At 64.8% G+C, this 98168-nt stretch carries 99 protein-coding genes, 1 tRNA gene and 2 pseudogenes; 57 read left to right on the forward strand and 45 right to left on the reverse strand.

The window, feature by feature from the left end; genetic code table 11:
• Positions 1 to 211: 211 nt before the first annotated feature.
• The 6 genes from FJ956_RS20495 to FJ956_RS30575 all read right to left on the reverse strand — a co-directional run bounded on the left by FJ956_RS20495 (position 212) and on the right by FJ956_RS30575 (position 3743).
• Entirely contained in the window at positions 212 to 586 is a 375-nt protein-coding gene (locus FJ956_RS20495) for an endonuclease domain-containing protein (protein WP_140681136.1), read from the reverse strand.
• 100 nt (positions 587 to 686) lie between these two features.
• Entirely contained in the window at positions 687 to 1313 is a 627-nt protein-coding gene (locus tag FJ956_RS20500) for a CDGSH iron-sulfur domain-containing protein (protein WP_140681134.1), read from the reverse strand.
• A gap of 117 nt (positions 1314 to 1430) precedes the next feature.
• Positions 1431 to 1802: a hypothetical protein gene (locus FJ956_RS20505; RefSeq protein WP_140681132.1), complete on the reverse strand. Its 372-nt coding sequence runs from the start codon at positions 1800 to 1802 to the stop codon at positions 1431 to 1433.
• 154 nt (positions 1803 to 1956) lie between these two features.
• Positions 1957 to 2304: a hypothetical protein gene (locus tag FJ956_RS20510; protein WP_140681130.1), complete on the reverse strand. Its 348-nt coding sequence runs from the start codon at positions 2302 to 2304 to the stop codon at positions 1957 to 1959.
• A 405-nt stretch (positions 2305 to 2709) separates the two neighbouring features.
• On the reverse strand, positions 2710 to 3234 hold the full coding sequence (locus tag FJ956_RS20515) for a hypothetical protein (RefSeq protein ID WP_140681128.1): 525 nt from the start codon (positions 3232 to 3234) through the stop codon (positions 2710 to 2712).
• Positions 3231 to 3743: a hypothetical protein gene (locus FJ956_RS30575; protein ID WP_181170302.1), complete on the reverse strand. Its 513-nt coding sequence runs from the start codon at positions 3741 to 3743 to the stop codon at positions 3231 to 3233. Before FJ956_RS30575 ends, FJ956_RS20515 begins: the two co-directional genes overlap by 4 nt.
• Positions 3744 to 4018: 275 nt before the next feature.
• Here FJ956_RS30575 and FJ956_RS20525 point away from each other — a divergent pair, with 275 nt between their 5' ends.
• Both FJ956_RS20525 and FJ956_RS20530 read left to right on the forward strand, forming a co-directional pair.
• Positions 4019 to 4789 carry a hypothetical protein gene (locus FJ956_RS20525; RefSeq protein ID WP_140781981.1) on the forward strand — a complete coding sequence of 257 codons (771 nt, stop codon included), beginning with the start codon at positions 4019 to 4021 and terminating at the stop codon, positions 4787 to 4789.
• Positions 4773 to 5564 carry a hypothetical protein gene (locus FJ956_RS20530; protein ID WP_140681124.1) on the forward strand — a complete coding sequence of 264 codons (792 nt, stop codon included), beginning with the start codon at positions 4773 to 4775 and terminating at the stop codon, positions 5562 to 5564. Before FJ956_RS20525 ends, FJ956_RS20530 begins: the two co-directional genes overlap by 17 nt.
• 132 nt (positions 5565 to 5696) lie before the next feature.
• On the opposite strand, the gene lepA is transcribed toward FJ956_RS20530, so the two are convergent.
• On the reverse strand, positions 5697 to 7502 hold the full coding sequence (gene lepA / locus FJ956_RS20535) for a translation elongation factor 4 (RefSeq protein WP_140681122.1): 1806 nt from the start codon (positions 7500 to 7502) through the stop codon (positions 5697 to 5699).
• Between the two features lie 457 nt (positions 7503 to 7959).
• Between lepA and FJ956_RS20545 the strand changes: the two genes are divergently transcribed.
• The 6 genes from FJ956_RS20545 to FJ956_RS20570 all read left to right on the forward strand — a co-directional run bounded on the left by FJ956_RS20545 (position 7960) and on the right by FJ956_RS20570 (position 14502).
• Positions 7960 to 8652, forward strand: coding sequence for a DUF1223 domain-containing protein (locus FJ956_RS20545; RefSeq protein ID WP_140681118.1), 693 nt, complete (start codon positions 7960 to 7962; stop codon positions 8650 to 8652).
• An 86-nt stretch (positions 8653 to 8738) separates the two neighbouring features.
• Positions 8739 to 9005, forward strand: a complete 267-nt coding sequence (locus FJ956_RS20550) for a hypothetical protein (RefSeq protein WP_140681116.1) — start codon at positions 8739 to 8741, stop codon at positions 9003 to 9005.
• A 253-nt stretch (positions 9006 to 9258) separates the two neighbouring features.
• Complete coding sequence (msrA, locus tag FJ956_RS20555) at positions 9259 to 9993, forward strand: peptide-methionine (S)-S-oxide reductase MsrA (protein ID WP_140681114.1); 735 nt, start codon at positions 9259 to 9261, stop codon at positions 9991 to 9993.
• A gap of 672 nt (positions 9994 to 10665) precedes the next feature.
• The gene (locus FJ956_RS20560; RefSeq protein WP_140681112.1) at positions 10666 to 12369 is read left to right on the forward strand and encodes a phospholipase D-like domain-containing protein; all 1704 of its coding nucleotides are present in this window, start codon (positions 10666 to 10668) and stop codon (positions 12367 to 12369) included.
• A 430-nt stretch (positions 12370 to 12799) separates the two neighbouring features.
• Positions 12800 to 13726 carry an ABC transporter ATP-binding protein gene (locus FJ956_RS20565; RefSeq protein WP_140681110.1) on the forward strand — a complete coding sequence of 309 codons (927 nt, stop codon included), beginning with the start codon at positions 12800 to 12802 and terminating at the stop codon, positions 13724 to 13726.
• Positions 13723 to 14502, forward strand: a complete 780-nt coding sequence (locus FJ956_RS20570; protein ID WP_140681108.1) for an ABC transporter permease — start codon at positions 13723 to 13725, stop codon at positions 14500 to 14502. The genes FJ956_RS20565 and FJ956_RS20570 overlap by 4 nt, the downstream gene beginning before the upstream one ends.
• A gap of 257 nt (positions 14503 to 14759) precedes the next feature.
• Here the strand turns inward: FJ956_RS20570 and FJ956_RS20580 are convergent, their stop codons facing one another.
• Positions 14760 to 15797: a phosphatidylglycerol lysyltransferase domain-containing protein gene (locus tag FJ956_RS20580; RefSeq protein WP_140681104.1), complete on the reverse strand. Its 1038-nt coding sequence runs from the start codon at positions 15795 to 15797 to the stop codon at positions 14760 to 14762.
• A 227-nt stretch (positions 15798 to 16024) separates the two neighbouring features.
• On the opposite strand from FJ956_RS20580, the gene FJ956_RS20585 reads away from it, so the two are divergent.
• Entirely contained in the window at positions 16025 to 16510 is a 486-nt protein-coding gene (locus tag FJ956_RS20585) for a MarR family transcriptional regulator (protein WP_140681102.1), read from the forward strand.
• Positions 16507 to 17187 carry a GNAT family N-acetyltransferase gene (locus FJ956_RS20590; RefSeq protein WP_140681100.1) on the forward strand — a complete coding sequence of 227 codons (681 nt, stop codon included), beginning with the start codon at positions 16507 to 16509 and terminating at the stop codon, positions 17185 to 17187. The genes FJ956_RS20585 and FJ956_RS20590 overlap by 4 nt, the downstream gene beginning before the upstream one ends.
• 232 nt (positions 17188 to 17419) lie before the next feature.
• Here FJ956_RS20590 and FJ956_RS20595 read toward each other — a convergent pair whose 3' ends face one another.
• Positions 17420 to 19417 (reverse strand): PhoX family phosphatase, encoded by a 1998-nt coding sequence (locus tag FJ956_RS20595; protein ID WP_140681098.1) that lies wholly within the window; start codon positions 19415 to 19417, stop codon positions 17420 to 17422.
• Between the two features lie 216 nt (positions 19418 to 19633).
• Here FJ956_RS20595 and FJ956_RS20600 point away from each other — a divergent pair, with 216 nt between their 5' ends.
• Positions 19634 to 19972 (forward strand): hypothetical protein, encoded by a 339-nt coding sequence (locus FJ956_RS20600; RefSeq protein ID WP_140681096.1) that lies wholly within the window; start codon positions 19634 to 19636, stop codon positions 19970 to 19972.
• Between the two features lie 122 nt (positions 19973 to 20094).
• Positions 20095 to 20796 (forward strand): phosphatase PAP2 family protein, encoded by a 702-nt coding sequence (locus FJ956_RS20605; protein ID WP_140681094.1) that lies wholly within the window; start codon positions 20095 to 20097, stop codon positions 20794 to 20796.
• A 130-nt stretch (positions 20797 to 20926) separates the two neighbouring features.
• Here FJ956_RS20605 and FJ956_RS20610 read toward each other — a convergent pair whose 3' ends face one another.
• Positions 20927 to 21778, reverse strand: a complete 852-nt coding sequence (locus FJ956_RS20610) for an ATP/GTP-binding protein (protein WP_140681092.1) — start codon at positions 21776 to 21778, stop codon at positions 20927 to 20929.
• Positions 21779 to 21891: 113 nt separating this feature from the next.
• On the opposite strand from FJ956_RS20610, the gene FJ956_RS20615 reads away from it, so the two are divergent.
• Entirely contained in the window at positions 21892 to 22677 is a 786-nt protein-coding gene (locus FJ956_RS20615; protein ID WP_140681090.1) for a helix-turn-helix transcriptional regulator, read from the forward strand.
• Between the two features lie 184 nt (positions 22678 to 22861).
• Here FJ956_RS20615 and FJ956_RS20620 read toward each other — a convergent pair whose 3' ends face one another.
• Both FJ956_RS20620 and FJ956_RS20625 read right to left on the reverse strand, forming a co-directional pair.
• Entirely contained in the window at positions 22862 to 23794 is a 933-nt protein-coding gene (locus FJ956_RS20620; protein ID WP_140681088.1) for a CHAD domain-containing protein, read from the reverse strand.
• Positions 23791 to 24264: a CYTH domain-containing protein gene (locus tag FJ956_RS20625; protein WP_140681086.1), complete on the reverse strand. Its 474-nt coding sequence runs from the start codon at positions 24262 to 24264 to the stop codon at positions 23791 to 23793. Before FJ956_RS20625 ends, FJ956_RS20620 begins: the two co-directional genes overlap by 4 nt.
• 90 nt (positions 24265 to 24354) lie before the next feature.
• On the opposite strand from FJ956_RS20625, the gene FJ956_RS20630 reads away from it, so the two are divergent.
• The 4 genes from FJ956_RS20630 to FJ956_RS20645 are packed head-to-tail and all read left to right on the forward strand — an operon-like array spanning position 24355 to position 28059.
• Positions 24355 to 25059: a CerR family C-terminal domain-containing protein gene (locus FJ956_RS20630; protein ID WP_140681084.1), complete on the forward strand. Its 705-nt coding sequence runs from the start codon at positions 24355 to 24357 to the stop codon at positions 25057 to 25059.
• The gene (locus FJ956_RS20635) at positions 25056 to 26009 is read left to right on the forward strand and encodes an HlyD family efflux transporter periplasmic adaptor subunit (RefSeq protein ID WP_140681082.1); all 954 of its coding nucleotides are present in this window, start codon (positions 25056 to 25058) and stop codon (positions 26007 to 26009) included. Before FJ956_RS20630 ends, FJ956_RS20635 begins: the two co-directional genes overlap by 4 nt.
• Entirely contained in the window at positions 26006 to 26926 is a 921-nt protein-coding gene (locus FJ956_RS20640; protein ID WP_140681080.1) for an ABC transporter ATP-binding protein, read from the forward strand. The genes FJ956_RS20635 and FJ956_RS20640 overlap by 4 nt, the downstream gene beginning before the upstream one ends.
• Positions 26923 to 28059: an ABC transporter permease gene (locus FJ956_RS20645; RefSeq protein ID WP_140681078.1), complete on the forward strand. Its 1137-nt coding sequence runs from the start codon at positions 26923 to 26925 to the stop codon at positions 28057 to 28059. Before FJ956_RS20640 ends, FJ956_RS20645 begins: the two co-directional genes overlap by 4 nt.
• 235 nt (positions 28060 to 28294) lie before the next feature.
• On the opposite strand, the gene FJ956_RS20655 is transcribed toward FJ956_RS20645, so the two are convergent.
• Positions 28295 to 29269: a threonine/serine dehydratase gene (locus tag FJ956_RS20655; protein WP_140681076.1), complete on the reverse strand. Its 975-nt coding sequence runs from the start codon at positions 29267 to 29269 to the stop codon at positions 28295 to 28297.
• 314 nt (positions 29270 to 29583) lie between these two features.
• Complete coding sequence (locus tag FJ956_RS20660) at positions 29584 to 29907, reverse strand: hypothetical protein (protein ID WP_140681074.1); 324 nt, start codon at positions 29905 to 29907, stop codon at positions 29584 to 29586.
• A 178-nt stretch (positions 29908 to 30085) separates the two neighbouring features.
• Here FJ956_RS20660 and mbfA point away from each other — a divergent pair, with 178 nt between their 5' ends.
• Positions 30086 to 31069 carry an iron exporter MbfA gene (mbfA, locus tag FJ956_RS20665; protein ID WP_140681072.1) on the forward strand — a complete coding sequence of 328 codons (984 nt, stop codon included), beginning with the start codon at positions 30086 to 30088 and terminating at the stop codon, positions 31067 to 31069.
• Between the two features lie 182 nt (positions 31070 to 31251).
• Here mbfA and FJ956_RS20675 read toward each other — a convergent pair whose 3' ends face one another.
• Together FJ956_RS20675 and FJ956_RS20680 are read right to left on the reverse strand one after the other, a co-directional pair.
• Positions 31252 to 31596 (reverse strand): antibiotic biosynthesis monooxygenase, encoded by a 345-nt coding sequence (locus tag FJ956_RS20675; RefSeq protein ID WP_140681068.1) that lies wholly within the window; start codon positions 31594 to 31596, stop codon positions 31252 to 31254.
• Positions 31593 to 31961: an NIPSNAP family protein gene (locus tag FJ956_RS20680; RefSeq protein ID WP_140681066.1), complete on the reverse strand. Its 369-nt coding sequence runs from the start codon at positions 31959 to 31961 to the stop codon at positions 31593 to 31595. The genes FJ956_RS20675 and FJ956_RS20680 overlap by 4 nt, the downstream gene beginning before the upstream one ends.
• A 170-nt stretch (positions 31962 to 32131) precedes the next feature.
• Here FJ956_RS20680 and FJ956_RS20685 point away from each other — a divergent pair, with 170 nt between their 5' ends.
• Positions 32132 to 32806, forward strand: a complete 675-nt coding sequence (locus FJ956_RS20685) for a winged helix-turn-helix domain-containing protein (RefSeq protein WP_140681064.1) — start codon at positions 32132 to 32134, stop codon at positions 32804 to 32806.
• A 207-nt stretch (positions 32807 to 33013) separates the two neighbouring features.
• Here the strand turns inward: FJ956_RS20685 and ligD are convergent, their stop codons facing one another.
• The 3 genes from ligD to FJ956_RS20705 form a co-directional block, all read right to left on the reverse strand.
• Positions 33014 to 35515: a DNA ligase D gene (ligD, locus tag FJ956_RS20695; RefSeq protein ID WP_140681060.1), complete on the reverse strand. Its 2502-nt coding sequence runs from the start codon at positions 35513 to 35515 to the stop codon at positions 33014 to 33016.
• Positions 35516 to 35527: 12 nt separating this feature from the next.
• Positions 35528 to 36391 carry a Ku protein gene (locus tag FJ956_RS20700; protein WP_140681058.1) on the reverse strand — a complete coding sequence of 288 codons (864 nt, stop codon included), beginning with the start codon at positions 36389 to 36391 and terminating at the stop codon, positions 35528 to 35530.
• An 81-nt stretch (positions 36392 to 36472) separates the two neighbouring features.
• Positions 36473 to 36979, reverse strand: a complete 507-nt coding sequence (locus FJ956_RS20705; RefSeq protein WP_140681056.1) for a ferritin-like domain-containing protein — start codon at positions 36977 to 36979, stop codon at positions 36473 to 36475.
• Positions 36980 to 37377: 398 nt separating this feature from the next.
• Between FJ956_RS20705 and FJ956_RS20710 the strand changes: the two genes are divergently transcribed.
• The 4 genes and pseudogenes from FJ956_RS20710 to FJ956_RS20720 all read left to right on the forward strand — a co-directional run.
• The gene (locus FJ956_RS20710) at positions 37378 to 37524 is read left to right on the forward strand and encodes a hypothetical protein (RefSeq protein ID WP_140545780.1); all 147 of its coding nucleotides are present in this window, start codon (positions 37378 to 37380) and stop codon (positions 37522 to 37524) included.
• 2 nt (positions 37525 to 37526) lie between these two features.
• Positions 37527 to 37652: a hypothetical protein gene (locus tag FJ956_RS31045; RefSeq protein ID WP_281405626.1), complete on the forward strand. Its 126-nt coding sequence runs from the start codon at positions 37527 to 37529 to the stop codon at positions 37650 to 37652.
• 51 nt (positions 37653 to 37703) lie between these two features.
• The gene (locus FJ956_RS20715; RefSeq protein ID WP_140681054.1) at positions 37704 to 38150 is read left to right on the forward strand and encodes a thiol-disulfide oxidoreductase DCC family protein; all 447 of its coding nucleotides are present in this window, start codon (positions 37704 to 37706) and stop codon (positions 38148 to 38150) included.
• Between the two features lie 119 nt (positions 38151 to 38269).
• A pseudogene (locus FJ956_RS20720) lies at positions 38270 to 39862 on the forward strand (DUF4166 domain-containing protein); the annotation flags it as partial.
• 44 nt (positions 39863 to 39906) lie between these two features.
• On the opposite strand, the gene FJ956_RS20725 reads toward FJ956_RS20720, so the two are convergent.
• From FJ956_RS20725 to FJ956_RS20740, 3 genes are all read right to left on the reverse strand, one after another.
• Positions 39907 to 40284, reverse strand: coding sequence for a DUF1850 domain-containing protein (locus tag FJ956_RS20725; RefSeq protein ID WP_140681052.1), 378 nt, complete (start codon positions 40282 to 40284; stop codon positions 39907 to 39909).
• A complete protein-coding gene (locus FJ956_RS20730) occupies positions 40281 to 42407 on the reverse strand; it encodes a TRAP transporter permease (protein WP_140681050.1) in 2127 nt (708 codons plus the stop codon). Before FJ956_RS20730 ends, FJ956_RS20725 begins: the two co-directional genes overlap by 4 nt.
• Before the next feature lie 231 nt (positions 42408 to 42638).
• On the reverse strand, positions 42639 to 43598 hold the full coding sequence (locus FJ956_RS20740; protein WP_140681046.1) for a TAXI family TRAP transporter solute-binding subunit: 960 nt from the start codon (positions 43596 to 43598) through the stop codon (positions 42639 to 42641).
• Positions 43599 to 43857: 259 nt separating this feature from the next.
• Here FJ956_RS20740 and FJ956_RS20745 point away from each other — a divergent pair, with 259 nt between their 5' ends.
• Together FJ956_RS20745 and FJ956_RS20750 are read left to right on the forward strand one after the other, a co-directional pair.
• A complete protein-coding gene (locus tag FJ956_RS20745; RefSeq protein WP_140681044.1) occupies positions 43858 to 44226 on the forward strand; it encodes a YciI family protein in 369 nt (122 codons plus the stop codon).
• An 11-nt stretch (positions 44227 to 44237) separates the two neighbouring features.
• Positions 44238 to 45485, forward strand: a complete 1248-nt coding sequence (locus FJ956_RS20750) for an RNA polymerase sigma factor (protein WP_140681042.1) — start codon at positions 44238 to 44240, stop codon at positions 45483 to 45485.
• A gap of 81 nt (positions 45486 to 45566) precedes the next feature.
• Here FJ956_RS20750 and cysK read toward each other — a convergent pair whose 3' ends face one another.
• The 5 genes from cysK to hrcA all read right to left on the reverse strand — a co-directional run bounded on the left by cysK (position 45567) and on the right by hrcA (position 51334).
• The gene (gene cysK, locus FJ956_RS20755; protein WP_140681040.1) at positions 45567 to 46547 is read right to left on the reverse strand and encodes a cysteine synthase A; all 981 of its coding nucleotides are present in this window, start codon (positions 46545 to 46547) and stop codon (positions 45567 to 45569) included.
• A gap of 326 nt (positions 46548 to 46873) precedes the next feature.
• Positions 46874 to 47491, reverse strand: coding sequence for a LysE family translocator (locus tag FJ956_RS20760; RefSeq protein WP_140681038.1), 618 nt, complete (start codon positions 47489 to 47491; stop codon positions 46874 to 46876).
• Positions 47492 to 47930: 439 nt separating this feature from the next.
• Entirely contained in the window at positions 47931 to 49268 is a 1338-nt protein-coding gene (locus tag FJ956_RS20765) for a sorbosone dehydrogenase family protein (protein WP_140681036.1), read from the reverse strand.
• Positions 49269 to 49854: 586 nt separating this feature from the next.
• Positions 49855 to 50070 carry a hypothetical protein gene (locus FJ956_RS20770; protein WP_140681034.1) on the reverse strand — a complete coding sequence of 72 codons (216 nt, stop codon included), beginning with the start codon at positions 50068 to 50070 and terminating at the stop codon, positions 49855 to 49857.
• 166 nt (positions 50071 to 50236) lie between these two features.
• Positions 50237 to 51334, reverse strand: coding sequence for a heat-inducible transcriptional repressor HrcA (hrcA, locus tag FJ956_RS20775; protein ID WP_140681032.1), 1098 nt, complete (start codon positions 51332 to 51334; stop codon positions 50237 to 50239).
• Positions 51335 to 51530: 196 nt separating this feature from the next.
• Between hrcA and rph the strand changes: the two genes are divergently transcribed.
• From rph to hemW, 4 genes are all read left to right on the forward strand, one after another.
• Positions 51531 to 52247 (forward strand): ribonuclease PH, encoded by a 717-nt coding sequence (gene rph / locus FJ956_RS20780; RefSeq protein WP_112098165.1) that lies wholly within the window; start codon positions 51531 to 51533, stop codon positions 52245 to 52247.
• A gap of 196 nt (positions 52248 to 52443) precedes the next feature.
• Entirely contained in the window at positions 52444 to 52854 is a 411-nt protein-coding gene (locus FJ956_RS20790) for a VOC family protein (protein ID WP_140681028.1), read from the forward strand.
• On the forward strand, positions 52854 to 53531 hold the full coding sequence (gene rdgB / locus FJ956_RS20795) for an RdgB/HAM1 family non-canonical purine NTP pyrophosphatase (protein WP_140681026.1): 678 nt from the start codon (positions 52854 to 52856) through the stop codon (positions 53529 to 53531). Before FJ956_RS20790 ends, rdgB begins: the two co-directional genes overlap by 1 nt.
• Positions 53528 to 54700 (forward strand): radical SAM family heme chaperone HemW, encoded by a 1173-nt coding sequence (gene hemW / locus FJ956_RS20800; RefSeq protein WP_181170301.1) that lies wholly within the window; start codon positions 53528 to 53530, stop codon positions 54698 to 54700. The genes rdgB and hemW overlap by 4 nt, the downstream gene beginning before the upstream one ends.
• 188 nt (positions 54701 to 54888) lie before the next feature.
• Here hemW and FJ956_RS20805 read toward each other — a convergent pair whose 3' ends face one another.
• Positions 54889 to 55077 carry a hypothetical protein gene (locus FJ956_RS20805; protein ID WP_140681024.1) on the reverse strand — a complete coding sequence of 63 codons (189 nt, stop codon included), beginning with the start codon at positions 55075 to 55077 and terminating at the stop codon, positions 54889 to 54891.
• Positions 55078 to 55291: 214 nt separating this feature from the next.
• On the opposite strand from FJ956_RS20805, the gene rsmI reads away from it, so the two are divergent.
• Together rsmI and FJ956_RS20815 are read left to right on the forward strand one after the other, a co-directional pair.
• Positions 55292 to 56188 (forward strand): 16S rRNA (cytidine(1402)-2'-O)-methyltransferase, encoded by an 897-nt coding sequence (gene rsmI, locus FJ956_RS20810; RefSeq protein WP_181170300.1) that lies wholly within the window; start codon positions 55292 to 55294, stop codon positions 56186 to 56188.
• The gene (locus tag FJ956_RS20815; protein WP_140681022.1) at positions 56181 to 56558 is read left to right on the forward strand and encodes a YraN family protein; all 378 of its coding nucleotides are present in this window, start codon (positions 56181 to 56183) and stop codon (positions 56556 to 56558) included. The genes rsmI and FJ956_RS20815 overlap by 8 nt, the downstream gene beginning before the upstream one ends.
• 56 nt (positions 56559 to 56614) lie before the next feature.
• Here FJ956_RS20815 and FJ956_RS20820 read toward each other — a convergent pair whose 3' ends face one another.
• A complete protein-coding gene (locus tag FJ956_RS20820; RefSeq protein WP_140681020.1) occupies positions 56615 to 57421 on the reverse strand; it encodes an undecaprenyl-diphosphate phosphatase in 807 nt (268 codons plus the stop codon).
• Positions 57422 to 57634: 213 nt separating this feature from the next.
• Between FJ956_RS20820 and FJ956_RS20825 the strand changes: the two genes are divergently transcribed.
• The 11 genes from FJ956_RS20825 to FJ956_RS20875 all read left to right on the forward strand — a co-directional run bounded on the left by FJ956_RS20825 (position 57635) and on the right by FJ956_RS20875 (position 69170).
• The gene (locus tag FJ956_RS20825; RefSeq protein WP_140645947.1) at positions 57635 to 58327 is read left to right on the forward strand and encodes a glutathione S-transferase family protein; all 693 of its coding nucleotides are present in this window, start codon (positions 57635 to 57637) and stop codon (positions 58325 to 58327) included.
• Complete coding sequence (gene queG / locus FJ956_RS20830; RefSeq protein WP_140681018.1) at positions 58308 to 59453, forward strand: tRNA epoxyqueuosine(34) reductase QueG; 1146 nt, start codon at positions 58308 to 58310, stop codon at positions 59451 to 59453. Before FJ956_RS20825 ends, queG begins: the two co-directional genes overlap by 20 nt.
• A 13-nt stretch (positions 59454 to 59466) precedes the next feature.
• Positions 59467 to 60369, forward strand: a complete 903-nt coding sequence (locus tag FJ956_RS20835) for an SDR family oxidoreductase (RefSeq protein ID WP_140681016.1) — start codon at positions 59467 to 59469, stop codon at positions 60367 to 60369.
• A gap of 95 nt (positions 60370 to 60464) precedes the next feature.
• Positions 60465 to 61547: a penicillin-insensitive murein endopeptidase gene (gene mepA / locus FJ956_RS20840; protein WP_140681014.1), complete on the forward strand. Its 1083-nt coding sequence runs from the start codon at positions 60465 to 60467 to the stop codon at positions 61545 to 61547.
• Positions 61548 to 62144: 597 nt separating this feature from the next.
• Positions 62145 to 63164 carry a glucokinase gene (locus FJ956_RS20845; RefSeq protein ID WP_140681012.1) on the forward strand — a complete coding sequence of 340 codons (1020 nt, stop codon included), beginning with the start codon at positions 62145 to 62147 and terminating at the stop codon, positions 63162 to 63164.
• An 80-nt stretch (positions 63165 to 63244) separates the two neighbouring features.
• Positions 63245 to 65167, forward strand: a complete 1923-nt coding sequence (locus tag FJ956_RS20850; protein ID WP_246672160.1) for an ABC transporter ATP-binding protein — start codon at positions 63245 to 63247, stop codon at positions 65165 to 65167.
• Positions 65164 to 65985, forward strand: a complete 822-nt coding sequence (gene dapB / locus FJ956_RS20855) for a 4-hydroxy-tetrahydrodipicolinate reductase (RefSeq protein ID WP_140681008.1) — start codon at positions 65164 to 65166, stop codon at positions 65983 to 65985. The genes FJ956_RS20850 and dapB overlap by 4 nt, the downstream gene beginning before the upstream one ends.
• A 45-nt stretch (positions 65986 to 66030) precedes the next feature.
• On the forward strand, positions 66031 to 66651 hold the full coding sequence (locus tag FJ956_RS20860) for a 2,3-bisphosphoglycerate-dependent phosphoglycerate mutase (protein WP_140681006.1): 621 nt from the start codon (positions 66031 to 66033) through the stop codon (positions 66649 to 66651).
• Positions 66652 to 66731: 80 nt separating this feature from the next.
• A tRNA-Leu gene (locus tag FJ956_RS20865) sits at positions 66732 to 66816 on the forward strand.
• Positions 66817 to 67191: 375 nt separating this feature from the next.
• Complete coding sequence (locus tag FJ956_RS20870; protein ID WP_140681004.1) at positions 67192 to 68865, forward strand: cyclic nucleotide-binding domain-containing thioredoxin-disulfide reductase; 1674 nt, start codon at positions 67192 to 67194, stop codon at positions 68863 to 68865.
• Positions 68865 to 69170 (forward strand): UBP-type zinc finger domain-containing protein, encoded by a 306-nt coding sequence (locus FJ956_RS20875; protein WP_140681002.1) that lies wholly within the window; start codon positions 68865 to 68867, stop codon positions 69168 to 69170. The genes FJ956_RS20870 and FJ956_RS20875 overlap by 1 nt, the downstream gene beginning before the upstream one ends.
• A gap of 10 nt (positions 69171 to 69180) precedes the next feature.
• Here the strand turns inward: FJ956_RS20875 and FJ956_RS20880 are convergent, their stop codons facing one another.
• Positions 69181 to 69357, reverse strand: a complete 177-nt coding sequence (locus tag FJ956_RS20880; RefSeq protein WP_140681000.1) for a hypothetical protein — start codon at positions 69355 to 69357, stop codon at positions 69181 to 69183.
• Positions 69358 to 69491: 134 nt separating this feature from the next.
• Between FJ956_RS20880 and FJ956_RS20885 the strand changes: the two genes are divergently transcribed.
• Both FJ956_RS20885 and FJ956_RS20890 read left to right on the forward strand, forming a co-directional pair.
• Positions 69492 to 69785: a DUF1778 domain-containing protein gene (locus tag FJ956_RS20885; RefSeq protein WP_140681137.1), complete on the forward strand. Its 294-nt coding sequence runs from the start codon at positions 69492 to 69494 to the stop codon at positions 69783 to 69785.
• Positions 69782 to 70288: a GNAT family N-acetyltransferase gene (locus FJ956_RS20890; RefSeq protein ID WP_140680998.1), complete on the forward strand. Its 507-nt coding sequence runs from the start codon at positions 69782 to 69784 to the stop codon at positions 70286 to 70288. Before FJ956_RS20885 ends, FJ956_RS20890 begins: the two co-directional genes overlap by 4 nt.
• A gap of 400 nt (positions 70289 to 70688) precedes the next feature.
• Here FJ956_RS20890 and FJ956_RS20895 read toward each other — a convergent pair whose 3' ends face one another.
• From FJ956_RS20895 to FJ956_RS20920, 5 genes are all read right to left on the reverse strand, one after another.
• On the reverse strand, positions 70689 to 71495 hold the full coding sequence (locus FJ956_RS20895; RefSeq protein ID WP_140680996.1) for an aspartate/glutamate racemase family protein: 807 nt from the start codon (positions 71493 to 71495) through the stop codon (positions 70689 to 70691).
• Between the two features lie 39 nt (positions 71496 to 71534).
• Positions 71535 to 72776, reverse strand: coding sequence for a D-amino acid dehydrogenase (locus FJ956_RS20900; protein WP_140680994.1), 1242 nt, complete (start codon positions 72774 to 72776; stop codon positions 71535 to 71537).
• Positions 72777 to 72933: 157 nt separating this feature from the next.
• Positions 72934 to 74100: a cystathionine gamma-synthase gene (locus FJ956_RS20905; protein WP_140680992.1), complete on the reverse strand. Its 1167-nt coding sequence runs from the start codon at positions 74098 to 74100 to the stop codon at positions 72934 to 72936.
• The gene (locus FJ956_RS20910) at positions 74097 to 75533 is read right to left on the reverse strand and encodes a pyridoxal-phosphate dependent enzyme (protein WP_140680990.1); all 1437 of its coding nucleotides are present in this window, start codon (positions 75531 to 75533) and stop codon (positions 74097 to 74099) included. Before FJ956_RS20910 ends, FJ956_RS20905 begins: the two co-directional genes overlap by 4 nt.
• A 468-nt stretch (positions 75534 to 76001) precedes the next feature.
• Entirely contained in the window at positions 76002 to 77342 is a 1341-nt protein-coding gene (locus FJ956_RS20920) for an FAD/NAD(P)-binding protein (RefSeq protein ID WP_140684659.1), read from the reverse strand.
• A 644-nt stretch (positions 77343 to 77986) separates the two neighbouring features.
• Between FJ956_RS20920 and FJ956_RS20925 the strand changes: the two are divergent.
• The 5 genes and pseudogenes from FJ956_RS20925 to FJ956_RS20945 form a co-directional block, all read left to right on the forward strand.
• Positions 77987 to 78472: pseudogene (locus tag FJ956_RS20925) on the forward strand (ABC transporter substrate-binding protein); the annotation flags it as partial.
• Positions 78473 to 78998: 526 nt separating this feature from the next.
• Positions 78999 to 79970, forward strand: a complete 972-nt coding sequence (locus tag FJ956_RS20930; RefSeq protein WP_140684660.1) for a sulfonate ABC transporter substrate-binding protein — start codon at positions 78999 to 79001, stop codon at positions 79968 to 79970.
• Between the two features lie 75 nt (positions 79971 to 80045).
• The gene (ssuD, locus tag FJ956_RS20935) at positions 80046 to 81203 is read left to right on the forward strand and encodes an FMNH2-dependent alkanesulfonate monooxygenase (protein WP_140684661.1); all 1158 of its coding nucleotides are present in this window, start codon (positions 80046 to 80048) and stop codon (positions 81201 to 81203) included.
• On the forward strand, positions 81200 to 81979 hold the full coding sequence (locus FJ956_RS20940; RefSeq protein WP_140684662.1) for an ABC transporter permease subunit: 780 nt from the start codon (positions 81200 to 81202) through the stop codon (positions 81977 to 81979). Before ssuD ends, FJ956_RS20940 begins: the two co-directional genes overlap by 4 nt.
• Before the next feature lie 7 nt (positions 81980 to 81986).
• Positions 81987 to 82784 carry an ATP-binding cassette domain-containing protein gene (locus tag FJ956_RS20945; RefSeq protein WP_140684663.1) on the forward strand — a complete coding sequence of 266 codons (798 nt, stop codon included), beginning with the start codon at positions 81987 to 81989 and terminating at the stop codon, positions 82782 to 82784.
• A 46-nt stretch (positions 82785 to 82830) separates the two neighbouring features.
• Here FJ956_RS20945 and FJ956_RS20950 read toward each other — a convergent pair whose 3' ends face one another.
• Complete coding sequence (locus FJ956_RS20950; protein ID WP_140684664.1) at positions 82831 to 83016, reverse strand: hypothetical protein; 186 nt, start codon at positions 83014 to 83016, stop codon at positions 82831 to 82833.
• Between the two features lie 310 nt (positions 83017 to 83326).
• Between FJ956_RS20950 and FJ956_RS20955 the strand changes: the two genes are divergently transcribed.
• The 3 genes from FJ956_RS20955 to FJ956_RS20965 all read left to right on the forward strand — a co-directional run bounded on the left by FJ956_RS20955 (position 83327) and on the right by FJ956_RS20965 (position 86084).
• A complete protein-coding gene (locus FJ956_RS20955) occupies positions 83327 to 83689 on the forward strand; it encodes a septal ring lytic transglycosylase RlpA family protein (RefSeq protein WP_095767965.1) in 363 nt (120 codons plus the stop codon).
• Between the two features lie 306 nt (positions 83690 to 83995).
• The gene (locus FJ956_RS20960; RefSeq protein WP_140684665.1) at positions 83996 to 85273 is read left to right on the forward strand and encodes a polyhydroxyalkanoate depolymerase; all 1278 of its coding nucleotides are present in this window, start codon (positions 83996 to 83998) and stop codon (positions 85271 to 85273) included.
• Between the two features lie 193 nt (positions 85274 to 85466).
• Positions 85467 to 86084 carry a transglutaminase-like cysteine peptidase gene (locus FJ956_RS20965; protein WP_140684666.1) on the forward strand — a complete coding sequence of 206 codons (618 nt, stop codon included), beginning with the start codon at positions 85467 to 85469 and terminating at the stop codon, positions 86082 to 86084.
• A gap of 255 nt (positions 86085 to 86339) precedes the next feature.
• Here FJ956_RS20965 and FJ956_RS20970 read toward each other — a convergent pair whose 3' ends face one another.
• The 4 genes from FJ956_RS20970 to FJ956_RS20985 are packed head-to-tail and all read right to left on the reverse strand — an operon-like array spanning position 86340 to position 89071.
• A complete protein-coding gene (locus FJ956_RS20970; protein WP_140684667.1) occupies positions 86340 to 86702 on the reverse strand; it encodes a helix-turn-helix transcriptional regulator in 363 nt (120 codons plus the stop codon).
• Positions 86703 to 86712: 10 nt separating this feature from the next.
• Positions 86713 to 87237, reverse strand: a complete 525-nt coding sequence (locus tag FJ956_RS20975; RefSeq protein WP_140684668.1) for a Smr/MutS family protein — start codon at positions 87235 to 87237, stop codon at positions 86713 to 86715.
• A complete protein-coding gene (locus FJ956_RS20980; protein WP_140684669.1) occupies positions 87234 to 88340 on the reverse strand; it encodes a murein transglycosylase A in 1107 nt (368 codons plus the stop codon). Before FJ956_RS20980 ends, FJ956_RS20975 begins: the two co-directional genes overlap by 4 nt.
• Before the next feature lie 23 nt (positions 88341 to 88363).
• Positions 88364 to 89071 (reverse strand): Tim44/TimA family putative adaptor protein, encoded by a 708-nt coding sequence (locus tag FJ956_RS20985; protein WP_140684670.1) that lies wholly within the window; start codon positions 89069 to 89071, stop codon positions 88364 to 88366.
• Positions 89072 to 89272: 201 nt separating this feature from the next.
• Between FJ956_RS20985 and FJ956_RS20990 the strand changes: the two genes are divergently transcribed.
• Together FJ956_RS20990 and secB are read left to right on the forward strand one after the other, a co-directional pair.
• The gene (locus tag FJ956_RS20990; protein ID WP_140684671.1) at positions 89273 to 89767 is read left to right on the forward strand and encodes an FxsA family protein; all 495 of its coding nucleotides are present in this window, start codon (positions 89273 to 89275) and stop codon (positions 89765 to 89767) included.
• A 176-nt stretch (positions 89768 to 89943) separates the two neighbouring features.
• Positions 89944 to 90453, forward strand: a complete 510-nt coding sequence (gene secB, locus FJ956_RS20995; RefSeq protein WP_140684672.1) for a protein-export chaperone SecB — start codon at positions 89944 to 89946, stop codon at positions 90451 to 90453.
• A gap of 318 nt (positions 90454 to 90771) precedes the next feature.
• Here the strand turns inward: secB and dnaQ are convergent, their stop codons facing one another.
• The 5 genes from dnaQ to FJ956_RS21020 all read right to left on the reverse strand — a co-directional run bounded on the left by dnaQ (position 90772) and on the right by FJ956_RS21020 (position 94603).
• Positions 90772 to 91476, reverse strand: a complete 705-nt coding sequence (dnaQ, locus tag FJ956_RS21000) for a DNA polymerase III subunit epsilon (protein WP_140684673.1) — start codon at positions 91474 to 91476, stop codon at positions 90772 to 90774.
• Positions 91477 to 91571: 95 nt separating this feature from the next.
• Positions 91572 to 92177, reverse strand: a complete 606-nt coding sequence (gene coaE, locus FJ956_RS21005; RefSeq protein ID WP_140684674.1) for a dephospho-CoA kinase — start codon at positions 92175 to 92177, stop codon at positions 91572 to 91574.
• Positions 92174 to 93010 (reverse strand): shikimate dehydrogenase, encoded by an 837-nt coding sequence (locus FJ956_RS21010; RefSeq protein ID WP_140684675.1) that lies wholly within the window; start codon positions 93008 to 93010, stop codon positions 92174 to 92176. The genes coaE and FJ956_RS21010 overlap by 4 nt, the downstream gene beginning before the upstream one ends.
• Positions 93003 to 93602 (reverse strand): Maf-like protein, encoded by a 600-nt coding sequence (locus tag FJ956_RS21015; RefSeq protein ID WP_140684676.1) that lies wholly within the window; start codon positions 93600 to 93602, stop codon positions 93003 to 93005. Before FJ956_RS21015 ends, FJ956_RS21010 begins: the two co-directional genes overlap by 8 nt.
• A gap of 179 nt (positions 93603 to 93781) precedes the next feature.
• Positions 93782 to 94603 carry a pyruvate, water dikinase regulatory protein gene (locus FJ956_RS21020; protein WP_140684677.1) on the reverse strand — a complete coding sequence of 274 codons (822 nt, stop codon included), beginning with the start codon at positions 94601 to 94603 and terminating at the stop codon, positions 93782 to 93784.
• 403 nt (positions 94604 to 95006) lie between these two features.
• Here FJ956_RS21020 and hemE point away from each other — a divergent pair, with 403 nt between their 5' ends.
• From hemE to rho, 3 genes are all read left to right on the forward strand, one after another.
• Positions 95007 to 96035, forward strand: a complete 1029-nt coding sequence (hemE, locus tag FJ956_RS21025) for a uroporphyrinogen decarboxylase (RefSeq protein ID WP_140684678.1) — start codon at positions 95007 to 95009, stop codon at positions 96033 to 96035.
• Positions 96032 to 96595 (forward strand): protoporphyrinogen oxidase HemJ, encoded by a 564-nt coding sequence (gene hemJ, locus FJ956_RS21030; RefSeq protein WP_140684679.1) that lies wholly within the window; start codon positions 96032 to 96034, stop codon positions 96593 to 96595. Before hemE ends, hemJ begins: the two co-directional genes overlap by 4 nt.
• A gap of 178 nt (positions 96596 to 96773) precedes the next feature.
• Positions 96774 to 98039, forward strand: a complete 1266-nt coding sequence (gene rho, locus FJ956_RS21035) for a transcription termination factor Rho (protein ID WP_140684680.1) — start codon at positions 96774 to 96776, stop codon at positions 98037 to 98039.
• Positions 98040 to 98168 lie beyond the last annotated feature (129 nt).

The following is a 98168-nucleotide window of genomic DNA, read 5'->3' on the forward strand; positions in this document are numbered from 1 at the left end:
AGCGCTAGCATGGGAAACTGTTCGCGATGTCTTCGCACACCTGTTCGCGATGTCCCCAGTCCATACAGGGGGGAGATCAGATGTCGCCGGCGTTTTCGCCAATCGCCAACGTCGCAAAGGGGGCGCCGGCGTCCAAGCTGCTAATCTCCCCCCTTGAGGGGGAGATGCCCGGCAGGCCAGAGGGGGGCGCTGTCCCGCTGACCTGACCGCGCTATTCGGATGGACTTCCAAACCCGGTCACGATCACGATATGCTGGCAAACATTATCGATGTCGCGAATGACATCTTCGTTCCAGAACCGCAGAACGGTCCAGCCATCTTTCTCCAACCTCGCAGTCCGTGCCTCATCGCCTGCGATGGCATCGGCTTCTCCGTGCTGAGACCCGTCGACCTCGACGACGAGCTTCTTCTGCGGGCAAGCGAAGTCTACGATATATCCGGCGATCGGGAACTGGCGCCGGAAGCCTAGGCCCATCAACCGATGGGCGCGAAGCTCGTTCCAAAGCTTCAATTCGGCTCCTGTCATCACCTTGCGCATTGATCTGGCGTTGGCGCGGTGTTTTGGTGACAGCGGCGTATGGGGCATTTGCATCGCTCGGTGATTGTTAAGGTTCGCGCTCTACGGCGCCCCCCTCTGTCCTGCCGGACATCTCCCCCACGAGGGGGGAGATTGGCAGCTTCGACGCCTACCCCACAAACCCCACCCTTTTATGGCTCCCGTCGCAAAACGGCTTGTTCGCCGAATGCCCGCAACGGCAGAGAAACACCTTGGTCGTGCGGGCAATCGTATGTCCTGTCCCGGTGACGATCTCGGCATTGCCTTCGACCTTCAGCGGGCCGTTGACCGTGGGCGTCACGGTCAGCGGGCCATTCCTCGCGTCCAGCACCTGCGCTTCCTTCAGCGGCGGCTCGCCGGTGGCGGAAAAACCGGCCTTGATGTGGCTGTTGTCGCAGAACGGCTTGTTCTGCGACAGGCCGCAGCGGCAGAGCGTGGCGCGGAACAAGGTGTCCTCGCCGAGCACGATCTCGGCATGCACCGCCAACGGGCCGTTTTCCCGCAGCCGCACGGTGTTGACCACCGGCGGCTTCTCCTGCGGTCCGCCATCCTTGCGGGTGTAGGTGATGGCGCCCGACGGGCAGTTCTGGGCCAGCGCCACGACCTGCTCGACGCTGGCCGCTTCCGGATGGATCCATTCGCCCGGCGCGTTGGGCACGAAGACATGCGGGTTGCCGAGCACGCAATTGCGCGAATGGATGCAGCGCCTGCCGCTGAAAGAAACGTCGATCTTCTCGCCTTCGACCGTGCCTGCCATGGTGCTCTCTCCTGGTGGGTTGAGGCAAGGCTAGGGCGTGGGCGAGACGGGCGTCAAGCTGGCCGGATGCGCAGCCTTCCCCTTCTCCCCTTGTGGGATGAGAAGGAGAGGGCGCCCCTACTCCTCCAGATCGATCTCCTCGGTCTGGCCGCCGCTGCAGGTGTAGCAGCAGTCCTCGCAGGTCTCCTTGTTGTTGGGGCCGACGCCCCAATAGGTCTGCTCGTCGCCGTCGACCCAGGCGCCGTAGCAGATCTTCTCGCCCTCATTGCACGAGATCGGCAATTGCTTGGTCTCGCCGTCGTCGAGATAGAAATCCTTGCCGTCGCCCGGCCAGACATAGTCGCGGTCCTGGCTGTAGAGCTCGACGCGCATGGCGTTGGGATGATTGTTCTTGATCTGGAAGGTGACGTCGCCGGCGTGCGCGGCGGGCGCGATGAGGACGGCAAGCGAAAGCGCGGCGGCCACGCGGCGCGCAAAGATGGAAGACATGAGAACCCCCGAGGTAGAATCGACCCCCACGGCCGATGGTTGGATGATGCCATGGCGGGCGCGTATGCCAAGGGGTGGCGGCGAAAATGGCGGACGGAATTTGGGGGAATGGTTGGCGCGGCCTGCCTTCTCCCCTTGTGGGTGAAGCGCCCCGCTACTCCGCCAGATCCACCGTCTCGGTGGAATGCTCGGTGCAGATGAAGCAGCAGGTTTCGCAGGGCTGGTCGTTGTCGGGGCCGACGCCGGCGGTGACGGAATCGTCGCCGTTCACCCAGGCGCCCCAGCAGATGTGCTCGCCGGGCTCGCAGGAGATCGGCACGGATTTCCGCGCCTTCGGCCGGATGAGGAAAACCTTGTCGTCGCCCGGCCAGACTTTTTGGCTGTCGCGGCTGAACAGCTCGACCGCGACGCCGTCCGAACGCTGGTTGCGCACGAAGACGGACATGTCGGCGGCCAAGGCCGGCGAGGTGAGGAGAAGGAAGGCGAGCAGAGCGCGAATCATGGCGAGGTCCCCCAAGGGAGTAGAGCACGGGTGGAGTGCGTAATCTCCCCCCTTGTGGGGGAGATGGCCGGCAGGCCAGAGGGGGGCGCTGTCCCGCCGACGTACCCGGCTTGGTAGGATGGGCCGAACCCGGCACTTCGTCATCCTCGGGCTTGACCCGAGGATCCATGCCGTGACTTCTGCCGGAGAGTGCAACGGTGCAGAATTCTGAAACCGCCGCAACGCCTTAACGTCACGGCATGGATTCTAGGGTCTGCGCGCGTCGCTCCGCTCCTTGCTCCGCCCTAGAATGACGACCGCAAAGTAGCGTTCCTTCGCGCCCCCCTCTGTCCTGCCGGACATCTCCCCCACAAGGGGGGAGATGAGCAGCTTCGGCGCCTCCGCTTCATCTCAAGGGGAGGCGCCCTACCTCCCCACCACCACATGCGGTGCGAATGTCTTCACCGCGTCCACCATCTCCTCGCCGCGCACGTCGAGCGAGGAGATTTCCATATGCACGATGTTCCGGCCGAAGGGCAGCAGGCCGAAGGCGTTGGCGGAGGAATAGCGAATTGCGTCGGGCGGCTCCTCGGTGAGCTCGAAATTGAGCATCGCCGCGCCCTTGCCGCCGGCGGCGAGCCGCACGCTCCGCACCTTGTTCCACGGCACCAGCACGTCGCCGGCGCGGGCATCGCGGAAACCTTGGCTGTCCAGCACCACCTTGACCGAACTGTCGAAGGCGCCGCGAGCGATGAAGGCGCCGAGCCCCAGGCAGGCGGCGCCGAGCAGCGCGATCCACAGCACATGCCCGCTGTTCGCCCCCGAGGCCACGCCCTGCAGCGCGCCGAAACCGAAAATGCCGCCAAGCAGGAACGGGCCGACGGCGGGCAAGATCTTTCCCGATGGGCTGTTGCGGATTTCGAGCGGCGCGGCCATCGCCTTCGCGCTCAATGCTCCGGCTTCAGCAAAATCCAGATCCAGCCGATGAAGGTCAGCACCAGGAACGGATAGCCGAGCGCCGGCAGCGGCGTGGATGTGGGCAGCAGCGGCGCGCCCCACAGGATCATGAGGACCGAGACGGAAAACAGCACAGCGGCGACGGACGCCGTGAGCCGTATCCACAGCGCGAATGTGGCTTGCGCGCTGACCATGACCAAGCCCGCCGCCCACAGCGCAATGCCGCCGGCATAGGAAGGCACGCTCGCCTGCAGGCCCGCCGCATTGCCGGCCAGAAGCAGGCTTTCGCCGGCGAGGAAAGTCAGGAAGCCGGCCGCGACGAGGTCATTGCCGAGCCGCTGGTATTTCATCGTCAGTAGCGCTGTGGCGACGACGATGCCGACGCCGTCGATGGTCCAGACCGTCTCGCGCAGCGCGTCGCTCGCAACGAAAGTGCCCGCCAAGCCAAAAGCGCCGCCGATGGCGAGGCCGATCGCGGCGACGATGTCGAGAGTGGAGCGCATGTGATGTGTCCCCAAGCTGGGAGAGGATACGCCGATGTGGGGCGATGGTGAAGTGCAACACCGCTTCGGTGTTGAGATCAGAGACAGATAACCACGCCCTAGGACTAAGTTTCATAGCAGACATTGCCACAGGCACTGCAAGTGGTAACGTGCCCTCAGAAAGTCCGATGGTCTCCCTAAGGAGATCAGCCGGGCTCAAGGGGGGCAACGCGCGGGCCGAGTCTTTTATTGCCTGGGTGCGGCCGAAAAATTGCGAAACAGGCGGCGTCCACTCGATGGCGAAAAACCCGGCGGTAATCGTTTATCCTCAAGCGGTGCCAGTCAAAGCGATGGCCTGTGGTATAGCAGACCTTAAAAGCCAAGACGCCAATGAAATTTGCTTTTGTGGAGATGACGGTGGATTCGTCATCAAAAAGAACGACAAATACCCGAGCTTACCCCACATCGAATGGTTTTGCTCGTCACTGGCACGGTCGGTAGGAGTTCCACAGCTTGACTTCAGTGTTGTTGAGCATACGGACGGCAATTTTTGGTTTGGATCTAGCTGGAAAACCGGCCAGGTCAAGGATTGGTGGACCCTTGCAGCAAATGGATCCCTAGATTTTGGGCATTTGTCGGATGATATATCGCGCGTCTACGCACTCGACCTCTTCATCAATAACGACGACCGACATCTGAATAATTATTTCGTTGTGAATGATGCCGGTCGCTTTAGATTATATTCTTTTGACTACTCGCGCTCGTGGCTAAACAAGCCGTTTCCTCTGGTCGGGTTGATAACCGATCCAGCTACAAACACGGTGAGGGTAAAGGAATATCTCAAGGTGAATTTCGGAAACTACTTTAATGTAGCCGCTATGACCGACATATTAGATAACATTACGGCAGTACAACCGCAGCGAGTCTCGGATATTATATCCGCTCACCCAAATAATTGGTTGACGCAAGCGGAGAGAGATGCTATACTAAATTGGTGGAATTCGGGCGCAGTTCTGACTCGCGTAAACGAAATAAAGGCCGGTATTCAGAATGGCTCACTCTTATAAATTTTCCCTTATTCGTGCTTGTCCGAGCAGTGTGCGCGGTGAGCAGGTGAATGTTGGGATAGTGATTGCCGGGCCGAACGGTTTGGACGTGCGCCTGCCGGAGATGCGCAAGCTGCAACATCTTACTGGCCACAAGTGGGACGACGTTGCGAGCGCCTATGCGAACGTGCTGACCAAACAAGACAGCCGAGGCGTGCCGTTGGAAACAGTATTGGGGTCGCTAACATCTTATAGCGAGGTATTTCAGCTTGGTCGCCCGGGAGAACTGGTTGCCAATACGAATGACGAGTACGAGACAGCTATAAAGAAGCTTCTGACTTTCTTCGTGGACAAACCGACGCTTTCTCGTCGAGAAAAACAGCAAAAGATAAATTCTGAAATATCGATAATGCTAAAGAGGGGTGGTTTACTAGGAGATAAGAATAGTCGGATTGAAGATGGTAAAGTTATCCCGAAGTTCGTAATTTCGGAAGAAAAAGAGATAGTTGCTGACTTCGCGTACAAACCGAACGGCCTGAAGGTTGTGTCCACTTTGGACCTCCGGGGGCTTAAAAATGCTGCCCATGGAAAGGCATGCGAAAAGGGCGCAACCTTGTATTTTGCGAGAGAGCAGTTCGGAAAAAATGTGAAGGCCTTGGGAGTCTACGCGGCCGGCCCTGCGGAAATGGAAATGCACAGCAGCGAAATCGAGATATTGAGCAGCTTCGCGGAAGGGAACGCTTATAACTGGCTGGTGCCGAAAGACCGCCAGAAGTTTCAGCACGATCTATATTGAAATTATATTCAATCGAAGCAAGGAAAGGCGGGAAGCCAGCTGTCGCCCACACGTGGGATTGAGTGCCAATCGGGGCGACCTCGCTGAACAACTTAGATGCGCTAACTGAGTGCTCCGCGCGCCAACCAGCCCTCAATCCCCCATCTTCAGCGCCTGGATAAACGCCTCCTGGGGAATATCGACCTTCCCAAACTGGCGCATCCGCTTCTTGCCCTCTTTCTGCTTGTCGAGCAGCTTGCGCTTGCGGGTCACGTCGCCGCCGTAGCATTTGGCGGTGACGTCCTTTCGCAGCGCCGAGATGGTCTCGCGGGCGATGACCTTGCCGCCGATCGCGGCCTGGATCGGGATCTTGAACAGGTGGTGCGGGATCAGCTCCTTCAGCTTCTCGCACATGGCGCGGCCGCGCTTTTCGGCCGCCGTGCGGTGCACCAGCATGGACAGCGCGTCGACCGGCTCCTCATTGACCAGGATCGACATCTTGACCAGGTCGCCCTCGCGATAGTCGGTCAGGTGATAGTCGAAGGAGGCGTAGCCCTTGGAGATCGACTTCAGCCGGTCGTAGAAATCGAAGACCACCTCGTTGAGCGGCAGGCCGTAGGTGAGCATGGCGCGCTTGCCCACATAGGAGAGATCGGCCTGGATGCCGCGCCTGTCCTGGCAGAGCTTCAGGATGCCGCCGAGATAATCGTCGGGGGTCAGGATGGTGGCGCGGATCCACGGCTCCTCGATCGAGGCGATCTTGACCACGTCGGGCATGTCGGCCGGGTTGTGCAGTTCCTTGACCGAGCCGTCATTGAGGTTCAGGCGGTAGACGACGCTCGGCGCCGTGGCGATGAGGTCGAGGTTGAACTCGCGCTCCAGCCGCTCCTGGATGATCTCAAGATGCAGCAGGCCGAGGAAGCCGCAGCGATAGCCGAAGCCGAGCGCGGCGCTGGTTTCCATCTCATAGGAGAAGCTCGCGTCGTTGAGGCGCAATTTGCCGACGGCGGCGCGCAGGTCCTCGAAATCGGCGGCGTCGACCGGGAACAGGCCGCAGAACACCACCGGCTGCGCCGGCTTGAAGCCGGGCAGCGCATGCGCGGTCTGGCGCTTGTCCTCGGTGATGGTATCGCCGACGCGGGTGTCGGCCACTTCCTTGATCGAACCGGTGAAGAAGCCGAACTCGCCGGGACCGAGCTCATCGACATTGATACGGGCCGGCGTGAAGACGCCGGTGCGCTCGACGAGATATTTCGCGCCGGTGCCCATCATGCGGATGGTCTGACCCTTCTTGAGCACGCCGTCGATGATGCGCACCAGAACGATGACGCCGAGATAGGCGTCGTACCAGCTGTCAACCAGCATGGCCTTGAGCGGTGCTGCGATGTCGCCCTCGCGCGGCGGCGGCAGCTGGTGGACGATCGCCTCCAGCACCTCGGGAACGCCAAGCCCGGTCTTGGCCGAGATCAGCACGGCGTTGGAAGCGTCGATGCCGATCACCTCCTCGACCTGCTCGCGGATGCGCTCGGGCTCGGCCGCCGGGAGGTCGACCTTGTTCAGCACCACGACGATCTCGTGGTTGTTGTCGATGGCCTGGTAGACATTGGCCAGCGTCTGCGCCTCGACGCCCTGGCTTGCGTCCACGACCAGCAGCGAGCCCTCGCAGGCGGCGAGCGAGCGCGACACTTCATAGGCGAAGTCGACATGGCCGGGCGTGTCGATGAGGTTGAGGATATAGTCCTCGCCATTGTTGGCGCGGTATTTCAGCCTCACCGTCTGCGCCTTGATGGTGATGCCGCGCTCGCGCTCGATATCCATCGAGTCCAGCACCTGCTCCTTCATGTCGCGCGCCTCCAGCCCGCCGGTGAGCTGGATCAGCCGGTCGGCAAGCGTGGATTTGCCATGGTCGATATGGGCGACGATGGAGAAATTGCGGATGTGGTCGAGCGGGGTGGTCATGCGGCGCGCTTTAGCAGGGGCCGGGTTGAGGGGCAAGCGGCGGGGGTTAGCTGATCTCCCCCCTTGTGGGGGAGATGCCCGGCAGGGCAGAGGGGGGTGTGACGGATCGCGGCGTTGATTTCATGGTTTTCGAGCTGTTCAGCCCCAGCGAACGTTCGGGCGTGGGTGCTCGTGTCGGCTGAAATGTCGGCGGGACAGCACCCCTCTCTGGCCTGCCGGCCATCTCCCCCGCAAGGGGGGAGATCAGATGTCGCGAACGCTTTCGCCAATTTGCCGACGTTGCAGGAAGAACGCCGACGACGAAGCAGCCAATCTTCCCCTTGCGGCAGGACAGAGGGGGTGCTGTCCCTCCAACGTTGCGCACTGAAGCCCCCAATCACAAACCGGTGAAGCTGTAACGAACCTCTCCACCCCGACGAAATGGGAGCATGACCAGCCGCAACGGAGACTGCTTCCCATGACCGGAACGACAACAAGGATCGTCCTGCTTGCCGGCGCGATGCTCGCGGCCACGCTCGGCGCAGCTTCTGCGCAGCCGCTCACCGTGGTCGAGCTGTTCACCAGCCAGGGCTGCTCGTCCTGTCCGCCGGCCAACGCCAACCTGATCAAGGTCAAGGACCAGCCGGGCGTGCTGGCGCTGTCGTTCAACGTCACCTACTGGGACTATCTCGGCTGGAAGGACACGTTCGGCCGCAAGGAATTCACTGAACGCCAGGTGACCTACGAGCCGTCGCTCGGCCGTGACGGACCGTTCACGCCGCAAGTGGTGGTGAACGGCAGAAGCGACGGGGTGGGCGCGGCGCCGGGCGAGATCCAGAGCCTGATCGCCAAAGGTGGCCGCACGCAGGGGCCGGAGCTTTCGCTTGGGCAGGGCAAGGTCAGCATCGGCGCCGGCAAGGCGCCGGGCGGCGGCGCCGACATCTGGCTGGTGCGCTACACGAGAGGCGTCGTCGAGGTGCCGGTGGCGCGTGGCGAGAACACCGGACGCACCCTGCCGCACGCCAATGTCGTGCATGCGCTGACGAAGCTCGGCAGCTGGAACGGCGAGGCCACCACGCTGCCGCTGCCGGCGGCCACCGGCGGCCTGAACACCGCGGTGCTGGTGCAGGCACCAGGCGGCGGACCGATCCTGGCCGCCGCCGCCAACTGATCCTTTTTCCCTACGCGCGAGGCCGCATGACAGCGGCAACGCATAACCCGGCCCGCTTCCGCGCGCCAAAACCCAAGGAGACTATCATGACCAAGTTCCTCACGCTGCCGGCGCTCGCCTTCGCGCTTTCCGCGTCCGTCTTTGTCGCCGGCGCCCGCGCCGACGACACGACCAATGCGATGAAGCCGGCCGATGCGATGGCGACCGACGCCATGAAGCCGGCGACGGACGCGATGAAGCCCGCCGATGCCATGAAGCCCGACGCGATGAGCACCGAGGCGATGAAGCCGGCGACCGACGCCATGAAGCCGGCCACGGATGCGATGAAGCCGGCGGATGGCACCGCGCAGTGAGATGAGCTTGGCACGCCCCCTCACCCGGATTGCCGACCGAATTGCGAAGAGCAATTCGGGGCAATCCGACCTCTCCCCACCGGGGAGAGGAGGCGGTCGGCGCCGGCGCTCTCTTCTCCCCCTCGGGGAGAAGGTGGCCCGAAGGGCCGGATGAGGGGGAGCGCCGCCGCTCACAAGAACAGCCGCACGGCAAAGTGAGAACCCCGTGGCGGCTTCGTTCGTATATAGTGAAACGACAACAAGGAGACCCAACATGACCGGCATTGAAAAGAAAGCCGCGCGGCCGTTCCTTGCCAAGGGCGCGCTGGTAGCGCTGGCGCTCAGCGCGGCGGCGGCCGTCTTCTGGCAGAGCCCTGCCCGCTCGGCCGAGGACGCGGTGGTGATCCCGCCGCCGGCGATGGATGAAAAGGCGGCGAGCGGCACCGAGAAGGCGATCTTCGCCGGCGGCTGCTTCTGGGGCGTGCAGGGCGTGTTCCAGCACGTCAAGGGCGTCAGCAAGGCCGTGTCCGGCTATACCGGCGGCAGCGCCGAAAACGCCGTCTATGAGGTGGTCGGCAGCGGCCGCACGGGGCACGCCGAATCCGTCGAGATCACCTACGACCCGTCGAAGGTGACCTATGGCCAGCTGCTGCAGGTGTATTTCTCGGTCGCGCACAATCCGACGCAGTTGAACTACCAGGGTCCGGATTCAGGCACGCAATACCGCTCGACGATCTTCGCCGAGAATGACGAGCAGAAGAAGGTCGCCGAGAGCTATATCGCCCAGCTCGACAAGGCCAAGGTGTTCGGCAAGCCGATCGTCACCACGCTCGAGACCGGCAAGACCTTCTACCCGGCCGAGGATTACCATCAGGATTTCCTGACGCTGAACCCGACCTATCCGTATATCGTCTACAACGACCTGCCCAAGATCGAGAATTTGAAGGCGCTGTTCCCCAAGCTTTACAGCGAGAAGCCGGCGCTCGTGATGGCCTCCAGCAAGAGCTGAAAGACAGGGATTCCGATCATCGGGTATGTGTCTACTTGGGCGGGTGGCATGCCTTGTAGATCGGCCGAAACGCCCATCGCGATCGTCATCCACGGGCGGAGCAAGGAGCGAAGCGACGCAGCGCAGACCCGAGGATCCATTCCGTGACGTCCGAGCGTTGCGGCGGTGCAGAATTCTGCTCCGCCGCATTCCATGGCTCAGGTCACGGAATGGATTCCAGGGTCTGCGCGACGCCGCTTCGCGGCTGCTCCGCCCTGGAATGACGAGGTTGGTATCTTTCGATCGTCGGGTATGAGTCCGCGTGGGGCAGGCGGCATGCCTTGGCGATTGGCCGAAACGCCAGCCAGTCGTCATCCACGGGCGAAGCAAGGAGCGAAGCGACGCGCAGACCCTGGAATGACGAGGTTGGGGCGGATGGTACGCGAAACCATCCGCCCTTTGTTTTGCTGGCAAACGGAACACAATGTGAAGCAGTTCATAGAATTATACTTGACGCTGCAAAACATTGACATCCGATCTTCTGCCGCCACATAATCATCGCCGTCACCTTTCGAACATTCTGTTTCAGCTGATCCGGGCCGTGCTTCCCGGGCGGATTCTTGTTGGCTGCATTGATGGGCCGGACATGCCGGCCGCGCTTTGGGAACAACGACGGATGGGGAGGAACGACAGATGGCCATCGATATAAAAATCTCCGTCTACACCAATGGCGACGACGCCTTCGTCGCCTGGGCGCCCAGCGACTTCATCGCCGGATGCCGGGGTTTTTTGCTCGAACGCGGCCGCAAGGCCGGCGCGAGCGAGAGGATCGAGCCGGTGGAGAACCGCGTCGGCTTCCCCAAGGACAAGCCGAAATCGGGCGACCACCGGCCGTCGGATGTGTGGCCGTTCCAGCGCTTCAACTGGACCGACCACGCGGCCGATGTCGGCAATGTCGTGCGTTACCGGGTGACCGCGATGATGAGCGCCGGCCCCGGCAAGCCGCTGACCAAGGGCGTGTCGAGCGACTGGACGGATTGGGCGACACTCGCCACCAACGCCGGCGGCGGCTTTTCCTGCTACTTCAACCGCGGCCTGGTGCTGTCGCAATTCGTCGCCCGCTACATGGCCAAGAACAAGCTGTCGCCCGCGGCCTTCAAGAAGAGCCTGCAGACCAATGGCGACGCAAAATTCCGCGCTTTCCTGGAAGGCGATCTCGGGCTGCGCATGGTCGGGCTGACGCAAGGCGCCGGCGACGAATTGCATGCCGCGCTCTACGAGCTCGGCGACGCGACGCTGGAGACGGCGCTGATCGGGCTCGGGCCGCGGCTCCATCTCATCCTCGCCAACGGCTCCGACAAAAGCGGCGACGGCAACAAGGACGCGCGCAAGAACCTCAACGACCATGGCATTCCGACCATCGACCGGATGCTGAAATCGAAAGGCCTCGGCCACAACAAATTCGTCGTGGTGTCGCAAGACGGCGAGCCGAAGATGGCGTGGACCGGAAGCACCAACTGGAGCACGACCGGCCTGTGCACGCAGGTCAACAACGGCCTTCTGATCGAGGACGCGGCGGTGGCGGAGCATTTCCGCAAGCATTGGGACCTGCTCAAGGACGCCTCGCCGCCGAAGACCGACCCGGCCAATTTCACGCCGGCGCTGATGGCGGACAACGACGCGCCGAAAACCTTCACGGTCGGGACCGCCAAGGCGACGGTGTGGTTCACCCGCACCTCGGATGGCGCCGACATGGCGGCGCTGCGCGACGTCATCGCCTCCGCCAAACAGGCGGTGCTGTTTTTGATGTTCACGCCGGGCAAGCAGGGACTGCACACGCTGGCCGGGCAGCGCGCCAGGGAAAAGGGCATGTATGTGCGCGGCGTGGTCTCGACGCTGGGCACGGACGAGGGCGGCACCGAACAGAACTTCCTCGACATCGACCTGGTGAGCAGCGACCGGAAATTCACGCCCGACCGCTACGCGGTCGCGCAGCCGCAGGGCCTCGACACGCCGCTCGGACCGTGGATCGCCGAGGTCAACCGGCGCACCTTCCTGTCGCAGATCGGCCACGCCATCGTGCATTCGAAGATCCTGGTGACCGACCCGCATTCAAACGACTGCGTGGTGGTGACCGGCAGCCACAATTTCTCGGCGCCGGCGAGCCAGAAGAACGACGAGAACCTGGTGATCGTGCGCGGCCACAGGAAGCTCGCCGCCGCCTATGCCACCTATGCGATGTCGGTCTACAGCCACTACCGCTACCGTTCCTATATCCGCGAGATGCGGGCGCAGGGCAGAACGCCGTGGAGCTACCTCGACGACGACGACCAGTGGCTGAAGACGGAGCTCAGGACCAAGGCGCAGGAGATCGCGTTTTGGACCGGGCAGGGTTAGTTGTTCGACGTTCGACGCAGGGATTTTGAAAGGTTGCAGCCGGCAAGACTTTGGCCGTCATTTCCGTGAAATAAATCAGCGCAAACGCTCGCGATTTGCTGAAGCCCCCCAACTTCGTCATTCCAGGGCGGAGCAGCCGCGAAGCGGCGTCGCGCAGACCCTGGAATCCATTCCGTGACTTTGATCGAAGGATGCAGCGGAGCAGAATTCTGCACCGCTGCGAAGGCTCGGAAGTCGCGGAATGGATCCTCGGGTCTGCGCTGCGTCGCTTCGCTCCTTGCTCCGCCCGTGGATGACGACGAGTGGGCGTTTTGGCCAATCTCCACGGCACTCCCTGTCCAGAACTGTCAGCAACAGCGTCGATTCACAGTTGCACCGGGCGACATCCGACCTATATGAGAACACCTTTTCCAGCCGGCCGTATTTCAGCATGTCATCCATCATCTCGATCTCCGGTGTCACGAAAACCTATGCCACCGGCTTCAAGGCGCTGAAGGAAATCAATCTCGACATCGAGCGCGGCGAGATCTTCGCGCTGCTCGGGCCGAACGGCGCCGGCAAGACCACGCTGATCTCGATCGTCTGCGGCATCGTCAACCGCTCGTCGGGCACGGTCACGGTGGATGGCCACGACATAGGCCGGGACTATCGCGCCGCGCGCAGCCTGATCGGGCTGGTGCCGCAGGAGCTCACCATCGACGCCTTCGAGACGGTCTGGGCGACGGTGAACTACAGCCGCGGCCTGTTCGGTAAGGCGTCCAACGCGGCCTTCGTCGAAAAGGTGCTGCGCGACCTCTCGCTGTGGGACAAGAAGGATTCCAAAGCGATCACGCTGTCCGGCGGCATGAAGCGCCGGCTGATGATCGCCAAGGCGCTGTCGCACGAGCCGCGTGTGCTGTTCCTCGACGAGCCGACGGCCGGCGTCGACGTCGAATTGCGCCAGGACATGTGGGCGATGGTGCGGCGCCTGCGCGAGGACGGCGTCACCATCATCCTCACCACGCATTACATCGAAGAGGCCGAGGCGATGGCCGACCGCGTCGGCGTCATCAACAAGGGCGAGATCATCCTGGTCGAAGGCAAGGCCGAGCTGATGCGCAAGCTTGGCCGCAAGCAGATGAAGCTGGAGCTGCGCGCGCCGCTTGCCGCCGTTCCGGACGGGCTTTCCCACTATTCGTTGGAGCTGTCGGACGACGGCAGCCAGCTCACCTACACCTATGACAACCAGAGCGACCGTCCGGGCGTCGCCTCGCTGATCCGCGACCTCGAGGCGGCCGGCATCCAGTTCCGCGACCTCGACACCAAGAACAGCTCGCTCGAAGAGATCTTCGTCAGTCTTCTGAGGCAAGAGCCATGACCCTGCGCGCTGCCCCTAATTTTCGTGCGGTATGGGCGATCTACCGGATGGAGATGGCGCGCGCCTTCCGAACGGTGCTGCAAAGCATCATCTCGCCGGTCATCTCGACATCGCTCTATTTCGTCGTCTTCGGCTCGGCCATCGGCTCGCGCATCACCGAGATCGACGGCATCGCCTACGGCGCCTTCATCGTGCCGGGCCTGATGATGCTGTCGCTTCTGACGCAATCGATCTCCAACGCCTCCTTCGCGATCTATTTCCCGAAATTCGTCGGCTCGATCTACGAACTCCTGTCGGCGCCGGTCTCCTATCTGGAGATCATCATCGCCTATGTCGGGGGCGCCGCGACCAAGTCGATCATGCTCGGCCTGATCATCCTGGCCACCGCGGCGCTGTTCGTGCCGCTCAGGATCGAGCACCCATTCTGGATGATCGCCTTCCTGGTGCTGACGGCGGTAACCTTCAGCCTGTTCGGCTTCATCATCGGCATCTGGGCAAAGACCTTCGAGCAGCTGCAGCTGGTGCCGCTCTTGATCGTCACGCCGCTCACCTTCCTCGGCGGCAGCTTCTATTCGATCCATATGCTGCCGGGCATCTGGAAGACGATCACCCTGTTCAATCCGGTCGTCTACCTGATCAGCGGGTTCCGCTGGAGTTTTTACGGCAAGGCCGACGTCTCGGTCGGCGTCAGCCTCGGCATGACGCTGCTGTTCCTGGCCATCTGCATCGCGATCGTGGCGTGGATTTTCAGGACCGGGTATCGGTTGAGGAACTGACGGAGCGACGTTCGTCGTCGCTGTGGTTCTCAGGAAAATCCGAAATGCCGGCGGGACAGCACCCCCCTCTGCCCTGCCGGGCATCTCCCCCGCAAGGGGGGAGATCGGATGTTGCCCCGCTTTCGCCAATCGCCAGCGTTGCAGGAAGAGCGCGACCACCGAAGCTGCCAATCTCCCCCCTTGCGGGGGAGATGTCCGGCAGGACAGAGGGGGTGTGAAGGATCGCGGCGCCTAGTGATCTTCTCTTGATAGCTCCGCTAAATCGCTTTCAGCAGACGCAGCAGCCCCAGCATTTCCACGAAAGTCCCTTTGCGGAACGCGATATAGGTCGGCTCCTCGACGCCGTGGAAACGGCGTTTGAACGCGGCCTGGCCCTGCAGGTTGAAGCGCGAGCGGTTGACCCAGGGCGAGTCGTAGGCGCGCTGGAAGGCCCCGCGCCAGAAGCTCGATTCGGCGAAACCGCTCGGCTCGATGTCGAGCAGCGGCGAGAGGCCGAGCGTCACCTCAGAGACGCCTTCCTCGCGAAAACGGTCGACGGCGAATTTGGTCAAGCCGATTTCGGCATGCGGCGTCGCGTCGACCTGCTTGCGCTTGAAGGAGGTGGTGTAGCCGATCACCTTGCCGTCGCGAAACAGCGGGTCGAAATCGAGAATGGCGAGAAGCCGGCCTTCGGGGCTGTGCAGGAGGAAGCGGCGCATGTCGGCGCCGAGCTCTTCGGAAAAGCGGCGGTTGAGGAACCCCATCTCCCAGCGCTTGATGATGCGCTCCCTGCGCCAGTCGGCGGAAAGCTGCTTGATCTCGTCCTGCAGCCTGTCGCCCTTGTCCTCGGCGAGGGTAAAACCCCTCTTCGTCAGCCAGCGCTCGGAATAGCGCACGGTCTCGTTGCGCTTGCCGGAAAAATCATGCGCCGGCAAAAGCAGCCTGGTGTCGATGCCGAGGCGATTGACCTGGTAGCCGAGGCCGGAGAGCACCTTGGCCGTGTCGGCGCCGACCTGGACGAACCAGGGGCTGCCGGCGGCCTCGACGAAGCGCTTGATATAAGCCGGACGGTCGGCCGGATCTGCCACCGGATCGCCAAGCGCGAAATGACGGCTCATCTTGGTGCCGAAGGCTATGTAGCCGTCGCCATCGCTGAAATAGGACAGTTTCTGCTGCACGGCCGTGGAATAGGCGAGCGAGAAATCGCCGTGGCGGCGCACCAGCGCCAGGCGCTCGGCATCCGTCAACTCGCGCCGCGGAACCTTGGGCGCCACGGCGTCGAGAAGCCTGTCGAAATAGATACGCAGGGGCGCCATGAGCTCCGCGTGCCAAGAATGGATGACCTGCCGCCCTCAGGTCGCGAATCGCTGGCGACCGCTGCCGGCCACCTCGCGCCAGCGCGATATAGGATGCAATTGACGGCGAATGAAGGGCAAACGTCCGAAGGCGTCCATATCGTCCATCGGAAACGCGCCATGCGCGTCGGCTTGATATTTCCATGTGATGTTATATATCAAGTTATCAATATGAGGCGGATGGTGCTATGGAAGACGTCCTTCGATCCCTCGGCTTTCTCTGCCTCGGCAGCCGGATGAAGCGCATCGGCGAGCAGTTGCAGGCCGATACGCAGCGCGTGCTCGACCGCCTGGACGTGCGCATCCAGTCGAGCCAGTACCCGCTGCTCGCCGCGCTCGACAGGCTGGGTCCGCTGCCGGTCGGTGAGCTGGCGCAATCCCTCGGTGTCGCGCAACCGGGCGTGACGCGCAGCGTGGCGCTGCTTGCCGAACTGGGCCTGGTCGAGGTCAACCCTTCGGAAGACGACCAGCGGCGCAGGATCGTTTCGCTGAGCCGCAACGGCAGGCGGCTGGTCGAGCAGGCGAAGCGGGAGATCTGGCCGAGCATCGAAAATGCCGTGGCGGATCTGTGCGCCGATCTTTCCGGACCGCTGCTTAGCCAGCTTGCCGCCATCGAGGATCGTCTGGCCGCGACGCCGCTCGATCGCCGCGCCGAAAGGATCACCACGCCATGAAGCATATCCTCGACCGCCCCGTTTGGAGCGCGCTCGAAACGCGGCAAAGGACTTTCGCTGAGGGTGATGATCTCGCGCGCCGGTACCGGCCATCGATCATTCCGTTCGCCGCCACGGCAACGGACGATCCGGAAAGCCTGCACGCGCTCGGAAGGCTCGTTCCCGCCGGCGAGACCGTCATCCTGGCCCAGGCCGACAGCATTGTCCTGCCGGACACGCTTGTCGCGACGATGACCGCCGATGCCGTGCAGATGATTGCCGAGCAAGCTTTGCAAACGGTCGCCGATGATCGGATCGAGCAACTGATGCGGCAAGACGCGGCCGAGATGCTTGCGCTCGCCTCGCTGACGAAGCCTGGCCCGTTCACGCTGGAAGCCTTGAGCCTTGGCGAATTCTGGGGCGTGAAGATCGACGGCAGACTGGCCGCGATGGCCGGCGAGCGGATGAAGCAGCCCCGCCATTCGGAACTCAGCGGCGTGTGCTCGCATCCGGATTTTCGCGGCGGCGGTCTCGCTAGGCTGTTATCGCTGTTCGTGGCCAACCGCATCACGGCGCGCGGCGAGGTGCCATATCTGCACGCCTTTGCCAACAATGCCGCGGCGATCAGGCTCTACGAGTCGATCGGCTTCCGCTTGCGCAGTGCGATGAACATCGCGGTGGTTCAGCGGGCGGGGTGAGACGCCGGCTTCGTCATCCACGGGCGGAGCAAGGAGCGCAGCGACGCAGCGCAGACCCGAGGATCCATTCCGTGACTTCGACGCGCCGCTATGATGCAGAATTCTACGCCGCTGCGCCCGACGCCCGAGGTAACGGAATGGATTCCAGGGTCTCCGCGACGGAGCTTCGCCCTGGAATGACGACGTTGGAGAGGCTTCCGCCAGTCCCCAGCGTCTGCGCTACCTTAGCGCATCACACCGCTATCTTGCCGCCGCCCTGCTTCGTGATCGCAACGACCGACGGCCGTACCGGCATGTCCGGCTTGAAGTCCGGCCAGCGGGTCGACGGGTCTTCGTAATAGGACGGACGGCCGAAGCCTTCCCAGTCCTCGCCGCCATCGCCCGGATGCTGGACGGCGACGAAAGCGGTCTGGTCGTCCGGCGAAAACAGCGGGCCGCACATCTCGGCGCCGATCGGCACGCGGAAGAACAGTTTCGATGTCGCCCGCGCGGCACCCTCGGTGTCGACCGCCCACAGGCCATCGGTGCGGCCGGTGGCCTTCGGGCCCTGGCCGTCGGTGGCGACCCACAGGCGTCCGGCGGAATCGACGGCGCAATTGTCCGGCATGCCGAACCAGCCATGGGCAGTGGTGGCGGTGGAGAAGGTGGCGCCGACATCGGCCACGGAAGGATCGCCGCATTTCAACAGCACTTCCCATTTGCCCTTGGTCGCCGCGAAGTCACCACCCTCCTCGACGATCTCGATGATGTGGCCGAAGGCGTTGCCGGCGCGCGGATTGGCGGCGTCGACCTGCTCGGCCTTGCGCTTGGAATTGTTGGTCAGCATGACATAGACCTTGCCGTTGCCGGCATTGGGCTGGATGTCCTCCGGCCGGTCCATCTTGGTGGCGCCGAGCAGGTCGGCGGCGCGCCGCGTCTCGATGAGAACGTCGGCTTGGGACGCAAAACCGTTCTCGGCCGTCAGCGGGCCCTGCCCGAACACGATCGGCATCCATTCGACCGAGCCGTCCTCGGCGAATTTGGCCACGTGCAGCGTGCCGTCGTCGAGCAGGTTCATGTTGGCCGCGCGGTCATCGGGATTGAACTTACCGGCAGTGACGAATTTGTAGACATAGTCGAAGCGTTCGTCGTCGCCGAGATAGAAGACGACGCGGCCATCCCTGGCGACGATCGATTCGGCGCCCTCATGCTTGAAGCGGCCCATGGCGGTGCGCTTCCGCGGCACCGAGGCCGGATCGTTGACGTCGACCTCGACGATCCAGCCGAACCGGTTCGGCTCGTTCGGCTCCTTGGCGAGGTCGAAGCGGTCGTAATGCGCGCCCCACTCATAGGCGCCTTCCGGAATGCCGAGCCGCTTGTAGTTGGCGGCCTCCCCGTGGCCTTCCGGCAATTCGCCCGAGAAATAGCCATGGATGTTCTCCTCGGCCATCACATAGGTGCCCCAGGGCGTGACGCCGCCGGCGCAGTTGTTGACGGTGCCGATGACCTTGGCGCCGGACGGATCGGCATTGGTCTTGACGCGATCATGGCCGGCGACCGGGCCGGACAGCGCCATCTCGGTGTTGGAGGTGATGCGCCGGTTGAGCTTGCCGCCGCGCACCACCTGCCACTTGCCGCCCTGCTTGCGGATCTCGACGATGGTGCCGCCATGCGCCGCCATCTCGACATCGACCTGCTCCTTCGAGAGCGGCGCCACCTCGGCGGCCTTCTTGCCGTCCTTCTCGACGATCGAGACGATGCCGGGGAACATCAGATGCGGGTTGGTGTATTCGTGATTGACCACCAGCAAGCCGTGCTCGGCCGAGCCGTCGATCGGGATATAGCCGACATAGTCGTTGTTGTAGCCGAACTGCCTGGCCTGGGCTTCGGCCGACTGTTTTGCCGGATCGAACACCGGCGAGTCGGCGAACAGCGGATCGCCCCAGCGCAACAGCACGTCGGCGTCATAGCCCGGCGCGACATGGTGCTTGTCGTCGATGCCGGTCTCGAGCTCGTCGAACTTGAAAGCCGAAGCCTCTGCGGCGCGCGCCTCGTCGGCGGCGATCAGGGCCAGCGGGCTGACGGTGGCGGCAATGGCCGAGACGGCCAGCGAGCCCATGAGAAAGCCGCGGCGCGAGAAACGCGCGGAGATGATCTCGCCCATGGTGCGGTTGTCGGTCGGGTTGACGGGCGGGCCGTCATTTTCCTCGAGCTGGCTGGTGCGGAAGCGGGTCTCAGGGGTGACGGTCATGGGATTCCTCTGGCTTCTGAGGTGGCTGAGATTTTGACCTTCCGACCCCTAAAGCGCGCCGATCACATTTTCGTGACATGGCTTCGGTGATTTGGCGAAGCTGTCGATGACGGCCCCCTTGCCCTATCCTCCACCGCCGGCTTGACGGTTTCGCCCGCTTCGGAAACAAGGGCTGCGGCCGGCGTGGCGACGGCGCTTCAAGAAGGGGACGGCAGGGTGGGCTTCTGGGGACTGGCGCAGCTCGGCATTTCGACGGTGATGTTCCTGCTGGCGGCGATGGCGGCCAAGCATTGGGGGATGGCGCCGAGCCTGGCCAAGCTCCTTTTGACGCTGGCGCTCTACACGGCCGGCAATCTGATCATGCTGCGGCTGGTGCGCGAGTTCGGCATGTCGGTGTCGTTCAGCCTGTCGGCGGTGATCCAGCTCGTCTCGGTCAATGCCGTGGCGCTCGCCTTCTTCGGCGAGCGGCTAAATGCTTTGCAAACGACAGGCGTGGTGCTGGCGATCGCCGCCGTCGCGCTGATCACGCTCGGGCCCTATATGCAACGACTCTAAAGCGCGTCGCGATCCTTCAGATTCGCTCCATGCGCTTTAGGTTCTTGATCTTACGCATGTCTTTGTCCCGAAACCGGTTCCCACTTTCGGGAGACATGCATTAGCTGGACCCAGGGGCCCGAATGAAATCGACCGCCAACGCGCTCTTCAACAAAATGGAATTCCCAGTGCTGCTAGCCGGGCTGGCGATCGCCGGCGGTCTATGGGGCCTGGTGGAGCTCATTGAGGTGGCGCGCGCCACGACGCCACATGCCTTCGATACGGAAATCCTGCTTGCCTTCCGCCATGCCGGGCAGCCGGACAGTCCGATCGGTCCACCCTGGCTCGAAGGCGCGGTGCGCGACGTCACCGCGCTGGGCAGCACCGCCGTGCTGGTGCTGATCACGACGGCGACGATCGTCTATCTGCTCTTGATCCGCAGACCCCTGACAGCTCTGTTCATGTTCGCGGCCGTGGCGGGCGGGCAAGTGCTTTCCAGCCTGCTCAAATTCGAGGTCGACCGGCCGCGCCCCGATCTCGTCTCGCATCTTGTCACCGAGACTTCGCTCTCGTTCCCCAGCGGCCACGCGATGCTGTCGGCGGTGACCTATCTGACACTTGGTTCCTTGGCGGCCCGATTCCTGCCGGACCGGACGACCAAGGTCTTCGTGCTCGGCCTTGCCGTGCTCACCACCGTGCTGGTCGGCGCCAGCCGCGTCTATCTCGGCGTGCACTGGCCGTCCGACGTGCTTGCCGGCTGGTGCGCGGGCTTCGCATGGGCCATGCTGTGCTGGCTTGCGGCGCGCCTGCTGCAGCGACGCAAGGTGGTAGCCGACAGCGACTGATCGAGGCGACGTCGGCGATTGGCGAAAGCCGCGCAACATCCGATCTCCCCCCTTGAAGGGGAGATGGCCGGCAGGCCAGAGGGGGGCGCTGCCCCGCCGGCATTTCAAGGCTTCTCCACAGCCGCGTGGCTCAATCCAGCGACAGCGCTACGACCTCGCCTTCGCCCATCAGCGGCACGAAGATCTTCTCACCGTCGGTGCCGATGTCGGCGCTGCCGGGCTTGAAGTGCGCCACCGCTTCCGGCGCGCCGCCGGGCTTGTAGCTGTAAAGCGTGCCGGTCATGTAGGCGGTGGCGTAGATGGTGTCGCCAATGGCGATGACGCCGTCGAGGTCGGCGAATTCTTGAGCGCCCGGCAGGGGCGTGACCTTCTTCGTGGCGAGGTCGACCGACAGCAAGCCGCCCGGCTCGGCGGTGCTGAAGTCGGTCTTGTTGATGCCCTTGCCCCAGGACGCGACGATCAGCCTGCCGCCATCGGCGAACACACCATTGGGCGAGGCAAGCAGCGCATCCTTGACGAACAATTCCGGCCTGTCGCCGTCGATGCGGTAGATCGTGTCGGCCAGCATGTCGCTGACATAGACCTTGCCGGCGCTGTCCTGGGTCATGTCGTTGAGGAACACGGCGCCGGGCACGTCGATTGTCTCGACCAGTCTGCCGCTGGCGAGATCGACGATGCGCACCTTGGTGATGTCGGCGGCGTAGAGCCTGCCACCGGCGATCGCCATGCCCTTGGGCGCGTCCATGCCGTCCACCCAGTGGCGGGCGATGACCTTGCCGTCCATCGACAGGAGCGACAGGTAGCCATTGCCGTCCGCCTCGCCGGGATTGCCGGCGATGTTGGAGACGACGATGCGGTCGTGGGCGGCATCGACAAGCGCGGATTCCGGCTGCTCGAAGCCGGTGGCGCGCCAGAGCTCGCCGGCCTGCGCGACAGATGCGGCGATCGTTGCGACGACGGTTGAGGCGATGAGACGTTTCATGGGTACTCTCCTGTAATGACGGCGGAGAGCTAGTATTTTCGATACTTTCCCGGAAGCCGGAACAAGACTAGTATCGTTCTTCGATACCAAAACGGATGAATGAGGCGCATTCCATGAACGGCCCGATCTTCGAGGCGCTGAAACGGACGCTGAAGGCCAAGGGCCTGACCTACCGGACGCTGGCCGAGCGCATGGGCATTTCCGAGCCGACGGTGAAGCGCATCTTCCATGAGCGGAACTGCAAGCTCGACCGGCTGATGGAGATCTGCGCCGCAGCCGATGTCGAGCTGGAGAACGTGCTCGGCGCGATGAACCGGGGACCGGGACCGGCCAACCGCGTCGGGCCGGAGATCGAGCGCCGCCTGGCGGCGCGGCCGGCGCTGCTCTTCGTCTTCATCATGCTGTCGGAGAAATTCACGGCCGAAGGCATCATGCGCTCGCAGGGCCTGAGCGAGGCTTCGATGTTCCTCTATCTGCGCGATCTCGAGGAGCTCGGGCTGGTGGCGCTGGGGCGCGGCCTCTCGGCAAGGCTGCTCGTCGACACGCCGATCCAGTGGGATTTCGAGGGACCGCTGAAGCGGCATTTCGAGATGACCAACAAGAATTTTGTCGGCTGGGCGATCGGCCATATGGAGCAGGGCGCGACCTTCATCAGCTTTTCCAGGCGCATGCGGCCGCAAACGGCGGAGATGCTGCGGCGAGAGGCCGAGGAGCTCGCCGAGCGCGCCAGGCTGCTTGCCCATCACGACCAGCACACCACGCCGGAGGACCAGCTCACCGGCTACAAATGGACCTTTGCTTTCGGCGCGACGCCGTTTCCGGCGATCATGCCGATCGGTCCGCATCCGAGGGATGCGGGCGCTCGAGCGGCGAAGGAGAAACGGGCGCTGCCGGCGTAGCTCTGTCCCTTCTCCCCTTGTGGAAGAAGGTGTCGCCGAAGGCGACGGATGAGGGGTGTTCCAGGGAATGAAACGTTGGCGATTGCGGCTTTAGACGAGCGCGTTGGCCAAGCTGGAGCACCCCTCATCCGTCTCGGCGCTGCGCGCCGATCCACCTTCTCCCACAAGGGGAGAAGGGAAGACCTTAAGCCGCTTTCGCTTCTTCCTGCGGTCCGGCGAGATCGTCGCGCGCCTTGCGGGCGAGCTTTTTGGCCGAGCGTTTCGGACTGTCGCCGAACAGCTCGGCGGCATCGGCGAGGCAGGCCTTGGTCAGGCTCTTTTCGGAGCGCTTCAGCAGCTTGCGCAGCAGCTTCGTGTCCTCGGCGGAGCCGAGCGGCTCGCCTTCGGCGGCGAGCAGGGCGCGCATGACGAAGACGTCGTGCAATTCGCCGAGCTGCTCGCCGAGCCTGTCGACCGCCTTGCGGCGCCCCTTGATCGGCGTCGGCCACAGGCGGCCGAGCAGCGACAGATGCATGGAATGCGTCTTGGCCGCCTTGCGCAGGTCGTGAAAATCCTCGTCCTCGCCGCGCGACTCCGCCTTGTCGAGCGCCTTCTTCGCCCGCCGCAAGATGGCGCGGGCGCCGTCGGCGAGGATGTCGGCGGCCTGTTCCGGCTGGTCGGGCAGCGCCAGCCTGTCGATGCGCTCCAGGCCTTCCCGGCAAGCGGCGGTCGCCGCATTGATGGCGGCGTCGAGGCCGGGACCGGCATGGAGCTCATGCTGGCGCAGCACCAGCCGCTCGCGCACGGGATCGAGACCGCCGCCGGCGGATTGTTCCGGAAAGGCATCGGCCAGGCGATCGACGGTTTCGATCAAGGCGGTTGCCTCGCGTGGCCCGGCCAGCAGCGCCGATACCTGCTTATAGCATTCGTTCTCGGTCTGGCAGAACGGTTCGTCCCCGGAACGAACCAGGCGCAGCAAGGCGCGCACGCTCTTCAGCCGCTTGCGGCATTTGTGCAGCCCCTGCTCCGGCTTCTCGCGTGCCATCTCGAGATGGGCGATTGCCTTGCCAATCTCGTCGGCCAATATGCGCCTGACCTCGCCGGTCAGCGGCAAGCGCGGATCGATGCGGAAGCTCATGCGGCGATCTCCGGAATCCCCCCGAGGGCCAGCGACGCGTTGTAGAATCTCGACTCGCCGGTGACCTCGCGACCGAGCCAGTCGGGCAGCATTTCGTCAGATACGTCCTCCGGCGTCTCCAGCTCCGCGATCACCAACCCCGCGAGCTTTCCGCCGAAAACATCGACTTCATAGAGATAGCCGCGGTGTCTAACATGGTGGCGTGTCTTCTCGATGACACGTCCGATGGCAAACCCCATCAATTCCTCGGCCTCGGCAAGCGGGATCGAATATTCGAACTCGTCGCGCTCGCGCGCCCTGTCGCCGAACTTCAGCGTCAGCCTGGCTGAGCGCCCGTCGCTGATGCGTACGCGCACCGTGCGGCCGGGCTGGGCGGCGACATAGAACTGGCGAATGCGGATTTCCGCCTCGACCCTGTCGCGCCAGGCCGGACCGGAGACCAGGAACTTACGCTCGACTTCCTTGCCCATGGCCGGGCACTAAAGCCTGTGAGGGTCGAGAAGGCAAGCCGAGCCGAGGTCAAATTTGACTTTAATCAATCGATTGATTAAAGTTGACCCATGAACAAGCACTCAGGCCTGAAAAGGCAGCCGCGCGAGGCCACCACTGCGGAGCAGACGCGAACGGCGCTTGTGCACGCCGCGCTCAAGCTGTTCGGGCGGCAAGGTTTCGACGGCACCTCGACGCGCGAGATCGCGGCCGAGGCCAAAGCCAATATCGGCTCCATCGCCTATCATTTCGGCGGCAAGGAAGGCCTGCGCGCCGCCGCCGCCGATTTTATCGTCGACACCATCCAGGGGATCGCCGGCCAGGCGCTGGGCGGCGTGCAAGCAGCGGCGCCCCTGGACCCGGAAGCAGCCCGGGCCCAGCTTTTCATAGCGCTCGAGCGGATGGCGGGCTTCGTCGTGGCCAGTCCGCAAGCGGGCGAGATCGTACAATTCGTACTTCGCGAGCTCTCGCACCCGACCGCCGCGCTCGACCGCATCTATGCCGGCGTGTTCGAGCCGGCGCACCGGCGGCTGTGCCATATCTGGGAACAGGCGACCGGCGAACCGGCCGAGAGCGAAGCGACCAAGCTCACCGTCTTCACCATGATCGGCCAGGTCATTTATTTCCGCATCGGCCGCGAGGCGGTGATGCGCCGGATGGGCTGGCGCGAGATCGGCAATGAAGAGGCCGCCAAGGTGGTGGCGGTCACGACCGGCAATTTCAGGGCAATGCTGGCGGCGCGCGATGCGCGCGCCGGCAAGAAGGGCAAATCATGAGCTTTCTCTGTTCGCTGCCGCTCGCGGCCCAATTGTTCGGCGCCTGCGCGCCGGCGGCGCCCTTGGCCGTCGGCTATGTCGAAGGCGAATATGTGCTGATGGCGCCGATCGAAGTGGCCCAGGTGGCGACGGTGACGGTCCGGCGCGGCGATCGCGTCGAGAACGGCACGGCGGTGGCGACGCTCGAGGACGCCGACGCCAAGATCGAGGTGGCGCAGGCTAAAGCCGCGCTTGCGCAGGCACAGGCGCAGCTTGCCGACCTGCAGGTCGGCAAGCGCCCCGAGGAAATCGCGGTGCTCAAGGCCGAGGTCGACATGGCCAAAGCCCAGGCCGCCGACGCCAAGCGCAAATACGACCGGGCGAGCGACCTCTACAAGCGGGGCACCGGCACCCAGGCCGACTACGACACCGCTTCGGCTTCGCTGGAGACGGCCAATGCCCAGGTCGGCCAGGCGGAAGCCAATCTCGCCGTCGGCAACCTGCCGGCGCGGGTCGAGACCATCAAGGCCGCCGACAACCAGGTCAAGCAGGCGCGGTCGACCCTGGAGCAGGCCGAGTGGCGGCTGTCGAAGCGGGTGCTGACGGCGCCCTCGCCCGGCCGCGTCAACGACGTCATCCGCAATCCCGGCGACACAGCCGGGCCGACCGCGCCGGTGATCTCGGTGCTGCCGGACGGCGCCGTGAAGCTCAGCGTCTATGTGCCGGAAAGCGCTTTTTCGTCTGTCAAGGTCGGCACCGAACTCAACGTCCATTGCGACGGCTGCGGGACGGGGCTCAAAGCACGCGTCAGCTATGTCTCGCCCGATCCGGAATTCACGCCGCCGGTGATCTACTCGCTGGAGAACCGGCAGAAGCTGGTCTATCTGGTCGAAGCGCGGCCTGACGGCAATGCCGGGCCCTTGCAGCCCGGCCAGATCGTCGATGTCGATCTCGCGGATCTCGGGCAATGAACGCCATCGACGTCCGCGGTCTGGTCAAGCGCTTCGGCGACAAGACCGTCGTCGACCATGTGACGATGACGGTGGCCGAAGGCGAGATCGTCGGCTTCCTCGGGCCGAACGGCTCGGGCAAGACGACGACCATCCGCATCATGTGCGGGCTGCTTACGCCGGACGAGGGCGACGGCACGGTGCTTGGCTTCGACATCCGCAGCGACGCGCTCAAGATCAAGCGCGAAGTCGGCTACATGACGCAGAAATTCTCGTTCTACGAGGACCTGACGATCGGCGAGAACCTCGAATTCGTGGCGCGGCTCTACCGGTTGAGGCCGGTCGAGCAATATGTGGCAAGGACGCTGGAAGACCTGGGCCTGGCGAGCCGCCGCAACCAGCTGGCCGGCACGCTTTCCGGCGGCTGGAAGCAGCGGCTGGCCTTGGCCGCCTGCATCATGCACGAGCCGAAGCTGCTGCTGCTCGACGAGCCGACGGCCGGCGTCGACCCGAAGGCGCGGCGCGAGTTCTGGGACGAGATCCATCGCCTCGCCGCCGGCGGGCTGACCGTGCTCGTCTCCACCCACTACATGGACGAGGCCGAGCGCTGCCACCGCATCAGCTACATCTCCTACGGCAAGATGCTCGCCACCGGCACCGTGGACGAGGTGGTGAAGAATGCCGGGCTGACCACTTTCGTCTTGCAGGGGCCGCGGCTCGACCAGGTGGCCGAGGCACTGGAGGGCCGGCCCGGCGTCGACCAGGTGGCGCCGTTCGGCGCGACGCTGCATGTCGTCGGCTCCGACAAGGCGGCGCTGGAAAAGGCGCTCGCCGATGTCGAGAAGGAGCACAAGGGCGTCACGGTGAAGCCCGGCGAGACCAGCCTCGAGGATGTGTTCATCCAGTTCATGTCCGGCTCGAAGGACAACATGGCATGAACGCGGTGTTCTCCTTCGCCAGGCTCGGCGCGCTGCTGATCAAGGAATTCATCCAGATGCGGCGCGACCGCATCACCTTCGCCATGATGCTGGGCGTGCCGCTGATCCAGCTGGTGCTGTTCGGCTATGCGATCAACAACGACCCGAAGAGCCTGCCGGCAGCGCTTGTGGCGACCAGCAGCGACCCCTACACGCGGGCCATGGTCTCGGCGCTGCAGACGACGGGCTACTACCGCTTCGACCGTGTCGCGCAAAGTGCCGAGGAAGCCGAGTTCCTGATGGCGCGCGGCGACGTCTCCTTCGTCGTCACAATCCCCGCCGATTTCGGCCGACGGGTGGAGCGCGGCGACAACCCGCAGATCCTGATCGAGGCCGATGCCACCGACCCGGCGGTGGCCAGCGGCGCCATCTCGACCCTCGGCACCATAGCCAGCCAGGCGCTGCTCAGGGCGCAGGGCACGCAGGAAGCGGCCAAGGAGGCAGCGCGCGGCCAGCTCGATGTCGTCGTGCACCGGCGCTACAATCCCGAAGGCATCTCGCAGTACAACATCGTGCCCGGCCTGCTCGGCGTCATCCTGCAGATGACGATGGTGATGATGACCTCGATCGCGCTGACGCGCGAGACCGAGCGCGGCACGATGGAAAACCTGCTGGCCATGCCGTCGAGCCCGCTCGAGATCATGATGGGCAAGGTGCTGCCCTACTTGGTGGTAGGGGCGGTGCAGGTGGTGGTGGTGCTGGCGGCGGCGAAGCTCCTGTTTGCCATTCCCTTCATGGGGTCGCTGTCGCTGCTGCTGTCGTCCGTGCTGGTGTTCGTGCTGTCGCTGGTGCTGCTCGGCTACACGATCTCGACGATCGCGCGCACGCAGATGCAGGCGCTGCAGCTCACCTTCTTCTTCTTCCTGCCCTCGATCATGCTGTCGGGCTTCATGTTCCCGTATCGCGGCATGCCGGGCTGGGCGCAGACTTTCGGCGAGATCTTCCCGCTGACGCATTTTTTGCGCATCACCCGCGCGGTCATGCTGAAGGGCGCCGCGCTGCCGGCGGTGGCGACGGAGATCGGCTGGCTGGTGGTGTTCGTGGCGCTGTTTGCCGGCGTGGCGCTGGTGCGCTTCAGGCGAACGCTGGACTGATAGGCACGGAAGACCTTGCGCACAAGAGCCTAAAGCTGGCGGGACAGCGCCCCCCTCTGGCCTGCCGGCCATCTCCCCACAAGAGGGGAGATCGGATGTCGCGCCGGGTTTCGCCAATCTCAAACGTTGCAGGAAAGGCGCCGGCGACAGAGCTGCCAATCTCCCCCCTTGTGGGGGAGATGTCCGGCAGGACAGAGGGGGGCGCGAAGGAACGCGGCGCCTCCCGTGTGTACTCTTACGCCGCCATGATTTCCGCATAGGTGCCGAAATCGACATTGCCGCCGGACAGCACCACGGCAACGCATTTGCCGGCGAGGTCGATCTCGCCGGAGGAGAGCGCGGCAAACGCGACGCAACCGCCGGGCTCGACCACAAGCTTGAGATGGGCCATGGCGTCGCGCATCGCCTGGGCGGCGGCCTTGTCGGAGACGGCGATGGCGCCGGCGAGATTCCGGCGATTAATCTCGAAGGTGATGGCGCCGGGTTCGGCGGTGAGCAGCGCATCGCAGATCGAAACGTGTCCGGGTTCGTTCGAAACCCGCTCGCCTTTGGCCAGCGAGCGGCGCGTGTCGTCGAAATGCTCCGGCTCGACCGCCCAGACTTGCGTGTGCGGCGAAGCGTCCTTGACGGCGACGGAGATGCCGCTCGACAGGCCGCCGCCGCCGCAAGGCACGACGACGGCATCGAGCGCCGCGCCGAGGGCTTTCGCCTGCTTCATCAGCTCCAGGCCGATCGTGCCCTGGCCGGCGATGATGGCCGGATCGTCGAAGGGCGGCACCAGCACCATGCCCTTCTCGATATAGGGGCGAACGACCGTCATGCGGTCGTCCTTGAAGCGGTCGAACGGCACCACCTCCGCGCCCATCTTGCGGACATTGCCGACTTTCAGCGCCGGCGCGTCGGCCGGCATGGCGATCACCGCCTTGACGCCGAACATGGCGGCGGAGGCCGCCACCCCTTGCGCGTGGTTGCCGGAGGAGAAGGCAACGACGCCGCGGCCGCGCTCCTCCTCGCTCAGGCTCGACAGCTTGTTGTAGGCGCCGCGGATCTTGAACGAGCCGGTGCGCTGCAGCGTCTCGGGCTTGAACAGGATGCGGCCGCCATAGCGCCTGTTGAGCTCGGGCGATTCAATCAGCGGCGTTTCGACGATCAGGCCGGAAAGCCGCTCGGCGGCGGCGCGGATGTCGGAGATGCCGGGGAGGGTGGTCATGGGGGGCCTCGTGATCTGAGTGCATTCCATGGTGCACGCAAACCGAGGCGGCGCGCCAACGAAAAAATGTGACGGAGACAAGGTTGGCGGTGGTGCGCCGGCTATCACCTTCGTCATTCCAGGGCGTAGCAAGGAGCAGAGCGACGCGCGCAGACCCTGGAATCCATGCCGTAACGTCTGTGACATGCAAAAGCAGGTCAGAACTGGGCAGCGTTCACATCGGATCGAGACGCTTGTTCTGAGCCGCCGCATCCTTCGGTCGAGGTCACGGCATGGATCCTCGGGTCAAGCCCGAGGATGACGAAAGCGCAGGCTCACCCCAGCAGCGTCTTTGTCCTTTTGCTGCCGCCCAGCTTGCGCCAGGAGTTGAAGCGGTGGGTGGCGGCGGCGAAGGATATCTTCATCTGCTGGGAAACCGTGTAGCGCGACTTGCCTTCGTCGAACATGCGGTAGCAGCACTCGGCGCCCTCCTCGGTCAGCTTGCCGTCCGGCGTCTTGTTGTGCGGGTTGGCCGGGTCGAATTTTTCGAGCTGTTCCTCGACGAGCGCCTTCAGGCGCTGCAGGTCGGCCTCGATGGTGGCGATGAGATCCAGAACGGGCTTCGCATCGAATGTGTGCGGCGGCTTCTTGTCCGTCATGCCGGGCTTCCTTCAATTTCGGTTGTTGACCGTTATATAGGCTAACATTCGGTAATAATGAAGAGCTCGTCGAGTTCCGCTGGATCACTCTTTCGCGCGTGCGGCCTTGCCGTTCGCAATTGACGTCCGGCGGCCAAGATCCTAGTTTAGAATAATTCTAAACTAGAGTGATCCCATCATGCTTTCCCGTGTTTTCGGCTTCGGCCGCCGTTCGTTCGATTCGCTGTCGGAGCAGGAGATCCTGGCGCTGGCGATCTCTTCCGAGGAGGATGACGGACGCATCTACCGTGCTTATGCCGATGGCCTGGCGCAGGACTTTCCGCAATCGGCAAAAGTCTTCGAGGCGATGGCCGAGGAAGAGGACGGCCATCGCGATTCGCTCATCGAGCTTTACCGCAAGCGCTTCGGCGAGCGCATCCCGCTGATCCGGCGCGAGCATGTGAAAGGCTATTTCGAGCGCAAGCCCGACTGGCTGGTTAAGCCGCTCGGCATCGAGCATGTGCGGCGCCAGGCGGAGGCGATGGAACAACAGGCCTATCGCTTCTATGTCGAGGCGGCCAAGCGCACCACCGACGCCTCGACGCGAAAGCTGCTCGACGACCTCGCCGTGGCCGAGCAGGGCCATGAGAGCTCAGCGCATGAACTGGAGCAGCAGCATGTGCCGGGAACCGTCAAGGTGGAGGAGGCGACGGCAGAACAGCGCCAGTTCATCCTCACCTATGTGCAGCCCGGGCTGGCCGGGCTGATGGACGGCTCGGTGTCGACGCTGGCGCCGATCTTCGCCGCGGCGTTCGCCACGCACGACACCTGGCAGACGCTGCTGGTCGGCCTCGCCGCCTCGATCGGCGCCGGCATCTCGATGGGTTTCACCGAGGTCGCCTCCGACGACGGCAAGCTGTCGGGGCGCGGCTCGCCGATCAAGCGCGGGCTGACGGTCGGCCTGATGACTTCGCTGGGCGGCCTCGGCCACGCGCTGCCCTATCTCATCCCGCACTTCTGGACGGCCACCGCCGTGGCGGCGGTGGTGGTGTTCTTCGAGCTCTGGGCGATCGCTTTCGTCCAGAACCGCTACATGCAGACCCCCTTCTGGCGCGCCGCCTTCCAGGTGGTGCTGGGCGGCGCGCTGGTGTTCGGGGCGGGCGTGCTGATCGGGAATGCGTAGCCTTCTCCTTCTCCCCTTGTGGGAGAAGGTGGATCGGCGCGTAGCGCCGAGACGGATGAGGGGTGCTCCAGCGGAGTGAGACGCCGGCAAACGTGCCGTCTCCTCCGGCATCGCCAAGCTGGAACACCCCTCATCCGTCGCCTTCGGCGACACCTTCTCCCACAAGGGGAGAAGGTGTAGCTTCAACCATTCACCGCGCGGCTATCCGCCGGTGCCTCGGCCCTTTCCTCCATCCCGTAGTCGCGCACGACATGGGCGATGCGCAGACGGTAGCCGGCAAAGATGCCGCCGCGCCCGGCCTTTTGCGCCTGGCGGTGCTCCTCGGTGTTGCGCCAGGCTTTCACCGCTTCCTCGTCGCGCCAGAAGGACAGCGACAGCACCCGCCTGGGATCGACGAGGCTCTGGAAGCGTTCGACCGAGATGAAGCCGTCGATGCCGTCGAGCAACGGCCGAAGCTCGGCGGCGATGCCGAGATAGGCATCGCGCTTTCCCTCCGCCGGCTCCACTTCGAAGATAACAGCGATCATGCCTCTATCCCTTCCTTGACAACCACGTCGGTGCGAAAGACCTGCCGCGGACCATGGGGGCCGGACACCAGCTTCAGGAAGACGCGGTCCTCCTTGAGGATGAATTTCTCGCGCCTGGCGAATTCGTAGTTTGCCTTGGCCGTGGGGTCGGCGGCAAGCCGCGCGCGATAGGCTTCATAGGCCGCGAGGCTCTCGATGTTGTAGGCGGCATAGGCCGTGGTGGCCGAGCCTTCGTGCGGGGCGTAGTAGCCGATCAGCTCGGCGCCGCAACGCGGAATGGCCTGGCCCCAGGCGCGCGCATATTGCTCGAACGCCGCCTTGCCGAACGGATCGATCTCGTAGCGGATGAAGCAGGTGATGGCCATGTCGGTCTCCTCGTATGGTAGGTTTTTCGACGACGACGGTTCGGTCCCGGTCGAAACATCGCTTGCGTCATTGTGCTAGGCATCTTCCTGTCAGGAGAGTTTGCCGCGCTGCTTGAGATGACCCGACAATAGTGCTTCCCTGACGGGAATGCTTCGATAAGGATCGAACCATGCGTGAAGGACCGGACATCGCCCGCATCGCCAGCCTGGTCGGCGACCCGGCTCGCGCCAATATGCTGAACGCGTTGATGGGCGGCACGGCGCTGACCGCGTCGGAACTGGCGCTGGAAGCCGGCGTATCGCTGCCCACCGCTTCCTCGCATCTGTCGAAGCTGATGGATGGCGGTCTGCTGACCTTGGCCAGCCAGGGCCGGCACCGCTATTACGGTCTCGCCGGCGCGCAGGTGGCCGGCATGATCGAGGCGATCATCGGCGTCGCCGAAGCGGTCGGCCCGAAGCGCGTGCGGCCGGGACCCCGCGACGCGGCCATGCGCGTGGCGCGGGTCTGCTACGATCATCTGGCCGGCGAACAGGCGGTGGCGATGCTCGACCGGCTCTTCGACAGGAAGCTGCTGCTGCGCGACGACAACCAGATCAGGCTCTCGCCATCCGGCGTCTCGCATTTTTCCGCGCTCGGCATCGAGACCCATGCCAAGGCACGGCGGCCGGTGTGCCGCGCCTGCCTCGACTGGAGCGTGCGGCGGTCGCACCTCGCCGGCACGCTGGGCGCCGCCATCCTCGACAAGATCATCGCCGAGAAATGGGCCCGGCGCGAGAAGGACAGCCGCGCCGTGGTGTTCTCGCCGACGGGCAGGCAGGCGTTCGAGAGGGTGTTTCTCTCCTAGGCGGACAATCTCACAATGCTGGCGGGACAGCACCCCCCTCTGCCCTGCCGGGCATCTCCCCCGCAAGGGGGGAGATCAGCAGCTTTGCCGACGGCACTCTCCTTCCAACGTTGGAGATTGGCGAAAGCCGGCGTGACACCCAATCTCCCCCCTTGCGGGGGAGATGTCCGGTAGGACAGAGGGGGGTGCTGTCCCTCGGCGCTGAAATCACCCCCGCTTCAGCGGCTTCCCCAGCTTGAAGAACTCCTTCCACGGATCGGCCTTCTTCAGCTGTGCCAGCGTCGTCTCATCGCCAAGCGGGAAAGCGTTCGGCGCCAAGCCCTTCTCGATCTCGGGCCAGGTCGCCGGCATCGACACGGTCGCGCCCTTCTTGGCGCGCGAGGAATAGGGCGCGACCGTGGTCGAGCCCCTGCCGTTGCGCAGATAGTCGACGAAGATCTTGCCGGTGCGCGCCTTCTTCGACAGCGTCGCCGTATAGCGGTCGGGCGCGGCCTGCTCGAGCGCGCGGGCGAAGTCATGGGCAAAGTCCTTGACCTCGTCCCAGTCGGCCGACGGCTTCAGCGGCACTAGCACGTGATAGCCCTTGCCGCCTGAGGTCTTGACCAGGTTCGGCAGCGACAGCTCGTCGAGCTGCTTGTGGATGTCGAGCGCCGCCTCGCGCACGCGGCTGACATCGACGCCTTCGTCCGGATCGAGGTCGAAGATGATCTGGTCCGGCTTTTCCAGCTGATCGATCGTCGAGCCCCAGATATGGACCTCGACCACGCCATACTGGACAAGCGCGGCCAGCCCATCGAAATCCTTGATGAACAGGATTTCCTCGCCGTCGGTCGGATCCTTCATCCTGGCGATCTTGTCGCTCATGCCGGGCGAGGCGTGTTTCTGGAAGAAGCGCTGGCCGTGGATGCCGTCCGGCGCGCGCACGAGGCTCAGCGGCCGGTTGACGACGAATTCTGCCATGCGCGGCCAGACCAGCGCGTAGTGATCGAGCAGGTCCTGCTTGGAGACCTTTTCGTCGGGCCATAGCAGCTTGTCGGGATGCGAGAGCTTTATCGAGGTCTTCGCCGTTCCGGCCGGGGGCTTCGGCGCCGTCTTTGCGTTCGGTTTTGCTTCGCTTTCGGCCTTGGCCTTCTTCGGCTGTTCCTGCACGACTTCCTCCGCCGGCTTGTCCTCGCGCAACCCCTGGAACGAGGCGTGGCGGATTATACGGTCGGAAGTCCAGCTGCGGAACTCCACTTCGCCGACAAGTTCCGGTTTGACGAAGGTGAGGCCCTTGCCCTTGGGCACGGCGCCCGAGAACGGTGAGTCCTTCGCCTTGAGGCCGTCGAGCTTCGTCTTCAAATCGGTCATCACCTTGCCGGAAAAGCCGGTGCCGACACGGCCGGCATAGTGCAGCTTGCCGCCTTCGTTGAACCCGACCAGCAGCGAGCGCAGGCCGCGCCCGGTCTTGTCCGAAGGCAGATAGCCGCCGATGACGAATTCCTGCCTGAGCGTGCATTTCGACTTGATCCAGGAGAGCCCGCGCCCGCTGCGGTAGGGCGCGTCTGCGCGTTTCGACACCACGCCTTCCAGGCCCATGCGGCAGACATGCTGCAGCATGACCTTGCCCGGCTCGTGGAAATGGTCGCTGAAGCGCAGCCCCGAATGGTCGGGCTCCTCGCCGAGCAGCTCGGCCAGCGCCTGCTTGCGTTCGACCAAGGGTTCGCGGCGCAGATCCTTGCCGTCGAGCCGCAGCAGGTCGAAGACATAGTAGACGAAGCGGTCGGCGCGTCGGGCCGACAGATCCGCCTGCAGCAAGGGGAAGGACGACACGCCGCTGTCGGCCAAGACCACGATCTCGCCGTCGATGATGGCGTCGCGGCATTTCAGCCTGGCAAGCGCGGCGGTGACAGGACCATCGAATTTGTCCGTCCAGTCGAGACCGGCGCGGGTGAGCAGCTTCACATCGCTGCCGGCGATCTGCGCCTGCATGCGGTAGCCGTCGAATTTCACTTCGTGCAGCCAATCCTCGCCGGCGGGCGCATCCTTCTCCAGCGTCGCCAGCTGCGGCTCGATGAATTCGAGACGCTTGCCATGTCCGGCCTTGGCGGCAGCCGGCCTGTTGGATTGCCAGACTTTCGGCTTCTCGCCCCTGGCGGCCTTGCCTTCGCCCACCTCCTCGATGGTCAGGCCCGACTTCACCGATTTCGGTTCCTCCTCGAGAACATCCTCGCCGGGCCGGGCGGCGGCATCGTCGGATTTGATCAGCAGCCAATTGTCGCGCTTCTCGCCCGGGCGGGGCCTCAGCCTGACCAGATGCCAGCGGCCATTGAGCTTGTGGCCCTCGAGCTCGAAGTCGATATGGCCCTTCTTCATGCCCTTGGCCGGATCGCCATCCGGCATCCACTTGCCTTCGTCCCAGACGATGACCGAGCCGCCGCCATATTGGCCCTTCGGAATGGTGCCTTCGAAGGAGGCGTAGTCGATCGGGTGATCCTCGACATGCACGGCCAGCCGCTTCTCATGCGGATCGAGGCTCGGGCCGCGCGTCACCGCCCAACTCCACAGCACGCCGTCATGCTCCAGACGGAAATCATAGTGGAGCCGCGTCGCGGCATGCTTCTGGACGACGAAGATGCCGCCGCCTTGCTTTTGCCTGCCGACCTTGCCGGCCGGCTCGGCGGTCTTCTTGAAGTCGCGCTTGGCGTGATATTGCTCGAGGCCGGCCATGCCGCCATTCTCCTATGCGGATTTGCGTTTTGGCGCGGACGCTTTGGCTTTCGGCCGCCGCGCCGAAGGCTTTGAAGACTTGCCCGCTTTGCCGCGGCCTTCCGCATTGAGGCTCTTCTTCAGCGCATCGAACAGGTTGACCACATTGGACGGCTTGGGCGGCGCCTTGGCCTTGGGCGCCTTCTTGCCCGCCTTCTTGGCGCGGATCAGCTCAAGCAGCGCGTCCTCGTAGCGGTCGTCGAATTTCGAGGGGTCGAACTTCGTCTTCTTGCCGTCGATGATGTGCTGGGCGAGGTCGATCATGTCCTTGTCGGTCTTGGCCGCCGCGATGTCCTCGAACACCGTCGCCGGTCGGCGCACGGTGTCGTCATAGCGCAACGTGGTCAGCACCATGCCCTTGCCGAGCGGCTCGATCACCACCGGGCGTTCGCGCTGATAAAGCACGATGCGCGCGAGGCCGGCCATCTTCCTGGCCGCCATGGCGTCGCGTATGACGGCGAAGGCCTCCTCCGAGACCTTGTCGGCCGGCGAGACATAATAGGGCGTGTCGAGGTAGATCTGCTCGATCGAGGATTTCTCGACGAAGCCGTCGAGGCTCATCGTGTGCGAGGATTCGATCTGCACCGCCTCGATCTCGTCCTCCTCGATATGGACGAAATCGCCATCGCTCACCTCATAGCCCTTGATCTCGTCGCCCTCTTCGAGCGGCTTGCCGGTCCCGGCGTCGACATAGATGCGTTTGACGGTGTTGCCGGTCTTGCGGTTGAGGATACGGAACGAGACTTTCTCGGCATGGGTCACGACGTTGGTGAGCTCGATGGCGCAGGTGACCAGCGACAGTTTGAGATAGCCCTTCCAGGCCGGACGTGGTGCCATTGCGAACTCCTGCGCGATGCGGTTTCAATCGCAACGGACAGGGGTTCGCTTGGGTTCCGGGAGGGCTGGCCACGCAGCCTGCTATTCGGCGGCCAGCATGTTGACCTTGCTTTCCGCGATCTCGGTGAGCTTGCGGTCCGTCGCCTCTTCTTCCTTGAGGTTCTTGGCCAGCACGTTGGCGCAGTCGCTGCGGCCGAGCTGCCTGGCCCAGGCGATCAGCGTGCCATAGCGCGTTATCTCATAATGCTCGACGGCCTGGGCGGAAGCGATCAGCGCGGCGTCCAGAACCTCCTTGTCGTCGACATCGCCGCTGACTTCGTCGGCCTCCGCAAGGATGCCGTCGATGGCCGGGCAGTTGACGGTCTTGGCCTTGACGCCGTGCAGCTCGAACACCTGCTCGACCCGCTCGATGTGGCCCTTGGTTTGCGCGAGATGCTTCTCGAAGCCGGCCTTCAATTGCGGATCGGTCGCCTTGTCGATCATCTTCGGCAGCGATTTCTCGATCTGCTTCTCCGCATAATAGATGTCGCGCAGCGTGTGGATGAAGAGGTCGTCCAGCGTCTTGATGTCTTTCGAAAAGAAGCCCATGGCGGTTGCCTTTCCATGTTTCGCATTGTCGGGAAGTTGCGCGGCGGGACAGCCGCCAACACGGCCGGGCTCGCCCCGGCCTTGCGGGGTCAACGTTGTCTTCCGTGACAGGTTCCTGCCCGCCCAGGCGCGCGAAAGGAAATTCCTTGTCGCTGGCCGAACGTGAAACAGATGCGCGCGCAAGCGACATCGGAACGAAACATATGTGATGCAAAAGTCACACGGAGCGGAATCGCGACAAAAGGCGCCGAAAGACCCCGAATCAGCCGCAATCCCGCCACGAAGCAACGTGTTTCGGACCAGAAATTAACATCACGTTCACCGACTATTCACGCCTCGACGCTATGCTCTCGAACAATTCGGACAGACATCCGAAAGCGGGACAGGGACCAGGTAAAATGAACTTCTGGAATCACATCGCCGGCTACGCCGCCGCCATTCGCGAATTCGTCGCGCCGACCTATCGGCCGGAGCGCTACTACATGCGCGGTCCGGGCCCGGCCTGCGCGCGTCGCGGCAACTCGCTGGGCGTCGGCGCGAACTGATCATGATCCGCGAACGAGCCCACCATGGCCGCATCTGCCGGCCGGCCGCCGACCAGCGCGCCACCACCTATCGCGGCGAACGCCTTGCGCTCGCCGCCACATGGCGTGCGACAACGCCGCGACTTTGACGCCGCCGCCGGCTGGCTTAGTGTCTGAAGGCACAAGCAGCCGGGGCCGCCATGACCGACCTGCCCGAACGTCCCACCTTGCCGCGCCAGGCCTATGACGCCAGCCAGCCGCTGATCGTCTTCGACGGCGTCTGCGTGTTCTGCTCGGGCTTCGTCCGGCTCATCCTCAAGCTCGACCGGAAAAAACGCTTCCGCTTCGCCACGGCGCAATCGCCACTCGGCGAGGCGCTGTTTCGTGAGCACGGCCTGCCGACCGACGATTACGACAGCAACCTCGCCATCATCGACGGCGCGGCCTTCACGAAGCTCGACAGCTTCGTCGCCGTCATGGCCGCGCTCGGCTGGCCATGGCGCGCCGCGAAGGCGCTGCTCATCCTGCCGCGGCCGCTGCGCGACTGGCTCTACGACCGCGTCGCCAAGAACCGCTACGCGCTGTTCGGCCGGAAGGACAGTTGCGACATTCCTTCGGCCGAGTTGCGGGAGCGGTTGATCGGCTAGAGCAATTCCAGGAAAAGTGTGAGCGGTTTTCCGTCCGGAATTGCGTAAAAACAAAGAGATAGGGCGTTTCACCGTTTCCGTGAAACGCCCTGTCGGCAGGATTGGCTTGGGGGCATGGCATGAAGCTTCTCATCGTCGGCGGCTACGGCACCTTCGGCGGACGCATTGTCCAATTGCTGGAGAACGAACCGCGCCTCGCGCTCATCGTCGCCGGCCGGTCGCTTGCCAAGGCCGAGGCTTACTGCAAAGAGCGCGGCACGACCAAGGCCAGGCTCGTGCCGGCGACGTTCGACCGCGACGGCGACCTTGGCGCACAACTCGCCGGCATGTTGCCCGACATCGTCGTCGACGCCAGCGGTCCGTTCCAGGCATATGGCGAGGGGCGCTACCGGCTGGTCGAAGCCTGTATCGGTGCGCGCATCCATTATCTCGACCTTGCCGACGGTTCGGACTTCGTCGCCGGGGTATCCGCGTTCGATGCGTCAGCCAGGGCGGCCGGCGTCGTCGTGCTGTCCGGCGTGTCGAGCTTTCCGGTGCTGACGGCCGCCGTGGTGCGGCATCTTTCGGCCGACATGGCGCGCGTCGACACTATACGCGGCGGCATCGCGCCGTCGCCTTTCGCCGGCGTCGGCGAGAACGTCATCCGCGCCATCGCGAGCTATGCCGGCCGGCCGGTGCGGCTGCAGCGCGGCGGCAGGCCTGCCGAGGTTTACCCGCTCACCGAGCAGATGCGCTACACGATCGCGCCGCCCGGGCGCGTGCCGGTGAGGAACACGCTGTTCTCGCTGGTCGACGTGCCGGACCTGCGCGCGCTGCAGGCGCTGTGGCCGGAAGCGAGCACGATCTGGATGGGCGCCGGGCCGGTGCCCGAGGTGCTGCACCGCGCGCTGATCGGCCTGGCCTGGCTGGTCCGCGCCGGCCTGGTGCGATCGCTGTCGCCGCTGGCGCCGCTGATGCACTGGGCGACCAACCGGCTGTCATGGGGCGAGCATCGCGGCGGCATGTTCGTCGAGGTCGACGGCGTGGATACAGAGGGCAGACCAAACAAACGATCGTGGCACCTGTTGGCCGAGGGCGATGACGGGCCGCTGATTCCGTCCATGGCGGTCGAGGCGATCGTCCGCAAGGCGCTCGACGGCCGTATGCCCGCGCCTGGCGCCCGGGCGGCGGTGCGCGACGTCGAGCTCGCGGACTATGAAGCGCTGTTTGCCGGCAAGACGATTTATACCGGCTTCAGAGACGACTCCGGCAAAGGGAAGGCGCTCTATCCCGATCTGCTCGGCGATGCGTGGAAAAGCCTTCCGACTGAAATCCGCGCCATGCATGACGGAGCGGCGATGGCGGATGGGCGCGCCAGCGTCGAACGCGGCGGCGGCATTCTTAGCCGGCTTGCCGCTCGCATGGCCGGCTTCCCGCCTGGCGCGGCCGATGTCCCCATCAAGGTGCGTTTCGCTGCCGACGGGCAAGGCGAAACCTGGACGCGGACTTTCGGAACGCACGGTTTTTCGAGCCGGCAATTTGCCGGACGTGGCCGCTCGGAGCGGCTGCTTTGCGAGCGCTTCGGCCCCCTCACCTTCGCCATGGCGCTGGTGGCGGGCGAGGACCGCCTGTCGCTCGTGCTGCGGCGCTGGAGCTTTCTCGGCCTGCCATTGCCGATGTGGCTTTGCCCGCGCTCGAACGCATATGAAACCGTCGAGGACGGCCGCTTCCGCTTCCATGTCGAGATATCGCACCCGGTCGCCGGGCTGATCGTGCGCTACCGTGGCTGGCTCGAGCCGTCGCACGGTTCGAGCACGGTGGGTTCGCCGGCCGTCTCGCCCAGTTCCTGGCAGCCGGCGGCCGTGCACAGCGTCCAGCCTTCCCTGGTGGCGCCGGACGCCGCGAGCACCAGGCGCGGCTGAGGTCCGATCCGTGGCGCATAGACCCACCAGCCGCTCCGCAGCACCGAGCCCTCCGGCGGCTCCATGCCGGCGCCGGAGCCCTTGACCCGCGCCTCAACGACCCGCAGCCCGGCGGGCGTCACCGTCCAATTCTCCTGCCAGCGCGTCCGTTCCACCGAATGCGTCCAGGACAGCGTGAAGGCGGCGACGGCGAGCGTCACCGTCTTGCCAGCGGCGAGGACGCACAGGCTCATGCGGTGCCGGCCGTGGACAGCCGGCGGGCGCGCCAGCAGTGCCAGCCGATCCAGGCCAGCGCCAGCACCCAGCCGGCCTCGTCGGTGAACGGCAATGCGGCCACCAGGAGCAGGCCGGCGCAGAACGCGACGAGACGCTCCCACCAAGCCATGCGGCGGGCGAGGAAGCCGACGGCGGCGGCGCCCCAGAGCACGATGCCCATGCAGGCCTTGACGACGATGTAGGCGACCTCGACGGGATAGCCGAACGAAGCCGCGATCGGGCCCGCGTCCTGCAGCATCAGCGCCGGCGTGTAGACGGCCATGAACGGCACGACGAAGCCGGCGATGGCGAGCTTGGTCGCCTGGATGCCGATCTTGAGGCCGCTTTCCTTCGCCATGGGTGCGGCGGCAAAGGCGGCGAGCGCCACCGGCGGAGTGAGATCCGCCATGATGCCGAAATAGAAGACGAACATGTGGCTGACCACCAGCGGCACGCCGAGCGACAGCAGCGCCGGGCCGGCGAGCGAGGAGGTGATGATGTAGTTGGGAATGGTCGGAATGCCCATGCCGAGAACCAGGCAAGTGAGCATGGTCAACACCAGCGACAGGAACAGATTGTTCTCGCCGATGGAGATGATCCAGCCGATGAAGGTCGAAGCGATGCCGGTGAGCGTCAGCGTGCCGATGACGATGCCGACGATGGCGCAGGCGATGCCGACGGGCAGGGCGTTCTTCGCTCCTTCGGCAAGCGAGTCGACGCAAATGCGCAGCGTCTCGCGCCCGCCCTTGAAGGCGAAGCAGGCGATGACGAGCGCCGCGATGACGAGGCTCAGCACATTGACGCCGAAGCGCATGAACGACGCCGCGGCAAGCCCGAGCGCCAGCCAGAAGACGAAGCGGAAAGCGAGCGGCCCGATCAAGGCTGCCAGCGGCGTGCCGAGGATGAGCACGATGGTCAGCGCAAGCCCCATCGTGCCGGCGTAGACCGGCGTGTAGCCGGCAAAAAGCAGATAGACCAGCACGGCGAGCGGCAGCACCAGCGGCCAGTGCTTCCTGACCGCTTCCCACGGATTGGGCAAGTCCGCCTTGGCCATGCCGTGCAGGCCGGCCTTGCCGGCCTCCAGATGCACCTGCCAGAAGCAGGCGCCGAAATAGAGCAGCGCCGGGATGATCGCCGCCTTGACCACCTCGGCGTAAGGGATGTTCAGCGTCTCGGCCATGATGAAGGCGACGGCTCCCATCACCGGCGGCATGATCTGGCCGCCCATCGAGGAGGTCGCCTCGACCGCGCCGGCGAAGGCGGAGCGGAAACCGAAGCGCTTCATCAGCGGGATGGTGAACTGGCCGCTGGCGACGACATTGGCGACGCCCGAACCGGAGATGGTGCCCATCAGCGCCGAGGACAGCACGCAGACCTGGGCCGGGCCGCCGCGCCACGAACCGACGAGGCCGAGCGCGAAATCGTTGAATAGGGCGATCATGCCTGCACGTTCGAGGAAGGCGGCAAAGACGACGAAGATGAAGATATAGGCAGCCGAGACATAGACCGGCGTGCCGTATATGCCTTCGGTGCCATAGGCGAAGGTGTCGATAAGCTGCGCGAAATCATAGCCGCGGTGGATGAAGGGCGGCGGCAGGTGATTGCCGACGAAGCAGTAGGCGAGAAAGATGAAAGCGATGACCGCCAGCGGCAGCCCCATCAGCCGCCGGGCGGCTTCGAAGACCAGCACCACCAGCAGCGTGCCGACGATCAGGTCCGGCGTGGTGAGGAAGCCGGAGCGGCGGATGAGGTCGGCATAGAAGACCCAGTTGTAGAGGCCGGTGCCGAAGCCGAGCAGGCCGAGCACCCAGAAGCCCGCCTTCGCCGCGGCGCTCTTGGCGCGCAGGTTGGCGATGAGGCCGAAACCGAGCAGCAACAGGAAGCCGACATGCATGGCCCGCACCACCTGGCTGGGCAGGCTGCCATAGGCGGCGATGTAGATCTGGAAGACGGAAAAGGCGACGGCGATGAGGAAGGCCGCCTTGCCGGCGAGGCCTTCGCCGAAGCCGGGCGGCAGGCCTTCGACTTGTTCCTCGGCGACGGGGAGGTGGAAAGTGGGCGGGATGCCGTCGCTTGTTGTTGCGGGCTTGGCTTCGCTCATCCGACGCACTCCAGGATGAACGAATGGCAGTGTGAGGCACCCCCCTCTGCCCTGCCGGGCATCTCCCCCGCAAGGGGGGAGATTGGCAGCTTCGGCGCCAGCGCTCCACCTGCTACGTTGGCGATTGGCGAAAGCCGCGATGACAGCCAATCTCCCCCCTTGCGGGGGAGATGGCCAGCAGGCCAGAGGGGGGTGCCTGGCGAAGGCATCTCAGCTAGTCGCGCCACTCTTTTACTTCAGCAGCCCTTTTTCCCTGTAATATTTCTCCGCGCCGGGATGCAGCGCCACAGGCATGCCGTCCAGCGCCTTGGCCGGATCGATCGCCTTGGCGGCGGCATGCGCGGCGGCCAGCTGGTCGAGATGCTCGAACAGCAGCTTGGTCATCTGGTAGGCGGTCTCGTCGGAGACGTCGGCGCGGGTGATGAGGAAATTGCCGACCGCGGCGGTCGCGACGTCTTCCGTCTGGCCCTCATAAGTGCCTTTCGGGATAACCACGGAAAGATAGGGGGCGCCGATCTTGGCGACGTCCTCGGCCGGCACGGCGACGACGTTGATGGGAAGCGAGGTCGCGAGATCGCGGATGGAGGCGACGCCGAGGCCGGCCGACTGCAAGGTGGCGTCGAGCTGGCGGTTCTTGATCAGCTCGACCGACTCGGCGAAGGGCAGATATTCGACCCGTCCGAGATCCTCGTATTTGAGACCGGCGGCGGCGAAGATGGCGCGCGCGTTGAGCTCGGTGCCGGAGGCAGGCGCGCCGACCGACAGGCTCTTGCCCTTGAGGTCGGCGAGCGTCTTGATGCCGGATTCCTGGCTGGCGACGATCTGGATGTAATTGGGATAGATCGCGGCGATGCCGCGCAGCTTGTCGAGCTTGCCCGGGAAGCCGGCCTCCGTGTTGCCTTCGGCAGCCATCTTGACGGAATCGCCGAGCGCAAAGGCGATCTCGCCCTTGCCCTGCTGCAGCAGGTTAAGGTTCTCGACCGAAGCTTTGGTCGACTGAACCTGGGTGCGCGAGCCCTCTATGCCCTTGCCGTAAATCTCCGACAGCGCGACCCCGAGCGGATAGTAGACGCCCGACGTGCCGCCGGTGAGCACATTGATGAATTCCTGCGCCCCGGCCGACACGGCACCAAGGCCGAGCGACAAAGCCAGCGCGCCGGCGGCAATAGACTTGGTCCTGAAATTGAACATCGCGATTTCCTCCCTGAAAAAATGTCGGCCCGCAACCCGCCCCTCCCGGCGAGCCGCGACGAGTTTAGACGGCGGAAGGCAAATGCCAACCCGCAATTGCATGCGTTAGACCAATGGTCGAGTGGCGACGAAAAGCGCCGGCTTGCGCTCGCTTGCTTTGGGGACGAAAGATTTTCGAGGCGCCTGTCGAAATCGGCTGCGGCCGCACGACATAGGTCGGCACGCGACGATGCGGCCTTCAACAAAACGGGAGAAGACCATGCGATACATGCTTTTGATCTACAATGACGAAGCCGCGATGGCGAACGCTCCGAAGGAGCAGACCCAGCAGGTGCTCGCGGCCTATGGCGCCTATACCGAGGCGCTGAAGACATCCGGCGCTTATATCGCCGGCGAGCGGCTGCGCCCGACCCAGGCGGCCACCGCGGTGCGGATGGCGAACGGCAAGACCAATGTGCTCGACGGCCCCTATGCCGACACCAAGGAGCAATTGGCGGGTTTCTACATGATCGAGGCGGCCGACATCGACACGGCCATCGAATGGGGCGCGCGTTGCCCGGCGTCCAGCACCGGCACGGTCGAGGTGCGGCCGATCTGGGAAATGGCCGAGTACATAGAAGCCGCATAGCGAACCCTGTGATGGATGATCGCTCGGAGATCGCGCGGGCGGCGGCCGAGGCGGCCGCCCGGCGCAGCTACGGCAAGCTGGTGGCCTGGCTGGCGGCCCGCACGCGCGACGTCGCCGGTGCCGAGGACGCGCTGGCCGACGCCTTCGCGGCCGCGCTCGAACGCTGGCCGCGAACCGGCGTCCCGGCCCAGCCGGAAGCCTGGCTGCTCGCGGTGGCGCGTCGGCGCGACGTGGACGCGGTGCGGCGGAGGCTGACCGGCGAGGCCGCCCGCGATCATCTGCAGCTGATGGCTGAGGAAATGGAGGCGCGCATGCACGGCGAGGAGCTGCCCGACGACCGGCTGCGGCTGATGTTTGCCTGCGCCCATCCGGCGATCGAATCGAGTGTGCGCGCGCCGCTGATCCTGCAGACGATCCTCGGTTTCGACGCCGCGACGATCGCCTCGGCCTTCCTGGTTTCGCCGGCGACGATGGGACAGCGGCTGGTGCGGGCCAAGGCGCGCATCCGCGAAACCGGGATTCCGTTTCGCGTGCCGGAGCAGGCGGAGCTCGGCGAGCGGCTGGGCGCCGTGCTGGAGGCGATCTACGCCACCTTCGCCGAAGGCTGGTCCGATCCGACCGGCACCGACAGCCGGCGGCGCAACCTCGCCACCGAAGGCATCTGGCTTGGACGACTGGTCGCCTCGCTGATGCCGGACGAGCCGGAGGCGCTCGGGCTTCTGGCGCTGATGCTGTTCGCCGAGGCGCGCCGCTCGGCGAGGCGCGGCGCGGACGGCGATTTCGTGCCTTTGGCCGAGCAGGATATCGCGCTCTGGGACGACGGCCTGATCGACGAGGCGGAAGCCTTGCTGGTGCACGCCGCGCAAAGGAGCATCATCGGTCGCTATCAGCTCGAGGCCGCCGTGCAGTCCGCCCATACGGCGCGCCGGCGCGGCGGCGGCACGGACTGGACGGCGATCCGCCAGCTCTATGACGCGCTGCAGGCCGTGGCCGGCTCGCCGGTGGTGGCGATCAACCGCGCGGTGGCGATCGCCGAAACCGACGGTGCAACGGCTGGATTGGCTGCGCTTTACGTGCTGGGCGAGGACAAGCGGCTGCAGGACTACCAGCCCTATTGGGCCGCTCGCGCCGGGCTGTTGGCCAGGCTAGGCAACACGAAGCAGGCGGCCCAGTCCTACGACCGGGCGATCGGCCTCGAGCGCGACCCGGCGCTGCGGCGTTTCCTGCAGGGCGAGAAGGCGAAGCTTGTTGGGAGTTAGGGTCTGCGCGCGTCGCTTCGCTCCTTGCTCCGCCCGTGGATGACGACCGTGAGGGCGGCTGAAGCCAACCTCCGAGCGCGCCTAAGCGCCCAGCCCATCGAACAGGATGGTCGAGAGATAGCGCTCGGCGAAGGAGGGGATGACGACGACGAGGTTCTTGCCCTTGTTCTCCGGCCGCGAGCCGACGACGATGGCCGCCTGGAGCGCTGCGCCCGACGAGATGCCGACCGGCACGCCCTCGAGGCGGGCGACGAGGCGGGCATTGGCGACCGAATCCTCGTTCGAGACCCTGACGACCTCGTCATAGATCGAGGTGTCGAGGATTTTAGGGGCGAAGCCGGCGCCGATGCCCTGGATCTTGTGCGGGCCGGGCTGGCCGCCCGACAGCACCGGCGAGGCCTCCGGCTCGACCGCCACGACCTGCAGCGAAGGCTTGCGCTTCTTCAGCACCTGGCCGACGCCGGTGATGGTGCCGCCGGTGCCGATGGCGGAAACGAAGATGTCGACCTCGCCATTGGTGTCGTTCCAGATTTCCTCGGCCGTGGTGCGGCGGTGGATTTCGGGATTGGCCGGATTCTCGAATTGCTGCGGGATGATGGCATTGGGCAGCGTGGCGGCGAGCTCGTCGGCCTTGGCGATGGCGCCCTTCATGCCTTTCGGGCCTTCGGTCAGCACCAGCTCCGCGCCGAGCAGCGCCAGCATCTTGCGGCGCTCGACCGACATGGTCTCCGGCATGGTGAGGATCAGCTTGTAGCCCTTGGCGGCGGCGGCGAAGGCGAGCGCGATGCCTGTGTTGCCGGAGGTCGGCTCGATCAGCGTGGTCTTGCCGGGCGCGATCTTGCCGGCCTCCTCCAGCGCCTCGATCATGGCGACGCCGATGCGGTCCTTGACCGAAGCGATCGGGTTGAAGAATTCGAGCTTGGCCATGAGATTGGCGACGATGCCCTTCTCCTTGGCGAACTTGTCCAGCCTGACCAGCGGCGTGTCGCCAATCGTCTCCGTGATCGAATTGAAGACGCGGCCGCGGCCGGGCACGCGCGCGGAGGTGACGGGCTTGTTCATTGGTTCGCTCCCAAGGCAATGGCACAGGCAAAAACAGAATAGGGCTTTCAGCCGCGCAAGATAGGCCGGCGACCGAAAATATCCGAGTGGGGCGGTTGCTCAAAAGCGCCCGCGACCGGAAAAGCATTTTCCGCCGCGGCGGGTTTCAGGAATGGTTTGGCTGAAATCGAAACGATCACGCACCAGGGTGTGTTGAGATTCAGGTCAGGCCGAGCCGAGAAGGGTGGATTCCGAGAACCGGAGCGGAGCGTACTAGAAGTACGTGAGCACCGGAAGCGCAGGAAGCCGTCCTTCGCAGGCCGGCCTCACCTGAATATCAATACACCTTATTGACGCGCCGCGATCGCGGCGGCCGCCCCCATCATGAAGCCGGCGGCGGTGCGGTTCAGGACCTTCAGCGCGCGCGGCGATTTCAGGAACCAGCGCGCCTTGGCGGCCAAAGCCAGATAAGGCACCAGCACCACGAACAGCACCGCCACGGTGAGCATCGCGAGGATGGCGTAGTCGGCGAGCGTGATCGTCTTCAGGTCGACGATGGTCGGCGTTATGGCGAGATAGAAGATCATCGTCTTCGGATTGCCGAGCGTCACGGTCAGCCCGGCGACGAAGCTCGACACCAGGCCGCCCTTGGCCTTCCTCGCCTCGATGGTCTCGGGCGTGATGCCGCTGGTCCAGAAGCGCCAGGCAAGGAAGGCGAGATAAGCGACGCCGGCCCATTTGATGGCGAGGAAGACCATGCCGAAGGTCTGCGCGACGAAGGCGAGCCCGAGCACCACGGCGGTGAGATAGGTGAGGTCGCCGAGCATCAGGCCGAACGACATGGCGAGCGAGGAACGGAAGCCGGAGCCGAGCGCGCGGGCGACAAGCGCCGTCACGCCGGGGCCGGGAATGGCGGCGGCGACGCCGAGGGCGGCGCTGTAAGCGAGGAATCCGGTGAGTGTCATGGTTCTGGCCTGGCGTATAGTCCTGCGGGGACCGCTGTCGAGAGCCGGGCTTTTATCATGATGCCAGTTCGACGGTAATTCCCCTCGCGGCGGGATTTGTTGCGCCAGCTCGACCGGGAAGTGTTCCCGGCACGGGCATTTGGCCGGTCGCGCCGGCGCGCGCGCCTTGGAGATTGGTCGAAACGGCCCAGCCTCGTCATCCACGGGCGGAGCAAGGAGCGAAGCGACGCGCGCAGACCCGAGGATCCATTCCGTGACCCTGATCAAAGAGCGCAGCGGAGCAGAATTCTGCACCGCAGCAGCGCTCATGCGTCACGGAATGGATTCCAGGGTCTCCGCGACGCCGCTTCGCGGCTGCTCCGCCCTGGAATGACGAGGTTGAGAGGTATCCGCCAATTCCCAGCGTTTGCGCTGTCCCTTATGACCCACTGTCGAACAGCTACCCACCATAAGTAATGCGCCAGATCGTGCCGTTGCCGTCCTCGGTCAGGATCAGCGCGCCGTCCCGGGCCACGGCGACGCCGACCGGCCGGCCCCAGACCGCGTCGTCGGAAATGACGAAGCCGGTGGCGAAGTCCTCGTATTCGCCGGTCGGCTTGCCGTCCTTGAATCTGAGCCGCACCACCTTGTAGCCGGTGCGGACATTGCGGTTCCACGAGCCGTGCAGCGTGACGAAGGCGTCGCCCTTATAGTCAGCCGGAAAACTCCCGCCATCATAGAAGGCGATGTTGAGCGGCGCCGAATGCGCCTGCATCAGCACATCCGGAACCGTGACCTTGCCGGCGAGATCGGGGCGCGCGCCCTTGTGGCGCGGATCCTCGTTGTCGCCGATATAATACCAGGGCCAGCCATAGAAGGCGCCTTCCTTCACGGCGGTCGCGTATTCGAAGGGGGTGTTATCGCCAAGCTCGTCGCGCTCGTTGACGACGCACCAGAGCGCGCCCGTCGCCGGCTGCACGGTCATGCCGGAGCAGTTGCGCAGGCCGGTGGCGACGGTCCTGCGGTTGTTGCCGTTGGGATCGAAAGCCAGCACGTCGGCGCGACCCTGTTCCGGACCCCAGGCCTCGCCCAGCGGCTGCGATTTCGTCCACGCCTCGACACCGCCCTTCGGCTTTGCGCCCATGTCCTCGGCAACGTTGGAGCCCGAGCCGACCGACAGATAGAGCGTCTTGCCGTCGGGCGAGAAGGCGATGTCGCGCGTCCAGTGATGGCTGGCGGGAACCTTTGCGACGATGGTTTCCGGCTTGCCGGACGCTTCGAGGTCGCCGTCGCGATAGGCAAAGCGCACGACGCTGTTGCTGTTGGCGACATAGACCCATTGCGGCTTGTCGCCCGGCGGATAGAAGGCGATGCCGTAGGGCCGGGTCAGGCCCTTGGCGAAGACCGATGTCTGCGCGGGCTTGGCGCTGCCTTCCGCCAGGCGATAGACGCGAACCTGGTTCGCCCGGCTGTCGGCGATGAAGAGATCGCCATTCGGCGCCACGCGCACGACACGCGGACTGTCGATACCGGAAGCGACCAGCGCGGCGGAGAAGCCGGGCGGAAGCTTCGGCTTCGCATCCTCGGGGCGATCGGTGACACCGCCGCCATTGGAGGCGGACTCCGTCACATCGGGTTTCGACAAATCCTGCGGTTTCAGCAGCCGGCGCACGCCCGGGCGGTCGGCCTTCCAATCGCCGAAGGCTTTTTCGCCGCTGAGCAAGGGTTGATCGGCCTGCGCAAGGGCGCCGGTGGCAAAGACCAGCGCGAGGCCCGCAAGGCCGGCGATCCGCATCATGGCTGTCCTCCGTCGTCTGCGCCTGGCCGACGTCGTCATCCCCGGGCGAAGCAGGAGCGAAGCTCCGTCGCGGAGACCCTGGGATGACTAAAAGCGCCCCCGCCGATCTACAAGGCATGCGCCGCAACACCATCCGATCCGTCAATTTCCGGGTTAGGAACTAGTTCCCCGACACACGGATTTTTGAAAGGTTGCCGTTTGTCTTGGTGCAAGATTTTCCATTCATGTCCGTGAAATCAGCGCAAACGCCGGGGATTGGTCGAGAGCCGCCCAACCTCGTCATTCTATGGCGAAGCAAGGAGCGAAGCGACGCGGCGCAGACCATAGAATCCATTCCGTGACTTGGAAGCGTTGCGACGGTGCAGAATTTGCTCCGTTGCACGCCTTGGCGAAGGTAACGGCATGGATTCCAGGGTCTTCGCGACGGAGCTTCGCTCCTGCTCCGCCCTGGAATGACGATCGCGATTGCGCGTTTCGGCCAATCTCCGAAGCAGGCGATCTGCCAGGGCAACACCGCCCGATCCGTCAATTTCCGTGTTAGGAAACTAGGATCGGCGGGTGTTCTGAAAAGAGCGGTGAGCGGATTTCATGGCGCCTGCCGATCAGTCGCCTCCTCGGCATCCAGGTCGTCGTCGAGGCGCTTTTCCAGCTCGACGAGGTCCGCCGGCAAGGGCAGGCCCATGGCGCGCATTTCCCGCAATTTCTCGCGCAGCTGCTCCTGGATTTCGTGCTCGTCCTTGGGCTGGTTCACCATCTCCTCGAGCAGCAGGCTGATCTGGGCTTTCAACGATTCAAGCGCCATGTTTTTCTCCTCTGCGGCGGACCTTAGGTGTGTCGAGGTTCAGGTCAGGCCGAGTCGAGAACGGTGGATTCCGAGAACCGGAGCGGAGCGTACGTTCAAGTACGTGAGCACCGGAAGCGCAGGAAGCCGCCGTTCGCAGGCCGGCATCATCTGCATATCGATACACCTAACGAAGCATGCGGGAAATCAGTTGTGCGGTGTAGTCGACCATCGGCACGATGCGAGCGTAATTCAGCCGGGTCGGGCCGATGACGCCAAGCGCGCCGACGACGCGGGCGTCCTTGTCGCGATAGGGGGCGACGACCAGCGACGAGCCGGACAGCGAAAACAGCTTGTTCTCCGAGCCGATGAAAATGCGCACGCCCGGCCCTTCTTCGGCGAGGTCGAGCAGCTGCAGCAGTCCGTCCTGGGTTTCCAGGTCCTCGAACAGATGGCGAAGCAATTCGATATCCGCCTGGGCGGTGACGTTTTCCAGGAGGTTGGCGCGGCCGCGCACGATAAGGCGCGCCGGCAGGCCGCTTTCGGCGCCGGCCCAGACCGCCAGCCCCTTCTCGACCAGATCCTGCGACAGCGTGTCGAGCGCCGCCGTGGTCTCGTCCTTGATGCGGGCGATTTCCGCCCGCGCCTCGGCCAGTGTTCGGCCACGGATATGGGCGTTGAGGAAATTCGAGGCCTCGTGCAACTGCGACACGGTGGTGCCGGCCGGCAGGTCGACGACGCGGTTCTCGACATCGCCGTTCTGCGACACCAGCACGGCGAGCGCCTTGGTGGGCTCGAGCTGGATGAATTCGATGTGCTTCAGCGCCACCTCGTTCTTGGAGGCGAGCACGAGGCCGGCGCCGCGCGACATGCCGGACAGCATCTGGCTAGCCTCGGTCAGCATATGCTCCAGCGTCGCGCCGGAGCCGGAGGCGCGCACCTGCGCCTCGATGGTGCGGCGCTCGTCGTCGGAAAGGTCGCCAAGCTCCATGAACGCGTCGACGAAAAAGCGCAAGCCGGTCTGGGTCGGTAGCCGCCCGGCGGAAATATGCGGCGCGTAGATCAGCCCCAGATGCTCGAGGTCGCTCATCACGTTGCGGATGGTGGCCGGCGACAGCGAGGAGGGCAGGATGCGCGACAGGCTGCGCGAGCCGACCGGCTCGCCGTCGCGCAAGTAGGAATCGACAATCCGCCGGAAGATATCGCGCGAGCGCATGTCGAGTGATTGAAGTACCGGCGACTGAAGCCCGGGACTCTGGGACGTCGGATCGACTGGTTTGTTCATCCCGGCGAGAAACCTCCTTCCGAAAGATATAGACTTAAGCCACACCGGCGCAACCCGTGCCGCGTTTGCGGTCACGGTGCCGCGTTTGCGGTCACCCGGCCCGTTTTCCTGCGCGGCGTCCTTTTCCTTTGCGACTTGCCCCGCATGCGTCTACAAGCCGGCCACGATTCCGGAAAACGACAAGAAAGAAGGCCGAATGCGCCCCTCCAAACGCCAAGCCGACGAAATGCGCGCCATCTCCTTCGAGCGCGGCGTCTCCAAGCATGCCGAAGGCTCGTGCCTGGTGAAGTTCGGCGACACGCATGTGCTGTGCACGGCGAGCCTGGAGGAAAAAGTGCCGGCATGGATGCGCAATTCCGGCAAGGGCTGGGTGACGGCCGAATACGGCATGCTGCCGCGCTCGACCGGCGAGCGCATGCGGCGCGAGGCCTCGGCCGGCAAGCAGGGCGGCCGCACGCTTGAGATCCAGCGGCTGATCGGCCGTTCGCTGCGCGCCGTGGTCGACCTGCAGGCGCTGGGCGAGCAGCAGATCACCGTCGACTGCGACGTCATCCAGGCCGATGGCGGCACGCGCACCGCCTCGATCACCGGCGGCTGGGTGGCGCTCTATGATTGCCTGCGCTGGATGGAAGCGCGCCAGATGGTGAGCGTTTCCAAGGTGCTGAAGGACCATGTCGCGGCGATTTCCTGCGGCATCCATGACGGCCAGCCGGTCATCGATCTCGATTACCTCGAGGATTCCTCGGCCGGCACCGACGCCAATTTCGTCATGACGGGCAAGGGCGGCATCGTCGAGATCCAGGGCACGGCCGAGGGCGAGCCCTTCTCAGAGGAGCAGTTCGCGGCGCTGATGGGGCTGGCGAAGAAGGGTATCTCGCGGCTGGTGAGCTTGCAGCAGATGGCGGTGGCGTAGGGCGTCGCAGAGAAGAACGAATGAGGTTGGCGATCCTTCACACCCCCCTCTGGCCTGCCGGCCATCTCCCCCGCAAGGGGGGAGATCGGATGTCACCTTGGGTTTCGCCAACCATCAACGTTGAGATGCCGCCGGCGGAGCTGCCAATCTCCCCCCTTGCGGGGGAGATGGCCGGCAGGCCAGAGGGGGGTGCCTCGTGACTCCCTCAGCAATTTTGGAATCAGCGCTATATGTGAATGATCTCAAGGCAGCCGAAGCCTTCTACCGCGACGTCATCGGCCTCGAGGCGCTGGGCAAGGTCGAAGGGCGCCACGTCTTCTTCCGCTGCGGCGACGGCGTATTGCTCCTCTTCAACGCCGAGGCGACCAAGATCCCGCCGGCGCCCGACGCCAGGCTGAAGGTGCCGCCGCACGGCACGGCCGGCGAGGGCCACCTCTGCTTCGCCGCGACCGCCGATGAGATCGCCGCATGGCGCAGGCATCTCGCGGCCAGGAACATCGCCATCGAAAGCGATTTCGAGTGGCCGCAGGGCGGGCATTCGATCTATATCCGCGATCCGTCGGGCAATTCGATCGAGTTCGCCGAGCCAAGGATCTGGGGTTTTTGATGCATTCTTTGAACGGCCAGAAAATCGTCGTCGCCAGCCACAATGAAGGCAAGCTGCGCGAATTCGCCGACCTGATGGCGCCGTTCGGCTTCGAGGCGAAATCGGCCAAGGACTACGGCCTGCCCGAACCCGACGAGACCGGCACCACCTTCGAGGAGAACGCCTATATCAAGGCGTATGCGGCCGCCAAGGCGACCGGCCTGCCGGCGCTGTCGGACGATTCAGGCCTCTGCGTCGACGCGCTCGACGGCGCGCCGGGGGTCTACACCGCCAACTGGGCCGAGAAGCCCGATGGCAGCAGGGATTTCGGCATGGCCATGCAACGCACCGAAGTGGCGCTGCAGGAAGTCGGTGCGACCGACCCTTCGCAGCGCACCGGCCGCTTCGTCGCCGTCATATGCCTGGCATTTCCGGACGGCGAGGCCGAGTATTACCGGGGCGAAGCGGAAGGCAGGCTGGTGTGGCCGCCGCGCGGCGCGCTCGGCTTCGGCTACGATCCGGTGTTCCTGCCCAACGGTTTCGACAAGACCTTTGGCGAGATGAGCGCGGAAGAAAAGCATGGCTGGAAGCCCGGCCAGGCGACGGCGCTGTCGCACCGCGCCCGCGCCTTCCAGAAATTCGCGCAAGCCCGCCTGGATTTGGCGCGCCTGGATCTGGCGCGACCAGGATCGTCATGAGCGCCGTGACCCTACCGCTCGACCGCAGCCCTGGCTTCGGCGTCTACATCCACTGGCCGTTCTGCGCGGCCAAGTGCCCTTATTGCGACTTCAACAGCCATGTCCGCCACCAGCCGGTCGACCAGGAGCGTTTTGCGCGCGCCTTCGAGACCGAGCTTGCGACCATGCGCGACCGCACCGGCCCGCGCGAGGTGACCAGCATCTTTCTCGGCGGCGGCACGCCGTCGCTGATGAAGCCGGAAACCGTCGCGGCGGTGCTGGAGGCGGTGGCGAGGAACTGGACGGTGCCGGCCGGCATCGAGGTGACGCTGGAAGCCAACCCGTCCTCGGTCGAGGCCGAGCGTTTCCGCGGCTATCGCGCCGCCGGCGTCAACCGCGTCTCGCTCGGCGTGCAGGCGCTGAACGACAAGGATTTGCGCTTCCTCGGCCGGCTGCACAATGTCGAGGAGGCGCTGCTGGCAATCGGCCTCGCACGCGAGATCTTTCCCCGCCTCTCCTTCGACCTGATCTATGCGCGGCCCGGCCAGACGCCGGAGGCGTGGCGGGCGGAGCTGGAGCAGGCGATCGGCTATGCCGTCGACCATCTTTCGCTCTATCAGCTCACCATCGAGGAGGGCACGCCCTTCCACGCGCTCTACGCGGCGCGGAAATTCACGCTGCCCGACAACGACCACGCCGCCGACCTCTACGCGCTGACGCAGGAGGCGACAGCGGCGCATGGCCTGCCGGCCTACGAGATTTCCAACCATGCCCAACCCGGCGCGGAAAGCCGGCATAATCTGACCTATTGGCGCTACGGCGAATATGTCGGCGTCGGCCCCGGCGCGCATGGCCGCTTCGTCGAGAATGGCCGCCGCACGGTGACGATTGCGGAAAGAATGCCGGAGACCTGGGCCAATCTGGTCGAGGCCAAAGGGCACGGCGTCACCGGCGGCGAAGTGCTGACCCGCGCGGAAGAGGCCGACGAGTTCCTGCTGATGGGACTGCGACTGGCCGAAGGCATCGACCTTGAGCGCTACGAGGCGCTCGCTGGGCGCGGCCTGTCGAGTTCGCGGCTTTCGGTGCTGCAGGAGGAAGGGCTGGTGGCGCCGGTCGGCAATGCCCGGCTGCGTGCGACATCCGCCGGCATGATCGTGCTGGACGCGGTGGTGGCGGATCTGGCGAGGTAACTCGCGCGTTCGTCATTCTCGGGCTTGACCCGAGAATCCATTCCGTGACCAACCCGAAGGACGCTGCGGAACAGAATTCTGCACCGCTGGCGGAACGTCGAAGTAACGGCATGGATTCCAGGGTCTGCGCGCGTCGCTCCGCTCCTTGCTCCGCCCTGGAATGACGAGGCGCGAGGTCGCGAACTGCTTTAAGCGTCGTGCTTCTGGCGGCGCTTGCCGCGGTGCTTCTCGCCATGCGCCTCGTCGTGGCGGACAGGCTTCTGGTCGGCCTTGTCGCGGCGGGCGCCGGACTGGGCGGCGATCGGATGTGGAGGGATGCCCTCGCGGGCGGTTTTGCTTTCAAGTCGGCTGATGAAGATGTCGAAGCGATTGGGCATCGTTCGGTCCTGCCTCCTCCCGGGGAATCCGGGGTTAAATTCGCCGTTGCCGGTTTCGTTCCGCACTGTGGCAAAGGCATGGCGATTTCCTTACGTCGACCTCACGTTTTGCAACGAGGCGCCAGCCATGCGAAACAGATTTGGTTCTTTCGCAATTCCGGACGGAAAACCGCGACACACTTTTCCTGGAATTGCTCGGAATGAGGGGCATTCGGTGACCGGCGACAAACGCAGCTATCTGATCGGGCAGAGCGAGATCGCGGCGCGGCCGCTTCAGCCGGCGCTCTATCTGGTGGCGACGCCGATCGGCAATCTGGCCGACATCACGCTGCGCGCGCTGGAGACTCTTGCCGCCGCCGACACCGTCGCCTGCGAGGACACGCGCGTCTCGCGCGTGCTGCTCGAACGCTACGGCATCCGCCGCCGCACCACCGCCTATCACGAGCACAATGCCGGCGAGGCCGGACCGAAGCTGATCGCTGCGCTCGAAGCCGGGCAGAGCGTGGCGCTGATCTCGGATGCCGGCACGCCGCTCATTTCCGATCCGGGCTACCGGCTGGTCGGCGAAGCGCTGGACCATGGCATCCGCGTCGTGCCGATCCCCGGCCCGTCGGCGGCGCTCGCCGCGCTGACCGCGTCGGGCCTGCCATCCGACGCCTTCCTGTTCGCCGGGTTCCTGCCGGTGAAGACCGGGCAGCGGCTGACCAAGCTCGAAACGTTCAAGCAGGTGCCGGCGACGCTGATCTTCTTCGAATCGCCCAGACGGCTGGCGGAGACGCTTGGCGCCATGGTCGAGGCGCTCGGCGGCGAACGCAAAGCCGCGATCGGCCGCGAGCTGACCAAGACGTTCGAGGAGATGCGCATCGGCACGCTTGCCGAGCTGGCCGGCCATTATGCCGCGGCCGACACGCCGAAGGGCGAGATCGTCATCTGCGTCGGCCCGCCGGAAGCGGCGGAAGAGGCGCCCGCCGACATCGACCGGCTGCTTCTGTCGCTCGCGGCCGAAATGCCGGCGTCGAAGGCTGCGGCTGAAGCCGCAAAGATGACCGGCGGGCAGAAGCAGGCGCTCTACCGGCGACTGCTGGAGTTGAGGGAAGGCAGCGGTGGCTGAACGCACGGCGGGCCATCGTCGAAAAGCCTATCGACGCGGCCATCGCGGCGAATGGTTGGCGGCGCTGGCGCTGATGCTGAAAGGCTATCGCATCCTTGCCCGCCGCCACCGCACCAGGCTTGGCGAGATCGACCTCATCGCCCGGCGCGGCGACCTCGTCCTGTTCGTCGAGGTCAAGGCGCGGCGCACGCTGATCGAGGCGATGGAAGCGATCGGTCGTGAATCGGAGCGCCGCATCGAGGGCGCCGCGGATTTGTGGCTGTCGCGCCAGCCGGATTATGGCAGGCTTTCGATGCGTTTCGACATGGTGGCGGTGCTGCCCTGGCGCTGGCCGGTGCATGTCGAGAACGCGTTTTATGGACGGAATTGAGGGTCTGCCCAACGGCGATAGGCTGGCGGGACAGCGGCGTTAAGCGGCCCAGCCGCTCACCCCCAAACCATCACCGCCACCAGCCCGACGACACCCACCACAAGCCGCCACCAGCCGAACAGTGAATAGCCGTTGCGCGAGACGTAATCGAGCAGGAAGCGCACGACGATGAGCGCGGTGACGAAGGCGGCGATGAAACCGACGGTGATGATCGGCAGGTCGGCCGAGGTCAGCACGTTGCGGTTCTTGAAAAGGTCGAAGGCGAAGGCGCCGACCATGGTGGGCATGGCCAGGAAGAAGGAGAATTCGGCCGCCGCGCGCTTGTCGACGCCCATCAGCAGCGCGCCGACGATCGTCGAGCCGGAGCGCGAAGTGCCGGGGATCAGCGACAGGCACTGGAACAGGCCGATCTTGAGGTAAACGTTCAGCGGGAAGCGCTCGACATCGTGATGCACCGGCTTGAAGTTGATGCGGTCGACGACGAGCAGCACCACGCCGCCGATGATCAGCATGATGCAGATCAGCCGAGGCGATTCGAACAGGATGGTCTTGATGAAATCATGCGCCAGCGCGCCAATGACGGCGGCAGGCAGGAAGGCGATGAGGATGCCGATAACGAAATGCCGGGTCTGCGGATCGCTGGGCAGCTTGATCAGCATCTGCCAGAGCTTGCTGAAATAGACGCTGAGGATCGCCAGGATCGCGCCGAGCTGGATCAGGATCTCGAAGGCCTTGCCGGTGGAATGGAAGCCGAGGAAATGGCCGGCCAGCAGGATGTGGCCGGTCGAGGACACCGGAATGAACTCGGTCAGGCCCTCCAAAAGCCCGAGCAGCAGCGCTTCGACGATGGTCTGGCTTTCCATGGCAACCTCTGATCTCGGATGACGGCTGGAGCACGATGCCGAAAAGTGTGAAGCGGTTTTCGGACGACATCATGCTCCAGGGGAAGGGCTTGCTTGTCATGGGGCGGAAGTGTCCCTATAGGTCGCAACACCCATGACAGCCCCAGGAATCGGGCGGCCAAGACTTACCGGCGCTGCCGGCCAATTGCCAGTGCGCCTTTTCATCGCGGAACCATGCTGACGCTTTTCCATCATCCCATGTTCGCCACCTGCCGCTTCGCGCGCCTCGCCTTCGGCGAGTATGGCGAGGAACTGGCGCTGATCGAGGAAAAGCCGTGGACGCGGCGCAAGGAGTTTTTGGCGCTGAACCCGGCCGGCACGCTGCCGATCCTGCTTGCCGAAGGCGACGTGCCGATCGTCGGCGCCATGGTGATCGCCGAATATCTCGACGAGACGCGCGGCGTCTTGAAGCGCGACAAGCGGCTGTTCGCCGAGGACCCGATGCAGCGCGCCGAGATCCGCCGGCTGACCGACTGGTATCTGAGCAAGGCCGAAAGCGAAGTGACGCGGCATCTGGTGCGCGAGCGCGTGCTGAAGCCGGTCATGCCGGAGACCGCCGGCGGCGGCTCGCCGGACTCGGCGGCGATCCGCGCCGCGCGCGCCAACATCCGCCAGCACATGAAATACACCAACTGGCTGGCCGGCACGCGCCATTGGCTGGCCGGCAACAAGGTGACCTATGCCGACCTCGCGGCGGCGGCGACGCTTTCGGTGCTCGATTATCTCGGCGAGATCGACTGGCGCGAGCATGCCGCCGCGCGCGAATGGTACACGCGGGTGAAATCGCGGCCGTCGTTCCGGCCACTGCTTTCCGACCGGGTGCGCGGCCTGTCGCCGGTGTCGCATTATGCGGACCTCGATTTCTGAGAGCCTGCGCGCGCTGATCGACGCCGAGGCGCGCCGCGCCGGCTTCGAGGCAGTCGCCGTGACCCGGCCGGACGCGATCCCGCTGGCGCCGGCGAGACTCGCCGAATTCGTATCCGACGGTTTCCACGGCTCGATGGAGTGGATCGCCGAGACGGTTCAGCGGCGGGCCGAGCCCTCGACGCTGTGGCCGGAGGTCTGCTCGATCATCGTGCTGGCGATGAATTACGGCCCAGACCGCGATCCGCGCGATATCCTCGCGAAGTCCGACCGCGGCGCGATCTCGGTCTATGCGCAAAACCGCGACTACCACGATGTGATGAAGGGCCGGCTGAAGGAGATCGCCGGCAAGATCGTGGCAAAGGCCGGCGGAGACGTAAAAGTGTTCGTCGATACCGCGCCTGTCATGGAAAAACCGCTGGCGGAAGCCGCCGGGCTCGGCTGGCAGGGCAAGCACACCAATCTGGTCAGCCGCGCGCATGGCTCGTGGCTGTTCCTCGGCACCATCTTCACCACCGCGGAGCTTGAACCGGACCAGGCCGAGATCGACCATTGCGGCTCCTGCCGCGCCTGCCTCGACGCCTGCCCGACCGACGCTTTCCCCGCGCCCTACCGCCTCGACGCGCGGCGCTGCATTTCCTACCTCACCATCGAGAACAAGGGGCCGATCCCGCGCGAGTTCCGCGACAAGATCGGCAACCGCATCTATGGCTGCGACGATTGCCTGGCCGCCTGCCCGTGGAACAAATTCGCCAGCACGGCTTCGGAGGTGAAGCTTGCCGCGCGCGCCGATCTGCGCGAGCCGAAGCTGTCGGAACTGTTGCTTCTCGACGACGCAGGCTTCCGGTCATTGTTCTCGGGCTCGCCCATCAAGCGCATCGGCCGCGACCGTTTCATCCGCAACGTGCTGATCGCCGCCGGCAATTCGGGCGATGCTTCGCTTGCACCGATCGCGCGCCGCCTGCTCGACGATGCCTCGCCGCTAGTGCGGGGTGCGACAATCTGGGCCCTGTCGCGACTGCTCTCCGGTCGCGAATTTGGCGACCTTGCCGCCACGGCTTCGAAGACCGAGACGGATACGACGGTCCGGGAGGAATGGCTGGCAGCGCTGACCGTGAAGGCCGATTGATGGGGGTTCATCGATGAGCGAAACACGCTTCTTCATCTTCGGCGCCGGCTATTCGGCCAAGGCTTTCGCGCGGGCCAACGAGCGCCACGCGCCGGTCTCCGGCACGACCCGGGCGCCGGAAAAGTTCGAGGCGCTGCGGTCGGCCGGCATCGAGCCGCTGCGCTTCGACGGCGCGCTGTCGCCCGAGCTCGGCGATGCGCTTGCACAGACCACGCATCTCATCGTCTCGGTCGGCCCCGACGACGCCGGCGATCCGGTGCTCAACGCCGCCGGCGAGACGATCCGGGCAAAGATGCCGGCGCTCGAGTGGGTCGGCTATCTCTCGACCGTCGGCGTCTATGGCGACCATGGCGGTGCCTGGGTGGACGAGACCAGCGCGTGCCGCCCGGTGTCGAAGCGTTCGGTGATGCGGGTGGCGGCCGAACAGGAATGGCTGACGCTTGGCCACGAGATCGGCAAACCGGTGGCGATACTGCGGCTTTCCGGCATCTACGGACCGGGCCGCAACGCGCTGGCCAATCTCGAGGACGGCACGGCGCGGCGGCTGGTCAAGCCGGACCAAGTGTTCAACCGCATCCATTGCGACGACATCGCGGGCGCGCTCTGGCTGCTGGCGGAGAAAAACATTAGCGGCATCTTCAACGTCACAGACGACGAGCCGGCGCCGCCGCAGGATGTCGTGGCTTATGCCGCCGGGCTGATGGGCGTCACGCCGCCGCCCGAAATTCCCTTCGAGACTGCCCAACTTTCGCCCATGGCGCGGTCTTTCTATGGCGAGAACAAGCGCGTCGCGAATCAGGCGATCAAGGCGGCCGGCTATCGCTTCCGGTTTCCGAACTACCGGGTGGCGCTGGATGGGATGTGGGCCGAGGGCAACTGGCGGGACGGAGAGCCGCGCAGCCCGATGAGGGGCTGACGATCGATACGGGACGCGCGACGTGGTACGATACGTTCCTGATCGGGTCGCTTGAACGCGCGGCAAATGGATAGACTGGAGAGGGACCCAGCCTGATGAATTTGCGATCGCTGCCTGACCGCAAGCCGTTCCTGACCGCGGCGCTGGCGCTGGTGACGCTAGCCGCGCTTGCGGCTGCCGCCATTTCAGCCGAACCGCGCGCGAAGGACCTGTTCGGCGCCCGAAAGCTGCCGGCCGTGGCGCCCGCGCAATCCTTCGGCTTCTACTCCAAGGGCTGCTTCACCGGCGGCGTGGCGCTGCCGATGGACGGGCCGACCTGGGAAGTGATGCGCCCGTCGCGCAACCGGCGCTGGGGCCATCCGGCGATGATCGCGCTGATCGAGAAGCTCGCGCGCGATGCCCAAGCCGACGGCTGGCCGGGGCTTCTGGTCGGCGACGTCTCGCAACCGCGCGGCGGACCGATGATGACCGGCCATGCCTCGCACCAGATCGGGCTCGACGCCGACATCTGGCTGACGCCGATGCCGAAGCGGCCGCTGACCATGGCGCAGCGCGAATCGATGAGCGCGACGCTGATGGTCGACGAAAAAACGCATCTGGTGAAGGACGCGCTGTGGACGCCGGCGCATACGCGGCTTTTGAAGCGCGCGGCGAGCTATCCGGAGGTCGAGCGCATCCTGGTCAATCCCGGCATCAAGAAGAAGCTCTGCGACACCGTCACCGGCGACCGCTCCTGGCTGCGCAAGATCCGGCCGTTCTGGGGCCATGACTATCATTTTCATATGCGCATCGGCTGCCAGCCGGGCTCGCCTTTCTGCAAGGGGCAGGAGACGACGCCGGACGACGATGGCTGCGGCAAGCCGCTTGCCTGGTGGTTCACCGAGGAGCCGTGGCGGCCGAACAAGAACCCCGATGCGCCCAAGGCGCGCGACCTGATGACCATGGCCAATCTGCCGAAGCAATGCCAGGACGTGGTCAATGCGCCCGACGCGCCCTCGCTGGAGGCTGTGACCTATCATGGCGGCGGCGGCGCCGCGGTGGCCGTGGCCGAGCCGCAGCCGACCGAGCCGGCGGAGACCATCTCCAGCGGCAACGCCGCGATCCCGGCGGCGGCAAGCGCCTTCGCGCCGACGCCCAAGATCGGCATCCCGCTGCCAAGGCCAAGGCCGGGAAACTAGTGGCACTGCACAGGGGATTTTGACCGGTCGGCTCTGTTTGCGTTGGTGGCATGCCTTGGAGATTGGCCGAAACGCCCATCACGATCGTCATTCCAGGGCGGAGCAGGAGCGAAGCCCCGTCGCGAAGACCCTGGAATCCATGCCGTTACCTTCGCCAAGGCGTGCGACGGAGCAGAATTCTGCACCGCGGCAACGCTTCGAAGTCACGGCATGGATTCTATGGTCTGCGCCGCGTCGCTTCGCTCCTTGCTCCGCCATAGAATGACGACGTCGGGGGGCGGCTTCGACCAATCCCCGGCATTTGCGCTGATCTCACGGAAATGAACGGGAAATTTTGCACCAGACAAACGGCAACCTTTCAAAATTCCTGTATCAGGAAACTAGCGCGCTTCACCGTTTCACGGAACGGCGAAACGCCCTATCTCTTTGCTTTGACGCAATTCCGGACGGAAGGTTACGGTGAAGGCGCCGAGCTTAACCACTCACACTTTTCCTGGAATTGCTCTAAGGCGCAAGCGGGCTTCCCCTTTGCGGGGCCATGCGCTAGTCAATCGATTGAAACGGCGCAGTGGCGCCGCAGCGAGGACGATCAAGAGCATGGCAGGCGAAGACGAGAAGGGGCTGCGGTTTCCGGTCCTGATCGGCGATGTTGGCGGCACCAATGCGCGCTTCTCGATCGTGCTCGACGCCAATTCGGAAGCGACCGAGCCGCAGATCGTCCAGACCGCCAATTTCAAGACCATCGACGAGGCGATCCAGGCGGCAGTGCTCGACCGCTCGTCCATCCAGCCGAATTCGGCGGTGCTGGCGATCGCCGGGCCGGTCGACGGCGACGAGATCCCGCTCACCAACTGCCCCTGGGTCGTGAAGCCCCGGCAGATGCTTGCCAATCTGGGCTTGAGCGAGGTCGTCGTGCTCAATGATTTCGAGGCGCAGGCGCTGGCCGTGGTGGCGCTCGGCGAAGAGCATATGGAAAAGATCGGCGGCGGCACGCCGGAACCCAATGCGAGCCGGGTCGTGCTTGGCCCCGGAACGGGTCTCGGCGTCGCCGGGCTAATCCATGCGCTCGATCATTGGATACCGGTGCCGGGCGAGGGCGGGCATATGGATATCGGTCCGCGCACGCCGCGCGACTTCGAAGTGTTCCCGCATATCGACAAGCTGGAGGGCCGCATCTCCGGCGAGCAGATCCTGTGCGGACGCGGCCTGGTCAATGTCTATCGCGCCGTCGCCAGGACGGACGGCAAGCCGACGCCTTTCACGACGCCGGCCGAGATCACCGCGGCGGCGCTATCGAAATCCGATCCGGTGGCCGAGGAGGCGCTTTCGCTGTTCGTCGCCTGCCTAGGCCGCACCGCCGGCGACCTGGCACTGGTGTTCATGGGCCGCGGCGGCGTGTTCCTGACCGGCGGCATCGCGCAAAAGATCGTGCCGGCGCTGAAGGAAGGCAATTTCCGCGCAGCCTTCGAGGACAAGGCGCCGCACAGCGCGCTGATGCGCGAAATGCCGGTCTATGTGATCACCCATCCGCTGGCGGCGCTGCTCGGGCTTGCCGCCTATGCCAGGACGCCTTCGCTGTTCGGCGTGCAGACGGCGGGGCGGCACTGGCGGGCGTGATCGCGACCGGTTTCGGGATGGCGATCGGCCGCCGCGACGAAGTTTCGCCATAGGCAAGCCGTAGCCGGGGCGCTAAGAGGATGCCGAAATGCGGCCCATCCGACACGCGGAAAACCACGAAGCGCCCTGATTTGACTGCTCAAACTTCCCTCAAACTGAAAGTCCAGCCCACCGAGGTCAGCGCGGTGCTGCGCCGCATCCTGGCCGAAAACGGCAAGGAATATCGCTGGACCTATGTCGTCGCCGTCGCCTGCCTGCTGATCGTTTCCGGCACCACCGCCTTCACGGCGTGGATCATGGCCCCGATGATCAACCAGATCTTCTACGAACGGCGCAGCGACATGATCGTCTGGATCTGCGCCGGTTTCATGGGCGCCTCCCTGCTGCGCGGCTTCGCCGGCTATGGCCAGGCAGTGGCGCTGGCGACGATCGGCAACAATCTGGTCGCCCGCTACCAGAAGCGCAGCTTCGACCATCTGATGAAGCTCGGCGTCAACTTCTTCAACGAGACCCGTTCCGGCCGGCTGGCGGCACAGGTCAACGAGAATGTCGGCGGCATCCGAGACCTGCTGTCGCTGACGCTGACCTCCATCAGCCGCGACGCGGTCTCGCTCGTCGCCCTCCTCGGCGTGATGATCTACCAGGATCCGGTGCTGTCGCTCAGCTCGCTGCTGATCGGGCCGCCGTTGATCTGGGCCGTCGTCTACATCACCCGCCGCCTGCGCAAGATCAACCGGGAATCCGTGCTGATCAACTCGCGGCTGAACGGATCGGTGCAGGAGGCCACCCAAGGCATCGCCATCGTCAAGGCCTTCACCCTGGAGGACGAGCTGGCGCGCCGCATCGGCATCATGGCCGACACAGCCGAGCAGCGTAACAACAAGATCGCCCGCGTCGCGGAGCGGCTGTCGCCGATTTCCGAAATCCTGGGCGGCTTCGCCATTACCGCGGTGCTTGCCTATTCCGGCTATCGGGCGCTGGTGCTCGGACAGCCGCCGGGCGCCGTGTTTTCCTTCATCACCGCGCTGATCCTGGCCTATGACCCGGCAAGACGCCTGGCCCGCACACAGGTCGGCATGGAACGTGCCCTGGTCAACGCGCGCATGATCTACGAACTGCTCGACCTCGAGCCGAAGCAGGGTGACGCCCCCGACGCGGTCGAGGCGAAGGTCACCACCGGCGAGGTGCGCTTCAACCATGTGACATTCGGCTACAACGCCGACATGCCGGTGCTCAGGGATTTGAGCTTTACCGCCGCGGCCGGCAAGGTGACGGCCGTCGTCGGCGCATCGGGCGCCGGCAAGTCGACGATGGTGGCGCTGCTGCAGCGCTTCTACGACGTCGACGAGGGCTCGATCGAAGTCGACGGCCAAGATATTGCCAAGGTGACCAAGCATTCGCTGCGCCAATCGATCGCCTATGTGGCGCAGGCGCCTTATCTCTTCGAAGGCACGATCCGCGACAACATCCGCTACGGCCGGCTCTCGGCCACCGACGCCGAGATCGAGCAGGCGGCGAGACAGGCGGCGGCCGACGAATTCATCCGCCAGCAGCCGGAAGGCTACGACACGCCGGTCGGCGAAGGCGGCTCGACCCTTTCCGGCGGCCAGCGCCAGCGCGTGTCGATCGCGCGCGCCATCGTGCGCCAGGCGCCCATCCTCCTGCTCGACGAGGCGACCTCGGCGCTCGACAACGAAGCGGAAGCGCGCGTGCAGGAAGCGCTGACCCATGTCATGGAAGGGCGCACGACGATCGTGATCGCGCACCGGCTTTCGACCGTGGTCAATGCCGACCACATCATCGTGCTGGAAGAGGGGCGGCTGGTCGAGGAAGGCACGCATGCGATGCTGATGGCCGACCCGCACAGCATCTATGCCCGTTTCCACCGGATCCAGGGCAAGAAGGGGCTGGGGCTTGTCGACGACGTCAAGGCAAGCCAGACTTCGGCCCAAGCTCCGGCGCCGCGCAGCCGCGCCAAGAAGACCGTCAGGAGAAGCGCATGAGCGAAGCCGGCGATATGGGCCTGGTTGTGGTGGGCGCCGCCGGCCGCATGGGCCAGACGCTGATCCGCGCCATCCACACCATGCCCGGCGCGCGCGTCGCCGCCGCGATCGAGCGGCCGGACTCGGCGCATCTCGGCAAGGATGCCGGCGAGCTCGCCGGCATCGGCATCATCAACGTGCCGATCGTCGACGATCCGCTGCCGGCCTTCGCCAAGGCCGACGGCGTGCTCGATTTCACGGCTCCAAGCGCGAGCGTCGAATTCGCCGGCTACGCCGCGCAGGCGCGCATCGTCCATGTCATCGGCACCACCGGCTGCTCGGCCGACGACAATGCGAAGATCGCCGCCGCCGCGCGCCATGCCACGATCGTCAAATCCGGCAATATGAGCCTCGGCGTCAATCTTCTGGCGGTGCTGGTCGAGCAGGCCGCGAAGGCGCTCGACGCCGACGATTTCGACATCGAGATCCTGGAGATGCACCACAGGCACAAGGTCGACGCGCCGTCCGGCACGGCGCTGCTGCTCGGCGAAGCGGCGGCGAAAGGGCGCGGCATCGATCTTTCCGACAACAGCGTGCGGGTGCGCGACGGCCATACCGGAGTGCGCAAGACCGGCTCGATCGGCTTTGCCACGCTGCGCGGCGGCTCCGTCGTCGGCGACCACAGCGTGATCCTTGCCGGCACCGGCGAGCGCATCACGCTTTCCCATCATGCCGAGGACCGGGCGATCTTCGCCCGCGGCGCCGTCAAGGCGGCGCTCTGGGCGCGCGGCAAGAAGCCAGGACTTTATTCCATGCGGGACGTGCTCGGCCTGAGTTGAGGCGGTCCTTATCGTTCGTCTTACGCAATCCCTATAGGAGCAAACATGTCAGGAACTCTCGTGCTCGTGCGCCATGGCCAGAGCGAATGGAACCTGAAGAACCTGTTCACCGGCTGGCGCGACGTCGGGCTGACCGAGCAGGGCACAGCCGAGGCGCTGGCCGCCGGCGAGAAGCTCAAGGCGCGCGGCCTGAAATTCGACATCGCCTACACGTCTGCCTTGAAGCGGGCGCAAGTGACCTGCCAGCACATCCTCGATATCGTCGGCCAGAGCGACCTGAAGACGATCCGCGACCAGGCGCTCAACGAGCGCGACTATGGCGACCTCTCCGGCCTCAACAAGGACGACGCGCGCAAGAAATGGGGCGAGGAGCAGGTGCATATCTGGCGCCGTTCCTACGACATCGCCCCGCCCGGCGGCGAAAGCCTGAAGGACACCGGCGCGCGCGTCTGGCCCTATTACCTGCACGAAGTGCAGCCGCATGTGCTGCGCGGCGAGACAGTGCTGGTCGCCGCGCACGGCAATTCGCTGCGCGCGCTGATCATGGCGCTGGACGGCAAGTCAGGCGAGGAGATCGTCAAGCTCGAGCTCGGCACCGGCGTGCCGGTGATCTACAAGCTCAACGCCGATTCCACCGTTGCGTCGAAGGACGTGCTGGAGGGGTGAGGCTGTTGGGCCAGCCAAGGCGGCCCGCGAAAAAAGCGCGTTGACACATATCGTTTGCCCGCTTACATGAGCCCGCACCAGCCCAGATGGCGGAATTGGTAGACGCGCACGGTTCAGGTCCGTGTTCCGCAAGGAGTGGAGGTTCGAGTCCTCTTCTGGGCACCATCCTTCGCTCTTCGAGCTTCGGATGGCAGGCCATCCCGGAGCTCCAAGAGCGAAGGGGTTGCCATTCATCCCGACTGCCGACGGGGTGCAAGTCTCAGCGTTCGCGATTAGCCGTAAGCTTCCGAACTTCGTCATTCCAGGGCGGAGCAAGGAGCGACGCGACGCGCGCAGACCCTGGAATCCATGCCGTGACGTCGAGGCGTTGCAGCGGTGCAGAATTCCGATCCGCCGCGCCCTTCGGCCAAGGTCACGCCATGGATCCTCGGGTCAAGCCCGAGGATGACGACGGCGTGTAGGCCGTCACCAACCTCCCCTTCCGGCCAGTCCTCCAACAAACCGCTTCAAACCCACTGCCCCGGGCGCTACGGTCGGCCCATGGCCCCTTCCGTCAGCCCGACCGTCGCCGCCCGACGCGACCAGATGTTTCCCGTGCTCACCGATGCGGATATCGAGCGCATGCGCCGCTTTGGCGAGGCGCGCGACTATGCCGCCGGCGATCATATCGTGACGGCCGGCAAGGTTTCGCCAGGCGTGATCCTCATCCTGTCGGGCAAGGTCGACATCACCCAGGCCGGCGGGATCGGCCGGGCTGAGCCGATCATCAGCTACGGCGCCGGCAATTTCGTCGGCGAGCTGGCGCAGTTGTCGAACCGGCCTTCGCTGGTCAATGCAGAGGCGAACGGACCGGTCGAGGCCATCGTCATCCCCTCGCAGCGGCTGCGCGACCTGATGGTGCAGGAGGCCAATCTCGGCGAGCGCGTCATGCGGGCGCTGATCCTGCGCCGCGTCGGCCTGCTCGAAAGCGGCGCCAGTGGGCCGGTCGTCATCGGCCCGCCCGGCAATGGCGACGTGCTGCGGCTGCAAGGCTTTCTGCGGCGCAGCGGGCTTCCCCATCGTGCTCTCGATTCCGACACCGACCCCTGCGCAAAAACGCTGATCGAGCGTTTCCATGTCGACCCGCATCATCTGCCGATCGTGCTTTGCCCCAACGGCAAGCTGATGCACAATCCGGGCGAGACCGAGCTTGCCCGCTGCGTCGGCCTGCTGCAGCCGATCGATGCCGGCAAAGTCTATGACGTGGCGATCGTCGGCGCCGGGCCGGCGGGGCTGGCGGCGGCGGTCTATGCCGCCTCGGAAGGGCTGTCGACCATCGTGCTCGACTGCCGCGCCTTCGGCGGCCAGGCGGGCGCCTCGGCGCGCATCGAAAACTATCTCGGCTTCCCGACCGGCATCACCGGCATGGCGCTGATGGCGCGCGCCTATAACCAGGCGCAGAAATTCGGCGTCGAGATGGTCATCCCCGACGAGGCGAAGCTGCTGGACGACGCTGGCGACGGCGCCCGCTACCAGCTTGCCATCGGCGATGGTGAAACAGTGCTCTCACGCGCGGTGGTGATCGCCAGCGGCGCGCGCTACCGCCGCCTCGATATCGCAAACCTCGCGCAGTTCGAGGGCACTTCGGCGCATTACTGGGCCTCGCCGATCGAGGCCAGGCTTTGCCGGGATCAGGAGGTGGCGCTGGTCGGCGCCGGCAATTCGGCGGGACAGGCGGCCGTCTACCTGGCGAGCCAGGTGCGCAAGGTGACGCTCTTGGCGCGCCGTGACAGCCTCGACGCCACCATGTCGCGCTATCTGGTCGAGCGCATCAAGGCGCAGCCCAACATCGAGGTGCTGACGCAGACCGAGGTCGCGGCGCTGGAGGGCAGCGAGGGCAATCTCGAAGCGCTGCGCTGGCGCAACCGCGCGACCGGCGCGGAGACGACGCGCGACATCCGCCACCTCTTCCTGTTCATCGGCGCCGACCCGAACACCGACTGGCTGGCGAATTGCAATGTGGCGCTGGATGCCAAGGGCTTCGTGCGCACCGGACCGGAGACGACACCGGGGCACGGATTGATGGAGACGAGCCGAAGCGGCGTCTTCGCCATCGGCGACGTGCGCTGCGGCTCGACCAAGCGGGTCGCCGCCGCCGTCGGCGAAGGCGCGCAGGTGGTCGCGGCGCTGCATGCCTATCTGGCGCGGAACGGCGAATTGGCGAGGAGAGCGTGATGGATGAATGCCGGCATACGAAGGACATCAAAAAGGTCACGCCGAGCGCGCTGGGCTGCGAGGAATGCCTGAAGAGCGGCTCCTGGTGGGTGCATCTGAGGCTCTGCCGGACCTGCGGTCATGTCGGCTGCTGCGACGACTCGCCCAACCGCCACGCGACAAAGCATTTTCATGCCACGCAGCATCCGATCATCGAAGGCTACGACCCGCCGGAAGGCTGGGGCTGGTGCTTCGTCGACGAGGTTTTTGTCGACCTCGAAGGCGATACGACGCCGCAGAATGGGCCGATCCCGAAGTTTGTTTGAGGGTACGCTTTTAACGCACCGAGCTCGTCACGGTTGGATCGACGGCATCGGGCACGGATTTGCGATCGTTGCCGGCGAGGATGCCGATGAGGAGAAGGCTGAGCACGACCGGCACAAACAGGATGGCGACGCGCGCCTGCACGTAAAAGATGGCGCGCCATTCATTTCGCTTTTCGTCGTTCATCATGCTCGCTCTGTGGTGCCTCCCGGAGAGGGGACATAGAGACGAAGCGTTAAACATCTCCTTCCGATTCGGTTAATGCGGATAGCCCGTACACGATGGGTAATGACAGTGTCATTACGATCTGCTATTCTCAGACCATGAAACACGAGTCGCCCGACGAAGCTTCCAAGAGAAGCACGCTAAATATCCGCATCAAGCCCGAAGAGCGCGGCCTGATCGACGAGGCCGCGCGCGTGCTTGGCAAGACGCGAACGGATTTCATTCTCGATGCCGCCCGGCGTATGGCCGAGGATACGTTGCTTGACAGGACGCTCATCAAAGTCTCGCCGGAGGCCTATGCGGAATTTCTTGCCTTGCTCGATGCGCCAGCCAAACCCAATGAGCGGCTCTCCCGGCTGATGAACGCACCTCTTCCCTGGAAGAGCACGTGACGATCCAGCCGCCTGTGCCGCTGGACCGGAGCCATGATCTATCCTCATTCTCATCCGGTGCTCCGGTTCTCGACGATTGGCTCAAGCGTCGGGCGTTGGCCAATCAGGATAGCGGCGCGACGAGGACGTTCGTCGTCGGCCTGAATACAAGGATCGTTGCCTATTACGCGCTCGCCTCTGGCAGTGTCATTGCGAGTCAGGCGCCGGGCCGCTTCCGCCGCAACATGCCAGATCCAATTCCGGTCGCCATTCTTGCGCGGCTCGCAATCGATGTTTCCCACCAGCGCAGTGGGCTCGGCCGGGCGCTGGTGCAAGACGCGGCTCGTCGGGTGATGAATGCGGCGCAATCGCTTGGCATTCGCGGTGTCTTGGTCCACGCGATCTCTGAAGAAGCGCAAACCTTCTATACGAAGCTGGGGTTCAGTCCCTCGCCTTTGAACCCGATGACACTGATGGTTTCGCTGGCCGATTTGCGTCAGACGATTGCCGAACCGAATACCTGACTGTATCCCGCCAGCCATCCAAACGCCCGCCGCAGAAACGCGGTGCCGTTTCCCGCACCGGCTCGCCATGCGCCCCGACTCCCATGCGCGCGGATCGCTCCGACGACGCCGTTGAAGCGTAGCAGTCGCATGCGTCGGACATTGGCCGAGACGCCCATCTGCATCGTCATCCACGGGCGGAGCGGGAGCGAAGCGGACGCGCAGACCCGAGGATCCATTCCGTGACGTCGAGGCGTCGCCACGGTGCAGAATTCTGCTCCGCTGCGCTCTTCGATCAAAGTCACGGAATGGATTCCAGGGTCTCCGCGACGCCGCTTCGCGGCTGCTCCGCCCTGGAATGACGAGGTTGAGAGGGGCAGCCAATCGCCAGCGTTTGCGCTGTGTCGACGAAACCAGCCTCTCACACGGCTTTCAGCGCAAACAGTCGGCCGCCAGCCGGCACGACGTCGTCGATGCCGGCGAGCCGCAGGCAGTGCCAGGCCATGGCGTGATTGGAGGACGTGACCGGAATGCCGATGTGCCGTTCCAGATCGGCGACCGCCTCGGCGACGCGCAGGCTGGTGCAGGAGATGAAGATCGCTTCGACGCCCGGCACTTCAGCCATGCGTTCGGCCGCCGCCTCGATCGAGGCGAGCGAGATGCGGGCCGCCTCTCGGTCGTCGCGGCGGTCGAAGGTGGCGACGGCCGCGATGTCGAGGCCGCGTCCGGTGAAATAGCGGACGAGGCCCTGGTTGATCTCGGGCGCATAGGGCGTGAGCAGGCCGATGCCCTTGGCGCCCAATGCCTTGAAGGCGGCCAAGGCACCGGTGACCGGGGTGGTGCAGGCGACGCCCGGCCGGGCCTTCCTGATCTCGGCGAAGACGGCGTCCTCGCCGAGCGTCATGGTCGCCGAGGTGCAGCCGAAGCCGACGACGTCGAGCGGGATGCTGGGCAGGATCAGGTCGACGGTCGGCGCGATGCGCGGGCCCATGGCGCGCAAAGTGTCGGGCGTGATATCGTTGTCGTTGAACAGACGCGCCTCGTAGAAGGCGACGCCCGGAATGCGGACCAGGGCGCGGAACTCATGCTCCAGCGTCTGATCGGTGGCGAGGATCGCGAGGCCGATCGCGGCGCGCGAGGCGAGGCCGCCATCGATCTCCGACGGCAACACGCCAAGATCGACGGGTCCCGAGGATTGAGGGCGGGTAGCGGCCGCGCTGACAGACATGGCATTCCCTTTCTTGTCGGAGCGGGATCGATCCCGCTCTCAGTTCAAAAGTCCATCCATCGATATGGCCGGCTTGCGGCCGGCGATCAGGTCGGCGGTGATGCGGGCGGAGCCATGCGACATGGTCCAGCCGATATGGCCGTGCCCGGTGTTGAGATAGAGGTTGCACAAGCGCCGCTGGCCGAATTCGGGCAAATTGTTGGGGGTCATGGGCCGCAGGCCAGCCCACATCTCGGCGCGGTCGTAATCGGCGCCTTCGGGATAAAGTTCCTCGGTCACGCCTTTCATGAAGGCGAAATCGGACGGCTTGTGGCTGGTGTCGTAGCCCGCGAATTCCGCCGTGGCGGTGACGCGCAGCCGGTCGCCAAAGCGCGAGACGGCGACCAGATTGTGCTCGTCTATTGCCGCGATGGTTGGCGGCGCCGGCCGGTTGCCGATGGGAATGGTCAGCGAATAGCCCTTGACCGGATAGATCGGCAGGCTGATGCCGATGGTCCTGGCGATCAGCGGGCTGTAGGAGCCGAGTGCCAGCACATAGGCGTCGCCCTTGACCGCGCCCTTGTCCGTCAGCACCTGCGCGACGCCGTCTCTGGAAGTCTCTATGCCGATGATGGTCGTGCCGGTGCGGATCTCGCCGCCGCGCTCGACCACCCTGGCGGCAAGCGCGCGGGTGAATTTCGCCGGGTCGCCGGTCTCGTCGGTCGGGCAATGAATGCCGCCGGCGATTTTTTCCTTGGCCGAAGCCAGTGACGGATCGAGCGCGACGATGGCGTCGCGATCGAGCACCTTGATCAGCTGACCGTCGGATTCGAGCAGCCGCATATGCTCGACGCCTTTGTCGAGCGCCTGCTGGCTGCGATAGAAATAGAGGATGCCGCGATCGTTGCGGTCGTAGTCGATCCGCTCGTCGGCGACGACCTCTTGCAGGACTGACTGCGAATAGACGGCGAGCCGATGCTTGAGCAGCGTGTTGCGCCTCGCCTTTTCCGCCGTGCATTCCATCAGGAACAGCCACGACCAGCTGTAGAGCCGGGGATCGGCCGAAAGCTTGAAGCGCAGCGCCTGGTCCCTCAGCACCAGCGATTTCAACAGGATCATCGGTGCCCTGGGCGACGACCAGACGAAGGAATGTCCCGGCGCGATCATGCCGGCATTGCCCCAGCTGGTCTCGGCCGCGACCTGAGGCTGGCGCTCGAGGATGACCACCTCGTGCCCGTCCTTCTGCAGCTGATAGGCGGTGGTGACGCCGACAACGCCCCCACCCAACACGATCACGCGCATGACGCTTCCGGAGATCGCAAAGCTGGCTCACTGTAAGGTGTAAGCTGCAGTCTGCAATGGCACACATATGGAGATGTCGGCGGGACAGCACCCCTCTCTGGCCTGCCGGCCAGAGGGGGGTGTGACGGAACTCGACGACTGCCCCCAGGACCCTCACCTACCCCAACGCCTGCTCCAGATCCGCGATCAGATCATCGCCGTCCTCGATCCCACACGACAACCGCACCAGCGAGTCCGATATCCCGATCGCGCCGCGCTTTTCCGCCGGGATCGAGCCATGCGTCATCAGCGCCGGGTGCTCGATCAGGCTTTCGACGCCGCCCAGGCTTTCGGCGAGCGTGAAGAGCTGCGTGCGTTCGAGGAAGCGTTTGGTGCCGGCCAGGTCGCGGTCGAGGTCGACCGAGATCATGCCGCCGAAGGCGTGCATCTGCTGGACGGCGATGGAATGCTGCGGGTGGCTGGCGAGGCCTGGATAGATGACCCGGCGGACATCTTTCCGCGTTTCCAGCCATTGCGCTATCTTCAGGCCGTTGGCCGAATGGCGTTCCATCCTGAGCGCCAGGGTCTTGATGCCGCGCAAAGCGAGAAAGCTGTCGAACGGGCCGGAGATAGCGCCGATGGCGTTCTGCAGGAATTTCAGCTGGTCGGCGAGATCCTTGTTGTCGCCAACGATCGCCACGCCGCCGACCATGTCGGAATGGCCGTTGAGATATTTCGTCGTTGAATGCACGACGATGTCGATGCCGAGCTCCAGCGGACGCTGGATATAGGGGCTGCAAAACGTGTTGTCGGCGACGGTGAGCAGTCCCTTGCGCCGGCCGAGTGCCGCGATCGCTTCGAGATCGACGATGCGCAGCAGCGGGTTGGTCGGCGTCTCGACCCAGAGCAGCTTCGTCTCCGGGCGGATCGCCGCTTCGACCGCGGCAAGGTCGGTGAAATCGGCAAAGCTCACCTCAAGGCCGGCCGAGCGCTTGCGCACCCGCTCCATCAGGCGGAACGAGCCGCCATAGATGTCGTCGGTGGCGACGATGTGGGCGCCGGAATCGAGAAGCTCGAGCACCGTCGAGATCGCCGCCAGGCCGGAGGCGAAGGCGAAGGCCCTGGTGCCGCTTTCAAGGTCGGCCACCGCGCGCTCGAAGGCGAAGCGCGTCGGGTTCTGGCTGCGGGCGTACTCAAAACCCTTGTGCACGCCGGGCGACTGCTGGCCGTAGGTGGAGGTGGCATAGATCGGCACCATCACCGCGCCGGTCAGCGGGTCGTGGCTCTGGCCGCCATGGATGGCGCGGGTGGAAAAGGCCAGGCGGTTCTTGCCGGATGTGGTCATTTTGCGCGGCGCCTCAGATGGTTGATCAGGTCGATACGGGTTATCAGGCCGATGAACTCCTCGCCATCGAAGACGATGGCGACCTCGTTGCGGTCGAAGACAGGCAGCAGCGCGTCGAGCGTCTGGCTGGCCTGCAGCGTGTGCAGGTTGGACGTCATGGCCGAGCGTACCGGGCCGTTGAAGCGGTCCCAGCGACCGTCATAGGGGCCGTCGACCTTGGCTAAAATATCGCTCTCGTCGACGATGCCGACCAGCCTGCCCTCGTCCAGCACCGGCAGCTGCGAGACGTCGGAGCGGCGCATGCGGCCATAGGCGTTGAGCAGGCTTTCGTCCGGCCCGACCCAGACCGTGTCGCCGGTGCGGTGCGAGCGCATGACGAGGTCGCGCAGGTCGCCATGCTGCTGGTGCTCGGCCAGGCCTTGCTCGGCCAGCCAGAAATCGTCGAAGACCTTCGACAGATATTTGTTGCCGCTGTCGCAGACGAAGGTGACGACGCGCTTCGGCACCGTCTGCTCGCGGCAATAGCGAAGTGCCGCCGACAGCAGCGTGCCGGAGGACGAGCCGGCCAGGATGCCTTCGCGCGACAACAGATCGCGCACCGCCAGCATGCTCTGCTTGTCGGGAATGGAATAGGCCTTTTTCACCAGCGACAGGTCGGCATTGGGCGGCACGAAATCCTCGCCGATGCCTTCCACCGTCCAGCTGCCGGCCGCTTCCATCTTGCCGGTCTTGATCAGCGGCGCCAGCACCGAGCCGACCGGGTCGGCCAGCACCATCTCGGTCTTCGGCGAATGTTTCGCGAAATAGCGCCCGAGGCCGGTCAGCGTGCCGCCCGAGCCGACGCCGACGACCACCGCGTCGACGTCGCCTTCGAGCTGCGAAAAGATTTCCGGTCCGGTCGTCGTCTCATGCGCCAGCGGGTTGGTGGGGTTGGCGAACTGGTTGGCATAGAAGGCGCCGGGCAGTTCGGCGGCGATCTTCTGCGCCATATCCTGGTAATATTCGGGATGGCCCTTGCCGACGTCGGAGCGGGTCATGCGCACCTCGGCGCCGAGCGCGCGCAGATGCTGGATCTTTTCGCGCGACATCTTGTCGGGCACGACGAGGACGATGCGGTAGCCTTTCGGGATGCCGACCTGGGCAAGGCCGAGGCCGGTGTTGCCGGCGGTCGCTTCGACGATGGTGCCGCCACGCTTCAGCGCGCCCGATTTCTCGGCCGCCGCGATCATCGACAACGCGATGCGGTCCTTGATCGAGCCGCCGGGATTCTGGCTTTCGAGCTTGATGAACAGCCGGCACTTGCCGGTGTCGAACTTGGTCAGCTCGACGACCGGCGTCTGGCCGATCAGGTCGAGCACCGAGGCGTAAGGCGGCTGCAATCTCGACAGATTTGCGTCCGCGCCGCCGGGCGCCGGTTGTCTGTGCTCGCTCATCTCAGATGCCCCATGGAAGCAGTTCGATGCGGGTGTCGCAATCTCGCGCATCCTTGTTGGATCATGATCTTTTCCAAAACCCGGTTCCCACTTTTTGGGATCATGCTCGAACCGCCGGAATCCATTCCGGTTTCGCGGATCGCGCGCTCGTCTTTTCCAGCCCTTTTCATCTGGAAAGAAGATAGATCGTGCCAATCCGGCGGCGAGTGGAGGAATGAAATTTCACGGAGGGTCACCCGATCGCCTCTCCCGTTGACGTTGGCGGGACAGCGCCCCCCTCTGTCCTGCCGGACATCTCCCCCACTTGGGGGGAGATCAGCAGCTTCGCCGACGATGCTCGTCCTGCAACGTTGGTGGTTGGCGAAAGCCGCGATGACGGCCAATCTCCCCACTTGTGGGGAGATGTCCGGCAGGACAGAGGGGGGCGCCGTAGAGTGCCAGGGCTCGGCAACTACACCGGCGAACGCCTCACCCCAGCAACTGCTTGCCCAGCTTGGCGCATTGCACGCGGATGTCGGGGATGGCGTCGATCTCGAAGAAGGTGCCGCGCGTCAGCGGGCCGATGGCGAGCAGCTTCGACGACACCGTGCCGTCGGCCGCGATCAGCTCGCATTTGGCGGTGACATCGAGGCCGAGGCGCAGCGGATCGGGCCGTGCCAGGCCGCGCTCGACCAGCGAGCGCACGACGCCGTTCGACGTCCTCGAAATGTCGCGGGCGATGCCCATGCAGTCATAGATGCGGGCGACGTCCAGGGGCTCGACATCCTGCGTGCCGCGCGGCTGGATTTTCACGGCGAAGCCACCGTTCGCCTCGACGTTCACGACCCTTCCGGCGACGAGGCGGATGCGGCCCGACCTGACCGCCTCGGTGACGCGCGCGTAGACTTCCGGCGCCATGCGATGGCGGTGGATATCCCACCAGGCCTTGGTGTGCTCGACGAAGCGGCGTTTGGCCGACGATGGCCAGCTCTGCCAGATCGTCTGGTTGAACGGCCTCAGGCCATCGACCACGTCGCGCCAGTCGCCGCCGGCCTTCTGGGTCTCGCGGATCAGGTTGCGGAACCAGCCGACGAAATAGGAAAGCTCTGTGCCGAGCGGAATGTCGGCGATATCGAGCTTGATCGGATTGCCCTTGCGGTGCGGCGACGGCAGCAGCCCGCGCCGCGACACCGCGACGACGGCGCCGCGATGGCCGCGCTGTTCCAGCGAGAGAAACGCGTCGACCATGCTCAGGCCGGTGCCGAGCAGCAGCACCTGGGCTTCAGGATCGAGCGTGGTGTCGGCCTCCGTCCCCATCCGGACGGCGTGGCCCTGGAAGGCGCCGGGCTGCTCGTCGTGGCCGGTGGCCAGGACGGCAAGATGCGCCACGACGCTGGTGCCGTTGGCAAGCGCGACCTCGACGCCGGCGGGCGTCGGCGCGATCGACAGGCTCTCCTCGCGGATCAGCCTGAGACGACCGGTGTCGCGCTCGCGTTCCTCCAGGCCCTCGAGCACATCCTGCAGATAGCGGGCATAGAGGCTACGCGGCGCATAGAACGGCCCCTGGTCCGGCCTAGCGAGGCCGCGTTCCAGCACCCAGCGCGCGAAATGCGTCGGGTCGTCGGCATAGGCGCTCATGCCGGAGGCGTTGACATTGAGCACATGCGCCGAAAGCAGCGTCGAATAGGCCATGCCCTGGCCGAAATGCGGCCGCTTCTCGATCAGCGTGACGCGCAGGTCCGGATTGGGCGATTTCAAAAGATGCGCGGCCAGCACGACGCCGCTGGCGCCGCCGCCGACAATGATGATGGAATTGGCGCGTCCAACCATGACTGCTAGCCGAAACGCAGCGATCAGCGCTCGGCGAGCGCCGCGGGCGGCCTCGGCCGCAAGCCACGAACGATCGCCGGAACGGTCTTTTGAAGGTCGCGCATCGTTCTCTCACTCCCAATGTTGATAAGATTACTATACTAACCGAGCTGGGCACGAAACCGGCGTTCCAATTGCCGCTCCGTTTGAGGCATGGATTTCCCCAGATGGCGTGACAGGCGGATTTTCGTTCGGCCCGCGAGTCGCAGCCTGCGTTCCTTCGTCATTCTAGGGCGGAGTGACGCGAAGCGGAGCGTAGACCCTGGAATCCATGCCGTTACATCCATGATAGGCACTACGGTGCAGAACGAAGGCCTCGCGCGACACCGGATAGTTTGCACCGTAGCATCGCTTCCATGTCACGGCATGGATTCCAGGGTCTGCGCGCGTCGCTTCGCTCCTTGCTTCGCCCTAGAATGACGAAAAGCGCAGGTTGCCGCCTGTTACGGCACCCCACGACCGTCCTTTTGCGCCCATTCCGCCGGTACCCGGCGACACTTTTCCAACAAAGCGCGCTTCGTTGGAAGGATTTAACTCTACAAACCCGATAGAATTAACGGACGCTAGAAAGGCAATCCAGTTTCTCAGGCGTATGGAGCCTTTCAATGTCAATCCTTTCACGACGCATCGTGCTTTTCTCGTCGGCGGCGCTTACGGCCGCCGCTCTTCTCGGCCCGGCCGGCGCCGAGGATCTCAAGATCACCATCGGCTACCAGACGGTGGTCGAGCCTTCGAAGGTGCCGCAGGCCGACGGCGCCTATGAAAAGGCGACCAAGGCGGCGATCGACTGGCGCAAGTTCGATTCCGGCGCCGACGTCATCGCCGCGATCGCCTCCGGCTCGGTCGATATCGGCTATGTCGGCTCGAGCCCGCTTGCCGCGGCCGCCAGCCGCGAATTACCGATCCAGACCATCTTCGTCGTCGGCCTGATCGGTCCGTCGGAGGCACTGGTCGCCCGCAACGGCGCCGGCATCGAGAAGGTCGCCGACCTCGCCGGCAAGAAGGTTGCCGTGCCGTTCGTCTCGACCACGCATTACAGCCTGCTCGCGGCGCTGAAGCATGAAGGCGTCGACCCGAAGTCGGTCCAGATCCGACGCCGGTGCCGTTTGCCGGCGAACGCGACCGCCTGCCGCCCCGCGACGAGAGCTTCTACTGGGCCTGGCAGTACTGGTCGCAGTGAGCTGGTCGTCATCGCGCGCTAGCCCCTGCGACTTCGTCATTCTAGGGCGGAGCAAGGAGCGAAGCGACGCGCGCAGACCCGAGGATCCATGCCGTTACGCCTGCCGAAGAGCACGGCGGTCCAGAAAAGGAGGGCATGCGCTGGTGCAGCGGTGCCGATACCTGCACCGCTGCGGCGCCTCGAAGTCACGGCATGGATCCTCGGGTCTGCGCGCGTCGCTTCGCTCCTTGCTCCGCCCGTGGATGACGAACGGAGGGGCGCCTCGGCTAATCTCCGAGGTAATGCCCGAGGATGGCGACACCGGGTTATGCGCAGAAAATAAATTCCATCCTATCCGCGAACTCGCAAGATCGTTCCTCTACTAACTTTATAGATTTACCTAGCCTGACCTCATTCCAAGCGACCCGGCAGCCCCGGGCCATCGAAGGAGAGGGGTCATGTTCAATCCGACGAGACGCGCTTTCGGCGTCGGCCTGCTGGCAGCGGCGGCCTTTGCCACATCCTTTGGGACGACATCCTCCGGCGCCGCGGCGCAGGAACTCAAGGCGTTCAACATCGGCTACCAGAAGACCGGCCTGCCGGTCATCGCCAGGCAGCAGCAGATCATCGAAAAGGCGCTGGCCGACAAGGGTGTGGCGGTGAAATGGGTCGAGTTCACCGCCGGCCCGCCGCTGGTGGAGGCCTTGAATGTCGGCGCCATCGACGTCGGCTGGACGGGCGACGCGCCGCCGATCTTCGGCCAGTCGGCCGGCGCCAACATCGTCTATGCCGCGGCGCTACCGTCGAATGGCGACGGCGAGGCGATCTTCGTCAAGCCGGCCTCGCCGATCCAGTCGCTGGCCGATCTCAAGGGCAAGCGCATCGGGGTCGGCAAGGGCACCAGCGCGCATAATCTGCTGGTCGCGGCGCTGGAGAAAACCGGCATCGCGTTCGACCAGGTCACACCGGTCTATCTCAGCCCGGCCGACGCGGCCGCCGCCTTCGCCAGCGACCAGATCGACGCCTGGGCGGTGTGGGATCCTTTCTTCGCCATCGCCGAGACCCGCTACCAGCCGCGCGTGCTCGCCCGCTCCAGCGACGTGCTCAAGGTCAACACTTATTTCCTGGCCAACAAGGATTTCGCCAAGGCTCATCCGGATTTCGTCTCGACGACGATCGCCGCGCTTGGCGACGCGGCGAAATGGGCCGACCAGAACCGCGACAAGGTGGCCGAGGCGCTGCATGAGGTGACCGGCGTGCCGCTCGACGCGCAGACGATCGCCGCCAACCGCACCAAGTTCGGCATCTTCCCGATCACCGACGAGATCGTCGCCGGCCAGCAGGCGACGGCCGACCGCTTCTTCAAGCTCGGGCTGATCCCGAAAGCGGTGCGGATATCCGAGGCCGTCTGGACCGCGCCGGGCAATTGATTTTCGGCCACGGCGCCGGGCCGCGAACGCCCGGCGCCGCCGCGTTTTCGACTTGTCTTCTCCCAGGTATCAGCCATGACCGCATCAGCCAGCCCGCTCGATTTCTTCTGGTTCATCCCGACGCATGGCGACGGTTCCTATCTCGGCACCGAGAAACAGCAGCGTCCGCCCGAATTCGGCTACTTCAAGGAGATCGCGCAGGCGGTCGACCGGCTGGGTTTCCCCGGCGTGCTCTTGCCCACCGGCCAGAACTGCGAGGATTCCTGGATCACCGCCACCGGCCTTGCGACGCTGACCGAAAGGCTGAAATTCCTCGTCGCGCTGAGACCCGGCGTGACGCTGCCGACCTTCGCGGCGCGCCAGACCGCGGCGCTCGACCGGCTGAGCAACGGCCGGCTGCTGCTCAATGTCGTGGTCGGCGGCAATCCGACCGAGCTTGCCGGCGACGGCGTGTTCCTGCCGCATGACGAGCGCTATGCGCAGGCGCAGGAATTCCTCACCATCTGGCGCGGGCTGGTGTCCGGCGAGCGGGTGAATTTCGACGGTAAATACTATCGTGTCGAGAACGGCCGCCTCGATCTCTTGCCGCTGCAGGAGCGGCCGCCGCTCTATTTCGGCGGCTCTTCCGACGCCGGACAGGAGCTCGCGGCAGACCTCGTCGACATGTATCTGACCTGGGGCGAGCCGCCGGCGCAGGTTGCAGGCAAGATCGCAGCGGCGCGCGAGAAGGCGGCGCGGCGCGGCCGCAAGCTGCGTTTCGGCATCAGGCTGCATTTCATCGTGCGCGAGACCGAGGACGAGGCCTGGCGCGCCGCCGAGCGGCTGATCAGCCATGTCACCGACGCGCAGATCGAGAACGCCCAGGCGCGCTTCCTCAAGGAGATGGATTCGGTCGGGCAGCGGCGCATGGCCGAACTGCATGGCGGCCGGCGCGACCGGCTCGTCGTCTCGCCGAACCTTTGGGCCGGCGTCGGGCTGGTGCGCGGCGGCGCCGGCACGGCGCTGGTCGGCACGCCCGAGCAGATCGTCGAGCGCATCCGCGAATACCAGGCGATCGGCATCGACACCATCATCGGTTCCGGCTACCCGCATCTCGAGGAAGCCTACCGCGTCGCCGAGCTCCTGTTCCCGCGGCTCGGCCTCGGCACGCAGCGGCAGCGGGCGCACAAGGACATCGCCAACGAGTTCTCTGTCGGCTTCCATGGCGCCGGCCGCCTGCAGGCGGCGTCATGAGCCTGGCGGCGCGCATCGCCGGCAACAGCCTTGCCGGCTGGCTGCTGCCGGCGGCAATCATCGCGGGGTGGGAGATCGCCAGCCGCGCGGGCCTCATCCCGGCCAATGTGCTGCCGGCGCCAAGCGCGGTCGCCGAGGCGTTCTGGCGGCTGACCCTGTCGGGCGAGCTGATCCGCAACATCGGCGTCTCCACCTTGCGCGCGCTATCGGGCTTCGCCATCGGCGGCTCGATCGGCTTCGCGCTCGGCCTCGCCAACGGATTGTCGACGCTGAGCCGCGGGCTGACCGACACCACGCTGCAGATGATCCGCAACATCCCGCATCTGGCGCTGATCCCACTGGTCATCCTGTGGTTCGGCATCGACGAGGAAGCAAAACTCTTCCTGGTGGCGCTCGGCGTCTTCTTCCCGATCTACGTCAACACGCTGCTCGGCATCCAGGGCGTCGATCCGCAGCTGGTCGAGATGGGCCGCGTCTACGGGCTCGACAGGCGCGCCCTGTTCTTCCGGGTGATCCTGCCCGGCGCGCTGCCGTCGATCTTCGTCGGCCTGCGCTATGCGCTGGGCATCATGTGGCTGACGCTGATCGTCGCCGAAACGATCGCGGCCAGCTCCGGCCTCGGCTACATGGCCATGCAGGCGCGCGAGTTCCTTCTGATCGACGTCGTGGTGCTGTCGATCCTGATCTACGCGCTGCTCGGCAAGCTCGCCGACAGCCTGGCCCGCCTGCTCGAGCGCCTGTCGCTCGGCTGGCATCCCGCGTTCCAGAAAAGGTGAGAACAAGATGCCGGCCGCCACCCTCACCGCCGCACGCTCCCTCGTCGCCACGCCGGCGCGGCCGATCGGCTCGGTCGAAGGCCGCCGGGCCTTCGCGTTCAAGGAGGTCGGAAAACGCTTCGGCGACAAGATCGTGCTCGACGGCATCGACCTCGACGTGCGGGCCGGGCAATTCGTGGCTGTCATCGGCAAGAGCGGCTGCGGCAAGAGCACGCTGCTTCGTCTGCTCGCCGGGCTCGACCGTCCGAGCAGCGGTTCGCTGACCTTGGGCGCCGGCGAGGAAGGCCACAGCCGCACGCGCTTCATGTTCCAGGAACCGCGCTTGCTGCCCTGGATGAGCGTGGTGAGAAATGTCGAGATCGGACTGACCGGCATCGCCGGCGGCACCGAGGCCAGGCAGCGGGCGCTTGCCATGCTGGCCGAGGTCGGGCTGGCCGATCGCGCCGATGAGTGGCCTTCGGTGCTGTCGGGCGGCCAGAAGCAGCGTGTGGCGCTTGCCCGCGCCCTGGTCGGCCAGCCGCAGATCCTGGCGCTCGATGAGCCGCTCGGCGCGCTGGACGCGCTGACCCGTATCGAGATGCAGCAGCTTCTGGAACGGATATGGCTCAACCAGAGGTTCACCGCCGTGCTGGTGACGCATGATGTCGGCGAAGCCGTGGCGCTCGCCGACCGCGTCGTGGTGATCGGCGAAGGCCGGATCGCTCTCGATCTCGACGTGCCGGTGGCGCGGCCCCGCCGGCACGGCTCGGCGGAGCTTGCCCGGATCGAGGGCGCCATCCTGGATCATCTGTTCGGCCGAGGTTGAGCGGCGCCGGCCGCGCGCCGGCGAATCACAAATCACATGCGCAAGGTCAGATGCGCGAGCGGTTCGCCCAGCGCAGCCCGACAATGCCGGCCAACATGGTGACGAGGCCGATATAGAGCCATTGCGTCTGGCCGGTCATGAAGCTGCCCCCGACGAGGCCGAGACCTTGCAGCGACCACAGCGCACCCAACCCCAGCACAATCAGCGCCAGCACAAACCTGATCAATCGCATCGGCTTGACCCTCTCCGGAAGTCGATCCTGAACGGCAATGGGGACGCAACAAAAGACGCCGAGGAACCGAAGCAGTTCCGTCCCCCTGTACTTCAAATCCTGACGACCGATGTTGGCCGGAACGATCCGGATATCGGTCCGATATTCATTGAGAATACGCCTTACCGGTGCCGGAAATATCATGACAAACTGTTTCGCGGCGACTCCAAACGTGTGCCGTCGCCATGGAACCGCCAGATCAATGCCGCATTTCCCGCCTCATTCGGCACTTAACGGCGGGGCCTACCTCTAACGGAGCCACCCCCAAAGCATGAAGAAAACCAACCAGACCGCGCTTGTCGCGGTAACGATCGCGGCTGGCCTGATGGCCGGCGCCTCGTCCGCTTCCTCCGCCGCCGCGCAGTGCGGCCGCGCTTCCTGGTATGCGCTGCATTCCAGAACCGCCTCAGGGGAACGCATGAACCCCTCGGCACTGACTGCCGCCCATCGCTCCTTGCCCTTCGGCACCAAGCTCAGGGTCACCAACAAGAACAACGGCCGCAGCGTTGTCGTGCGCATCAACGATCGCGGTCCGTTCGTGAAGGGACGCATGCTCGATCTTTCCCGCGGCGCCGCCGGCCAGCTGGGCTTCATCGGCTCGGGCCATACCGCCGTCTGCATGGCGCGCGTCTGATACACACCCATCGCGATCGTTGGGCGGCTTCAACCAATCCCCGGCGTATGCGCTGATTTCACGGTTGCGGATCATGGCCGGTGTCCGGCATGAGGTGCCGGACACATATCCTTCACATTTCTGCAGCGCACATTGAGCCGGCTCGCCCGCTCAAGGCCGATTTTCAACAGGTTGAACCAAAGAAGCATTCGTCAGACAAAATGACGTATTGCATCGCAACAATATCTTGCTAACCTCGCCGGGAGACATTCAAGGCTCGGCGCTGTCCGTCGTCCTTTTGGTCGCCGGACGGCAGCGGGGCTCGCGATGTTCTACCAGCTCTACGAAATGAACCATGCGGCGCTGCAGCCGGCCCGCCTCTATGCCGACGCGGTGCGGCTCTTCTACTCCAACCCGCTCAATCCGATTTCCCACACCCCCTTCGGCCGCTCGGTCGCGGCGACCGCGGAGCTCTTCGAGCGGACCACCCGCCGCTACGGCAAGCCGCAATTCGGCCTGGACAAGACCACGGTCGACTGGAAAAGCGTCGCCGTCACGGAAAAGACGGTCTGGTCGAAGCCGTTCTGCAACCTGATCCGTTTCGAGCGCGCGCTGCCCACCGGCCGCAAGCCGGACCCCAAGCTTTTGATCGTGGCGCCGATGTCTGGCCATTACGCGACGCTGCTGCGCGGCACGGTCGAGGCGATGCTGCCCCATGCCGACGTGCACATCACTGACTGGGTCGATGCCCGCATGGTGCCGGTGGCGCAAGGCAGCTTCGATCTCGACGACTACATCGACTATGTCATCGAGATGTTCCACGCGCTCGGCCCCGACACGCATGTGATGGCCGTGTGCCAGCCTTCGGTGCCGGTGCTGGCGGCGGTGGCGCTGATGGAAAAGCGCGGCGATCCCTTCGTGCCCGCTACCATGACGTTGATGGGCGGCCCGGTCGACACGCGCCGCAACCCGACCGCGGTCAATCTTCTGGCGAAGGAAAAAGGCATCGACTGGTTCCGCGACAATGTCGTGATGCAGGCGCCCTGGCCGGTGCCGGGCTTCGGCCGCATGGTCTATCCGGGCTTCCTGCAGCTTTCGGGCTTCATGAGCATGAATCTCGACCGCCACATCATCGCCCACAAGGACTTCTTCATGCACCTTGTGAAGCATGACGGCGACAACGCCGAAAAGCACCGCGACTTCTATGACGAATATCTGGCGGTGATGGACCTGACGGCGGAATTCTACCTGCAGACGGTCGACACCGTGTTCGTGCGCCACGCTCTGCCGAAAGGCGAGATGAAGCATCGCGGCGAGCCGGTCGACTGCGCGGCGATCCGCAACGTCGCGCTGCTCACCATCGAGGGCGAGAACGACGACATTTCAGGACTCGGCCAGACCCAGGCCGCGCATGATCTGTGTGTCAACATTCCCGCCGACAGGCATGTCCATTACATGCAGCCGGCCGTCGGCCATTACGGCGTCTTCAACGGCTCGCGCTTCCGCTCGGAGATCGTGCCGCGCATCGTCGACTTCGTTTCCAGCTATGGCCGCCAGCACCGCGTGGCGGCGAAGCCGAAACTGGTCCGCTCCGCTAAGAGCTGATTGCGAGCTGGAGCCTTTCCGGTCCTGCCGCCATCCTGGCGGCCGGCCGTGTTGCGCCGGTGTCCCTGTTGCGAAAGTGCCGCTACGGGATCGTCCAGGTAACCATGCCGTCAAACTGGCCGTCGTCTCCAATTGACACGGACTGTAAATCGCCTTTAACGTTTCGTTAATAAAGAACAGGGCGGCGGGGACAATGACTTCCTCAGCGATGACGCGGATTCTGCGTTTGTGTGCGGTCGCAGGACTGGCGATCTCTGCGCATTGGGCTGTGCCTGCCTGGGCGGCGGGCGCGATGGCCACGGGCGGGCTGACCTCACAGCCGATCGGCCACTATGATTTCTGCAAATCGCATCCGAACGAATGCAACATCCGCCCGACCAATCTCGATCCGGCCAGGATGACCGACGGTCTGTGGCGCAGGCTGATCAGCGTGAGCGCCAAGGTCAACGCCGTCGTCAAGCCCTTGAGCGATCTCGATCACTACGGCAAGGACGAAGTCTGGGCCTATCCGGACGACGGCTATGGCGACTGCGAGGACTATGTGCTGGAAAAGCGCCGCCAGCTCTACCGCCTGGGCATGTCGCTGGCCGATCTTCTGATCACCGTCGTGCGCAAGCCGGACGGCGAAGGCCATTCGGTGCTGACGGTGCGCACCGACAAGGGCGACTACGTGCTCGACAACCTGACCGACAAGGTCAAGGCGTGGGACGCGACCGGCTACCGCTTCCTCAAGCGCCAGGCGATCGACAACACCGGACGCTGGGTCTCGATCCGCGACGGCCAGGCGGTGCTTGTGGGCTCGGTGCAGTAGAAGCCGGCGCATCTCAGTTTCGTCATTCTAGGGCGGAGCAAGGAGCGAAGCGACGCGCGCAGACCCTAGAATCCATTCCGTTACCTGTAAGCGTCACGGCGATGCAGAATGAACCTCTGTCTGCGCCGTTTTTGCCCTTCGCGCGAGGTCACGGAATGGATCCTCGGGTCTGCGCGTCCGCTTCGCTCCCGCTCCGCCCGTGGATGACGAAGTTCGGGCGCTTCGGCTAACCCCACCTGTTGTCATCCGGGCAAGTTATCGCTTCAGCGCCGCCCGGACCAATGCCGTGATCTTGCGCAGTTCCGCTTCATCCAACCTCTCGATGCTCTCGGCCAAAAGGTTGGCCAGCTCGGTGGCCGCCGGCGACAGGCCGGACGTGTCGATCCTGACCCTTGGGTGCGAGCTTTCGGCGAGGCGGGCAAGGTCCTCGGCGTCGTCCCAGATGATGTTGAAATAGCCGATGATCTTCTGGATCAGCGTCCAGGTCGGCGCGCCGCGGCGGCCGTGCTCGAGCGCCGACAGATAGGCGGCGCTGACGCCGATGGCCTCGGCCATCGCCTTCTGGCTGACGCCGCGTTCTGCACGCAGTGCCCTGAGCTTCTCGCCGAACGGCGTCATGTCGGCCCGCTCATGCGCGTATCCGCCGCAGCCGCACATAGAGCGCGCCCGAGCCGCCATGGTTGCGGGCGGCGTGATCGTGGCTGGACACAAGATGCCGGAAGGCCGGCGTCGACAGCCAGGCCGGAACGGCGCGGCGCAGGATGCCGTCGCCGCCGGAGGACGAGCCCTTGCCGGTGATGATCAGCACGTAACGGATGCCGCCGGCATGCGCCCGGTTGAGGAAGGTGAGCAGCAGCGAATAGGCCTCGTCCTGCGTCATGCCGTGCAGGTCGACGCGGCCCTCGATCGGCAGCCGGCCTTTTTTCAGCTTGTGCAGCGTCTGGTCGTCGAGCGCGTGCGAGACATGCTGCGGCTTGGGTTTTGCCGCGGCGACCGGAACGCCATTGACCGGAGCGGCTGCCGGCTCGGGCTTCGGCTCGATGATGTCGGGGATCTCGACGGCGGTCTTGCCTTTCAGCGGCCGGGCCGAACGCGCCACCAGGTTCCACAGGATACGGTCGTCGTCGCTGAGCTGGTCGTCGCGGCGGCTCATAGGCGGCCTCCGCTGATCAAGCCGCGCGGAACCAAGGCATAAAAATCGGCCGCGTTGCGGACCACGCCTGCGATCTCGCCGGCGGCGTCGCCCGAGCCGGCGAAGAGGTCGCCGCGGGCCGGGCCGGTGATGGCCGAGCCGGTGTCCTGCGCGATCATCAGCCGCCGGAACGGTTTTTGGTCGAAGGCGGTGAGCGTCGGCGCGTCGATATAGAAGGGTGTGCCGAATGTGTGCAGCAGGCGGTCGACCGCGACCGAGCGCCCCGGCGTCAGCGGCACCTTGGCGGCGGCGATGGGCCCAAGCGCCGCATCGTCGACCGTGGCCTCGCGGAAGAAGATGTAGGAGCGGTTCCGCCACAGGATCTCGTCGACGCGGTCGGGATGCGCCTTGAACCAGGCGCGGATCGACTGCATCGTCACTTTTTCCAGCGGGATCTCGCCGAGATCGCTCAAGGTCTTGCCGGGGCCGGTGAAGCGCTGGCCGGACTTGGCGGCGTAGGTGACGCGGCAGAGCCTGCCGTCGGTCATCTTCAGCCTGGCTGCGCCCTGCACATGGATGAAGAAGGCATCGACCTTTTCGGCGAGCCAGGCGATCTCGAGGTTCCGGCCGGAGAGCGCGCCGCGCTCGATTTCGCCGCGGTCGAAATATTCGACCGGAGCAGCATCCGTGCGGCGGGCGAAGGCCAGGTAGCTATCCATTCCGGCCGGCCGGTTGCCGTCGTCGATGTCGACCAGGTCGGCGGGGCGGGACAGCAGCGGCACGGTGAACCGCCCGGTCCTGACCGGCGAGGCCTCGACCTCGGGTTCGTAAAAACCGGTGACGAGGCCAGCGCCGCCATTGTCGGGCGCGACCAGAGCGGGAACGAAATGCCGTTCGAAGAAGGACCGCGCCTCGGACCTGCTCGGCGCCGGAACGGCGCGCGCCTCGGCATAGGCCTCGGCAAAAGCATTGAAATCGACGCCGAGCGATCCGGTACGGTAAGGTTTTACCGGGGCATGGAAGGCCGAGCGACGAAATGCGGCGAAGGCCGCACAATGATCATCCTCGCCCCAGCCCGGAAGGTCGGTAAAGGATTTTTCGCTGAAAGTGGGAGAGAGCGGCACGACTTGGGCCCCGCCGCTTGATCTCAATCTTCTTCTTCGGTGGCGACGAGCTTCCAGTTCGGGTCGCGCGAGCGGGTGTCGCGGGCGAAGGTCCAGACATCCTTGACCTCGGCCACGGTTTCCGGGTCGCCGTCGATGACGGCGCCGGCCTTGTCGCGGGTCGCCGAGATCAGCTCGGAGACGATGCGCAGCGTGATATGCGCCTCCGAGCCCTTCATCTCGGCGGCGACGATGTCGGCCTTGTCGATGCCGACGAAGGAGGACTGGATCTTTTCGGATTTGGCCTCGCGGTCGCCGATCGCGGCGACGAAACCGTCATAGACTTCGCGCGACAACAGGTTCTTCAGCGCCTTACGGTCGCCGTCGGCATAGGCCATGACGATCATCTCGTAGGCCATCTTGGCGCCGTCGACGAAGCCCTTCGGCTCGAAGGCCGCATCATTGTCCTTGATGGAGCGCAGGCCCTTGTTGAGATCGGTGTCGGGTTTGGCGAAGGCGTCGATATCGGCATAGGTCTCGGGCGCGGTTTCACCCGGCGCGCGCTTGCGCGGCAGCGACACCACATTTTCAGGCTTTTGCGCCGCATCGGCCTCGCGCGTGCGGCTCGCCGAATAGGGATCGAAGGGCGGACGCTCGTTTCCGGTGCGACGTCCAAGCACGTTGCGCAGCTGGAAAAAGATCACAACCGCCGCAATCAGGAAGAAAATCGTGCCGAAGTCGAAGAAACCCATATTTTCCGCCAACCGATCCCTGTCCGTGCCGGACCGGCGTAACCCCTGGGGGACCGCGGTCGCATAGCGTTCAACACTCAAAGCATATAGAACGGCAGGCGCAATCATTCAAATCAAAGGCAGCCATACCTATCTAAGGGCACCAAGGCCAGCGGCGATTGTCCGCCAGCGCCGCAAAAGAAGAAAGCGATCGGTCGAGACTTGCGCATTTCGTTCATCCCGCTGTTCCTGCTCCTGCTGCCGCTGCTGGAGATCGCCGGCTTCGTCGTCGTCGGCCGCGAGATCGGGGCTTTGGCGACGGTCGGGCTGGTCATCCTGTCCAGCGTCGCCGGCAGCCTGCTGCTGCGGCTTCAGGGTTTCGGCGTCATGGCGCGGGTGCGGACCGAGATGGATGCCGGGCGCGACCCCAGCCGCCAGCTCGCGCATGGCGCGATGATCGTTCTGGCGGCGATCCTTTTGATCATCCCGGGCTTCATCACCGACATCTTCGCCATTCTTCTGTTGCTGCCGCCGGTGCGCGACTTCGCCTGGCGCCTGCTCAAGAACCGCATCGTGATGGCGACCAGCTTCAGCAGCGGCTTTTCGGCCCGCCGGCGCGACACTGTCATCGACCTCGACGACACAGACTATTCGCGCGACGATTATCCGAACCGGCCGGACCACAATTCACCCTGGCGGCGGCTGAAGAACGATTAGGCAGACGAAGCCCCCATTGAGGTTGGGAGGCTTCGGCCAATCCCCGGCGTTTGCACTGTCCTGTTCCTCCTGCCGATAAGGGCGGCAAAACTTGTTTTGTCCGGCAGGCCATGGTAGCGAACCCGCGATTTCAATCCGGTCAGCAATGCTGCCCAGGCAAAAGGACTTAAAGGCTAATGGCCAGCAACGATGACGCCGCGACCGGCGCCGCCAACGGCAACGGCAACGGCACCCAGAACCAGCCCTCGCTCAATGTGCTCGCCCAGTATGTGAAGGACTTGTCCTTCGAGAGCCCCGGCGCGCCGAATTCACTGCGCGGCCGCGACAAGGCTCCGGGTATCGCCATCAATGTCAACGTCAACGCCAACCCACTCTCGGACAAGCAGTTCGACGTCAATCTGACGCTGAACGCCAAGGCCTCCTTCGACCAGGAAGTGCTGTTCAATGTCGAGCTGGTCTATGGCGGCGTCTTCGCCATCTCGGGCTTCCCGCAGGAGCACATGCTGCCGCTGCTGTTCATCGAATGCCCGCGGCTTCTGTTCCCGTTCGCCCGCCAGATCATCGCCGACGCCACCCGCAATGGCGGCTTCCCGCCGCTGATGCTCGACCCGATCGATTTCGCGCAGATGTTCCAGCAGCGCGTCGCCGAGGACCAGGCGGCGGCCGGCAAGGTCCAGGTGAGCTGAGGCTCAACTGCGCAACCGTATCGAGAGCCCGGCTTCGCGCCGGGCTTTTTTGTTGGGGATGCTGGCGGGACAGCGCCGGCCTTCGCGATTGGCCGTGGCCTACATCCCGGTCGTCATTCCAGGGCGGAGCAAGGAGCGGAGCGACGCGCGCAGACCCTGGAATCCATGCCGTGACGCCAAGGCGTTGCGGCGGTTACAGAATTCTACACCGTTGCGCTCTACGGCGACGGTCACGGCATGGATACTCGGGTCAAGCCCGAGTATGACGACGTCACGGGGGATTCGGCTAATCGCGTCGGTTGGCGCTAGCGCGCCCGCTCAACCCACCGCCACTTTCAGCCACAGCGCCTTTTCACCCAGCGTCGAAACCAGCCCGGCATGCGCCGCGCGATCCGCTTCGCTCAACCGCGACGGCAGCACAATCGGCCGGGCGCCGATCGAGATGTCGATGTCGGCCACCTCGCCGGCGCCGTTCATGTGCACCGCCACGGACTCCAGCACCAGCGCCGCCTGCTTGCCGCCGATCAGCTCGATATAGACCTCGGCCAGCAGTTCGGAGTCGAGCAGCGCGCCGTGCTTGGTGCGGCGGGTGTTGTCGATGCCGTAACGACGGCAGAGCGCATCGAGCGAGTTCGGCCCCATCGGATGCTTGCGGCGCGCCAGCGCCAGCGTGTCGACGATGCGGCCGGGATCGATGGCTGCCTGGTCGAGCCGGCTGAACTCGATATTGAGGAAGCCGATATCGAAGGTGGCGTTGTGCGCGATCAGCTTGGCGCCGTCGGTGAAGTCCAGCCATTCCTGCGCGATTTCGGCGAAGGTCGGCTTGCCGGCAAGGTCGGCGGCGCTGATGCCATGCACGGCCTGCGCCTCGGCATGGATCGCGCGCCCTTGCGGATTGATGAATTTGTGGAAGGTGCGGCCGGTCGGGAAGCGGTTGACCAGCTCGACGCCGCCGAGTTCGATGATGCGGTCGTCGCGCAAATCGAGGCCGGTGGTTTCCGTATCGAAAATGATCTCACGCATTCGAATCAGCAGGTTTTGGCGAATCAGTTGTCCTTGGCACGGGGCAGCATCGTGCTTCGGCGAAAAATGGCAATGGCGGCTGCTGACAGCAAGAGTCAGGAGGGAGACGATCCCGGCTTATCCCCCGAGAGTTCGGCGACGATCGCCTCGACCGCCTTCCGCGCGGCGTCGAAGCCATGGCCGGTGTCGATGATGAAATCGGCCTGGCGGCGCTTTTCGGCGTCGGGCACCTGCTTGGCGAGGATCGAGGAAAACTTCTCCTCGCTCATGCCCGGCCTGGCGAGCACGCGCTCACGCTGGATCTCGGGCGAGGCGGTGACGACCACCACCTTGTCGACGCGGCCGCGGCCGCCGGTCTCGAACAAGAGCGGGATGTCGAGCACGGCGAGCGGCGCGCCGGCGGCGCGATGCGTTGCGAGAAACGCGTCGGCGTCGGCGCGCACCAGCGGGTGAATGATTGCCTCGAGCCTCTTCAGCGCGGCCGGATCGGCGAGCACTTTTGCGGCGAGGTTGACCCGATCGACCGCGCCCGCCTGCGTCGTGCCCGGGAAGGCTGCCTCGACAAGGGGAGCCGCCTTGCCGGAATAGAGGCGATGCACGGTCTCGTCGGAATCATGCACCGGCACGCCGGCCTCGGCGAACATTTTCGCCGTGGCGGATTTGCCCATGCCGATCGATCCGGTGAGGCCAAGCACTATCATCGATGGCCCTCGATGTCGGCGACGATCATGCGCCGCAATTCGGACGTAACGTCGGGCTTCCTGCCGAACCAGCGTTCGAAACCGGGCACCGCCTGATGCAGAAGCATGCCCAGTCCGTCGACGATCTTCAGCCCACGCGCCCTGGCGGCGGCGAGCAAAGGCGTCTCCAGCGGCACATAGACAATGTCGGTGACGATGGCGTGGTCCGGCAACGCGCCCGGATCGGCGGCCAAGGTTTCATTGCCATGCATGCCGAGCGAGGTGGTGTTGATGAGCAGGCCGGCATCGGCAAGCAGCTCGCCGAGCGCATCGGCGCCATGCGCCGAGATGCCGGCGCCAAAATGGCGCCCGAGGTCCTCGGCTCTCGCGAGCGTCCGGTTGACGATGCGGATATCCTTCACTGCGCGCTCCTTCAGCGCATGGATGACCGCGCGCGAAGCCCCGCCGGCGCCGAGCACCACGGCCGGGCCATTGGTCGCCCAGCCGGGCGCATACTGGTCGAGGTTGGCGGCAAAGCCGTAGCCGTCGGTGTTGCCGCCACACAGAATGCCATCCTCGAACCATAGTGTGTTGACCGCGCCGATCGCGTCGGCCGCGTGATCGCGGCGGGCGACGCCGGCGAAGGCCGCCTCCTTGTGCGGGATGGTGACATTGCCGCCGCGAAAACCATTGTCGGCAAGCGCCTTGAGGAAGGACGCGAAATCATCCGGCGCGACGTCGATCGCCTCATAGCTGCCGTCGATGCCGTATTGCGCCAGCCAATGGCCGTGGATCTTCGGTGAGCGCGAATGCGCGATCGGATGTCCCGTGACGAAGGCCTTTTTCTCAGCCATCGATAGCTCCCAGTTCGCGCAGCTCCTTCAGCACCGGCAAAAGCGGCAGGCCGACGATGGTGAAATAATCGCCCTCGATCTTCTCGAACAGCTGGATGCCTTCGCCCTCGACCTGGTAGGCGCCGACGCTGGACAGCGCCTTGGCGCCGACCCGCGCCAGATGCCGGCCGATGAAGGCGGGATCGAGCTTGCGCATGGTGAGGCTGGCGACGCCGACATGGCGCCACAGCACCTCGCCGTCGCGGCAAAGCACGGCGGCGCTGTTCAATTGATGCGTCTTGCCGGACAAGGCGAGCAGATGTCTCCGCGCGCCCTCCATGTCGGCGGGCTTGTGAAAGATCTCGTCGCCCAGCGACAGCGTCTGGTCGCAGCCGAGCACCAGGGCGCCTGGCTTGCGCTCGCTGACCTCGGTCGCCTTGGCCTCGGCCAGGATCGACGCGACATCCTCCGGCGAGGCGCCGCTGTCCTTCAGCGGAGCCTCGAGCGCGCGCTCGTCGACATTTGCCGGCACCGCCTCGATGTCGAGGCCGGCGCTGACGAGCATCGCCTTGCGGTAGGGACTGCCCGAAGCGAGTATGATTTTCTCGGCCATGATGTTTCGCCCAACCAGCTTCCTGACGCTGTTGACCCATCGTTTGTCTGGGGCCAGCACAAACTTTGGAGAATGGCCAAAGCTTTACGAACTTCGTCATCCTAGGGTCTACGCCGCGTCGCTTCGCTCCTTGCTCCGCCCTAGGATGACGAAGCGGCCGGCGTCTCGGCAAATCTCCGTTAGCGCGTCTTGCCCCGCAGGGCAACGATCGCCGCGGCCGTTTCCTCGATGGAGCGGCGGCTGACATCGATCATCGGCCAGCCATGCCTGGTGCAGAGCTGGCGGGCGTAGGCGAGCTCCTCGCTGATGGCGGCGCGGTCGACATAGTCGGTCGGCACGAAGGCGGCGCTGTTGCCGAGGATGCGGTTTTGCCTCACATGCGAGATGCGTTCGGCCGTGGCGATGAGGCCGACGACCAAGGGCCTCTTGGCGGCGATCAGGCTTTCGGGCAGCGGCACGCCGAGCACGATCGGGATGTTGGCGGTCTTGATGCCGCGATTGGCGAGATAGATCGAGGTCGGCGTCTTCGAGGTGCGAGAGATGCCGATCAGCACGATATCGGCATCGTCCATATTGGCCGGCAGCTGGCCATCATCATGCTCCATGGTGAAGTTCAAGGCATCGATGCGGCGGAAATATTCGGCGTCGAGCACGTGCTGGGCGCCGACGCGGCGGCCGGCCGGCGTGCCGAGATAGGACTGGAAGACCGTCAGCACCGGCTCCAGCACCGACACGCAAGGCAGGCCCATCGCCGCGCAGCGCTCATCGATCGAGCGCGCCAGCTTCTGGTCGACCACCGTATAGAGAATGATGCCGGGCTCTTCCTCGATATCCTCGAAGACCTTGGCGATCTGCTTTTCCGTGCGGATCAGCGGATAGATGTGCTCGATGGCCCGCGCGTCCTTGTATTGCGCGGACGCCGCGCGGCCGGCCGCGAGCAGCGTCTCGCCGGTGGCGTCGGAGATCAGATGCAGGTGGAAGAAGCTCTGAGGTTTGTTCACAGGGGATGGGTCCAGGCTGTGGGCAATTGTGGACAAGGCTGGATGGGCAGGCCTCGGGTCGGGAAGCGACTGTATCAGATGGCCGCTTGTCCACAATTCGACCCGCTGTAGGCTTTGTCGCGGCGCTGGGGACAAAACCGGGGATCAACTTTTCCTGGCCGATTTCGTCCACAGCGGGAAGTCCAGACCCGAAAAGCCAAGCTTTTGACTCCAAAGCCTGAATCCGCTTCGTCCCCAGATCCCTCCAAATTGCGAAAGCGAGCACGCGACAATATGCTGACTGGCCTTTTCGGCTCGCAAGCTGGACAGGTCGCAACCATCACAACCAACAGACTCTTAGAATCAGAAGACTCTTTTAAAATAGATATTTGATTTAAGAGACACCCGGAGGGGACAGCGCCAAATGGCTGCGAAACGGATCATTCTGGACGTCCTCAAGGGCGAGACGGTTGCACCGCCGCCGCTCTGGATGATGCGTCAGGCGGGCCGCTATCTTCCCGAATACCGGGAGACCAGGAAGCGGGCCGGATCCTTCCTCGATCTATGCTACGATCCGGACCTTGCCGTCGAGGTGACGCTGCAGCCGATCGAACGCTTCGGCTTCGACGCCTCGATCCTGTTCTCCGACATTCTCGTCGTGCCCAACGCCTTGGGGCGGGATGTCCGCTTCGAAGAGGGCCGCGGCCCGATCCTGAAGCCGATCACGGCATCGGAGATTCCCGCGCTGAACGGCGACATGTTTCACGTGAATCTCGAACCGGTCTACGAGACGGTGCGGCGGTTGCGCGCAAAACTGCCCGACGGGACGACGCTGCTCGGCTTCTGCGGCGCGCCCTGGACGGTGGCGACCTATATGATTGCCGGGCACGGCACGCCCGACCAGGGCCCTGCCCGGCTGTTCGCCTATCGCGAGCCCGAGGCCTTCGCACGGCTTCTGAAGATTCTGGCCGACCACTCGGCCGCCTATCTCATTCGCCAGATCGAAGCCGGCGCCGATGCGGTGCAGATTTTCGATTCGTGGTCGGGCGTGCTGGACGAACCGTCCTTCGAGGCCTTCTGCGTCGAGCCGGTGGCCGAGATCGTCCGGCAGGTGAATGCGGCTCACCCGAACGTGCCAGTGATCGGTTTTCCGAAGGGCGCTGGCGAGCGCTATCGCGACTACAGGAGGAAGACCGGTATTGCCGGTCTCGGCCTCGACTGGACCGTGCCGCTGTCGATGGCGAAGGACTTGCAGCGCGAAGGAGCGGTGCAAGGCAATCTCGATCCGCTGCGTCTGGTCGCCGGCGGCAAGGCGCTGGCCGACGGCGTCGATGCGATTCTAGGAACTTTGGGTGGTGGGCCGCTGATCTTCAATCTCGGCCACGGCATCACGCCGGAGACGCCGGTGTCGCATGTCGAGGCGATGGTGAAAATGGTGAGGAGCCGCCGATGAGCAATGAGAACAGCGCAAGCAGTGGGAACAGCACGAGCAGTGAGAACAGCATTGGCCAGGCGATGAAGCGCATGGCGATCGGCATTGTCTTGCTCGTCGTGCTGACCGCGCTGCTCTATTTCGTGGCGGGCGACGGCTTCTACCCCTGGGCCAAGGCGATCCATGTGATTGCCGTCATCGCCTGGATGGCCGGCATGCTCTATCTGCCGCGGCTCTTCGTCTATCACGTCGATGCCGAGAAAGGCTCGGTGCAGTCCGAGACCTTCAAGGTGATGGAGCGACGGCTGCTGCGAGGCATCATCAACCCGGCGATGATCGTGACCTGGGTGTTCGGCCTGTGGATGGCCTGGAAGATCTTCCATTTCGAAGGCGGCTGGCTGCACGCCAAGATCGCGCTGGTGCTCGTGCTTTCGGGTCTGCATGGCTATCTCGCCGCCGCGGTCCGGAAATTCGCCGAGGACAAGAATGAAAAACCGGCGCGGCACTGGCGGATCGTCAACGAGATCCCCACATTGCTGATGATCGTCATCGTCATCCTGGTTGTCGTGAAGCCGTTCTGAGGCTTTCCCGGAACCGGCCAGGTCCCGCAAAAGGCGGCTTGCTCTTTCAGGCGAGCGACGATAAAAGACGGGTCTTCCTTCCCGTCATGCGCCGCCCCTTTCACTCGCTTTCGGCCGCGCCCGGCATTTGTCGTATTCAGCCGATTTTCCTCCCCAAAGCCTACCCAGAGTCTATCTAATGCAAGAAATGAAACTCGCAGAGTTCAAGAACAAGAAGCCGCCAGAGCTGATCGCTTATGCCGAGACGCTCGAGGTGGAGAACGCCAGCGTCATGCGCAAGCAGGAGCTGATGTTCGCGATCCTGAAGAAGCTCGCCGCCCAGGATATCGAGATCATCGGCGACGGCGTGGTCGAGGTGCTGCAGGACGGTTTCGGCTTCCTGCGCTCGGCCAACGCAAACTACCTGCCGGGTCCCGACGACATCTATATCTCGCCGTCGCAGATCAGGCGCTTTTCGCTCAAGACCGGCGATACGGTCGAGGGACCGATCCGCAGCCCGAAAGAGGGCGAGCGCTATTTCGCGCTGCTCAAGGTCAACACCATCAATTTCGACGATCCGGAAAAGATCCGTCACAAGATCCACTTCGACAATCTGACGCCGCTCTATCCGACCAAGCGGCTGAAGATGGAGGTCGACAATTCGACCTCCAAGGACATCTCGCCGCGCGTGATCGACCTGGTCGCGCCGATCGGCAAGGGCCAGCGCGCGCTGATCAACGCGCAGCCGCGCACCGGCAAGACGGTGCTGATGCAGAACATCGCCCATTCGATCACCGCCAACCATCCGGAATGCTATCTGATCGTGCTTTTGATCGACGAGCGTCCGGAGGAAGTGACCGACATGCAGCGCTCGGTGAAGGGCGAGGTGATCTCCTCGACCTTCGACGAGCCGGCGGCGCGCCACGTGCAGGTCGCCGAAATGGTGATCGAGAAGGCCAAGCGCCTGGTCGAGCACGGCCGCGACGTGGTCATCCTGCTCGATTCGATCACGCGTCTCGGCCGCGCCTACAACACCGTCGTGCCGTCATCCGGCAAGGTGCTGACCGGCGGTGTCGACGCCAATGCGCTGCAGCGCCCGAAGCGTTTCTTCGGCGCCGCCCGCAACATCGAGGAAGGCGGCTCGCTGACCATCATCGCCACGGCGCTGATCGATACCGGCAGCCGCATGGACGAGGTCATCTTCGAAGAGTTCAAGGGCACCGGCAACTGCGAGATCCAGCTCGACCGCAAGGTGGCCGACAAGCGCATCTATCCGGCGATGGACATCCTCAAGTCGGGCACCCGCAAGGAGGACCTGCTGGTGCCGCGCGCGGACCTGCAGAAGATCTTCGTGCTGCGCCGCATCCTCGCGCCGATGGGCACGACCGACGCGATCGAGTTCCTCATCGACAAGCTCAAGCAGACCAAGACCAACGCCGACTTCTTCGATTCGATGAACACGTGATTGGAGGGGCGCGGTAGTCCGCCCCCTTTCTTCGTCATTCTAGGGCGGAGCAAGGAGCGAAGCGACGCGCGCAGACCCTCTTATGACCGTGGTCAAGAGTGATGGATGAACTTTTCCGCCCCATGTCGT

Origin of the sequence: Mesorhizobium sp. B2-4-3, from assembly GCF_006442815.1 — a bacterium.
Taxonomy (GTDB): domain Bacteria; phylum Pseudomonadota; class Alphaproteobacteria; order Rhizobiales; family Rhizobiaceae; genus Mesorhizobium.

Coding starts and splice junctions, on each gene's coding strand:
- FJ956_RS20825 (WP_140645947.1), top strand. CDS start 57,635: ATGCTGACGCTTTTCCATCATCCCATGTTCGCCACCTGCCGCTTCGCG.
- FJ956_RS20725 (WP_140681052.1), bottom strand. CDS start 40,284: ATGAGCCTGTGCGTCCTCGCCGCTGGCAAGACGGTGACGCTCGCCGTC.
- FJ956_RS20845 (WP_140681012.1), top strand. CDS start 62,145: ATGGCAGGCGAAGACGAGAAGGGGCTGCGGTTTCCGGTCCTGATCGGC.
- FJ956_RS20675 (WP_140681068.1), bottom strand. CDS start 31,596: ATGATCGCTGTTATCTTCGAAGTGGAGCCGGCGGAGGGAAAGCGCGAT.
- ssuD (WP_140684661.1), top strand. CDS start 80,046: ATGACCGCATCAGCCAGCCCGCTCGATTTCTTCTGGTTCATCCCGACG.
- FJ956_RS20645 (WP_140681078.1), top strand. CDS start 26,923: ATGAACGCGGTGTTCTCCTTCGCCAGGCTCGGCGCGCTGCTGATCAAG.
- mepA (WP_140681014.1), top strand. CDS start 60,465: ATGAATTTGCGATCGCTGCCTGACCGCAAGCCGTTCCTGACCGCGGCG.
- FJ956_RS20605 (WP_140681094.1), top strand. CDS start 20,095: ATGAAATCGACCGCCAACGCGCTCTTCAACAAAATGGAATTCCCAGTG.
- FJ956_RS20680 (WP_140681066.1), bottom strand. CDS start 31,961: ATGGCCATCACCTGCTTCATCCGCTACGAGATCGATCCGTTCGGCAAG.
- secB (WP_140684672.1), top strand. CDS start 89,944: ATGGCCAGCAACGATGACGCCGCGACCGGCGCCGCCAACGGCAACGGC.
- coaE (WP_140684674.1), bottom strand. CDS start 92,177: ATGATAGTGCTTGGCCTCACCGGATCGATCGGCATGGGCAAATCCGCC.
- FJ956_RS20920 (WP_140684659.1), bottom strand. CDS start 77,342: ATGGTTGGACGCGCCAATTCCATCATCATTGTCGGCGGCGGCGCCAGC.
- FJ956_RS20965 (WP_140684666.1), top strand. CDS start 85,467: ATGACTTCCTCAGCGATGACGCGGATTCTGCGTTTGTGTGCGGTCGCA.
- FJ956_RS20620 (WP_140681088.1), bottom strand. CDS start 23,794: ATGAGCTTCCGCATCGATCCGCGCTTGCCGCTGACCGGCGAGGTCAGG.
- FJ956_RS20495 (WP_140681136.1), bottom strand. CDS start 586: ATGCCCCATACGCCGCTGTCACCAAAACACCGCGCCAACGCCAGATCA.
- FJ956_RS20835 (WP_140681016.1), top strand. CDS start 59,467: ATGAGCGAAACACGCTTCTTCATCTTCGGCGCCGGCTATTCGGCCAAG.
- FJ956_RS20885 (WP_140681137.1), top strand. CDS start 69,492: ATGAAACACGAGTCGCCCGACGAAGCTTCCAAGAGAAGCACGCTAAAT.
- FJ956_RS20590 (WP_140681100.1), top strand. CDS start 16,507: ATGAAGCATATCCTCGACCGCCCCGTTTGGAGCGCGCTCGAAACGCGG.
- FJ956_RS20660 (WP_140681074.1), bottom strand. CDS start 29,907: ATGACGGACAAGAAGCCGCCGCACACATTCGATGCGAAGCCCGTTCTG.
- FJ956_RS20550 (WP_140681116.1), top strand. CDS start 8,739: ATGACCAAGTTCCTCACGCTGCCGGCGCTCGCCTTCGCGCTTTCCGCG.
- FJ956_RS20985 (WP_140684670.1), bottom strand. CDS start 89,071: ATGGGTTTCTTCGACTTCGGCACGATTTTCTTCCTGATTGCGGCGGTT.
- FJ956_RS20655 (WP_140681076.1), bottom strand. CDS start 29,269: ATGACCACCCTCCCCGGCATCTCCGACATCCGCGCCGCCGCCGAGCGG.
- FJ956_RS20525 (WP_140781981.1), top strand. CDS start 4,019: ATGGCGAAAAACCCGGCGGTAATCGTTTATCCTCAAGCGGTGCCAGTC.
- mbfA (WP_140681072.1), top strand. CDS start 30,086: ATGCTTTCCCGTGTTTTCGGCTTCGGCCGCCGTTCGTTCGATTCGCTG.
- FJ956_RS20610 (WP_140681092.1), bottom strand. CDS start 21,778: ATGAAACGTCTCATCGCCTCAACCGTCGTCGCAACGATCGCCGCATCT.
- FJ956_RS20805 (WP_140681024.1), bottom strand. CDS start 55,077: ATGCCCAATCGCTTCGACATCTTCATCAGCCGACTTGAAAGCAAAACC.
- FJ956_RS20975 (WP_140684668.1), bottom strand. CDS start 87,237: ATGAGCCGCCGCGACGACCAGCTCAGCGACGACGACCGTATCCTGTGG.
- hemJ (WP_140684679.1), top strand. CDS start 96,032: ATGAGCAATGAGAACAGCGCAAGCAGTGGGAACAGCACGAGCAGTGAG.
- FJ956_RS20930 (WP_140684660.1), top strand. CDS start 78,999: ATGTTCAATCCGACGAGACGCGCTTTCGGCGTCGGCCTGCTGGCAGCG.
- FJ956_RS20940 (WP_140684662.1), top strand. CDS start 81,200: ATGAGCCTGGCGGCGCGCATCGCCGGCAACAGCCTTGCCGGCTGGCTG.
- FJ956_RS21015 (WP_140684676.1), bottom strand. CDS start 93,602: ATGGCCGAGAAAATCATACTCGCTTCGGGCAGTCCCTACCGCAAGGCG.
- FJ956_RS20565 (WP_140681110.1), top strand. CDS start 12,800: ATGTCATCCATCATCTCGATCTCCGGTGTCACGAAAACCTATGCCACC.
- FJ956_RS20570 (WP_140681108.1), top strand. CDS start 13,723: ATGACCCTGCGCGCTGCCCCTAATTTTCGTGCGGTATGGGCGATCTAC.
- ligD (WP_140681060.1), bottom strand. CDS start 35,515: ATGGCCGGCCTCGAGCAATATCACGCCAAGCGCGACTTCAAGAAGACC.
- FJ956_RS20500 (WP_140681134.1), bottom strand. CDS start 1,313: ATGGCAGGCACGGTCGAAGGCGAGAAGATCGACGTTTCTTTCAGCGGC.
- FJ956_RS21010 (WP_140684675.1), bottom strand. CDS start 93,010: ATGGCTGAGAAAAAGGCCTTCGTCACGGGACATCCGATCGCGCATTCG.
- FJ956_RS20820 (WP_140681020.1), bottom strand. CDS start 57,421: ATGGAAAGCCAGACCATCGTCGAAGCGCTGCTGCTCGGGCTTTTGGAG.
- FJ956_RS20510 (WP_140681130.1), bottom strand. CDS start 2,304: ATGATTCGCGCTCTGCTCGCCTTCCTTCTCCTCACCTCGCCGGCCTTG.
- FJ956_RS20685 (WP_140681064.1), top strand. CDS start 32,132: ATGCGTGAAGGACCGGACATCGCCCGCATCGCCAGCCTGGTCGGCGAC.
- rdgB (WP_140681026.1), top strand. CDS start 52,854: ATGCATTCTTTGAACGGCCAGAAAATCGTCGTCGCCAGCCACAATGAA.
- FJ956_RS20750 (WP_140681042.1), top strand. CDS start 44,238: ATGGATGATCGCTCGGAGATCGCGCGGGCGGCGGCCGAGGCGGCCGCC.
- hrcA (WP_140681032.1), bottom strand. CDS start 51,334: ATGAACAAACCAGTCGATCCGACGTCCCAGAGTCCCGGGCTTCAGTCG.
- FJ956_RS20960 (WP_140684665.1), top strand. CDS start 83,996: ATGTTCTACCAGCTCTACGAAATGAACCATGCGGCGCTGCAGCCGGCC.
- FJ956_RS20710 (WP_140545780.1), top strand. CDS start 37,378: ATGAACTTCTGGAATCACATCGCCGGCTACGCCGCCGCCATTCGCGAA.
- rho (WP_140684680.1), top strand. CDS start 96,774: ATGCAAGAAATGAAACTCGCAGAGTTCAAGAACAAGAAGCCGCCAGAG.
- FJ956_RS20595 (WP_140681098.1), bottom strand. CDS start 19,417: ATGACCGTCACCCCTGAGACCCGCTTCCGCACCAGCCAGCTCGAGGAA.
- hemE (WP_140684678.1), top strand. CDS start 95,007: ATGGCTGCGAAACGGATCATTCTGGACGTCCTCAAGGGCGAGACGGTT.
- FJ956_RS20765 (WP_140681036.1), bottom strand. CDS start 49,268: ATGATGCGGATCGCCGGCCTTGCGGGCCTCGCGCTGGTCTTTGCCACC.
- FJ956_RS20615 (WP_140681090.1), top strand. CDS start 21,892: ATGAACGGCCCGATCTTCGAGGCGCTGAAACGGACGCTGAAGGCCAAG.
- FJ956_RS20950 (WP_140684664.1), bottom strand. CDS start 83,016: ATGCGATTGATCAGGTTTGTGCTGGCGCTGATTGTGCTGGGGTTGGGT.
- FJ956_RS20705 (WP_140681056.1), bottom strand. CDS start 36,979: ATGGGCTTCTTTTCGAAAGACATCAAGACGCTGGACGACCTCTTCATC.
- FJ956_RS20870 (WP_140681004.1), top strand. CDS start 67,192: ATGGCCCCTTCCGTCAGCCCGACCGTCGCCGCCCGACGCGACCAGATG.
- FJ956_RS20745 (WP_140681044.1), top strand. CDS start 43,858: ATGCGATACATGCTTTTGATCTACAATGACGAAGCCGCGATGGCGAAC.
- FJ956_RS20715 (WP_140681054.1), top strand. CDS start 37,704: ATGACCGACCTGCCCGAACGTCCCACCTTGCCGCGCCAGGCCTATGAC.
- FJ956_RS20900 (WP_140680994.1), bottom strand. CDS start 72,776: ATGCGCGTGATCGTGTTGGGTGGGGGCGTTGTCGGCGTCACCACCGCC.
- FJ956_RS20730 (WP_140681050.1), bottom strand. CDS start 42,407: ATGAGCGAAGCCAAGCCCGCAACAACAAGCGACGGCATCCCGCCCACT.
- FJ956_RS20625 (WP_140681086.1), bottom strand. CDS start 24,264: ATGGGCAAGGAAGTCGAGCGTAAGTTCCTGGTCTCCGGTCCGGCCTGG.
- dnaQ (WP_140684673.1), bottom strand. CDS start 91,476: ATGCGTGAGATCATTTTCGATACGGAAACCACCGGCCTCGATTTGCGC.
- FJ956_RS20580 (WP_140681104.1), bottom strand. CDS start 15,797: ATGGCGCCCCTGCGTATCTATTTCGACAGGCTTCTCGACGCCGTGGCG.
- FJ956_RS20585 (WP_140681102.1), top strand. CDS start 16,025: ATGGAAGACGTCCTTCGATCCCTCGGCTTTCTCTGCCTCGGCAGCCGG.
- FJ956_RS31045 (WP_281405626.1), top strand. CDS start 37,527: ATGATCCGCGAACGAGCCCACCATGGCCGCATCTGCCGGCCGGCCGCC.
- hemW (WP_181170301.1), top strand. CDS start 53,528: ATGAGCGCCGTGACCCTACCGCTCGACCGCAGCCCTGGCTTCGGCGTC.
- FJ956_RS20860 (WP_140681006.1), top strand. CDS start 66,031: ATGTCAGGAACTCTCGTGCTCGTGCGCCATGGCCAGAGCGAATGGAAC.
- FJ956_RS20895 (WP_140680996.1), bottom strand. CDS start 71,495: ATGTCTGTCAGCGCGGCCGCTACCCGCCCTCAATCCTCGGGACCCGTC.
- FJ956_RS20905 (WP_140680992.1), bottom strand. CDS start 74,100: ATGACCACATCCGGCAAGAACCGCCTGGCCTTTTCCACCCGCGCCATC.
- FJ956_RS20640 (WP_140681080.1), top strand. CDS start 26,006: ATGAACGCCATCGACGTCCGCGGTCTGGTCAAGCGCTTCGGCGACAAG.
- FJ956_RS20560 (WP_140681112.1), top strand. CDS start 10,666: ATGGCCATCGATATAAAAATCTCCGTCTACACCAATGGCGACGACGCC.
- FJ956_RS20545 (WP_140681118.1), top strand. CDS start 7,960: ATGACCGGAACGACAACAAGGATCGTCCTGCTTGCCGGCGCGATGCTC.
- FJ956_RS20970 (WP_140684667.1), bottom strand. CDS start 86,702: ATGACGCCGTTCGGCGAGAAGCTCAGGGCACTGCGTGCAGAACGCGGC.
- FJ956_RS20630 (WP_140681084.1), top strand. CDS start 24,355: ATGAACAAGCACTCAGGCCTGAAAAGGCAGCCGCGCGAGGCCACCACT.
- queG (WP_140681018.1), top strand. CDS start 58,308: ATGCGGACCTCGATTTCTGAGAGCCTGCGCGCGCTGATCGACGCCGAG.
- FJ956_RS20635 (WP_140681082.1), top strand. CDS start 25,056: ATGAGCTTTCTCTGTTCGCTGCCGCTCGCGGCCCAATTGTTCGGCGCC.
- FJ956_RS20955 (WP_095767965.1), top strand. CDS start 83,327: ATGAAGAAAACCAACCAGACCGCGCTTGTCGCGGTAACGATCGCGGCT.
- dapB (WP_140681008.1), top strand. CDS start 65,164: ATGAGCGAAGCCGGCGATATGGGCCTGGTTGTGGTGGGCGCCGCCGGC.
- FJ956_RS30575 (WP_181170302.1), bottom strand. CDS start 3,743: ATGCGCTCCACTCTCGACATCGTCGCCGCGATCGGCCTCGCCATCGGC.
- FJ956_RS20880 (WP_140681000.1), bottom strand. CDS start 69,357: ATGATGAACGACGAAAAGCGAAATGAATGGCGCGCCATCTTTTACGTG.
- lepA (WP_140681122.1), bottom strand. CDS start 7,502: ATGACCACCCCGCTCGACCACATCCGCAATTTCTCCATCGTCGCCCAT.
- FJ956_RS20945 (WP_140684663.1), top strand. CDS start 81,987: ATGCCGGCCGCCACCCTCACCGCCGCACGCTCCCTCGTCGCCACGCCG.
- FJ956_RS20760 (WP_140681038.1), bottom strand. CDS start 47,491: ATGACACTCACCGGATTCCTCGCTTACAGCGCCGCCCTCGGCGTCGCC.
- FJ956_RS20770 (WP_140681034.1), bottom strand. CDS start 50,070: ATGGCGCTTGAATCGTTGAAAGCCCAGATCAGCCTGCTGCTCGAGGAG.
- cysK (WP_140681040.1), bottom strand. CDS start 46,547: ATGAACAAGCCCGTCACCTCCGCGCGCGTGCCCGGCCGCGGCCGCGTC.
- FJ956_RS20700 (WP_140681058.1), bottom strand. CDS start 36,391: ATGGCACCACGTCCGGCCTGGAAGGGCTATCTCAAACTGTCGCTGGTC.
- FJ956_RS20875 (WP_140681002.1), top strand. CDS start 68,865: ATGGATGAATGCCGGCATACGAAGGACATCAAAAAGGTCACGCCGAGC.
- FJ956_RS20910 (WP_140680990.1), bottom strand. CDS start 75,533: ATGAGCGAGCACAGACAACCGGCGCCCGGCGGCGCGGACGCAAATCTG.
- rph (WP_112098165.1), top strand. CDS start 51,531: ATGCGCCCCTCCAAACGCCAAGCCGACGAAATGCGCGCCATCTCCTTC.
- msrA (WP_140681114.1), top strand. CDS start 9,259: ATGACCGGCATTGAAAAGAAAGCCGCGCGGCCGTTCCTTGCCAAGGGC.
- FJ956_RS20740 (WP_140681046.1), bottom strand. CDS start 43,598: ATGTTCAATTTCAGGACCAAGTCTATTGCCGCCGGCGCGCTGGCTTTG.
- FJ956_RS20505 (WP_140681132.1), bottom strand. CDS start 1,802: ATGTCTTCCATCTTTGCGCGCCGCGTGGCCGCCGCGCTTTCGCTTGCC.
- FJ956_RS20530 (WP_140681124.1), top strand. CDS start 4,773: ATGGCTCACTCTTATAAATTTTCCCTTATTCGTGCTTGTCCGAGCAGT.
- FJ956_RS20850 (WP_246672160.1), top strand. CDS start 63,245: ATGCCGAAATGCGGCCCATCCGACACGCGGAAAACCACGAAGCGCCCT.